Genomic DNA, 115,343 nt, shown 5'->3' with positions numbered 1-115,343 from the left:
CTTCTCGGCGGTGCTGCTCAAGCGAATGCTGCAGGCGGCCCGGTTGTCCAACAATGTCGCGGCCCGCGACAAACTGATGGAATTGTCCAAATCGGCGATGGAGCATCTCGATCGGCGCATGCTCCGGGCGGGTGCGGCGGGGTTGTGGGACGATCCGGCGGGCGTATTCGGCGTCAATGGCGATCCGACGGTGACCGAACCTTCTTGGTATATGACCGAGCGAGTGGTCGAGTGCCTGGTGGCCGCGGATCGGACCTATCGGGAACCCCCGCCCAATTGGACCGAATTGCAGACGGTGGCGCGGGTCACCCTGAATACCGCCGAGCACCGGTTCCATCAGGAAATGCTCGGCATCAGCATCGATGACAAATCGCCCCGGCGTAAGACGCTCAACCGCGTCGAGGAACATATCGACGAGGCCAGGCAGCAGATTCGCGAGGATGCCGCGACGACGCTCGTGCATACCCTCGATGCCCTGCGCGAACTCGACGGTCTGGCGACCGGGCGCCGCGACGCGACCAGGAACGTCTGAGCACATGATCGTGTTCGCGACTTCGGATAAGGGCGGCACCGGCCGTTCGGTAACCAGCTGCAATCTGGGCTACCGCATGTGCGTCAAGGGTAAGCGAGTCGCCTATCTGGACTTCGACTTCGGTTCGCCGACCGCGGGTGCGTTGTTCGAGATCAGTGGCGCGGAGCGTGGGGTCCCCGACAATGCCGGGCTGCATTCGTATTTGCAGGGGAAAACCGGGGTCGCCACCCGAATCGACGTGCGGGACAGCACCGATCGTCACCAGCTGCGCAAATTGCGAACCAGGACGGGCAAACTGGTCCTATTGCCCGGTGATTCCGGTGGCGCGGAGTTCAAGCAGATCGACAACGGCATCGTCGCGAAATGCGCCCAGCTGCTGCTGGAGGTGGATCAGAGTTTCGATGTGTGCATCGTCGACCTCAGCGCGGGTCGCTCGGTGGCCATGGAGCTCGCACTGAAGGCGACCGCGCTACCGCAGCTCGCCGAACGGATGGTGCGCTGGTTGGTATTTCACCGGTGGACCCGCCAGCACATCATCGCGGCGCACGGATTGGTGCGCGGCGAGCATGGCTTATTGGACGGCGGCAAGAGGGTCGGGCATGATCCGGATGCGTTACTGGACCGGGTCCGATACATACGCACCGCGGTGCCGGTGCTGAACGATGAGACCGAGGGATCAGGGCCGCAGGCCGCGTGGCTGCACGAGCAGCACACCGAACTGAAGCGCCTGGCACTGACGAACAAGGTCGGCGCGAGCGCGCTGCTCGGGGAGACACCGGTTGAACCGATCCTGCAATGGCGCGAACAGCTGATTCTGGATATCGATGTGGATAGGAAAATCGCCAACAGGGCGACCGTCGAGGCTTTCGAAAAGCTAGCCGATCGCGTGCTCGATCCCGCGAGCTGGAAGCCAGTCTGAACCGACGGCTCTCGAGAACAACATCCTGGAAAGGGATTTCGAGCACAGTGGATAATGTCCCGGGCTACATCGAGGCGACCGAGCGCACGCGGGTCGCCAAGGTACCGCTGTCCCATTTATCCATCGAGGTGGGACATTTCTACATGAACGACCTCAGCAATGGCGAGGAAAGGATTCGGGCACAGTTTCGCCGGATCGTTCCGTTGGTCCGGGCCTTCACCGAGGCCGCGAAGGACGAATTCGGACCGCGGGCCAGGGTCAGCACCTGCTTTCTCATCGACGACTATTTTCGGTCCGACACCGACCCCGCCGAGATTCTGGACAAGTTGCTGCGCAACGCAGATGAGTGCGGCCTGACCATCGACTATCTCGCCCGCGAGGCGGGATGCTGGGAGGTCCCGGAAACGGGTGACAGTGCCGCGAGCACACCGCGCATCAAGTTGGCCGAGATGGTCCGGTCGCGCATCGTGGCCGAGCCGCCCGAAGGCTCGAACGGTCGCCGGCCCCCCACCGCTGAATCCGGTTGGTTGTGCAATGGTCGCCGTGCCTCCGATGATTCCGAGGGGCAAGCGTTGCACGACGAACCCTATGTGCCACCAGAGGAATTCGGTCGTCGCGAGCATTCTATTTTTCTGGATGTCCAGATGTGGAGCTCGTACGTTCGGAAGGTGAACGGGCGTGACGAGGTATCCATCAAATGGTCCTGTCCGTACCTCGCCTCGATCTGGCAATTGCTGCGCCTGGGAATGCTCCGCTTCAACGGACAGCCGGTGGTCGAACCGCAGCTGTGGCAGCCGAGCGACGGGTGGCCGACCCGGTGGTGGGAGATGCCTGCGGTGCTGCAGCTGAATCCGCGCGCGAAACCCTTTGCCGCCTACCGTTCCCTATCGCTGCTACCGCAGCGATATTTGGGTATCGAGCATGCGGTGCGGGTAATCCTGGACCATGTCCAGCTCGATGCCGAGGTGATCGAGCAGATCGTCGAGCGGGGCCTGGAAGAGGGAATCATCGTGCCGCCCAAGGTGACCGAGCGCCTCACCCATTTCCTGCTGGATGGGTCCTGAGGTGACCGAATCGAATGCGACGGCCGCACGCCGGATACGTGCGGTTCGCGCGACGCCACTCGATCGGGAGCGGCGGCGCGCGCGGGCCGTGCGATTACTCGTCCGCGCCGCCGAGGGGCAGCCGCGCATGCCGGTGCGCCCCTCCGGCCCGCTGATCGCGCTGGGGCAGATCGACACCTGTCTGCTGCCCGCCGCCACCCCGTGGTCGCGCGATGACCTGGAGGGGCTGCTCGAGCTGATGCCGGGTCGCCCGATGCTGTGGCGGGAGCGGCCGATGTCGCTGGCCGTCTCGCCGACCACCGCGGAGGGAGTGGATTGCCTACTGGCCGCTCCGGCGCACCCGAGCGTGCGCGGAATCGGGACGGTCGCGACACGTGCGGTCGTCGTCGGTGGGCGGGTGCTGCAGAGTTCGGCATGGTCCAGTGTGGTGCGGGCCGGCAACGATCAGCGCCGGAACTGGTCTCATTATCTGAGCAAGCCTGGGGTGATCGAGGTGATCTCCAAGGTCAACGCCGAGACCGGTATCCGGCTCGCCGAGGGCTTCCTGGCGGCCGGCGCCGCACCGGCTGGCACCCTCGATCTGGCGTCGATCGTCAACCGGCTGCTCGGCCGCGTCCGCATGAATCCGCATCTCGATCAGAACGTACCCCTGCAGACGGGGACCACACAGCTGCGCTGGGCGGTGCGCATCGATGCCGTGGAACAGCCGCGGGTGGCCTTCCGGTTGCAGAACGATACTGTTCGCACGGTGCTGCTCACCGTGCGCGACGAGGATGAGCTGGCGCAGGCGCAGTGGTTCTGTGAGGATCTCGCGGTGCACGACTGGCTGCTGACCGTCATAGCGGCAGCCCTGGTGCAGTCCGATCTATTCGACCCGGGCAGCGACGAGTCGGTGGCGGTGCTGGCGCCCGTACTACACCATTTGGCACATCTGTGGGTGCCCGGCGCACACACGCCCCGGCCCCTGCGGGTGCTGTGGGCGCAGTTGCAGGAAGACCCCGACTTCACCGCGGACCGACAGGGGTTGATCGACCAGGTGCGCAACCGGGTACTGGTGGCGGCCCTGGATGCGGCGCAGCGCAGGGCCGAGACCAAGGACTACTCCCCCGACTAGGGGAGGGGCGGTATCAGATACGGAACCATCGCCGCACCAGTAGTGCGAAGAACAGCGAGTTGAATACGAGCCCGCAGTAGGCCTCGACGATCAGCAGGGTGCGCCCGGCACCCTTGACGTCGTCGAGGTCACCCCGGCCCAGCGGGTTGAGGTAGTTGATCAGGCACATGTGCAGCGTCGTCGCGATCGGCAGGCTATCGGTCAGCCGCAGCACCACCGTGCCGATCAGCAGGATCGCAGCGATCCAGAAGAGCAGTCGGAACGGCCGAAAACCATAGCCGCACAACACTTCCAAGGTCCAATACGGGATTCGGCGCCAGGTCGGGGAGATCGAGCGGCGGCGGGCCTGCGCCAGCGCGAGCCCACAGCGGTCCTGTGCGTCGAAATCCTCCTCGAGCCGGTGCAGGCCCACGGCGCGTTTGAATGCCAGCGCGGCGTGTTCGGGCAGAGCCGATGCGATCAGGCTGCGGCCGAGGTCCTCGTACGTTTCGGCGAGACGCATGTTCTGAATCCGGCTCAGTCGCCGCGGGCCGCGGAATTCGAATTCGGCCGCCAGCAGTGCGGTCAGCACTGCGATCGGTGGGTGCTCCGAATCGTCGCCGTCGGCCGTGGGCCGTTCGGCCGCCGTGTAGATGTGGGCGAACACCAGACTGTCCCGGCGTTGTGGAATCTTCTTGGCCTCCTCGTAGTCGAGCAACTTTTCGACGTGGTCGTTGAAGAGGTCGAGGAGAAATTGTTCGGAAGGTCGTTCGGATTCGGGTCTGGTCCGGTCGAAGTGTTCGGCAACCTCTTGCGCATAGTAGCGGTCGGCGTGCCGGTCGATCAGTGTCGTGATCGACATAATCGCATGTGGAAGCTGTGACAGGCCGGCGTATTCGGTCATGTGCTAATTCCCCCGGGGTGCTGCCGTCGATAGCGACGTGATACCCACCATACCAATGGAATTCGACTATCAATCGGGCGCGCGGCCGCCCTTGAGCCAGCGCTTGTCGTCGGGTCCAGGGAACGGTGCGCCGAGTGGCTGGCGTTCGATGGTGTGCACCAGCACATCGCGCGGTTCGCCATCGCCGAAGTATCGTCCTTCGTGCCCGGCCCAGCGGAATCCTGAAGTCTTGTACAGGTTTACCGCGCGCTGATCGGTCGGCCGCACGGTGAGATACACCGAATCCGCCAGGGCGCTGCGGCAGCTGGATACGGCTCGTTCCAGTAACGCCCGCCCGACGCCGCGGTGTCGGTATTTCGGCGCGACCGCCAGGCCGATTACCCAACCGCGCCGCCGGGTACCGACTCCGACGAGCGCGTATCCACAGACGCTGCCGCCGACCTCCGCCACCACCCACTCCGATCCGTGTAGATCGAACAATTGGCGTAGTACGACGTACTGGTAGCACAGGTCGCCGAAGTGTTCTCGTTCGAGCTGAGCGATATCGTCGAGATCGGTCAGCCTCGCGGCCCGGAAAACCGGTTCCCCCGGCCCCTTGGAAATATCCAATGCGCAGCGCCCCCTTACGCCGCATGCCCGCTCGGCGTGATACCAACCATAGCAATGGGATTCGCGGACCGAGCCCGACTCGGGATCGAACAACGAGGCGGAACTCCGCCTGAAGTTCGCGAAAAAGCCGAATGCCGCGCCGGAGGACCTTCCCGGAGCGGCATTCGGATCTATCTGTGGCGCGGCTGCAGGCCCGCAGGGGGTGTCGGGCTCGACCGCACCGGGCCTGCCGATCGGGGGTTCCGGCCGAAAGGCAGGCGGCGCAGGCGGTTACACGTTGGCGTAGGCCAGCGAGGGGACGCGGGATACGGCGAACGAGGACCGCAGGTAGAAGAACCAGGTGACCGCGGCCATGACCAGGAACGCTCCGGTGTAGGCCCAGAATGCCGGGTTCATGCTGTGGAAGTTGATGTTGGACAAGCGAAGTGCCTGCTGGAGCAGGTAGCCGCCGGAGGCGCCGATCGCACCGATGACACCGATCGCGGCACCGGCCTGCCGCTTGGCCGAGGCCGTCGCGTCGGTGAGGTCGAGGCCGTGTTCGGAGGCGTACTTCTTGGCTTCGGCGTTGAAGATGGACGGGATCATCCGGTAGGTCGAACCATTGCCGATGCCGGTCAGGACGAACAGCAGCAGGAATGCGATCAGGTAGAGCGGGAAGCTCTTCGCCTTCAGTCCGGCCATGATCAGCACAGAGGCGACCGCCATACCGCTGAAGACATAGATGGTGATCTTGGCGCCGCCGACCTTATCGGAGATCCAGCCGCCGAACGGACGGCTGAACGAGCCGACCAGTGCGCCGAGGAAGGCGAGGTTGCCGAGTGTGGTGATCCAGCCGATTTTGGCCAGATCCGGGAAGTTGGCCTTGATCAGGGTCGGGAAGGCGAAGGAGAAGCCGATGAACGAACCGAAGGTGCCGATGTAGAGGAACGACATCACCCAGGTGTGCCTATTGGTCAGCGCCAGCCGGTAGGACTTGCCATCGGCCTTGGCCGTGCTGATGCTGTCCATGTAGCGCAGTGCCCCGACCAGGGCGACCAGGATGAACGGGATCCAGACCAGCACCGACAGCGTGATGCCGAAGCGGTAGCCCGCCGCATCCTTGGCCATGATGTGTGTGCCGAGCGTGATCAGCAGCGGCAGCACCAGCTGGGTCTGCGCGACGCCGAGATTGCCGCCGGCGGCGTTGATGCCAAGGGCCGCACCCTTTTTCCCTTCCGGGAAGAAGAACGAGATATTGGCCATCGAGGACGAGAAGTTGCCGCCGCCGAAGCCGGCCAGTGCGGCCAGGATCATAAACACCCACATGGGGGTGCCCGGGTGGTTGACGAAGTAGGCCAGGCCCAGCGTCGGGATGAGCAGCATGGCCGCACTGAATGCCGTGAACGCGCGCCCGCCGAACTTCGGAATGGCAAAGGTGTACGGAATGCGCAGTGCCGCACCGACAAGCGTCGGAGTGGAGGTCAGCAGCAGGGCGTTGCTGACCGCGGTCGGGTTGCCCTTGCCGAGTCCGGCGAGGAAGTCGAATCCCGCCAGGCCCATGCTGGTCACCACGGTGCCCCAGATGACCCATACGCTGAAGCCGAGATTCTCGGCGAAGACGGAGAAGATCAGGTTCTTGCGAGCGGTGAGTTTGCCGCCCGATTCCCAGAATTCGGTGTTGTCGGGCTCCCAGTGCTCCAACCAGCGCCCCTTTGTCTGGTGTGTGAATGCGGGGGTGTCCGACTGCTGGCCGGTGGCAGCTACTGCGGCGGTCATCGGCTTCCTCTCGATCTGGCTCGGTGGGTTGCCGAGCTACGGTCGAGACAAAGGTAGGAGCCGGTTGTTGCGGGAGAATGGCGCTCGATGACGTTCGCGGCAAATCCGACTCACACACCGGGACGTCGCTCGGTGACCAGTTGGTTACCTGGTGATCGGCGGGATCTTTCGGTCATCCGACCAGGATTTTACCGGTCCGGATACTCCGCGATGAGCGAGCCGAGGAAGCAGCGCGCGGCCTGGGCAGCTTGCTCCGGATTGCCATCGATGACGGCCTGTACCAGTTCAATGTGCTCGGCATCGTAGGCGTCGTCGGATTTTGCGGTCCGGGCCCGGATCCCCTGCTCGATAATTGGCAGCAGCGAATCGTAGAACTCCAGATATACCGCGTTGTGACTGGCGACGACGATCGCGCGGTGCAATTCCACATCGGCCTCGATGGCCGCGAGATTGTCCACGTCCCAACGCTGTTGGCTGCGTTCCTCCAGCAGCCGTTGCAGATTCGCGATATCGCCCTCGTCCCGGCGGCGCGCGGCCAGTGCGGCGGCATTGGTGTCCAGTGCCATGCGCAGCTCGAGGACATCGCGTTCCTCCGCATCGGCGAAGTACTTCGCGAGCGTGCCACCGACCTCCGAGGCGGCGATGACATAGGTGCCCGACCCTTGGCGACGTTCCAGCATCCCGGCATGGACGAGGGCCTGAACCGCCTCGCGAACCGTGTTTCGACCGGTTCCGGTGAGCTCGGTGAGCTCCGGTTCGGTGGGGATGCGGGAGCCGATCGGCCAACGGCCGGAGCGAATTTCGGCACGCAGCTGCTCGGTTACCTGGGCAATGAGGCTGGTCCGCCGGACGGGTTGCACGTGCAACAGAGTACCGTCCATCACAAATCCTCGCCTCCCATCATCGGGTCATCCTATGATTTTGCAGTGACTGCGACTCTCTCGGAAACTACGACCCGCCCGGAATACGCCCGGGTCGAGCGGCGTAAACGTGCGCTGACGGAAGGGCGAGCGCTGGTACTCGCCGCCATTGTGATGTCCGCGCTCACCCTCCGGGTCGCCGTCACCGCATTCTCTCCGCTCGCCGAGCGCATCGGCGCCGATATCGGGTACTCGACGGCCGTCGTCGGTGTCTTCGGCATGATCCCGACCCTGATGTTCGCGGTTTCGGGTCTGCTCACCCCGCTGTTCGTGCGCAGACTCGGGCTGGAGCGCACCGCACTGGTCGCGATGTTGCTGGCCGGATTCGGCATGCTGGTCCGGGCTCTGGTCGGCGGCACCGCCGAACTGCTGATCTTCTCCGGGCTGGCCCTCGGCGGCATGGGCATCGGCAATGTGGTGATCCCGCCACTGGTCAAGCGGTACTTTTCGGACCGGCTCGCGGTGGTCAGCTCGCTGTACATCACCATGGTCCAGCTCGGCACCGTGGTGCCCGCGCTGATCGCGGTGCCCGTTGCCGAGGCGCATGGCTGGCGGATCTCGCTGGGGCTGTGGGCAGTGCTCGGCTTCGCGGCCGCACTGCCGTGGATCGGTGTGCTGCGGGACCGTCGGGGCCACGATCGAGTCGACAGCACCGCTGTGCAGACGCGGACGCGCGAGCCCAAGGGCAAGGTGTGGCGTTCGCCGGTGGCCTGGGGCATGGCGGGCATGTTCGGTATGACCTCGTTGACCACCTACTCGATATTCACCTGGCTGCCGAAGATCCTGTCCGAAGCTGGTGCGAGCGCCGGGTACGGCGGGACCATGGTGGGCCTGTTCGCGCTGGTCGGTCTGGTGTCGGCATTCACCGCACCGACGATCGTCGCGCGGTTCCTTAACCCCTTCCCCTTCGTAGTCGGTTGCGCCGTCTTCTTTTTCACCGCGTTCGCCGGACTGCTGATCGCGCCGATGACCGCGACCCTGCTGTGGGTCGTCCTGCTCGGACTCGGTCCCAGCACCTTCCCGATGGCGCTGACGCTGATCAATATGCGCACCAGGACCCCGCAGGGCTCGGCCGCCCTGTCGGGTTTCACCCAGGGCGTCGGATACGCGGTGGCCTGCGTCGGTCCGGTGCTGTTCGGCATGCTGCACAGCGCGACCGACGGCTGGGCCGCGCCGTTCGCGATGCTCGTCGTCGCGGTGCTGGTGCTGCTCGCCGGTGCCTGGCTGGCATGCAAACCGCGCATGCTCGAAGACACCTGGAAATAACGGCGCGCGGATAACGCGGTTCGAGTTGCGAGGTGGGGTGGCGGCACGCATGCTATGCGCGTCACACCTCACCGGCCGCTGATTGACAAGTCGGCGCTTTGTGACGTGCGGAAACCGCTGTGTCACGCGCCCGAAACATTTTGTTGAAACTCACCCGGGGTCCCCGGTAATCGTGAGCAACCGTTGATTTGACGGTCATTCTGGGCAGCATTTCGGCAATACCCGTTTCCTACCGTGGGGCTAACCGATTTTGGGAGGCCCCTGTTGAGCACGCTGACGCGTAACCACAACATCGAGCATTGGGATGCCGAAGACGTCGCGGCCTGGGACGCCGGTGGCAAGGACATTGCCAAGCGCAATCTGATCTGGTCTGTTTTCGCAGAGCATGTCGGATTCTCGGTGTGGTCCATCTGGTCGGTCATGGTGCTGTTCATGCCCACCGATAAGTTCGGCATCGATCCGGCGGGCAAGTTCTTCCTCGTCGCCATGCCGACCCTGGTGGGTGCGGTGCTGCGGATTCCGTACACCGTCGCCACGGCGCGTTTCGGCGGCCGAAACTGGACCATTTTCAGTGCGCTGCTGCTGCTCGTTCCGACGCTGCTCACGCTGTACTTCATCAACCAGCCGGGCACCTCGTATACGACCTTCCTGATCGTCGCGGCCTTCGCCGGATTCGGTGGCGGCAACTTCGCCTCCTCGATGACCAATATCAATGCCTTCTACCCGCAGCGGTTGAAGGGCTGGGCGCTCGGCCTGAACGCGGGCGGCGGAAATATCGGCGTACCCGTCATCCAGTTGGTCGGCCTGCTGGTCATCGCCACCCTCGGCAATGGCTACGCTTCGGTGATCTGCGCGTTCTACCTGGTACTCGTCGCGCTGGCAGGTGTCGGCGCCGCGCTGTACATGGACAACCTGCGCAACCAGAAGGCTGATCTGTCCTACATGATCACCGCGCTCAGGGTGCCGCAGTCGTGGGCGATCGCCTTCCTCTATATCGGCACCTTCGGTTCGTTCATCGGCTACAGCTTCGCCTTCGGTCAGGTGCTGCAGATCAGCTTCAAGGCCGGTGGTGACACCGTCGCGCAGGCCGCACTGCACGCCGCGCAGATCGCGTTCATCGGTCCGCTGCTCGGTTCACTGGCTCGCCCGTACGGCGGCAAGTTGGCCGATCGGATCGGCGGCAGCCGGGTCAGCATGTACACCTTCGCCGCGATGACCGCCGCCGCGGTGTTGGTGGCCGTGGCGAGCGCCGCCGGTGACCGCAGCGGCGGCGTGCCGAGCGGTGCCGCGATGGTCGCGCTGGTGGTCGGATTCATCGCACTGTTCGTCGTATCGGGCATCGGCAACGGGGCGGTCACCAAGATCATCCCGTCGGTCTTCGACGCCAAATCCAAGAGCCTGAACGCGAGTCCGGGCGACCGCGCCGCATGGTCGCAGAACACCTCCGGCGCGCTCATCGGTTTCGTCGGCGCGATCGGTGCGCTCGGCGGCGTCGGAATCAACCTGATGCTGCGCTCCTCATACGCCGCAACCAAATCCGCGACCACCGCGTTCTGGGTCTTTATGGCCTTCTACGTGGCCTGCGCCGCAGTCACCTATGTGGTGTTCCTGCGCCGCCCGCGCATCGCGATCGACTCCGAGGTCGTCGTAGAGGCCGAGGCACTCGTGCTCGAAGCCGAATCCGTCGGCACCACATCCCAGTCCACCAGCCCGTCGGCCCGAGCCTGACGCCGAACCATCAACGGAGGACAGTCATGAACTCGACAGTCGACCCCACCCTGCGCAAGACCGCCGTGGTCGTCGGCCACGGCATGGTCGGGCACCGATTCGTGGAGGCGCTGCGGTCCCGGGACGAGGCCGGTCAGTGGCAGGTGGTCATCCTCAGTGAGGAAAAGCTGCCCGCCTACGACCGCGTCGGACTCTCGTCCTACGTCGGCAACTGGGAAGCCAGCGCGCTCGCCCTGCCCGGCAACGAGTACGCCGGTGACGACCTGGTCGAGCTGCGGCTCGGTCAGGCCGCGCAGACCATCGACCGGGAGGCCCGCAAGGTCACCACGTCGGCGGGCGACACCATCGCCTACGACGCGCTGGTGCTGGCGACCGGCTCGTACCCCTTTGTGCCGCCGGTGCCCGGCCACGATCAGCCGGAATGCTTCGTCTACCGGACCATTGAAGACCTCGACGGCATCCGCGTGGCCGCCGCCGCGGCCGGACCCGGTGCGGTCGGCGTGGTCGTCGGTGGTGGTCTGCTCGGGCTGGAGGCGGCCAATGCGCTGCGGCTGCTCGGCATGACACCGCATGTGGTCGAGTTCAATGCCCGCCTGATGCCCGCCCAGGTCGACGAGGGCGGCGGCGCCATCCTGGAGAAGCTGGTCACCGACCTCGGACTGCATGTGCACACCGGTGTCGGCACCGCATCGATCGAAGCCGATCCGGCCGCGGAAACGGCTGAGCGCCTGACGATTACGCTCTCCGACGAGTCGGTGATCAGGGCCGGACTCGTGGTCTTCTCCGCCGGTGTCCGCCCGCGCGACCAGATCGCCCGCGACAGCGGCATCGAGGTCGGTCCGCGCGGCGGCATCATTACCGATCTGGGTCTGCGGACCTCGGATCCGAATATCTACGCGATCGGCGAATGCGCCGCGGTGGAAGGCGTTTGCTACGGCCTGGTCGCTCCGGGCTACACCACCGCCGAGATCGTCGCGGACCGATTGCTCGGTGGCGCTGGTGAATTCCCTGGCGCGGATATGTCGACCAAGCTGAAGCTGCTCGGTGTCGACGTGGCCAGCTTCGGTGACGCGCACGGCAGCACTGATGGCGCGCTATCGGTGGTGCTGCACGATGCCGCAAAGGGCACCTACGCGAAACTCGTTGTCTCCGATGACGCGCAGACCCTCCTCGGCGGCATTCTGGTCGGCGATGCGACCGCGTACTCGGCGCTGCGTCCGCTGGTCGGGCGTCCGCTGCCCGCCGAACCTGCCGCGCTGATCTCCCCGGCGGGTGCCGAGCTCGGGGCCGATTCGCTGCCCGACGACGCCCAGATCTGCTCCTGCAATAACGTTTCCAAGGGCGCGATCTGCGGGGCCATCGAAGAGGGCGCCTGCGATATCCCGGGCATCAAGAAGTGCACGTCCGCGGGTACCTCCTGCGGTGGCTGCGTGCCCATGCTCAAGAAGCTGCTCGAGCAGTCCGGTGTGGAGATGTCCAAGGCGCTGTGCGAGCACTTCTCGCAGTCGCGCGCCGAGCTGTTCCAGATCGTCCAGGTCACCGGCATTCGCACCTTCTCCGCCCTGATCGCCAAGCACGGCAAGGGCACCGGCTGCGATATCTGCAAGCCGACGGTCGCCTCCATCCTGGCCTCGACCTCGAGCGAGCACATCCTCGACGGCGAACAGGCCGCGCTGCAGGACACCAATGACCACTTCCTGGCGAATATGCAGAAGAACGGCACCTATTCGGTGGTGCCGCGGATGCCCGGCGGTGAGGTCACCGCGGATCAGCTGATCACCATCGGCCAGATCGCCAAGGAATTCGACCTCTATGTCAAGGTCACCGGCGGTCAGCGGATCGACCTGTTCGGCGCGCGGGTCGAACAGCTGCCGCTGATCTGGAAGCGGCTGGTGGATGTGGGCATGGAGTCCGGCCACGCCTACGGCAAATCGCTGCGCACCGTGAAGAGCTGCGTCGGTTCCACCTGGTGCCGCTACGGCCAGCAGGATTCGGTCGGCATGGCGGTACTGCTGGAGAAGCGCTACCGCGGCCTGCGCTCGCCGCACAAGCTGAAGTTGGCCGTCTCGGGCTGCGCCAGGGAATGCGCCGAGGCCCGTGGCAAGGACGTCGGCGTCATCGCGACCGAGCACGGCTGGAACCTGTACGTCGGCGGCAACGGCGGTCTGACCCCGAAGCATGCGGTACTGCTCGCCGGTGATCTCGATGACGCGACGCTGATCAAGTACATCGACCGGTACCTGATGTTCTACGTGCGCACCGCCGACCGGCTGCAGCGCACCGCGCCGTGGCAGGAATCGCTCGAGGGCGGTATCGACTACCTGAAGCAGGTCATCTGCGAGGACAGTCTCGGCATCGCCGACGATCTGGAGGCGGCCATGGCCCAGCATGTCGCTGGCTACCGCGACGAATGGGCCGCGGTGCTCGACGACGAGCAGAAGTTGTCGCGCTTCGTGTCCTTTGTCAATGCCCCCGAAGCGGCCGATCCGACCATTTCGTTCGATGAGAGCGGGGAACGGAAGGTGCCCGTCTTGTTGGGCATGCCGGACGTCCCGGTCGCCACACGCGGGCAATAGCCGCTTAACCCCGAAGAAACAGGGCGCCGGTACCAATGGGTAAGGCGTTTGGAGGATGACACCGATGACCGTGATGGACACCCCCGGCATAGCCGCAGCTACCACTGTGCTTACCCACCCCGTCGGCTCCGCCGACTTGCCATCCCCCTCGGGTTGGACGCAGGCGTGCCGACTCGACTACCTGATCCCCGGCCGCGGCGTCGCGGTATTGCTGAAAGGCGGCCGTCAGGCCGCGCTGTTCCTGCTGACCGACGGCACCCTGTACGCCGTCGGCAATATCGATCCGATCGGCCGGGCGGCGGTCATGTCGCGCGGGATCGTCGGCGATCGCGGCGGGCTCCCCGTCGTCGCGTCGCCGCTGCTGAAGCAGGCCTTCTCGCTGTTGGACGGGCGCTGCCTGGACGACGATTCGGCAGCGCTGCCGGTTTACGCGGTGCGCGTCGACGACGGCATCGTTTCGGTATCCAATGAGCCGGTCGCCGCCGGACTCGACGCCATGGACGGTGGATCGGCATGACAACAATCGATACGGGCGCCTGTCTGGCCGGATTCACGGTCGGCGTCACCGCGGCCAGGCGGGCCGACGAGTTCGCTACGCTGCTCGTTCGACGGGGTGCCGGTATTGTCGCGGCCCCCGCGATCCGGATCATTCCGCTGGCCGATGACAACGAGCTGGAGCGGGTGACCCGCGAGATCGTCGCCGATCCACCGCAACTGGTGGTCGCCACCACCGGCATCGGCTTCCGCGGTTGGATGGAAGCGGCCGAGGGCTGGGGCATCGCCGAGGATCTGCGCACGACGCTGGGCGCGACCAGGATGCTGGCGCGCGGACCGAAGGCCAAGGGCGCCATCCGCGCCGCCGAACTGCGCGAGGAGTGGTCTCCGGCCTCGGAATCCTCCGCGGAGGTGCTCGACCATCTGCTCGCCGAGGGCGTGGAGGGCGTGCGGATCGCGGTCCAATTGCACGGCGCGACAACGGAATGGGAGCCGGTACCGGACTTCTGTGAGGTATTGCGCTGCGCGGGTGCGGATGTCGTTCCTGTCCCGGTGTATCGCTGGGTGCCGCCGGATGATCAGGGTCCGATGGACCAGCTCATCGAGGCCATCGTCACCTCCAGCCTGGACTGTGTGACCTTCACCAGTGCGCCCGCCGTCGCGTCGATGCTGATGCGCGCCAAGGAAACCGGGCTGCTCGAGAGTGTGCTGCACAGCCTGCGCGGCCGGGTGCTGCCCGCCTGCGTCGGACCGATCACCGCGGCACCGCTGGAGGAACTCGGCGTGCCGACCTCGATGCCGGGACGCGCCCGGCTCGGTGCGCTGGCCCGGCACGTCGCCGAGGAATTGCCGCGGCGCGCCAATCGCATTCAGGCCGCCGGACATACGATCAGCGTGCGCGGTGCCTGCGTGGTGGTCGACGGTTCGGTGCGTCAGCTCGCACCGGCGCCGATGGCGCTGATGCGGTCGCTGGCACGGCAGCCCGGCCGGGTCGTCTCCCGGGAGGACCTGCTCGCGGCGCTGCCCGGCGGCGGTGACGACACCCATGCCGTGGAGACCGCGATCGCGCGGCTGCGCGCGGGGCTGGGTACGCCGAAAGCCATTCAGACCGTGGTCAAACGGGGCTACCGACTCGCGCTGGACGCCGCGGAATGCGCCGACGACTTCCCGCGCACCGTGGCTACCGAACCTCCGCGGGTCGCCGGTATCGCAACCCCGGCGCGTGCGCCGAGGTACGCCCAGACGGCGGGGAGCTGGTGACGGCTCCGGCCCTGGTCTTGGTCGCACACGGCACCAGGAGTACCAGGGGTGTGCAGATGATCGCCGCGCTCGCCGAGGCGGTGACAAGGGAGCTCAGAGGGATGGCAGCCGGCGGGGTGGGGGAGCACGGCGCCGCGATTTCGGGCGGCGGCGAGGCTTGCGCCGGTACGGCTCCGGTCGGCGAACATCGCGCCGTCGTCCGCGGGGCGGAGACCGACGAGAAGCCTTGGGTGCGTACCGCTTTCGTGGATGTGCTCGGTCCATCGCCAGCCGAGGTGCTGCGCGATCTGACCGATGCCGAGGGGGAATCGGTTCCCGCCGTGGTGGTTCCGGCATTTCTCGCCTCCGGATATCACGTCTATCAGGATGTGCCGCGCGAGGTGGCGGAGAGCGGTCATCCCGGGGTCGCCGTCACGCCCGCGATGGGACCGGATCCGGCCCTGGCCCGCATTATGGCCATGCGGCTGCGTGCCGCCGGATGGCGGCCGGGTGATGCGGTGGTCTTCGCGGCGGCCGGATCATCGGATACCCGTGCGCGCCAAGCTGTTCGGCGCGCGGCGGCCATGCTGGCCGAACATCTCGGTGCGCCGGTTCGCATCGGCTATGTCGCCACCGGAGCCCCGCGGGTGCCGGAAGTTGTCGCTGAACTTCGTGAGTCGGGTGCGCAGCGCGTCTTTATCGCGTCGTATCTGCTGGCCCACGGCTTGTTCCAGCAGCGCCTGCATGAGGCTGGAGCCGATGGTGTTGCCGAGCCGATCGGTGTGCACCCGGCTGTCGTCCGTCTGATCGCCGACCGCTACCGCATCGCCGCCCGAGAACTGATGCGGGCCAACGCTTTACCTGTGGAAGTCAGAGGGGCGTAGCGCATAGGCGAGGCAATTGACATCGATTACGTCGGTTTCGTCCAGGTCGTCGTACTCGATGAGCCAGCCGTCTGCACCCACCACACATAGTGAGCCGTCCGCGAGCTGACACAGCGTGACGCTATTGGTGGGAGCCAGTTCCAGTTTGCGTCCGGTGTCTTCGTGGAAGGCGTTGAGCAATGTCTTTACGGCGCGTGAGATTTCGTTTGCGTGGGACTGGATCTCATTCATCTGCGTTGTGCCCCAACGAGTTCGGGAGATCTGCCGCGCGCAGCAGCGCGGTCCAGTAGTCATTGCGCACCACGTCCCAGAGGTCGTCGTGCGCGGGCAGCAACTCGCGCGCGTCGGCCAGATCCGGATTCACGTCGAACAGGATTGTTCCGGGCTGCACCTCCGGAAGTGGCGTGCGCGACGGAAGCCGGTGCGCGATGAACGACTCGCGGGGGAACTGCACCCGCAGCACGCGCGCCGAACTACTGACCAGCTGCCAGACCGCAACCTTGTCCCCATCTCGAGTGCGGGTGGTGCGCAACATATCTCGCCGCATCACAGCACCTCCCTGCTGGCACGCCCGATGCCGGGGGAATCGACACCCCGGCACCGGGACGACTCGGCGGGCGTGATCTGCGCTGCCCACTCGTGAATCGCATGGGCGAACAACTCGACCACTTCGGCCGACGCACCGACGTAGCTGGTGGGCGGACCGATGAATGGATCTCGTTGGGGAAGATCATGTTTCGGCATCTGCCGACCTCCCGGACCTTGATGGTTGTAGGTTTGCGCCCGGGCCCGAGCAAACCTGGATATCTTCGGGGCGGAAGTGGACTGCTCGAGGGGCGAGGTGGCCGTCCTCCCTGCTGGGCGCACACTCAGCAGACCACCGAGCAAGCAGCCCGGAGCGCCCGTTCTGAAATTTCGTGGGAAGTTCCGTAAAGAGCCTGCGCGGATTACACATATTCGCGATGCTGCTTCAAATTGAAACGTCACAGAAGGGGAGATGGGTATGGGTGAAACGCGCGAACCGCAGTCTTTGCCGAAGCGTCAGCTCGGCCAGTACCTTCGAGAGGCCCGCGAGGAGCAGGGTATGAGCCTTGCCAAGGCAGCCGAGCACATCAACCGCTCGGCCCCGACCTTGCTGCGGATCGAGAAGGGGATTACGAAAAAGCTTCAGCCGCTGGAGATCGAGGCGCTCTGCCAGTTGTATCAGTTCAACGAGGAAAAGACCGATGCAATGAAAGGGCTTGCTATGCAAGCCAATTCGAAGAACTGGTGGCATGAGTACGAGGACGCGGTCCGGGCAAGCTTTGTCATGTACTTCGGGTTGGAGGCCGCTGCCCAAGAGATCGCTTCGTACCAACCTGACATGATCCCTGGCCTGTTGCAGACACCTGACTATGCCCGCGCGCTCATGCGGAGCGCGTTTCCGCTCGAGGCGGCCGAGGAGATCGAGCGTCGCGTCCAGCTGAAGATGCGGCGGCAGCGCCTCATTACGCGCAAGGTTAACCCGATTACGTTCGGGGTCATCATTCACGAAGGCGCGATTCGCCGTGTCGTAGGCAGTGGCAAAGTGATGGATCCCCAACTGCGTCACGTCGCAGATATGAGCACCCGGCCCAACATCACCGTGCGGGTACTTCCCTTCACGGCGGGCATCCCGCTCGGCGTTTCTCTCGGGTCCTTTGTCGTCTTGAGGTTTGGCGAGGACGCACGCACTGTGGTGTACGCCGAGACGTTCGCCGGGGATTTGTACATGGAGAAGTCCGCCAGCCTGCGGCGGTACGCTGAGGCGTACGAGGCCATGGAGCGAGCCGCGCTGGATGAGGCCAGCAGCAGGAGCCTGCTCCGGCGGGTAGCAAAGGAGCATTTGAGGTGAACATCGATCTATCCGGTGCCAGGTGGTTCAAGAGCAGCCGCAGCGGGGCGAATGCGGAATGCGTGGAGATTGCGTTCCTCGATGGCGGTATTGTCGGTGTTCGCGACTCCAAGAACCCGACGGGTCCGGCGCTTGTGTTCACCTCTGGCGAATGGTCGGCCTTCACCGCTGGTGTGAACGATGGTGAGTTCGAGCACCGCTGACCCGACAGGAATTCCTGGCGTGAATGTTGATGTGTCTGGGGCGAAGTGGTTCAAGAGCAGCCGCAGCGGTGGAGGCAAGGACTGCATCGAAGTCGCCTTCATCGAGGGGCACGTAGGTGTTCGTGATTCGAAGAACCCCGGCGGCCCGGCGCTCGTCTTCACGCCGTCCGAATGGGATGCGTTCACCGCTGGCGTGAGTGGTGGCGAATTCGAGCGCCCCTAACGCAATTCGAGAGATGCGCCCCGCCTGAGCCAGTGCTCGGGCGGGGCGTCCCTTTGCTCTGGACTTACGGTGTCCGTTCCGTGGGAACGTTGCGGGCGCTCGCGTTGGCGAGCTGTGGTTCGCCGACTAGGTCCGGGCGGACCGAGTTCCGACTGTCCGGAGAGGGTGGCCGCTTCCGTGGCCCGATCACGAATCGGTTCCTCTGCCCCAACTGCCGCAAACAGCGTGCTGCACAGACTGTTTCGGATCGGTGAGACGGTGCGGGTTGCTGCCATCGCGGTTCATCACCCAGAATTCCTGGAACTCGGCTCCCTGGTCGGACGCTGGATCAGGGGTGAATCGGGTGTAGACGATTTTCGTGCCGTCCGGCGAGAACGACGGGTAGGCCGCGTCGTCGTTGAGCAGTCGGATGTTGTGACCATCGACATCCACCACGTAGATCCCGGACCGGCCATTGTGAGCGCGATAGCTGGTGAAGACGATCCCGGCTCCGTCCGGGGTGAAGACCGGCGCGAGATTGGTATTCGGATCGTCCGGCAGCAGCGGCCGTGCACCGGTTCCGTCGGATGCCATCACCCAGATGACTCCGGAGGAGGGGGCGAACAGGATCTTGGAACCGTCCGGTGAGAATGCGGGACGATCCGTCGATCCGTCGACGTCAGGGTTCGCGACCGGGAAGTACGGGGCTGGAAGGGGGATGGGGCCGTAAGGGGTGTCGATGCTGGTGACGGGGCCGGTCGGTTCGGGGTCGGGGTTTAGTTGCTTCGGCTCGCCGCCATCGGCATTCATCACGTAGACGATATGACCACGCGTGAACGCGATCTTGGTGCCGTCGGGGGAGAACGCGGGGTAGGTGGACGCACCGTGGGTGAGTTTCCTGACATTGCTGCCGTCGGGATCCATGACCGCGATCGTGTACCCGCCGACGACGATTTTCGAGCCATCGGGGGCGAAGCTCGGACAGGCGCCGTAACTGATGCGGGTGACCCCGGTCCCGTCGGCATTCATCACGAAGATCGAGTTCCGGTCACCAGCGAATACGATCTTGCCCGGAGACGGCGACCGGTCGAGATCCGCACCGCAGCCGATGGCCAGCCCCGACACGGCAACGGTGACGGCGACGGCCCGCACCAATCGGCTTCGTGTCCCGACCATGCCGATCACTTTGCTGGTCCGCTGAGCGATATCGGCCCACCGCGTGGGCCTGAGATGACTGCTCGACATATCGAGCATCGTCCCCGGACCCGGCCTGCATGCCTTACCGGTCCTGGGAATCCCGTCGGCGCCCGCGTCGCCGCCGACACGCGCCCTGGCCTGACCTCCCAAACAAGCTGTCACTACCTCGCACAACCTCTACCGTCTGCGAGGTCGTCATCTGCTATGCGATCTGCTCGAGCCGGTGCGGCAGAATGGTCCAGACTCGGCCACGGCCGGAGTCAGTGCTCGGGCGGGGCATTCCCTCTACCGCCCGAGAGTTGGCTCGTGCACGTGCTATTCGATTGCGAACCGATAAGCCGTAGCACGGTGTAGCAAAAATGCCACACTGAATTCATGTCTCAGCCTGAGCGGGTTTCGGTGCGTGAACTGCGCAATCACGTCAGTGAGGTGCTGCGGCGAGTCGAGGCGGGTGAGACCCTCGAAGTCACCGTCAACGAGCGTCCGGTCGCCCTCTTGGTGCCTCGCCGCGAGCATCCGGCCACTGTGGCGACGCGGGCATTCTTCGCAGATCTGCCGCTCGCCGATCCAGGTCTGCGTGATCAGCTTGCGGATGAGTCGACCGAGACCACGGACGACACCGCAGGTCTGTGGCGGTGAGCGAGCACATGAGCATCGGCCTGCTCGACAATCCGGTATTTATCGCGCGCGAAAGTAACCGCCGCGTCGACATCGACCTGCTTCCGGAGGAATCGGCAGTCAGCGTGGTCACCTTCGCTGAGTTGCGGTGGGGTGTGCTGATGTCCGTCGATGACGAGTCCCGTTCCCGCAGGCTGGATACCTTGACAACTGCGCAACGCTTGCAACCGATTCCGATCGATGAGCGTGTGGCGGCGGCGTGGGCGCTGCTGCGACAGCGGCTCGAGGCGGCAGGGACGAAGATGGAGATCAACGATTCGTGGATTGCCGCGACTGCGATGGCACACGGATGGCCGGTCGTGACTCAGGACATCGGATTTCCTTCTGTCGTGCCGGGGCGGACTGTCATTCAGGTGTAGCGTGGCCGCCCCGGGGTCTGCTTACGCGGATCGGTGTGGAGTGCGGGTGAAGGAGGCGCGGTAGGCGCTCGGGGGGAGGCCCACGTGGCGGATCATGTGTTGGCGCAGGGATTCTGCGGAGCCGATGCCGCTGTGGCGGGCGACCTGGTCCATGGGCAGGGTGGTGGATTCCAGGAGTTCGCGGGCGCGCTGAATGCGTTGGTGCAGTAGCCATTTCTGCGGGCTGAGGCCGGTTTCCTCGTGGAAGCGGCGGGTGAGGGTGCGCACGCTGGTGCGGGCGTGGGTGGCCAGATCGTCCAGGGATAGGGGAGTGTCGAGGCGTTCCAGGGCCCAGGTGCGGGTGGCCGCGAGTGACAGGCCGTTTTCGGGCGGCAGTGGCGAGTCGACGAATTGGGCTTGGCCGCCGGGGCGTACCGGTGTCACCACTGCGGCGCGGGCGGCGGCATTGGCGACCGTCGCACCGTAGTCGGTGCGAATCAGGTGCAGGCACAGGTCGATTCCGGCGGCGGCACCGGCGGCGGTGGTCACCGGGCCGTCCTCGATGAACAGGGCGTCGGAACGCACGGTCACGTCCGGGAACATCGCGGCGAGTTCATCGGCCAGACCCCAGTGCGTGGTGGCGGTGCGTCCGGACAACAGCCCGGCCTGCGCCAATACGAATGCGCCGCTGCAGATCGAGGTGACGCGCTTGCCTTGTTCGACGGCTTTGCGCAGTGCCGCGATGGTGGCCGCATCGGCGGTGCCGCGACTGCCGGTGCTCGGCACGATGACGGTATCCGCCTCGTCGAGCGCATCCAGTCCGCGTGGCACCACGACATCGAAGCCGCCCAGCGCACCGGGAACCACGCCGGGTTCGGCGGTGCAGACAACCATCCGATAACACGGCTCACCGTCCACCGTCACCGTGCCGAGCATGGTTCCGGGCATGGCGAGTTCGAAGGGCTTCACCGGCGCGACGGCGACAACGGCCACGGTCTTCATGGCTGGATCCTTGGGATAGATGGCTAACCGGCCACTAGTCTAGCGCTCCCGCTCCCGGCAATGTTGATGGCACGCGATCGGCAACCGACTCCGAAGTCTTCGCCGATTGTGTGAATTGTCTTGTCTCAGAAGGGAAGTCGCATGCCTTCGCATGTCATCATCGGCCGGGGCGGCACCGCCTCGGCAACCGCCGTCCGGTTGGCCGAATCCGGTGACCGGGTGCGGATGATCAGCCGCAGCGGCGCGGGTCCGGAGCATCCGGATATCGAGCGCATCGCGGCCGATGCCGTCGACGCGGCCGCGCTCGCCGACCTCGCCAAGGGTGCCGAGACCGTCATCAATGCCGCCATGCCCGCGTATCACACCTGGCCGGAGACGGTGCCGCCGCTGTTCGGCGCCATACTGTCGGCCGCCGAGCAGACCGGTGCGAACTACGTGATGCTCGGCAACCTGTACGGCTATGGCCCGGTGGACGGAGTGGTCACCGATCACTCGCCCTTGGCCGCTACCGGACACAAAGGACTGGTGCGCGCCCGGATGTGGCTCGAGGCCAAGGCGGCACACGATGCGGGTCGGGTGCGGGTCACCGAGGTCAGGGCCGGTCAGTTCCTCGGCGCCGGTGCCACTTCGGTGTTCTCGCTGCTCGTGCAGCCAAAAGTGATCGCGGGCCAACTCGCTCTGGTCCCGCAGAACCTGGACCTGCCGCACGCCTACACCGCGGTCGGCGATGCCGCCGACGCCCTGGTGGCGGTCACGCACAGCGAAAACGCCTGGGGCCGTGCCTGGCTCGCCCCGACCATCACCAGCACCCTGCGCGAAGCCGCCGAACGCTTCGCCGCCGCGGCCGCGGCCCCGAGTCCGCACCTGGCGGAGATGTCCGACCGCGAACTGACCCTGCTCGGCCTCACCGATCCGTTCTGGGTCGAGTTGTTCGAGACCTATCACATGTCGCACCGGAAGTTCACCGTTGACGATGCAGGGATCCGGGAGACGTTCGGGGTCACCGCGAGCGACCTCGACACGGTCTTCGCGGAGGTGGTTTCGGCGTGACGGTGGGCGCACGATGACCTATCGAGAGTTGGACGCCGTGTACCCGGGCAGCCCGTGAGTCGAGGTGTAGACGGGTGCCCGGTGCGCGGAGTTGAGTATCAGGCCTGGTCGTAGGCGTCCTGGAGAACCTTCACGTCGAGTTTGGACATGGACCGCAGGGCGGTGGCGACCGCGGCGGATTTGGTGGGATTCGCACCGTTCATGAGTGTGGGCAGGGTGGCGGGAACCACCTGCCAGGACAGCCCGTAGCGGTCGGTCAGCCAGCCGCACGGGCCGGGTTCGCCGCCGTCGACCAGGGCGTCCCAGAGTTGATCGACCTCGGCTTGGGTTTCGACGACGACCTGGATCGAGGCGGCATCGGTGAACTGGTGGCCGGGCCCGCCGTTCATCAGGGTGTAGGGGTGGCCGTCGAGTTCGATGGCCACGATGAAGGCCGAACCGTCGGGGTGGCGGTTGACCTCGACGATGCGGGAGTTGGGGATCAGGGCGGTGTAGCGTGCGGCGGCTTCCTCGGCGTCGCTTTCGAACCAGAGGAAGGTGTTGACCGACATGGCGGGCTCCTTGGGGTGTCGATGACCTACTGTCACCCACTGGTCGGAGCCGATCGGACACCTTCGACCTATCGCCACGGATTTCTCGCGAGATTTTTTCGCCGCCGCCTCAGAAGCTCGCGATGGCGACGAACTGATCGGGAGTAATGGTGATCAGCACCCGCGCGCGATCCTGCTGATCCAGCGATCCGCCGTACTTCTCCCAGATGCGCTGGGTCCACACGCCGTCCGGGTCGATGGTCAACTCGGCGTCGCCGATGATCCGGACCTGCCGGTTCGGCCGCTGGCCGTCCGCGCGCGCGCCGACCTCCCGATCGATCACCAACCCGACCCGCGGATTCGTCCGTATCCGCCGCAGATGCGGACGCCCGGCCCAACTGGTGAGCCGGAAAGCATGCCGATCCCACAGAAACCAGATGGGCGTGACATGCGGATATCCGGCCGCGTCAATGGTGGCCAGGTGCGCGACGATATCGCTGGCCAGCAATCCGGCGATCTCGGCAGGACGTAGCGGCCGCATCTCCAACCCCCTCGATTCGAACTTATGTTCGAGTCTACCTCGTTCGAGCGAGTCGAACTTTCTGGCAGGGTTGCTCGGTTTACGGTCCGGGCACATCGAACCAGGAAGGAGCCGGTCTGCGGCGAGATCACGGCGGCTGAAGATTCCGGTCGAGGACAAGGTGCGAGTGGTGTTGTCGGTGCCGGCCGGGGAGATGAGTGCCGCCGAGGCCGCTCGCCGACGCGGGGTGAGCACGACATCGGTCGGTAAGTGGAAGCAGGCGTTCCTGGAGGCCGGGACCAAGGCGCTGGACGAGGTGCCAAGCGGCCCGGCCGGGGCGCAGGGGTCGCCGGACCAGCGGCGGTTGTGGATGGAGAACGGACAACTGAAATTGGCGCTGGCCGAAGCGACGGTGCAGTTGCGGGTCTGGCAGCACGGCGCCGCCCCGGTGGACCGGGTCCCTTCGCTGACCTCGAAGCCCTGAGAGCGGCAGAGCGACTGCCGGTTTCGAGGTTCGCTCGATTGACCGGCATCCGGAACACACCTACCGACGGCGGCTGGCCCGGCTCCGAAACGGGGGACCGGCGCCACCGATGACCGAGAGCTGGTTGGCGTTGGTCGAGCCATCCAGCCGGTAGCAGAATCATCCGTATTGAGCGGGGTCCCAGACACGGGTCGGCTTGTTGGTGAAGATGAACCGCAATGCCTTGATCATGATGTCACCTCCTTCCTGGGGCTCGGTCGGGCGCGGACAGGGCTTGTGGGGTACGCCGCAGGGTGAACGGCCTGGGGGTCGCGGCATTGGTCACGATCGGGCGGGTATCACCGCCGCCGATGACGCGCAGAGAGCTGTTCTCGATGAGGGCGGTGGCTGCATCGGTGACCAGATCGTGGGCGACCGCGGCGCCGGCGCAGGTGAAGGGGCCGGAACTGAAGGGCACAAATGGGCCGTGTTCGCTCGGTCGAATCCAGCGGTCGGGTTGGAATGCCCCTGGTCTGGTCCAGTGTTTGTTGTCGTGATGGAGCAGATAGGGGCTGACGGACAGCAGGTCGCCGGTCTGGAAGGCGATCCCCCCGAACTCGGCGGGATAGGGGACGGGACGGCTGACCATCCAGGAGACCGGCCGGTGCCGCAGGGCCTCACGTACCACCCAGTCGACGGGCCAAGGCCATGGTGAGCCGGGAGAGTGGAGACTGCCCAGCAGCACCGACCACGCGAGCGAGTGGCCCAGCGGTCCCACAATGGACCGGAACATCAGCACATACAGCTGTGCCACCGTTGTATCGGCGACGCCGTCGGGACAGGCACCGATCACGGCATCGAGCAGATCCCGTGGTTCGGCTTCCGCAGTGCGGCCGGTGGCGCTGCGCCGGTCCCGGATCTGCTTGTTCAGCGCGGTGGACAGCTTGGTGCGCAGCAGCTGCGCCCGCGCCCGCTGCGCCATTCGGGCCGGGCGAAGCGCGCCCACGCGTGCATTTCGCTCCAGTAACTGCCGCAACTCGGGCGAACCATCGGGGTGCAGCAACACGTCCGCGGTGCACCGATACACCAGCTCGACCCCCGCTGCGGGCCAGCGGGTGACGGCGGGCATTTCTTTCACCGCCGCCGCCAGGGACTCGCGATACTCGGGCGTTCGCGTCCGCAGAATCGCGCGCACCGCGCGGCCGAAATCGACCTGAGCAGACCGCGAAGGCAGCATAGAACCGAAGAACCCGGACTTCCCCGCATTGAAAGCGCGGTCACTCAACACCGTCAGCGCCAGACCCGTATCGCCGACACACCACCCGCCCCACGGCAGCCAGAACACCTCTACCGGGCTGGTCCGGCGCAGATTCTCGAGGAAACCCAACGGATCACGCCGGAACCGGCGCATCTCTGCAAAACCCATCGGACGGTCCTCTCATAGAGAGGGTGAGCGATTCATCAGATGTTTTCGAGCGGATTTATCCACTGGCTGTGCGTACAAACGCAGATCAAGCATAGTCTCGACTAATTTTAACTACTTTTACAACCGAGGCCGCGGAGGTCGACCACGAGGCGAGTATCCCGCCGGGGCCTATCGAACACGGTGCCAGCAGTGATATCGGTTTACGATCACCCATGACCGCCGGCAACCGGTCGTTGAGGTCTAACCGGTGCAAACCCGATCCGTCTCGGCGAGGCTTCCCGTTGCCAGGCGCGCGTACATGAACATGTCGCGGCGTCGATTGCCGACCTTCTGCCACGATCTGAGGAGCCCTTCGCATTCGAAACCGGCTTTCTCCGCAGTGCGGATCGAAGCGCGGTTCCAAGGTTCCACATAGAGCTGGAGCCGTGGGATATGCAGCTCTTCCAGTGCCCAGGTAGCCATTGCCGCCAGAGCATGCGCGGCGACGCCATGGCCGCGGGCAGAGCGGACCACCCAGTAGCCGAGCGATGCGCGGCCTTCGTCGATGTCCTTCAACCACAGGCCGATACTTCCCACTGGTGTGTTGTCCCGTCGCCGGACGATCACCATCGGGTATCCGGTTCGATCGGTCGCTAGTTGCCACTGGCGTTCGACAAACCGCGTTGCGGCCTCGCGCGAGAAGGTCGCCGGCACCGTGGTTATAGGAATCAGGTCGTCGGCAGAGGCTTCCCTAACAAGCTCGAGGTCTGCCGCAGACAACGACCACGGGCGGAGTTCCAAGTCTGCGGTGGCTCTCAGATGCGGTATTTGCAGAGCATCGTCCATGGTCAGCCTCCCCACAATATTTCCATGTCAAGTCTGGGTGTGTTGCAAAACCGGCGTGACGAGAGATCACCATCGGCCGCTCAGCTGCCAGATAGAGTCCGTCTTTTATGTCGGTGCCAGATCGTATCGTGGTCATGTGACCGACATTGCTCCGCTTGCTGCTTCGACTCGGACAGTGTTCGGTGCCCCGGTGTGCATGCCTTGGTGCGGGCCGCGAGCTTCTTTGTCACACGGGTGTCGCGGGGTTATCCGGACTTAGCCTGGATCCGTTGAGAGGATCACCAATGGCCCGCCATTTCGACCACTACGAGAGCCGGACTCCGGCACCGGGAACCGTCGCAGCCTGGCTCGTACTCGGCACCGCACCCTCCGAACGCGTCCCCTGGTGGGCCGCGCAGTGGCTCGCAGACGGCCACGACGGCCCAGCGCTACGGGAACTGGCGGGTCTGAACGGGCGCGAACCCCATGCCGTGCGCGACTTGCTGCCCGCGGCCCTGGCCGAGACCGGTGTCGAACTGCCCATGACGCTCACGGCCGCGGCGAGTGAAGCCTTCGGGCTCATCGCCGAACTGCACCTGACCGGGCAGGTCAGCGCACTATGGGTCGGCCAACAGGTCGAGCAGATCGTCTTCCACGCCGACTACGACGCCGAAGTCCACGCGCTTCCCCTTGGCGATCTCTACGGCCTCGCCGACGAATGGGAGGGCGGCTGGGGCCGCACCGTGGAGAAACTCGAAGCCGAGGTCCGCGAACGCTGCATCGAGCAAACGCAGGCCGCACAGCACCCGCGAGATCCTTGTGCTGACAGCTCCGGACATTCGTGCTCGTGACTACGGAAACCGACAATCGCCGTCGAGTTCGTCAGCACCAGGGCAGGCGAAGCGCTTCGAGTTCCGGTTTCGCCTGGAGTTCCTCTATCAGCTCGGTCGGGCCGGCCACCTTGGTGGCGCACAGGTCCCAATCGGACCAGGTGATCCAGGATCGGTCGGCGGCCCACAGATTCGAGGGTGAGCCGACGCCGCTGGGATGGTCGTATAGGTCCGCAGCGCCGCCGAGGGGGCCCGAGACCGTGACTCCGGTGTCGAACTCACCGCTGACCGCGGGGCCGAAGTACGCCACGCACAGGGTGCCAGCACCGTCAGGGGACCACGCGATCAGAACATCGATCAGCGTCTGCCACGACTCCCGATCGAGGGAGCCCTCAGCGGGCGGGCGGATGCTCACCGGCCAACTCCCGTTCGAGTGTGCGCCAGGCAGGCTGCGGGAGCCGGGGTCGCGAGTCGCTTCGGGAAGCTGATCATCGTGCTTCAGCAGTGCCGCGATCTTGCGAATCTGCCTTTGTCCCAACGGCTTCTGTGGGCGACTGATCCTCCACTGGTTCCAATGCACCGTCCACAACCTGGACATCACCTTCCTCCATGTACTGCAACATGATCAGCTGCAACACACAGAGTTAATAGGGAAGCGGCGGCACTGGATATCGGCCCGGTGTCACCATTACCACGTTAGAGACCGCCTTCGACGGACCGGACCCGCTGCTGCGGCACATCCGCACCCGGGTCCGGTCGTCGCAGACCAACGTCGTGATCGAGCGACCTGTTCCGCGCGCCTCGGGGTGTTGGTCAGGAGAGTTCGGCCAGGGCCGCGGTGATCACGGCGGTGACCTCATCGGGATGTGTCTGCATGACCAGGTGGGGTGCGTCGAGTTCGACAACCTTGCGCAGATCGGCGCGACGGTAGCCGAAGCGTTCCACCTCCGGATTGATGGTGTGGTCGGCGGTCGAGACAATTCCCCAGCCGGGCTTGGTCTGCCACGCCGCCGCCGATGCCGGCTCGGTGAAGGCGAACGCCGACAGCGGGCGTTGGGATACGGCGAATACCTGGGCTCGAACAGGATCCACACCGGCGGCGAAAATAGCAGGGAACGCGTCGATCTCGACCGACACATCGGTACCGGGTTCGCCGCCCTCGACCGGATACGGGGCATACACCAGGTGGGCCGCGAGATCGGAATCCGGGAATCCGCCCTGCAGCTGGCCGAGACTCTCGCCTACTTCCAGCGCGTATCCGGCGACGTAGACCAAGCCGATCACATTGTCGGCCATCCCGGCGACGGTGATGACCGCGCCGCCGTAGGAGTGGCCGGCCAGCAGCACCGGGCCGTCGATCCGCTCCACGACCGCGCGGATGGCAGCGGCGTCGGCGGAAAGGCTCCGGTTGTAGACCGGCGGAACCAGTACCGGAACATCCTGTGCGAGAAGACGTTCGGTCACCGGGGACCAGCTGCCAGCATCGGCGAACGCGCCGTGGACCAGGACGACAGTTGGCTGGGCCGAGGCGGCCATATGCTTCCCCTTTTCATTGGTGGGCAACGGATGAGTCCGCGCACCAATGACTCTCGGCTGACGATGCGTGACGCGCCCCTCGCTGCGGGCCGCGAATCCCACGGATCAGGACACCGCCGCATCGGCATCGTGCTCGAATGTGGCCGACCCGCTAGCGCGGAATCGCTGCTGATACTTCTGTGGCGAGACGCCGAGGCGCGCGGCAAATGCCCGGCGTAGGGCCTCGCTATTGCCGAATCCGGCGGATATGGCGGCCTCGGTCACCGAATGCCCGGCGTGCAGGAGATCTCGTGCGGCGCAGAAGCGGATGAACCCGACATACTCCGCCGGTGCGCGTTCCAGCTCGGTGCGGAACAGCCGGGTCAGGTGGCGTGGGCTGACGTGGGCGTGGGCGGCCAGCGTTTGCACAGTGTGCGGGAAGGCCGGATCCGCACAGATCAGATCCACTACTCGCCGTACGACTGCGCTGCGTGGCGCGGGCCCGGTCAGCGACGCCGAGAACTGTGATCGGCCGCCCGCACGCTGCGTGTCGACGACCAGTGACTGTGCCACCCACCGCGCGGCATCCGAGCCATGGTCCTGCTCAACCAGCGCGAGCGCGAGATCGACCCCGGCCACTACTCCGGCCGAGCTGTACAGATTCCCGTCGCGCACGAAGATCGCGTCCGGCTGCACGTCGATCTGCGGATAGTTGCGCGCCAGGTCCGGTACGAATTTCCAGTGGGTGGTGGCCTGCCTGCCGTTGAGCAGCCCGAGCTCGGCCAGCACGAACGCGCCGCTGCAGAGCGAGGCGAGTCGGCGGGTGTTGGCCACGAGGACGCGGGTGGCGGCCAGCACCTTGTCGGTGACGAATTGTGCGGGTGGCAACTCGCTGCCGGGGATCATGACCGTGTCGAATCGCCCAGCGTCGCCGGCCGCGCCGCTCACCTCGATGGGGCCGCCGATCGAGGTCTGCACGCTGGCGCCGTCGGGCGAGACCAGCACCACTTCATAGTCCGGAGTCGACTGGTTCGCTTCCACGAAGACCTCGGCCGGACCGACGAAGTCGAGCATCTTGATGCCGTCGTAGATCAGGATGCCGATGCGGCGGGGGGACTTTGCGGTGGGCGAGTATGACACGTCCACCAGTATTCTGGAGGAGTCCCGGTACCGCAGATGCCGGAAGGGCCTACGCGCGCTGGCCGCCGATTCGCCGATGTCCTGATTTCAGGGATTTGTGGCCCCACGAGCGGGGCGATCGTTGTCCCCTCCGCCAAAACTGATCGTGTGCACGTCGACCCGGCCAGATCCCCCTGGACCGATTGCTGTGCACGACAACGGAAACCGAGGAGAGTGGAAATGACAACGTCGGAGACAACGTTCGACCCTGCCCGGTACGAAGTCGTCCCGCCCCGCACGTTCGAGCAGTTGCGGATCGGAGAAGTCTTCCGCGCTCCCAGCCTCACGCCCGAAGGCGATAATGGCCTGGTCACCACCCAGGTAACCGTCCACAACCAACGCGGGGACCTCGTGTTGTCCGGTAATCACACCTACCTGCTGCACCGCACCCCCTCCGATGCGATCCAGGACGGACAACGCTGATGGGTGCATTACGCCGAACCGTGGCCGATGACTTGCTCGAGGTACTCGTCCGGGCCGGGGTGCACCGGATTTACGGGCTGGTCGGGGACAGTCTGAATGCGTTCAGTGACGCAGTGCGCCGCGACGGCCGCGTCGAATGGGTGCACGTGCACAACGAGGAGGCCGCGGCTTTCGCCGCCTCGGCCGAAGCGCAACTGACCGGTCGCCTCGCGGTGTGCGCGGGTAGCTGCGGGCCCGGCAACACCCACCTGATCCAGGGCGTGATGGACGCGCACCGCTCCGGAGCTCCGGTGCTGGCCTTGGCTTCGCACATCGCCAGCCGCCAGATCGGCACCGGCTACTTCCAGGAAACCAAACCCGAGGCGCTGTTCGCCCAGACCAGCCACTACTGCGAGACGGTCGCCCACCCCAACCAGGTGGTTCGCCTGGCCCGCAGCGCAATTCAAAGTGCGGTCCTGGACCGCGGCGCCGCGGTGCTGGTGCTGCCGGGTGACATTCTGGCCGATCATTCCAGCGGCCGCCCCGCCGGGAACGCGACGATCGCGGCAGGGGCGCGGCCGGTCCCCGACGAGGGGGCCATCACCGAGCTCGTCGAACGCATCGGGAACGCCGAGCGCATCGCGATCTTCGGCGGCATCGGTTGCGCCGACGCCCGCGAACGCGTGCTGCGCTTGGCCGAGCGGTTGTGCGCCCCGATCGGGCACACGCTGCGCGGCAAGGAGATCCTGCAATACGACAACCCCTACGACGTGGGGATGACCGGCCTGCTCGGCTACGGCGCCTGCTACGAGGCATTGCACGCCGCGGACCTGGTGCTGTTGCTGGGCACCGACTTTCCCTACGACGATTTCCTACCCGAGCACAACAACATTCAGATCGACCTGGCCGCGGTGCGGCTGGGTCGGCGCGCGCCGCTGGCCCAGGGCATCGTCGCCGATGTCGGCGCGGTCCTGGACGCGCTGCTGCCCCGCCTGCCGCAGCGCACCGACCGCACCTTCCTCGACGAGATGCTGCACGCACATCATCGCGCGCTGCGGCACAGCATCGATACCTACAGCACCCACATCGCCACCCACCGTCCCATTCACCCCGAGCACCTGGCCGCGCTCGTCGACGAATTCGCCGCTGTCGATGCGGTTTTCACCGTCGACACCGGCATGTGCTGTACCTGGGCGGCCCGCTACCTCACACCCAACGGCCGACGCCGGCTGATCGGCTCGTTCGTGCACGGTTCGATGGCCAATGCGCTGCCGATGGCCATCGGCGCGCAGGTCTCTCATCCCGGCAGGCAGGTCGTCTCGCTCTCCGGTGATGGGGGACTGGCGATGCTGCTGGGTGAGCTGCTCACGGTCAAGACCCACCGGCTGCCGGTGAAGGTCGTGGTGTTCAACAACTCCAGTCTCGGCATGGTGCGACTGGAGATGATGGTCGCCGGTGACCCGCCGTTCGAAACCGATCACGACGAAGTCGACTATGCGGCGATCGCCGCTGCCGCAGGTTTCTACACCCGCCGCGTCACCGAACCCGGCGAGCTGCGCGCGGCCGTGCGAGCCGTGTTCGAGCACGACGGCCCCGCGCTGCTGGACGTGGTCACCACCCCGGACGCACTGGAAGTTCCCTCGCACCTCACCGTCGAAGAGGCACGCGGGTTCGCCCTCACCCTCGGCAAGACCGTACTGTCCGGTGGCATCGGAGAAGTCGTCGAGATGGCGCGACTGAACCTGCGAAACATCCCCCGCCCCTGATCGATTCGCGCGCTGCCGAGCAGAATTCGGCGCTGACATCGAAGCCATCGGCCGTGTTCTGGCGACCGACCGATGTGGCACCGACAGCACTGGTCATGCGGAAATGCTTACCACCGAGAATGATTCACCGCCGAACGGTCAGTCAACTGTAGTTGGCTTGTGGGGTGGGTTTCGGCTATCGGGTTCGGTGCAGGGCGCGCAGGGTGTGGGTGAGTGCTTCGAGTGCGGCCGGGTAGGCGTGTTCGGGTGGGGTGCTGTAGCCGAGGACGATGCCCTGGGGGTGGTCGCCCGGGGTGTGCCACCGGTCGCCGAGATATCCGACGGCTAGGTCGAATTCGGCGGTGACGCGTTTGGTCTGGTGTTCGGTGAGTTCGCCGGAGTCGAAGCGGACCAGCGTTTTGAGTCCGGCGGCGATGCCGTGGATCGAGAGGGTGCTGCGCGGTCCGGTTGACCATGGTCGCAGACAGTCGAGCAGCAGGTCGCGGCGTCGGCGGTAGCGTAGGCGGGATGCGCGGATGTGCCGGTCGTAGGCGTGGGTGGTGATGAGTTCGGTCAGGGTCAGCTGTCCGAGTGATTCGGTGTGCCGGTCGGCGTGACGTTTGGCTTCGATGACTGGTTCGAGGAGTCGTGGTGGCGTCACGATCCAGCCCAGGCGTAGTGCCGGACCGAGTGTTTTGGAGACGGTGCCGACGTAGGCGACGTGGTCGGGCGCGGTGCCTTGGATCGCTCCTACCGGTTGGCGGTCGTAGCGGAATTCGCCGTCGTAGTCGTTTTCGATGATCAGGCCGCCCCGGGATCGAGCCCATGCGACCAACAGGTGGCGGCGCTGTGGGTGCAGCGTCGCGCCGGTCGGGTATTGGTGTGCCGCAGTGACTTCCACAGCATCGATCGCTGTGAACTCGGGATTGGTGAGCAGATCCGTCCGGGCGCCGTGTTCGTCGACGGGAAGTGGGACGATCGCAGCTCCGTGGTGGCGGGCGATTGCGCGGTGAAAGTCGGCTCCGGGGTCTTCCATAGCGATGGTAGGTGTGCTGTTTTCACCGAGTGCCGTGGTGAGCAGTGCCAGCGCTTGGGTGTAGCCGTTGGTGATCACGATGTGGTCCGGATGTGCGAGCACTCCTCGGCTGCGTCCGAGATATTCGGCCAGCGCGGTGCGCAGTTCGATGCGTCCGCGCGGATCGTCGTAGCGATAGATGTCGGCGGGCAGGCTGGTCAATGCCCGACGGGCGGCGCGCAGCCAGGCCGTGGTGGGGAAGGCACACGCGTCGGGCCCGCCTGGACGCAGATCGTGGCGAATCCGGTCCGGCACGGGGTCGGGGCCGGGCGGGTCTCGTTGGTGTGGGGGAAGACGAGCGACCGTGGTGCCCGATCCTTGGCGGGCGGTCAGGTAGCCCTCGGCAATGAGTTGGTCGTAGGCGGCTCGCACGGTTCCACGGGACAGTCCCAGTTCGGTCGCGAGCTTGCGTGTTGCCGGCAGCCTCGACTCCGCGGCCAGCCGCCCGCTGCGGATGGCGGTACGAAGCGCATTCTCCAGGCCGGACTGCCGCCCCGTTGTCGCGTTGAGCTCCAAGTGCAGGTCTACACCGGAATTGGGCCAATGTTCCGACATCACAATGGATCTTATCGGTAGACCAATCTCTTCCTAGGGTCGTCACCGTGAACGTGCTCGCACTCCTACCCCGAACACGATCGTGGGCCAACCGTTCGGTGACGCGGCCGACGATCCCCCTGGTGGCCCTCGCCTATAGCCTCACGATCGCCAACCTGTACTACTGCCAGCCACTGCTGCCGCAGATGTCGCGGTCGTTCGCGGCGGGATCCGCGACGGCGATGCTGCCCGCCCTCGGGCAGATCGGGTACCTGCTCGGGCTGGTGCTGGTTGTACCGCTGGGCGATATCGTGCGCCGCCGCAGGCTGATCTGTGCGCTGCTGTGTCTGGACGCAGCGGCATTGCTGGCCACGGCCACCGCGCCCGATGTCACGGTGGCCCTCGCCGCGGGCACGATGATCGGTCTCACCAGCGCCAGCGTGGTCAACGTTCTGGTTTCCTATGCCGCGGGCTTGGTCGACGACCAGCATCGTGGGCGGGCCGTGGTCACAGTCCTCAGCAGCGGCATGACCGGGGTGCTGCTGTCACGCACCGTCGCCGGCCTGATCGCCGAGCTGACCGGCTGGCGTACCGTGTTCCTACTCGCCGCCGCGACAACGGTGACCCTGTCCGGGGTACTGGCCCGGGCCATGGCACCAGAACCAGCCGAGCTGACGATCGGATACCGCAAGCAGCTCCGGACCACGATCCAACTCGCCTGCCACGAGCCCGTCCTGCGCCACCGAGCACTGATCGGCGGGTGTGTGTTCGCGGCATCCATGGCATGTTGGGCGACCGTAGCGTTCCTGCTGGCCGGGCCGCCCTACAACTACAGTCCGTCGGTGATCGGGCTGTTCGGACTATTCGGGGCCACCGGGATCCTCTCATCGAAGCTGATCGGCCACATCGCAGACCGCGGATGGCAGCAACCGGCCACCGGCGTGCTGCTCACCGCCGGTATGGCCGCGTTTATCGTGCTGTGGGTCGCAGGACACCACCTGGGCTGGCTCATCGCCGGAATCCTCATTCTGGACGTGGCCGTTCGCGGCACCCACCTGCTCAATGCCAGCGTCGTCTACCGGCTGACAGAACATGCCCGATCACGCCTCGCCTCCACATATATGACCGTCTACACATTCGGTGGCATCCTCGGAGCCGCTGTCGGCGCGGCCGGATATCGCGAATCCGGTTGGGCCGCAGTATCGGCAACCGGAGCAATAGCCATGACAATCGGACTCGGCATCTGGGCCTACCAACTGCGACGCGCACCTGGGCCGGTCACCACCTGACACCCTCAATTGTCACGGCCGGAGGGCGGAGCGACTTGCGCTTGCCGTGGTTGGTAACAACGGCGGATCGTCCAACGACTACGCAGGGGTACCGTACAGCCGTCAAATTCACCAGACCCATTGCGTGTCTGTCCTTTTCGGGGCAAGGCGGCAGGCGCAGGAGGAGAGTTCGTGCCGATCATGCAGTTGTTGGGTAAGAGCCGCCGATGGCGCGTCGGCACCGGGCTGGTGCTGGGCGTCGTGGCACCCGTGCTGATCGTGACCGCGTGCACGGCTGACAAGCAGGATTCCGCCGCGCCGGGCTCTGGCACTGTGACGGTCACCTCGATCAGTGCATCGCGGACAACGCCTCCGGCCACCACTGCGGCACCGGGCAATCCTGGCGACACCGGCGGACATCCGGGCAGTGCGGGTGGAGCAGGCACTGGACCGACGGCCGCCGGGCAGCCCGTCACCCAGGGTGGCATCGACAACTGCGGAATCGACTACTGCGGCGCACCCACCGAAACTCAGCCGGCACCAGGTGGCACGGACACCTGTGGCGTGACCTTCTGCGGCACAACGAGCAATCCCGCTCCGGCGCCCGGCGGCACCGATGTCAAGTGCACCGACAAGATCAACTACGCGGGCGATCCGCGGTCCAACGCCGAGATCAACAGCATCGGCGAACGAGACGGCAAGTGCCCCGAACCGATTCATCCGACGACAACCAGCAGTGCGGCACCCCCGCTCACGACCACGCTGGCGCCAACGACTGCTGCTCCATCGCCGACTACGACCCTTACGACGACAACGGCTGCGCAGTAGGAGGGCGGGTCTGGTGCCCAGTGTGCGGGCACCAGGCACCTGACCGGTGCCGATTACGCGCACTCCGGCGCGTCGGCATCCTCGAACAGTGGCTTGCCGGTGGGTGGGGCGTATACGACGTCGAGTACGAGCGGGTCGGGGCCGAGATTGCGGCCGATGTGCACGTTCCAGGCGCCCTCGGGTTCGTAGATGAAGTCGCCGGTGTGGAAGACCGGAGCCACGCAGTCGGGGCCGGGGTGGGTGAGGGTGCCCGAGCGGACGAAGCCGAAGACCGGACCGTAGTGAAAGTGCCAGCCGGTGGAACCGCCTGGGGCAATGGTGATTTCGCGGACGACGAGGTCGGTGCCCGCGACGAAGGGCAGCAGTCCGGCCGGGATCTGGGCCTGGCCGAGGGTGACCGCGGTGATATCGGTGCCGGGCGTCGCGTTGGCGGTCGTCGCGCCGAGAATCGAACCGACCGACACGAGCGCCGCGATGGCCCCGCGCGTATATGGCGTCATCGCGGCAGCCTATCCATCGCGACGCGGTCAGCAAAGGGCCTCGCGCCGCTGCCGGTTCGAGATCGCCGCTGCCGCTGCGGCATTCGCTCGTTTTGTACTGATTGCCCGGGTCCGTGCGACTACCTGGCCCTGGGCTCGGACCGGAGTTCATGAATTGTTCGCGCCTGGGAAGCAGTGTCGAGTTGCGGGATGCGCTGTGGCCGTAGAGCATCGGATGCCGTGCCGTCCAATGCGCTGAACCCAGCTGGCGATCTACCCGATACCGGAATTCCCGCCGCCCTGGCCGCCCAGATGACCATGGCCGAGCAGCACGAATGGCACCGGAACTATCTACGCCGCCATGCCGTCTCGCGGCGCAATGTCCTGCGCGGTGCGGCCGCGGCCGCGGCGGTCGCGGCGGTCGGAACCTCGCCGTTCGGCAGGCGCGCCTACGCCGAGGACGCGCAGCTCGCGGTCGGCGGCCGGCATGTCGGGTACGGACCGGACGCGGCCAGCCAGCTCCGGTTCGCCGGTCAGCTTTCCCGGCCACCGGCCGGTACCAAGGTCTATCTGGACCACGGGCCGACACCCGCGCTCGGCGGCACCGTCGAGGCCGAGGTGCGCAATCTGCTGACCCAGGTGCCCGCCGCCGACGGCGGAGTGCTCGCCGCCGAACAGTTCTACGTACACGCACCGGTCGACGGTCTGCCCGGGCGACTGCCGCACTTCTATCGGTGGCGCACCTCCGACGGGTTCACCGGCGATATCCGCGCCGCCGCACCGGCCATGCCGAGCTCGCGCAGTGCGATCCTGCCCTTCCGATTCACCATGATGGGCGATCAGGGCACCGACAATACCCCGGCGCTGCCGCAGGGCACGGTGCCCGGCGATTACGACGACAAGTACTACAAGGCCGATAACGATCCGACCGCACCGCACGCGACCAATGTGCTGCGCCAGATCGCCGCCGCCAAACCGGATTTCCACGTCCTGGCCGGTGATATCGCCTACGCCGATCCGTCCGGTGCCGGCAAGCCGGGCGAATTCGTCGCACACGACGCGAAGGTCGACTCCGGCTTCGACAAGTACAACCCGTATGTCTGGGATGTCTACTTCGGCGCCATCGAAGTCAGCGCCGCCCAGACGCCGTGGATGTTCGCCACCGGCAACCACGATATGGAAGCGACCTACGGTCAGCACGGTTACGGCGGACATCTGGCGCGGCTGGACTTCCCCGGCAACGGGCCCGCTGGCTGCCCTTCGGCGTACTCGTTCACCTACGGCAATGTCGCGGTGCTCTCGCTCGACGCCAATGACGTCAGCTATGAGATCAAGGCCAATACCGGATATTCCGGTGGAGCACAGACGAGTTGGGTGGAGCGCACCCTCGCGGCCTATCGCGCGGATCCGGATATCGACTTCCTGGTCTGCTTCTTCCACCACTGTGCGTATTCGACCACCGACTCGCATGCCAGCGACGGCGGCCTGCGCGATGCCTGGGCCGCACTGTTCGACAGGTATCAGGTGGATCTGGTGCTGCAGGGGCACAATCACGTCTTCGAGCGCACGGATCCGATCCGCGCTGGCGCCGCGACCAGGGTCGCCGGTGACAATTCGATCGTCTACCCAGAGACCGACGGCACCGTCTATTACACCGTCGGCGGTGGTGGTCGCCCGCGCTACGACTTCCAGCCCGGCTCGCAGGAATCGTTCCGCGGCCACGAATTACCGGACACTACGGTCCCGAACAGCTATGTCTGGACCTCCTCCGGAGACAAGCAAGACGAGGCCGCACCGTGGTCGCGAGTGCGGTTCCGCAACTACTCGTTCCTGCGCGTCGATGTCCGGCCCGGCATCTTCGCCAGCGAAATGGATGTGGTGGCGGTGGACGAATACGGCCGGGAATTCGACAAACTCACCTTCCGCCGCCTCGTCCGCTGAACAACTACTTCTGCTTCGGTGGGAGCGAGCGCGCGTAGCTCACCCCGCGGTCGATCCATTCGTCGAGTGCGTCATCGTCGGTGATCGCCGCGCCGTCGACGCGCAGCCAGTTGTTCATTTCCCGACCGCCCATCACCATCGTGCCGACGTAGTCGCGGGCGAGCAGTGCGGTGCTGTCCTGCGGGTCGACACGCACCAGTAGACCGCCCTTACCGCTGGCCGCGACCGCCATATTGCCGCCGACCAGGAAGGCCAGACCGCCGAACATCTTCTTCTCGACCACGTCGGGTGCGGGTTCGATCAGCTCCCGGATCCGATCGGCGAGTTCCTTGTCATACGCCATACCGCATTGTCGACCAGGGCACCGACAACTTCGCGGCGAACAGCCGCTACGCGCCGATCGCGGCGGCGCACAGCGGCCAGGATTCGTGCAGGTCGCCCTGCCACGGACAGCCGCTATCGGAACCCACCGAATTGCTGCCCGCCCAATGGACGAACCTCGATGGGAATTGTCGCGGCGCAGACCGCGAACAGGAACACCAGGCATCGAATGAGGGAGCGCAGCGAGCGAATCATCGGCACGGTGCCCATCGGGCGGGCCGAATGTGCGCGAGGCGTGGGCACGAGCCGGTACATGGGTCGAATTCCTATCACGGCCGCAGGTGTGGCCTCGGGATACGACGGGCGTGTTTGCTGGGAAATGACACGGCCCCGCCCTCCCGGTGTGGGAGGACGGGGCCGCGGGGCGTCGGGTGAGAGGACCCGAACTCGGGGTCAGCGCCAGGTTTCGGGCGTGACAGGGGCGTCCCAGGCGCGGGCGTACCGGCGCTTGTCCGGGGCGTTGGATTCCTTGGCGCGGTAGACGATGTAGGGGCGGGTCAGGTAGCCGACGGGAGCGCTGAACATGTGGACCAGGCGGGTGTAGGGCCAGATCGCGATGAGAGTCAGCACGACGAGTCCGTGGACCTGGAAGGTCCACGGGGTGCCCACCATCAGCTCGGGCTGCGGGTGCAGGGTGAAAAGGCTGCGAAACCATGGGGATACGGTTTCGCGGTAGTTGTAGGTGCCCCACAGCAGGTTGCTGCCCCAGGTATTGAGCAGGCCGGTGCTCAGGGCGGCGGCCAGCAGTGCGTACATGACCCGGTCGTTGCGGGTGGTGGCCCTGCGGACGGCGGGGACGGTGATGCGGCGGTAGAGCAGGATGCCGATGCCGAGGATGACCGCGAGTCCGGCGACCGAACCCGCCGCCACCGCGACCAGGTGGTAGGTGTGTTCGGAGATGCCGACCGCCGTGGTCCAGGATTCCGGGATCAGCACGCCGAGCACATGGCCGCCGATGACACCGAGCATGCCGAAGTGGAACAGCGGGCTGCCCAGGCGCAGCAGGCGGCTCTCGTAGATCTGCGATGACCGTGTGGTCCAGCCGAATTGGTCATTGCGGTAGCGCCACAGGTGGCCGAGTACGAACGAGGTGAAGGCCACGTACGGCAGGGTCATCCAGCAGGTGGTGGTCATCGGCGGGCTTCCGATCCGTCGAGGAGGGCGGGGTCCATGGCGAAGGGGTCGAGGCCGACCTCCTCCTCAGGGGGTCCCTGCGCGGCGAGTTCGGCGATCCGGCGGCGGTCCGCGGTGGTCAGCGGCGGCAGGGTGGCGACCACCGCGGCGACCACTCCCGCGTAGGGGGATCCGTTGTCCGTCAACGACAGTCGTAGCAGTTCGAGCACCGGGACGTGTTCGCCCAGCAGGCGTTCGCCGCCGATCGGGTCGACAGTGGCGGCGAATTCCAGCAGCACCGGCAGGTGGTCGGGCAACTCCTCGTCGCCGAGTTCGACTCCGGCATGCCGGTAGGCGTGCTTGAACCGCAGCAGTGCCATGCCGCGCTTGCGGGTGTCGCCGTAGGCGTAGAACGTCAGGTGCATGCTGGAACGCCGCCGCATATCGAAGGTTTCGACATACTGCTGGGCCAGTGTGATCGGTGGGGTGGCGCGCAGGTGATGGACGAATTCCAGCAGGTGCGCACCCACCTCATCCGGCAATTGCATTGCGGCATCATCGATCTGGTCGATGGTCGCCAGCATCTGCTCGCTCGGATAGTCGAGCAGCAGGGCGGCTATCCGCCACACCAGACGGCAATCGCGCTCGGACAGCCGGGCGACGGGCTCCGGCCTGCGGCGTACTTTCAACAGTGCCATGACACGCCTCCGACGGCGGCTCGACCGGTGGCGTTCATGGGGTTGCTCCGGTCGGCGTCGGCGCGGCCGAACCGTTCGTGGCCGCCGAACCGTTGATCGAACCATTCATGCCGTTGGCCGCACCGTTCTCCGCCGAGCCGTTGGTCCCGTGGCCATTGCCACTGGTCGCGGCGGGCACCAGTCCCTCGGTGCTGCGCCCATCCCAGTTCAACAGGTTGACCCGCGTCGACTTCTGCTCCGGCGCAGCATCATTGGCATCGGTGAGATGAAACTTCTCCACCATCGTGTCGAAGGCCGTCATACCCGGCCCGCCATCGGTGTCGAGGCTGCATCCGGTGGCGAGCGAATCCAGCTCGTGCGCCTGGGACGTCGCGCCCTGCGGAATCACATACCGGTGTTCGTATTTCGCGATGGCCAGCAGCCGGTACATCGCCTCGATCTCCTCGGGCGCCAAGCGCACCGACGGCGCGATCGAGGGATCGGGTTCCATACCGAGATTCACCGACCGCATGAACGACCGCATCGCCGCCAGCCGCTGCAGCGCCGCTCGCACCGGTCCGATCTCCCCGGCGGTGAACAGTTCGGCCAGGTACTCGACCGGAATCCGCAGTGCGTCGATGGCGCCGAACAGATTCGACGCGTCCTCGGCATCGTGGCCGGTCTCCGCGAGCACATCCACCACCGGCGACAGCGGCGGCACGTACCAGACCATCGGCATGGTGCGGTATTCCGGATGCAGCGGCAGCGCGATCTGGTAGTCGACGATCAGCTGGTAGACCGGCGAGTTCTGCGCGGCCTCGAGCCATTCGGGCGAGATACCGGCGCGTTCGGCCTCCGCGATCACCCGGGGATCATGCGGATTGAGGAACACCCCGAGCTGTGCCGGATACAGATCCTCGGTATCGGTGACCGAGGCCGCCGCCTGCACCGCATCCGCGTCGTAGAGCATGACGCCGATGTAGCGCAGCCGCCCAACGCAGGTTTCCGAGCAGACCGTCGGGATGCCGACCTCCACGCGCGGGTAGCAGAATGTGCACTTCTCCGCCTTGCCCGTCTTGTGGTTGAAGTAGATCTTCTTGTACGGGCAGCCGCTGACGCACTGCCGCCAGCCGCGGCATTTGTCCTGGTCGACGAGTACGATTCCGTCCTCGGACCGTTTGTAGATCGCACCCGACGGGCAGGAGGCCACACACGACGGATTGAGGCAGTGCTCGCAGATGCGCGGCAGGTAGAACATGAAGGTCTGCTCGAACTCCAGCTTCACCTGATCGGAGAGCCTGGCCAGCAGCGGATCCTTGCCGACCTGCTCCGGTCCGGAGCCCAGGTCGTCATCCCAGTTGGCGCCCCAGGTGATCTTCGTATCCTGGCCGGTGATCAGCGATTTCGGCCGCGCGACCGGGCTGGTGTCCAGCGCAGGCGCCGACAGCAGATTGTCGTAGTCGTAGCTCCACGGCTCGTAGTAATCCGAGACCGTCGGCAGATCGGGATTGGCGAAGATATTGAGCAGCCGCTTCAGCCGCGAACCGGATTTCAGGGTGAGCTTGCCGCGCTTGGTGAGCGTCCAGCCGCCCTTCCATTTGTCCTGATCCTGGTACTGGCGCGGATAGCCCTGTCCCGGACGGGTTTCCACATTGTTGAACCACATGTACTCGGTGCCGCCGCGGTTGGTCCACGCCTGCTTGCAGGTGACGCTGCAGGTGTGACAGCCGATGCACTTGTCCAGGTTCATCACCATGGCCAGCTGTGCCATGACACGCATGTCAGTACTCCACTTCCTGCGAGCGGCCATCGGGCAGAGCGTGGTGACCTCGTCGGAATTGCATGTCAGTACTCCACTTCCTGCGAGCGTCGACGAATCGTGGTGACCTCGTCGCGCTGATTTCCGGTGGGTCCGTGGTAGTTCAGTGCGAAGGACTGCTGCGCATAACCGCCGATGAGATGCGATGGCTTGATCATGATGCGGGTGAGCGCGTTGTGGATGCCGCCGCGCTTACCCTTGCCCGGCTGGGTTTCCGGTGCGGCCCAGTCGAATCCGTTCCCGTTGCCGTTCGAATTCGGCAGTCCCTCGATGCGCGGCACGTCCACCGCCCGGTCCTGGGCGTGGTACATGAATACCGTGCCCTCGGGCATCCGGTGGCTGACGATCGCCCGCGCGACGACCACACCGTTGCGGTTGACCGCCTCGATCCAATCGTTGTCCGCCACACCGATCTTCGCGGCATCTCTATCCGACATCCAGATCGACTGCCCGCCGCGCGAGAGCGTCAGCATGTGCAGGTTGTCCTGGTACGCCGAGTGGATCGACCACTTCGAATGCGGTGTGAGGTACCGAACGGTGACGCCGTTGTCACCGACGGACCCCACCCCCGGCTCACTGAACAGCGCGCTCATATCCAGCGGCGGCCGGAAGATCGGCAGCTGCTCTCCGAGTTCGGCCATCCAGTCGTGGTCGAGGTAGAAGTGCTGGCGCCCGGTCAGGGTGTGCCAGGGCTTGAGTCGTTCGGTATTGATGGTGAACGGCGAGTACCGCCGTCCGCCGGTCTCGCTACCCGACCACTCCGGCGAGGTGATCACCGGAACCGGCCGGGATTGGGTGTCGGCGAAGGTGATTCGCTTGCCCTCGTGTTCGGCGGCGAGATCGGCGAGCTGGGTTCCGGTGCGCCGCTCCAGCGCATGGAACCCTTCGACCGCGAGCCTGCCATTGGTGGTGCCCGAGAGCGCCAGGATCGCCTCGGCCGCGTGGGTGTCCTTGGCCAGCGACGGACGCCCCTTGGCCACACCGGAAACCACGGTGCCGTTCACACCGGCGAGGTAGGCCACCTCTTCGTGCGGATGGGTGGTGACGCCCTTGGTGGTGACGCCGAGCGTATCGATCAGCGGTCCGAGCGCGGCCATCTTCTCCGCGAGCTTGGGGTAGTCCCGCTCGACCACCACCAACTTCGGCATCGTCCTGCCCGGAATCGGTTCGCACTCACCGGTTTTCCAGTCGAGTACGCGTCCACCCGCCTGTGCCAGGGCATCCGGCGAATCGTGCTGCAGCGGAACCGCGACAATGTCCTTGCGCTTGCCGAGGTGCTTCTCGGCCATCCAGGAGAATCCGCGCGCGATGCGGTGGAACGCCTCGAAATCCGTCTTGGCCTCCCATGGCGGGGAGATCGCGGGGGAGAAGGCGTGCACGAACGGGTGCATATCGGTGGAGGACAGGTCGTGTTTCTCGTACCAGGTGGCGGCGGGCAGCACGATATCGGAGAACAGCGTGGTGCTGGTCATCCGGAAGTCCAGTGACAGCAGCAGATCCAGCTTTCCGGTCGGCGCCTCCGCGCGCCAGACCAGCTCCTGCGGGCGCACCCCCTCGGCATCGGTGGTCTGCAGATTGGAATCCGCGCCGAGCAGATGCTTGTGGAAGTATTCGTTGCCCTTCCCGGAGGACCCGAGCAGATTCGCCCGCCATACGGTCAGGCAGCGCGGAAAGTTCTCCGGCGCATCCGGATCCTCACAGGCGAAGCGCAGGTCGCCGGATACGAGCCCGTCCACCACATACTCGGGCGCGGTCTTGCCCGCCGCCTCGGCCTCGTCCACCAGATCCAGCGGATTGCGGTCGAATGTCGGATAACTCGGCATCCAGCCGAGGCGACTGGCCAGCGCGATATTGTCGGCGGCGGTGCGCCCCGCGAATTTGCCACGGCCCAGCGGGGAGGCGAACGACTGTGCGGTGAACGGATCGTAGCGCCACTGGTCATTGCTGAGGTACCAGAACACCGTGCCCTGCATCTGGCGCGGCGGTCGCTGCCAGTCCAGCCCGAAGGCCAGTGTCGCCCAACCGGTTACCGGGCGGCATTTCTCCTGGCCGACGTAATGTGCCCAGCCGCCGCCATTGACGCCCTGGCAGCCGGTGAGCAGGGTCAGGGTGAAGAAGGCGCGGTAGATCTGGTCGGAGTGGAACCAGTGGTTGGTGCCGGCACCCATCAGGATCATCGACCGGCCGCCGGATTTATCTGCGTTATCGGCGAATTCGCGGGCGATGCGCTGAGCCTGTGCGGCGGGTACGCCGGTAATGGCCTCCTGCCAGGCCGGGGTGTAGGGCTCGGACGCGTCGTCGTAGCCCGTCGGCCAGGTGCCCGGCAGTCCGTCGCGCCGCACACCGTACTGCGCGAGCAGCAGGTCGAACACCGTGGTGACCCGCTTGCCCGCGACGGTGATCGTCGGCACGCCGCGCACCAGCACGCCCGCGGTATCGGTGTCGAATCGCGGCAGCTGTACCGCGATCGGGTGCTGGTCGGCCCGGTCGTGCAGGGTGAGCAGCGGATCGACGCCCTCCAGATCCAGATTCCACTTGCCGGTATCGCCCGCGGTGAAGCGGTGCCCGAGTGAACCATTGGGCACCACCGGATTACCGGCGGCGTCGAGCAGCACCATCTTGTGCGCGGCGGTCTCATCGGTGTGGCCGAGGTCGGCCGCGGTGAGGAATTTGCCGGGCAGCGCGCCGTCGTGGTGGTAGACGCCGTCGGCGTGCCAGCCCTCGGGATCGTCGAGGCAGACCAGGAAGGGCAGATCGGTGTAGCGCTTGACGTAGTCCAGGAACCGGGGCGTTGCGCGGTCGACGAAGAATTCCTTCAGGACCACATGGCCCATCGACATGGCAAGGGCCGCATCGGTTCCCGGCCGCGCGGGCACCCATTCATCGGCGAATTTGGTGTTGTCCGCGTAGTCGGGCGAGACCACGACGACCTTCTGACCGCGGTAGCGGGCCTCGGTCATATAGTGCGCATCCGGGGTCCGGGTCACCGGGACATTCGATCCCCACATGATCAGGTAGCCCGCGTCGAACCAGTCGGCCGATTCCGGCACATCGGTCTGATCGCCGAAGACCTGCGGGGAGGCCACCGGCAGGTCGGCGTACCAGTCGTAGAACGAGAGCATCGAGCCACCGAGCATCGAAATGAATCGGGCGCCAACGGCATGGCTGACCATCGACATGGCCGGAATCGGGGAGAACCCGGCAACACGATCGGGTCCGTACTTCTTGATCGTGTGCACATGCGCGGCGGCGGCGATCTCGGCGGCCTCCCACCACTCCGCGCGGACGAATCCGCCCTTGCCGCGAGCGGACTTGTAGCGCTGGGCCTTTTCCGGATCCTCGACGATCGCTGCCCAGGCCAGCACCGGATCCCGGAGCCGTTCCTTGGCCTCCCGGTACAGTTCGAGCAGGACACCGCGCACATACGGATAGCGCACGCGCGCGGGCGAATAGGTGTACCAGGAGAACGACGCGCCCCGCGGGCAGCCGCGCGGTTCGTACTCGGGCTTGTCCGCACCGACCGACGGATAGTCCGTCTGCTGCGACTCCCAGGTGATCACGCCGTCCTTGACGTAGATCTTCCAGGAGCAGGATCCGGTGCAGTTCACCCCGTGCGTGGAGCGCACCACCTTGTCGTGTGACCAGCGGTCGCGGTAGAACTCGTCGGCGCTGCGCCCGCCGACCTGATGCAGGCTGCGCCGATCGGCCGACACCTCGCCCCGGTGGAAATATTTGCCGAGACGCAGCAGTGCGTCACTCGCGTCGCTGGATTGCCGATCGGCCGAATCGGAGGACGCGGAAGCCGGAATGCGCGAATTAACCACGACGTCCCCTTCGAGCTGTGAAATCGGGCTGATGCACCGACTGTAAGGAGGTCACGACGCACGTCCAAACGAATCTCTCACAGCGCGCGCTGGGCGGTGGTGAGTTGTGAGGTCGGCGCAACGTGATGGTCACCGCGCGATTGCCCCCGAATGCCGAGGGCATCGAGGTGACCTGGGCGGATCCGCCCTGACCGGCCGAAATACGGCTTGCGGCAGGTGTTTCGGGGGCTTGCCGGTGATGCTTTGGAAACCGCGGGTTCTCAGGTGGTTTACATTTGTTAACACACTCCGAGACATCTGCTGCGGCCCATTTCGCATCCGCGCGGAGCGGTCGAACGGCCCCGCGCGCACCATTTTCACGACCCGATTCGCTATTCGCTACCAATTTGCCCGTAGTTTCGGTGATTACCGTATGCGCGGATTATTCTGCGGCGCATGCAGCGTTTCGAAGCGACCATCGAGTCCGCCGCCAGAGGCGGTGCCTACGTCGCGGTGCCCGCCGAGGTCATCGCGGCGCTCGGGGGCGGCGGCCGGATACCGGTCCGCGCCAGTTTCGACGGCATCGCCTACACCGGGTCCATCACGTCCATGGGTGCGAGGCCGTGCCTCGGCATGCTCAAAGCGATCCGCACCGAACTGGGTAAGCAGCCCGGCGATACGGTCGAGGTCACGGTGGAGCGCGACGACGCCGAGCGCACGGTCGAAGTCCCCGCCGACCTGGCCGCCGCACTGGCGGTCGCCGGGGTGCGCGCGGCATTCGACGCACTGTCGTTCACGGCGCGCCGCGAACTCGTCACCGGTGTCGTCGCGGCGAGGCGGCCGGACACTCGGTCCCGGCGGATCTGGAAGGCGGTGGCGGCGGCCAGCTAGCCGCCGTCAAAGTGCCAGCGCGGCAGGCGAATACCTCAGGGCAGGGTCAGTTCGGCGAACGAGGCGATCCAATGATGCGGGGGCCGTGCGGGATTCGGCTCGCCGGGACGATGGACGCCGGTCACCGACCAGCCTGCGGCGACCGCCGCGTCGAGTTCGTCCGGGTGGTCGGACAGGAACAGGATGCGGTCGGCGGATGTGCCGATGGCGCTCGCGATCTTCGCATACGACGCGGCCTCGCGTTTCGGCCCCGCGCTGGACAGGTCGAAATAGCCGCTGATGAGCGATGCCAGTTCGCCGCCGCGGGCGAAGGTGAACCAATCCTGTTGGTTGCGTACCGATCCCGAGGAATAGACGTAGAGCGCCAGGCCAGCGGTGTGCCAGGCGGCGAGGGCGGGCACGACATCCGCGAAGAATTCGCCGTGCAGCGCGCCATTGCGGAAGCCCTCGGCGCAGATGATGCCCTGCGCGGCCTTGAGCGGTTCGGCCTTCACATCCGAGCCGAGCCAGTCGCGCAGGATCGCGGCCACCTCGTCGGTATCGGCATCGGGGCGTTCGGCGAGTTCGCGGGTGGCCGCGATAATGGGAGCGGCCGCGCCCGTGCGGTTTTCGGCCAGCCACTCGGGCAGCCGCGCACGGGTGTAGCCGTACAGGTCCTCGCGCACCGAGCTGGTCGGGCTGGTGGTGCCCTCGATATCGACGACGACGGCGGCGATCACGAGGCGGTCAGCAGTTGGTCGAGGGTCGGGAAGCCCGCGCTGATGGGGTCACCGGTGAAATCGCCGACCCAGCCGTCGGCCTCCTCGAAGAATCGGATGGCGATGAAGTCGGGGCGGGTGCCCATATCGAACCAGTGCAGCGTGCCCGCCGGCACCGAGAGCAGGTCGCCGCCTTCGCAGACCGCCGCCACCACCTCGTCGCCGAGATGCAGGTAGAAGCAGCCGCGTCCGGCCGCGAAGAAGCGCACCTCGTCCTCGGCGTGCCGATGCTCATTGAGGAACTTCTCCCGAGCGCCCTTGGCGATCTGCGGCCACTCCGGATTCGCGTCGTCGGGGTGGATCCGGGCGATATCAATATGCTGGTAGCGGCCGGAGGCATTGAGTTCGGCCACTCGGTCGTCATATTCGGCCAGCAGCTGCTCCGATGCCGTTTCGGTGGCGTTGTCCAGCATCGGCCAGCGGTCGAAAGTGATTCCCCGGGCAGCCAATTCGGCGGCGATCACCGCATCGTCGGTGGTGTGCAGCAGGATCTTGTCGGCATTGTCGGCGGCCATAACCTGCAGCAGCGTCATGATGTCAGTCCAATCTCGAGGATCTCGTTCGGATTGCGTGCTGGTCGTTTCGAGCGACCTATAAGCAGTCGTTAGCGGTGAAGGCCTGTCGACGGCCGGTGCGGGCCACCAGCTCGCACAGGGCTTCGAGGCATTCGGCACGGTCGCGTGCCTGGGAGAGATTGTCCCCCCAGGTGGTGATCCCGTGCCCCGCGATGGCCAATGCCGGTGCCGCGGTGGGGTTTTCGCGCAGGTATCGCTCGATATCGGTGCCGATGCGCGCGACGTCGGGCCAGTTCGGGAAGACGGGCAGGTCCAGGACGGTCGGATAGGTGCCGTCCGGCAGCTCGGCCACCAGGCCCTTGATGAGTTCGTAGTCGGCGATGCGCATGGTGGTCACCGCATCGGGGGAGCCCGAGCGGGTCGCGGCGGTCGTCGCGTACGGCGGATGGATGTGCACGACGGCCGTGGCGTCGGTGGTTCGGTACACCGCCGTGTGAATTGTGGTCTCCGCCGAGGGTTTGCGCTGCCGGTCCGACACCGGCGCGGAGTCCGCGATGCGGACGGTCACCATGTCAGCCGCGGTCAGTTCGCCCTTCGACAGACCACTGCCGGTGATGACCGCGGTATTGCCGGTGCGCACCGAGATATTGCCCGCCGTGCCCGGCATCCAGCCGCGGCCGTACAGCTCGCGTGCGATATCGGCAATGGCCGCACCCGGATCGTCTTCGGCCGGTTCGGCATTCGCGCAGTGCACGATACCGAGTTCGGTGACGACCGCGGTCACCAACTCCGCTGGCGTCACATCGAAGGCCGGATTGAAAGCTTCGGTATCGGTGGGAGCCGTTGCGACGCCCCCGAATCCGGTCACCTCTGCCGCGGCCCGCTGTTCGACGACGATCTCGGCGCCGGTCGCGGTCTTCGGATCGCGCGTGGACTCCGGCGCCACCACGATGAACGGAATGCCGTGGTGGCGGGCCGCGATCGCGAGCCCATAGGTGCCGATCTTGTTCGCCACATCGCCATTGGCGGTCACCCGGTCCGCGCCGACCAGCACACAGTCGACCTGACCGGTCGCCATCGCCCACGCGGCGGCCGAATCGATGGTGAGTCGATACGGTATGCCCGCTTCGGCCAGCTCCCAGGCCGTCAGCCGCGCGCCCTGCAAGAGCGGGCGGGTCTCGTCGACCAGGACGTTCTCGATCGCCCCGCGTTCGGAAAGCACCCGCATCGCCCCGATCGCGGTGCCGAAGGCGCTGGTCGCCAGTCGCCCGGTATTGCAGTGGGTGAGCACCCGCAGCGGCCGGTCCGGGCACAGCCGTTGCACGAGATCGGCGGCATGGGTGGCGGCGGCCCGATTGACCCGACCGTCCTCGGCCAGCATGTCCAGGGTTTCGGCGAGTACCGCGTCCGCGCCGAGTGGCACCTTGGGCACCACCCGCCGCACCGCCCAGGCGAGATTGACCGCGGTGGGCCTGGCATCGGCGATCCGCGCGGCATCGGCCTCGGCCCGCGCCACCTCGACGACGCCGTCGGTCGTATGCGCGGCGGTGGCGATGACCACACCGAACGCACCGGCGATGCCGATGGCGGGCGCGCCGCGGATGGCCAGCGTCTTGATCGCGTCGATGACCTCGTCGACGGTGGTCAAACGCAGCTCGCGCACCTCATGCGGCAGTTCACGCTGGTCGATGGTGACCAGCGCACCGTCGTCCCAGATCAGGGAACTGTCGTCCATCAGGCGCATCCTTCGGTATCGCGGCGTGGGGGTGTTGCCCCTGGTCAACGGTATCGGACCGCCGGTGGCGGCGGAAATCCGGCCGACGGGCTCCCGGCGTCATTCCGCAGCGAACTCCGCCTTGCGCTCGACCGTCTCGCACATCGAACAGCTGCCATTTCGGCGCGTCGACAGCGGTGCCGGAACTTATGCGTCGGCGACGGCTCCGTGCAGCACCATGTCGACGGTGTGGTCGAGGTGTTCCGGTGTCACGGCCTCGCCCCGCAGCAGTACGCGGAACCAGATCGAGCCGGCCAGCATATCCATGATCGTCTTGGGGTCCGCGGTGGGCGGCAGCTCGCCTCGCTCGATGGCGCGCTGGAAGATGGGTTGTTCGCGGGCAAGTCGGTCGGCGAAGAACGCCCGGGCGACCTGGCCGAGTTCTGGCCGCCGCGGCGCGGCAGCGAAGACGGGCGCGATGATCGGCGCAGTGCGGTCGGCGGTGAGCAGTTCGGCAATGCTGCGTGCCAGCCCGAGGAGGTCGCCACGCAGGCTGCCGGTGTCCGGCACGGCGAAGGTGAGCGGTTGGGAGGCGACGAGGGTGGCGGCCAGCAGCGCGTCTTTGGAAGGCCACCAGCGGTAGATGGTCGTCTTGTTGACGCCCGACTCGGCCGCGACCGACTCGATGGTCAGGCTGTCGTACCCCTTCTCGGTCAACAGTTTCAGTGTCGCCGCGAAGATCTCCTCTGCCTTGCGCGGCCCGATGGTGGGCCTCTTGTCGATATCCACCCCATCACTCTACAACGCAACGTTGCGTTGCTAGGTCTACGGAGGTATATTTGCGACGCAACGTTGCGTTGCATTCATGCGATCGGAAGGGCGGCTCTGATGAGCTGCGCAATTCACCCATCACCGATGGCGCAACGATGCCGCGAGTACGACGCAATCTCAGACGGTTGGTCGGTTATCGAGGTGACCGTGACGATCTATTGCTGGAGGTAGTTACCATGCGCAAAGCTGTGACGTGGGGATTGTTCCTCGCTTGGCTGGCCAATGACACCGAGGAATGGTTCACGATGGCACCGTGGTCGCAGCAGAACGCGGCCAGAACGGGAAAGCGGCAACTCGGTCCCGTGTGGCTGCGGGAGCCGGTCACGTCTGCCCAGTCGCACGTCGCGATCTCGCTGATGGGTGCGTTCGTGCTGGCCGCAGCGGCGCGAGGCGCCGCGACCGGCGGCCGTTCCCGCTTCTTCCAATCCACCCTCGTCGGCTTCGGCGTGCACGGATTCGGCCATCTCGCCCTCAGCGCCGCGCACCGCGGCTACACCCCGGGCGTGGCAACCGCGCCGACCGTGGTCATCCCGTACTCCCTGTGGGCCTGGCGGGAACTGGGCAGACAGGGAGTCCGCAGGAACGATGCGTGCACATGGCTCGGCGCTGCCGTCCTGCTTCCCGCATCACTGGCAGCGGTCCACTCGACCGCACGTGCACTCACCCGACCGGCGTCGTAATCGGACGCAGTAGCGGTCGAAGCCGCGCTGGGTGGGCCACGAATCCCGGAGTGCCGCCGGATTCACAGCGGCATCTCGGACCAGGTGCTATTTGCCGACCCGCATAAGTGGCATAACCGTTGTCGCGCAGGACTTCTGGCAACATCAGCACATCGTCGGCGAGTTCGAGTCACAGACGGGATATCCGGGGTCGGCATTGGCGACAAAGCCGAAACCTGCACGGTGGATAGGGATTCCGGTCAAAGCGACGCGCGCGATGGTGAGCGCGGTGGGGTGGTGTGGTAGTTGGTGAGCCGAAGGCCGATGGCGGCCAGGCGATCCAGCGTCGGCGCCTCGATCTCGGAGCCGAACAGGCCGATATCGCGGTAGCTCATGTCATCGATTGGCGCCACAACGACATTCGGTGGCCCTGCCGTGCGGTCGGCGGATAGGTTCACGCAGGGGTGGAATCGGCGGTCGTGCGAGCACCCGAGAAACCTTCATAACGATGCCGTCCCCGCTCCCGATCCGGCCCGCCGCGCCTCGGGTCCTGACGCCCGGAGCTACTGCGCCTCGGCGCGCAATTCCCACACGGCGGCCCGCAATGCATTTCGTATTTTCGGCGGCGAAAAGCGGCTCTGGCGCGTGGCCGTGCTTAATTCGAACCGCGCGCAGTGCATTCGCGAGAATACGTGGGACGTTTATGGGGTGACCGGCCGAAATACCATGCCGTAATTAGCGTCCGGAGCCGGGAAGAACCGGAGCGGAGCCGGGGTGCGCGCAAACGAGCCGCCGGTCCAAGCAGGATCCGGCGGCCCGTTTCAGATCAGTGCTGTCCGGGTCGGCGCTGCTCAGAGCCACGCCGTTCCGAACCCTGGTCCTGACGCTGCTGTTCCATCCGGTCGCGATCGCTCAACGAGCCGGATCGGTTCATGCCCTCCTGGCGCTGCTGTTGCTGCTGCCGCTCCATCTGCTTGGGCATTTTCTTAGGCGTCTTCTTCGACTTTTCAGCCATCTCCACTCGGTCCTTTCCGAAGTGATTTGGATTCGCCTAACAACGTCACAATAGCGAGCGGACATCAGCAGTGGAAGAAGAATGTCGATTCTTTACATCCGCAGTGGGAGGAATTCGACCAGATCGTCGTCGGTGGCCTGGGCCGCGACAATGACCAGTCCGTCACGGTCGACCAGCCCGCCCAGATGGGTGGTGCGGACCTGGGGATCGGCCAGCCAGCCGCCGTAGGGGGCGATGCGGGCCGGGACGATGCGGGTGACGGGTCCGGAGATCGCGCTCGCATTGTGCAGCGGCCCGACCAGCGGGCGCAGCGGATGGCCGCCGGTCCGGCCTTCGACGAGGGCGGGGGATAGGGCCATCAGCGTGGCCAGCGCCGCGAAGGGGTTGCCGGGCAGACCGAGAACGGTTGTGCCGGTAGCCAGTTCGGCGACGACGGTGGATCCGCCGGGACGGATGGCCAAGCGGTGCACCAGGATTCGAGCCTGAGCGCGCGCGATGGCGCCGCGCAGCTGATCTGCCGCCCCACCGCCGGTGGCGCCGACGATCACCAGCAGATCGCAATCGTCGGCGGCGCCGAGCACCTCGTCGAAGCCGCGCGGAGTATCGCGCAGGTGCACCCGATCGATGGTGTGAATTCCGTACCAGGACAGTACCTTCGGCAGAATGAGCCCGATCGAGTCGCGGGTCTGGCCGGTCTGCAGCGGGCCGGTGCTGCGGATCTCGTCGCCGGTCATGATGATTCTGGCCCGGACCGGACCGCGCACGGCCGCCTCGGTCACCTCGACACTGGCCGCGGCGGAGATCAGGGCCGCGGTGACGGCGGTGCCCTCGGGGGCGACCAGATCGCCGCGATCGCGGTCCTCGCCACGGCGGCGGATATCCTCGCGCAGCGGGGAATCCGGTAGTCGGTGCAGTATTTCGTCCTCGTCGATGCGCGCGAATTCGTCACGGAGCACCCGGGTGGTGCCATCGGGCACATGGGCGCCGGTGGCGATCCGCACCGCCTCGCCGGAGAGCAACCCGACCGGCCGCCGCCCGCCCGCGAAGCCGATATCGCGGCGCAAACGCCACGGACCGTCACCGGATACCGCGTATCCGTCCATTGCCGAGACGTCGAAGCGCGGCAGCGGCCCGACCGCGGTCAGCGCCGCGGCCAGGGTGGCACCGGGTACCGAGCCCAGCTCGGCCCGATATTCGGTGAGTCGAGAGACGGTGGTGCGCAGGATATTCCGTGCTTCATCGAGGGGCAGCGCGGTACCGGCGGCAGTCGACGGTGTTGGATGACCACTCGGCGCGGCGGTTTCGGTAGCACCGGTATCCAAGGCCAGCCGGGCCCGGCGCACCTGCTCTTCGGTATCGCAATCGGCGATACCCGCCATGGTGACGGTGACCGTATCGGCCGGAATCAACGCCTTCATCGGCTGATTGATCAGCGAGTCCAGCCGCGCCAGCGCGCTCGCCAGTGCCGTGCGCCGCCATACACCGATCAGATACTGCGGCCGTCCGGATTCATCGGCCGCGAAGACCGCGTCCGCACCGGATTCGGTGCCGTGCCGAATCAGTTCCGGCACCGTCGTTTTCGACAGGAATGGCAGATCCGCCGCGAGCACCACCACCAGCGGGGCGGTGGTGGGACCGAGCGCCCGCAGCCCGACCCCCACCGCGGCGACCGGACCCGAGCCCGGCGGTACCTCCCGCACCTGAATGATTTCCGGGTCCAATTCGGGCCGGTGCGGTCCGACGACAACGGTTTGCCTGCAGGACGTCACCGCCGTCAGCGCCGCATCGAGCATGGTTCGACCGCCGATGACAATGGCGGGTTTGTCGACGCCCCCCATCCGGCTGGCGCGCCCGCCCGCCAGCACGATCGCATCCGCGGCGATCACCGGTGGGCGCCCGGCGCGATGGCCCGTGGCATCGCGTCGCGATTCGATGCGGGGTGGCGGTCGGGCAACGGGTGGGCAAGCATGGCCGAAATGCTAATTCGTCGCGGCACGGATCCGGGGAGGGCCTGGAACCGCGGGCGACCGGCGGGCCATCGCACCCGCTACACCGCCGAATGATCGTGGGCCAGCCGGAGCAGCCGGAATTCGTTGGTCTCCGGATCGGCCAGCGCCAGCCCGGGTGCGCTGCCGATGACGTCCGGGCCGACCTCGGTGGCGCCCGCCGCGCGGAGCCGGGCCAGCTCGGCGGCCGGATCATCGGCGGGGAAGAACGCCAGGTCGAGATGGACTCGATTGCGGCCGTGCTCGATATCGGGCGTACGAATGAATTCCAGCCAGCAGCCGAGTCCGGTCGCCGAACGCAGCCCCGCCACCTGCGCGCCGCCGTGCGCGACCGGCCAGCCGGAGGCGGTGGACCAGAACTCGGCCAGCCGCGCCGGGTTGTTGGTGTCGACCACGATGGCGGCCACCGCGCCGGTGTCCACGTACTCCTCCCGAGGCTCCAGCACGCAGAATTCGTTGCCCTCCGGATCGGCGAGCACCACCCACGGCACCGTGCCCTGGCCGATATCGATGTGGCGGGCTCCCAGCGCGAGCGCGCGGTCGACCTGCACCTGCTGATGCTCGACTGAGCGACTGGCCAGATCCAGATGAATGCGGTTCTTACCGCCCTTCGCACGCGTCGCTGGCCGGAAGGTCAGGGCCAGGTCGAGGCCGTCGGGATCGGGCGCCGCCACGTCGACCGCGTCGGGGCGGTCGATCGTCACCGTCCAGCCCAGTAACTCGGCCCAGAAGTCCGCGATGGACCGGGGCCGGTCGGCATCGAATGCGACACACGCCAGGCGGGTGGACATGACTCAACGGTAACCGCCGTCCGACGGCGACGGAGCCGTTTACGGGAGCGGGAAGCGCGCGGTGCGCAGGTCCACTCGACCGTCGCGGATCGGGACGCCCTCGGCGGCCAGCAAGCGCAGCTGGCGATCGGCCAGATGGGCGGCGGGACGGCCGCCCGCGCCGATCACCCGGTGCCATGGCAGGTCCGCGGAGTCGGTGCGCATGATCCAGCCGACCGTACGCGGGGTGGACAATCCGGCGGCCGCGGCGATATCGCCGTAGGTGACCACCCGGCCGGGCGGCATCGTCGCAACGAGCGCCCGCACCCGCTCGACCTCGGCATCGGTGGTGGCCATCGGACTCACAGTACCGATCGGATCAGCGCCGCGGTCTCGGCCGGTCGGGCCTGGGCGACCATATGATCGCAGTCCCATTCGAGCATGGTCAGATTCGCGCCGAGATGCTCGGTGAGCGCGGCCCGGAACTCCGGCGTCACGAAGGGCGGCACCACCTTCATGGCCTGCACCAGGACCGTCGGCAGGTCGGCGGGTGGCAGCACATAGTGCCGGGCCAGCTGGCCCCAATAGGAATTGACGGCGGGCAGGCTGATCCGCCAGCCGACGCGGCCGTCGGCGGTCGGCATCAGATGTTCGGCGAGTTCGGCATCGAGCAGGCGCGGCTCCACCTCGCCCCAGCCGGTGGAGATCTTGTCCTGACGAGCGTGCTCGACGGTGTCGTAGTCCGGTGAGGCCAGACTGGACAGCGCGATATCCATCAGGCGCTCCGGCTCGAGCGCGATGGCCGAATCGAGCAGGATCAGTTTGCGAACCAGGTGCGGATGGTGACGGACCAGGTGCAGTGCGCAGGCTCCGCCGAACGAATGCGCGACCACCACCACCGGCTCGTCGGCCTCCGCGGTCAGCAGTTCGACCAGATCCTCGACGATGGCCTCGAAGTTCCATGGCGGCAGCGCCGGCGAGCGGCCGTGTCCGCGCAGGTCGGGGGCGATGATCCGGATATCGGGCAGATGTCGGGTCGCCAGATCTTCCCAGCGTTTTCCGTGACCGGTCACACCATGCAGGGCCAGGACTTTCGGTCCGTCGGCAGGTCCGAACCGATACACATGAAGAGGCGACACACGACCCATATTGACGTATATCGAATCCCATCGCAGACCGAGGCGTGTGTTCGACCTCACCGACGCGTGAATCGGGCGCGTGGCGTGTCGGGGGTGTCTGTTGCAATAGCCCGCGTGGTGCGATCGGATAGCGCGGTGCGACTTGTTCGCCGAAATATGGCGGCACCCCCGACTCTGGTCTGGGGTGCCGATGTCCGCGCGCTGTTCGACGCCGCCGCCACCGTTGGCCCGATTAGACCGGGCTGGCGGCCCTGGCAGGTGCTCGGCGGCCCCGGCACCGGTAAGACGGCGCTGCTGATCGATCTGGCTGCCGAGCGCATCGCCGCGGGCGCCGATCCGGAATCGGTGCTGGTGCTGACCCATTCGAAGCAGGCGGCGAGTACCGTGCGCGACGCGATCACCGCACGGCTGAGCGGTCCGGACAGCGCGGAGGGCGGTGTGCCCGGCGCCACCAGGGAGCCGCTGGTGCGGACACTGCACTCTTACGCATTCTCGGTCTTGCGCAGACATGCCAGCGCGCACGGCAATCCGCCGCCGCGTTTGCTGACCGGTGCCGAGCAGGATGCCGTCGTGCGTGAAATGCTGCGCGGCGATCTGACCGATATCGCGGCCGGGGCCGCTGACCTCTGGCCGGAAAGGTTGCAGCCAGCACTCGGCCTCGGTGGCTTCGCCGAACAGTTGCGCGATCTCATGCTGCGGGCCACCGAACGCGGACTCGGACCCGAGGATCTGGTGCGGCTGGGCCGCGAGCACGGTCGGCCGGAGTGGGTGGCGGCGGGTAAATTCGCGGTCCGGTACGAACAGTCGATGCTGCTGCGCTGGTCGGTCGGGGTGGAGGCACCCGAGGCGACCGCACCGGCATTGGATGCGGCCGAACTCGTCGGCGCGGCCTTGGACGCGCTGGCCGGTGACGCGGATCTGCTTGCGGCCGAACGCAATCGGATTCGATACCTGCTGGTCGACGATGCACAGCATCTGGATCCGCAGGCCGCCCTGCTGGTCCAGGTAATGGGTACCGCCGCGCACACCGCGGTCGTCGCGGGTGATCCGGATCAGGGGGTATTCGCCTTCCGCGGTGCCGACGCGCGCTTCGTCGCCGATCTGGCGGCGCCGGACGGACAGCGAATCATCCTGCGGGACAACCATCGATCGGGCGGCCAGGTACAACTGGCCGTCGCGCGGATCGCCGCGAAATTGCCCGGCAGTGCGCCACAACGTTTTTCGGCACCCGGTCATACGGTCGAGCCAACGGATGACGGCACCGAGGTGCGGGTGCGGGTGCTGGCCACCCCGGCCAAGGAGGCCGCCCTGATCGCCGATCATTTGCGGCGCGCGCACCTCACCGACGGTGTTGCGTGGTCGCGGATGGCGGTGATCGTCCGCTCGGTGCCGCTGTCGCTGGCACCGCTGCGCCGTGCCCTGCTCGCGGCCGGAGTGCCAGTGCAGCAGCCCGCACTCGACGCGCCATTGGCCCGGCGGCGCGGTGCGGCCTGGATGCTGCTCGCGCTGCGGGCGGTGCTGGCCGAGGAGGCGCAGCAGCGTGGACGACGGCGCTCGGCCGAGGCGATGTTCTCGGCGGAGGACGCGTTGGATCTATTGGCCGGACCATTGGGCGGAGCCGATCAGATCACCCTGCGTCGATTGCGTCGCGGTATTCGGCGCAGTGTGCTGGAGGCCGCACGCACTGAAATCAAGACCGCGCTCGGGCGCGCGAGTTCCGTGCCCGACGGTGAACCCGATTGGACCGCTGCGGATTTCCCGTCGGACGATGGTGGGGATTTGCCGCCCGATGAGGCGGATTTCCCGCCCGATGGGGCGGAGCTGCTGCCCGGTGCGGCGGATCTGCTGCCGGACGAGGCGGGTGTCGGCGATAACGATGTCCGACGCGATATCGCGACGGCCGAGCGGAGCATCGGCGAAACCGAACGGATCGCCGACGATGCGGATTGGTACGGCATCGAGCCAGAATGGAATCTGCGCGAGTCCGAATGGCAGGGCGAGCGTCCCGAATCGGACGCCGATGTGTACGAATCGGACAGCGCGACAACAGAAGACGCTGGCGTCGCCGGGAGAGATGCCGAAGCGGCCCGGCACGGCGCGGACCGCGTGGACGCGCCCAGCGGTGGTGCGACCGCCCATCCGAATGCGGCCGAATCGCGTACGGACGACGCCGAACGGGTCGTGCGGCGAGCCGATCGGAGTGGCGCGCAGTCGCAATATGCCGGGTCGGGCGAGGCCGAATCGAGTTCCGACGACGCCGATGGGGTTGTGTGGCGAGCCGATCGGAGTGGCGCGCAGTCGCAATATGCCGGGTCGGGCGAGGCCGAATCGAGTTCCGACGACGCCGATGGGGTTGTGTGGCGAGCCGATCGGAGTGGCGCGCAGTCGCAACGTAACGGCGGGCAAACCGGATCAGCCGAGGCCGCGTCCGACCCGGCCGATTCCTGGCGCGCCTACGTCGACAAATCCTCCGCGGAGGTGCTGCGTGACCTGCTGGTCGGGCGCGTGGACCGCGCAATCACGCAGCGGCTCACCGATGTCGAGGCCGCACCGCTGAAGCGGGTCTTCGACGCCCTCGACCGGGCCGCCAAGACCCGGCGCCGCGGTGCCGGTCTGGAGGATGTGCTCTGGGCGCTGTGGACCGGATCGCGGCTGGAGCGGCGCTGGGTCGCGCAGTCCGAGCGCGGCGGCGCAGCGGGCATGCAGGCCGACCGCGACCTCGACGCCGCGGTCGGATTGTTCGACGCCGCGGCCGCCTATGTGGACCGGCTGCCGCGCGCGAGTATCGAGGGCTTCGTCGAATACCTTGTACAGCAAGAGATTCCGCATGACACCAGAGCACTGACCGCGCCGGGGGATGCGGTCGCGCTGCTCAGTGCGCACGCGTCGGCGGGCCGGGAGTGGGACGTGGTCGCGGTGGCTGCCGTACAGGAAGGCATTTGGCCGAATCCGCGCCCGCGCGGCACCCTGCTGCAGACCGAGGATCTGGTCGACCTCACCGCGGGCATTATCGACGCGGGTGATGTGGTCAGCCGCGCGGCCCCGATCATGGCCGAGGAGCGCAGGCTGCTGCTGGTCGCGTGCAGCCGGGCCCGGCGCTCACTGCTGGTCACCGCGGTGGAATCGGTATCGGGCGAACGCGATCTGGTGCCGTCCCGATTCCTCGCCGAACTCCTCGGCCATGACGATGACCGCGAACCCGGCGCATTACCGATCGCCGATCCGGGGCGGGCCCTGGTCATGCATGCGCTGGTGGCCGAACTGCGCGGTGTGGTCTGCGATTCCGAGGCCGATCCGGCGCGCAGGCGCCGCGCCGCGCAGCAATTGGCCCGGCTGGCACATGCGGGCGTACCCGGTACGCATCCGGACGAGTGGTACGGCACCGCCGATCTCAGCTCATCGCGTTCGCTCTGGAACGAAGACGAGACCGCGGTCGCCTTGTCCCCGTCCACCGTCGAGCTGCTGCGCACCTGCCCGCTGCGCTGGGCGCTGGAACGTCACGGCGGCACCGATGGTGACAACCCGCACGCCGTCAAGGGCAATCTGGTGCACACCCTCGTACAGGCGCTGGCGGGCAAGGTGCCCGAATCGCAGGTCCGCGCGGCATTGGACCGGACCTGGCAGGCCATCGATCCCGGCACCGGCTGGCATTCGCGCCAGGAACTGCGCCGCACCGAGGCCATGTTGGCCACATTCATGGCCTGGGTGCGCAATACCCGCGGTGAGCTGACCCAGGCCGGAGTCGAGGTTCCGGTCGACTGTGTGCTGCCCCCGCGCACCGAAGAGGAACGCGCCGTGCGGATCCGGGGCCGGGTCGACCGGCTCGAGCGCGACGCCTTCGGGCGGTTCGTCATCGTCGATGTCAAGACCGGCAAGTCGCCGGTCACCAAGCAGGCCGCCGCCGACCATGCCCAGCTCGCCACCTATCAGGTGGCCGCCGCCGCTGGCGCGCTCGACATCGCCGTGGAATCCGACAGTGCGCGCGCTGAATCCGGCCCTGCGGGCGATGAATCCGACACTGTCGCAGGTGGATCCGCGGCCGAACCCGGCGGCGCGCGGCTGGTCTACGTTGCCAAACCGAGCAGCAAGGAAGGGGCCACCCAGCGCATGCAGCCCGCCCTCGATGCCGAGGCGCTCGAGAAATGGCGTGGCACAATTCACGATGCCGCGGCCGCCACCCAGGGCCCGAGCTATCTCGCCATGCGCAATGACGGCTGCAGGCACTGCTCGGTGGCGGGCAGCTGCCCCGTCCAGGACACCGGAAGGCAGGTGACCGACGAGTGAGCGAACGCAGTGAGCGAACCATGTGCCAGCGCGCGGCGCGCATGCCGAAGCCGAGCGTCAGCGAGGCGCAGGCATGAGCGGCACCGTCTCGCCGAACCGGCTCGCGGAGGCGCTCGGCCTCCCACCGCCCACCGACGAGCAGGCCGCCGTGATCTCGGCCGCACCGGGTCCGACGTTGGTGGTGGCCGGTGCGGGCGCAGGCAAAACCGAGACCATGGCCGCGCGCGTGGTGTGGATGGTCGCCAATCGCCTCGTGCTGCCCGATGAGGTACTCGGTCTGACCTTCACCCGAAAAGCCGCCCAGCAGTTGACCTCCCGCATCCGCACCCGGCTGGCCCGGCTGGCCGGTTCCCCGCTGCTGCGCGAACTCGACACCGGCGGTGAGCTGCGCGCCCAGCTCTCCGGGGCCGAACCCGAGATCAGCACCTATCACTCGTACGCGGGGCGGCTGCTCACCCAACACGGTCTGCTGCTGCCGGTGGAACCCTCGGCGACCTTGCTGACCGAAACCCAGCTCTGGCAACTCGCGCACCAGGTGGTCCGCAACTGGGACGGTGACCTCGATACCGAACGCACCCCGGTCTCGGTCACCGAGGCGGTGCTGGCCCTATCCGGTCAACTCGCCGAACATCTGGTGGAGCCCGAACAACTCGCCGAGGCCCACACCGAACTCGAAAAGCTGGTGCACACCCTGCCCGCGGGTCCGCGTCAACGCGGCGGACCGAGCCAGGCCCTGCAGAACATCGTGCAGGTGCAGCGCGAACGCGTTGCGCTGCTACCCCTGGTCAAGCAGTTGGCCGAGGCGTTGCGCCGGCGCGGCGCACTGGATTTCGGCGCCCAGATGTCGCTGGCCGCCCGCCTCGCCGCCGAACATCCCGAGGTCGCCGCCGCCGAACGTGCCCGCTTCCGCCTGGTCCTACTCGACGAATACCAGGACACCGGCCACGCCCAACGCATCCTGCTCGCAGCACTGTTCGGCGGATCGCCACCGCAACCGCACACCAAACGGTCGCGAAAGGCCACCGCCCCATCGCAGTCCACCGCCGACACCGGGGCTGATCGGCCCTCGTCGTCAGATGCACCGATCGACCGGGACGTTCGCTCCGGCGACCCTGGCTCCGACGGTGGTGAGTTCGATGGTGGTGGAGGCGGCTTCGGTTCTGCCGGTGGTGAGTTCGATGCTGGTGGAGGCGGCTTCGGTTCCGCCCGGGGTGAGTTCGATGCTGGTGGAGGCAGCTCCGGCTCCACCAGAGGTGAGTTCGATGCTGGTGAAAGCGGCTCCGGCTCGCACCGAAGTGTGCCCGACGCTAGCGGAAGCGACTCCGGCGCCCACCGGGCCGACCCCGACGTTCGGCGGAGTGACGGCGGTCCGATGCGGGGGCATCGGTCGGATGCGGAGCAACGGGCAAGCAGTCGAGGCGAACAGCGACTGGCGGTGACAGCTGTTGGTGATCCGATGCAGTCGATCTACGGCTGGCGCGGCGCGTCCGCCGCCAACCTGCCCAGATTCGCCACTGACTTCCCCAGTGCCCCCGGCATTCCCGCGCCGATTCTGCCGCTGCTGACCAGCTGGCGGAATCCGCCGGAAGCGCTGGCGCTGGCGAACCTGGTCGCCGAACCACTGCGCCGCAATGCCATCGACAGCGGCGGTGTCACCGTCGACGCGCTGCGCGCGAAACCCGATGCCGCGCCGGGTGTCGTCGCCATGGCGCTCACCGAAACCGTTGCCGACGAACGGATCTGGGTAGCGGGTCGGATCGCGGCCGAATGGGCGATCAAGCGTGCGGCGGGGGAGGCCCCGCCGACCTCGGCGGTACTGGTGCGCCGCAATGCCGATGCCGCTCCGCTCGCGGAAGCCCTACGCGAACAGGGGCTTCCGGTGGAGATCGTCGGTCTCGGCGGTCTGCTGGCCACTCCGGAGGTCGCCGATATCGTCGCCACCCTGCGGCTCATCGCCGAACCCGGTGCGGGCAGCGCCGCCATGCGCATACTCACCGGGGCCCGCTGGCGCATCGGCGTCGCCGACCTCGCCGCACTCGCCCGCCGCGCCAGGGATCTGTCGATCAGCCGCCTGCACGGCAATGAAGTCGATGAGATCACCGACTCCACCGCACTCGCCGAGGCGCTGCGCGAGGTGGCGCCGGAACCGGCCGAACAGGCCGGTCTGGCCGATGCGATCGCCGATCCCGGTCCGCGGGAACAGTATTCGGAGGCGGGCTTCCTGCGCATCGTGGCGCTGGGCCGTGAACTCGCGGCGCTGCGGGAACGCAGCGGCCAACCACTCGCCGAACTCGTCGCGGATGTGGAACGCACCATCGGCGTCGGCGTGGAGACCCAGGCCCGCCGCGCGATGGTCGGCGCCGGTGCCGGACGCGAACATCTGGACGCCTTCGCCGAGGTGGTCGCCGGATACGCCAGCGATACCGGCGCATCGCTGGGCGGTCTACTCGCCTTCCTCGCCGCCGCGGAGTCGGTCGAGAACGGTTTGGAGCCGGGCGAGGTCGAGGTTGCCCGGGATCGAGTTCAGGTATTGACCGTGCACGCGGCCAAGGGCCTGGAGTGGGAGATTGTCGCGGTACCCCACGTCACCCGCGGGGTCTTCCCCTCCGGCGCGGCCTCCGGTACCTGGCTCGGTGCACTGGCCGAACTCCCCACCACCCTGCGCGGCGATCGCCAACAGGACGATGCCGCCGAGGGCGTCCCCGTACTCGACCTGTCGGATCTCTACGACCGCGCCGACCTGGAGCGAGCGATCAAGTCCCATAAGGAATCGCTGGACCGCCGCCGCATCGACGAAGACCGCCGCCTGTTCTACGTCGCCCTCACCAGAACCGAACGCATCCTGCTGGTCTCCGCCCACCACTGGGCCGAAACCGGCACCGCGCCAAAGGGACCGTCGGACTTCCTTCTGGAACTCAAATACGCCAGCGAAGCGCCGGACAGCCCGGCCCATGGCGCGGTCACCATCGACCGCTGGGACGACGCTCCCGACGTCGACGCCGTCAACCCCTTCACCGATAACCCCGCGACCGCCGAATGGCCCCGCGATCCCCTCGGCAATCGCCGCGACCCCATCGAACAGGGTGCCTCTCTCGTCCGCGCCGCCCTCGCCGAACTCGAGGCACAACCGGCTACAGGTGTCACCGCGACGAACCGTACGGTCCCGCTTGCAACCCGCGACAGAGCAACTGCCTCAGCCGATTTCGTGGACCGCCTGCCCCATGACATCGACATGACACCGACTGTAGCCCCTGCCACCGACAACTTTGCCGACCCGAAAACAACGGCCACCCGCCCCGACCGTCGCGCCGCGGTCGTACTGTCAACCGACCTCGACCCCAACGGTCGCGCCGCGGTCGTACCGTCAACCGACCCCGACCCCGACCCCGACCGTCGCGCCGCGGTCGCACTGTCAACCGACCCCGACCCCGACCGTCGCGCCGCGGTCGCACTGTCAACCGACCCCGACCCCGACGGTCCCGCCGCGGTCGCACTGACAGCTGACCCTTACGCCGACGTTCCCCCGCCCGACGTTCCCGATGCGCCCGCACCGTTCGACGACCCCTACGGACCACCCGCGAGCGCCCTCAGTGCGCCGGATTGGCACGGGCAGGACGAATTCCCGCCGCCCCCACACGACTTCGAACCGCATCCCGACAAGTCCGAGCCGCCGCTCAGCGACTTCGAACCGCCTTTGGACAACGAACCGCCTTTCGACGAATTCGAGCCACCCCCGGACGAGTTCGGCTCATCGACCTCCGAACCCACACCGCCCCACGACCATTCCGCTGGACACGCGGACGATCCCGACGACCCCGACGGCTGGGCCGCCGACGTCGACGCGCTACTCGCCGAATTCGAAGCCGACCAAGCCATCGCAGAAGAAGTCGAACTCCCCGGCCAGATCGCCGCCACCGCTCTGGTCGAAATGCGCGCGGACCCAGCCGAACTCGCCGCCCGCCTGCGCCGCCCGCTGCCGTTCCCACCGAATCCGCTGGCCCGGCGCGGCACCGCCTTCCACGCCTGGGTGCAGCGTTGGTTCGCCGCCGACCGCCTGCTCGGCTTCGATGAACTGCCCGGCGCGGACAGCAGCGCCGTCGATGCCGGCGTGGACACCGAACTGGTCACCATGCAGGAGTCGTTTCTGAACTCGCGGTGGGCCCACCGCACCCCGCTGGAGGTGGAGATCCCCTTCGAAACCTCCATTGCTGGCACGGTGATCCGCGGCCGGATGGATGCCGTCTTCGCCGAACCCGGCGGCGGCTGGATCGTGGTCGACTGGAAAACCGGTGCCGAACCCGCACCCGCCAACGAGCCAGCGGTCGCCATGCAGCTGGCCGTCTACCGACTGGCCTGGGCCAGGCTGATGGCCGGGCGCGAGCACGGCACCGAGGCGGAAATGCTCGAACGCATCGGCGCCGCATTCCATTACGTGCGTACCGGACGCACCATCGCGCCCGCCGCCCTGCCCGGCCCGGACGAATTGGCCGAGCTGATCAGGAATGCCGCGCCGAATGATCCGCGACCCTAGGTTCACCGGCTGTTCGTGTGGGTGCAGGGTGCGATCGCGGATACCCGGTAGGCTCCGGTGCGTGCCGGAGGGACAGATAACGCCGGAGCTAATCGACTCGGCCAGGGCGGGTGAGTCCGGTGTTCGGTGATCGCACACGCAGTGTCGGATTGTCGAGTCGCCCGGATTTCGCGCTGGTCGGTGTGCTGCGCATCCCCGAAATCCAGTCCAGTCCAGGGGCATCGCTGGTGCGCCGGGTGCTCTTCGCGATCGGGTTGCTGTTCGCCGCGGCACTGGTGGTGTACGTGGGTCGCGATGGGTACCACGACAATTCCGGGAACGAGCTGTCGTTCCTCGACGCCCTCTACTACGCGACGGTATCGCTGTCGACCACCGGCTACGGCGATATCGCGCCGGTCACCCCCGAGGCCAGGCTCGTCAATATCGTCATCATCACCCCGCTGCGCATTCTCTTCCTCATCGTGCTCGTCGGTACCACCATCGGCGTACTCACCGAGCGTTCCCGGCAGGCATTCAAGATTCAGCGTTGGAGGCGCAGCGTGCGTAATCACACCGTCGTGGTCGGATACGGGACGAAGGGCCGCACCGCGGTCGACGCCATGCTCGGCGACGGCATACAGCCCGCCGATATCGTCGTGGTCGATGCCGATTCCGTCGCACTGGACGCCGCGGCGAATGCGGGCCTGGTGACGGTGCACGGTTCGGCCACCCAATCCGATGTGCTCCGGCTGGCCGGTGTGCAGCGCGCGGCCTCGGTCATCGTCGCCGCGAACCGCGACGACACCGCCGTACTGGTCAGCCTGACGGCACGCGAACTCAATAAGAACGCCAAGATCGTGGTCGCCATCCGGGAGGCCGAGAACACCCATCTGCTGCGTCAGTCCGGCGCGGATTCGGTGGTGGTCTCCTCCGAGACCGCGGGCCGGCTGCTCGGAATTGCCACCACGACCCCGACCGTGGTCGAGATGATCGAGGATCTGCTGACCCCCGAGGAGGGCTTCGCCGTTGCCGAACGCGAGGTGGAACCGTCCGAGGTCGGCGGCTCGCCCCGGCATCTCGGCGATATCGTGCTCGGCGTGGTGCGCGGCGGTGTGCTGATCCGGGTGGGCCAGGCCGAGGTGGACGCGCTGGAGGCGACCGACAAGCTGCTGTACATCCGGCACGCGGGCCGGTGATACCGGCGCGACGGTTGGCGTTCGCGGCGGCGCGATAGTCTCGAACCGTGGCCTCAGGATTTCAGCTCAATGGTGTTCCGCTCCTTTCGCGTTCGGTGCTCGACCGGGCCGAGGAGATCCGGACCGATGAACAGGCGCTGAAGGAGGGCTGGGCCGAGGCCGAACTACTCCGGGTCAATACGCGCGGGCAGTTCCGCTTCGACAACGGTGCACTGGTGCTGGAACCGGCGATCGAACTGTCCGCCGAACCGAATCCGGTCGCGGTATTTCTCGGCATCAGCAACGGCAGACATGTCTGGGCGGTGCGCGATCCCGAACTGCAGGGCACGCTGACCGATCTGCGGGCGCTGGCGGGCGGCGTCGACGATCTCACCGCCGGTCTGCTCACCGCCGCCATGGCCCTGCTGAACTGGCATGACAAGGCCGGGTTCAATGCCGCCGACGGCACCGCGACCGTCGCGACCAAGGGCGGTTGGTCGCGGGTCACCGAGGGCGGCCATGAGGAGTTCCCTCGGATCGATCCGGCCATCATCTGCCTGATCCACGACGGCGGCGACCGAGTGCTGCTGGCCCGCCAGCACACCTGGCCCAAGACGCTGTTCTCCCTGCTCGCCGGATTCGTCGAGGCGGGGGAGTCGCTGGAGCGCTGCGTCGAGCGTGAGATGCTCGAGGAAGTCGGAGTCCAGGTCCGTGACATCACCTACCTGGGCAGTCAGCCGTGGCCGTTCCCGCGCTCGCTGATGCTCGGATTCGCTGCCGTCGCCGATCCCGATCAGCCGCTGACCTTTTCCGACGGCGAGATCGCCGAGGCCTACTGGTTCACCCGCGCGGAGGTGCGCGAGGCGCTGGCCGTCGGCGATTGGTCCGCGCAGAACCAGGGTGCGCGGCTACTGCTGCCGGGATCGATCTCCATCGCGCGCACGATCGTGGAGTCCTGGGCGGCGCAGGAGAGCTGATCGCGGGCACAAAAAGTTCCGTGCGGGCCGCGAGGTCCGCACGGATATGGTGGCCGGCCTGGTCAGGCCAGCGTGGCGAGCGTCTGCTTGACCGCGGCCAGTGACGGGTTGGTGGCCGTCGAACCGTCCGCGAACTTCACGGTCGGCACCACATGGTTGCCGCCGTTCACACTGCCGACGAACTCGGCCGATGCCGGATCCTGTTCGATATCGATCTCGACATAGCTGATACCGGACTCGTCCAACTGCTTCTTGAGCCTGCGGCAGTAGCCGCACCAGGTGGTCGAGTACATCGTCAAGGCGGGAGTCACGTCAGTCACGGATCGTTCAACATTCTACGGTCCGATCCTGTTCCGCCCTGAGACTTGCGCTGGATTTAATATGCGCGCATACTAAGTCCATGACAACGATCGCCACCGCACAGGCCACCTCGACCGCCGCGCCCGCCGCCTTCTTCGCCAAGTGGGCCGATATGGCCACCTGGCCGGAGTGGAACAACGACACCGAATGGGTCCGCCTCGACGGATCGTTCACCCAGGGCGCGACCGGCACCTTGAAGCCGAAGGGCGGCCCCAAGGTCCCGTTCCGCATCGAGCGGCTCTCCGATACCGAATTCGTCGACGTCTCCAAGCTCATCGGCGCCCGCCTGACGTTCGACCACCAGGTCGCCACCGGTCCGGAGGGCACAACGGTGACTGTGACCGTCTCGATCGACGGGCCGCTGCGCTGGTTCTGGATCAAGGTGATGGGCGGCGATCTCGCCAAGTCCGTCGCGCCCGATCTCGACGCCCTCGTCGCGGCGGCCGAGGCGGTGCTCGTATGACTACTGCATCGCGCAGCGATTCAATGTGGGCTGGTGGTCTGGTGACGGGTGGGCATACTGCATCGCGCAGCGATTCCGTCGGCGGTGGTCGGGCGACGGGTGGGCGCTCGGCATCGCGCAGCGATTCGATATGGGGTGGCGGGGCCGGGCAGCGGTACTGGCTCGGCGTGGTTTCGCGCGAGCACGTCCAGCGCGGTGTCGAACTCGGCATCGCGCAGGTCAACCACGGCAAGCGGACACCGCTGGAACGGATGCGTCCGGGCGATGGCTTCCTCTATTACTCACCGCGCGAGGGCATGCGGACCGGCGCGCCGATCCGTTCCTTCACCGCCATCGGCACCATCGCCGACGCCCCCGTCTGGCAGGCGGATCCGCAGGACGGCGGCTGCTTCCAGCCGTGGCGCCGCGCGGTGCACTACCGCACCGACGCGCGCGCGATCCCCATCGACGAACTGCGCGGCGAACTCGATCTCACCAGCGCGCCGAATTGGGGCATGGTGCTGCGCCGCGGACTGGTCGAACTGACCGCGCACGACTTCGCGGTCATCGCGCAGGCGATGATCGACGAACCACAAGCAAGGGAGGCATATGAGTGAGGACCGGGGTCTGCGCTCCGAATTCGCCGAGGCCGACGAAAGTCCCGGGCTCTTGCTCTGGCAGGTGACCAACCGCTGGCAGGCCGCCCAGCGGGCGGCGCTGGCCCCGTTCGACCTGACCCATGTGCAGTTCGTCCTGCTGGCCGCGCTGACCTATCTGGCCGCCCGCCGCGACGAACCCGTGATGCAGCGTGATCTGGCCGCGCACGCCGCCACCGATCCGATGATGACCTCCCAGGTCTTGCGCGCGCTCGAGCAGAAGGGCCTGCTCGAGCGCCGCAACCACCCGCACGACCGCAGGGCCAAGGCCCTCGTCCCCACCGAAGACGGTGTGGCACTGGCGAATCGGGCGCTGGTCGTGGTCGAGAACTGCGATCACGAGTTCTTCGGCCCGCTCGGCGGCGAGGCGCGGACGTTCGCGGGCGCGCTCCGACAATTGCGCGATCGTTAGGCGCTCATCGCCTCGTCCGTCGCGCGATCCGCGCTCGTGAAACAGCGCGATCGGTTGCGTGGCGTGGCGGGCCTGTGGCCGGCGGCACGACTTGTCGGCGCGCACTGCCATGATGTGTGTCGTGTCGGCAACCAGTACGAGCGAGCCCCCGCGGCCAGCACTGGACTCGCTGGACCCCGAACAAGCCGCTGCCGTGCGCGCGCCGCGCGGGCCGGTGTGTGTGCTCGCGGGCGCGGGGACCGGCAAGACCAGGACCATCACCCATCGCATCGCGCATCTGGTGTCCGCCGGACATGTGAAGGCCGACCAGGTGCTCGCGGTGACGTTCACCGCGCGCGCGGCGGGGGAGATGCGCGCCCGCCTGCGCGCGCTCGGACTCGGCGGCGAGGCCAATCAGGTGCAGGCGCGCACCTTCCACGCGGCGGCGCTGCGGCAGCTGAAGTACTTCTGGCCGCAGGTCGTCGGGGATGTGCCCTGGCAGTTGATCGATCGCAAGTACCCGATCGTGGCGCAGGCGGCGCACCAGGCCGGATTGTCCTCACATACCGAAGCCGTTCGCGATCTGCTCACCGAAATCGAATGGGCCAAGGCCACTCTCATCGCACCGGAGGACTATCCGGCGGCCGTGGCCCAACATCGGCGCGAACCACCGTATGACCCGATGCGGGTCGCCGCGGTCTACCGCGGCTACGAAAAGCTCAAGGCCACGCCGGACGGTCTGCTGCTGGACTTCGATGACCTGCTGCTGCACACCGCCGCCGCACTGGAGGACTATCCCGCGGTGGCCGACGAATTCCGCGGGCGCTACCGCAGTTTCGTGGTCGATGAATATCAGGACGTGACGCCCCTGCAGCAGCGGGTGCTCGATGCCTGGCTCGGCGAGCGCGACGATCTGACCGTCGTCGGCGATGCGAACCAGACGATCTATTCGTTCACCGGCGCCACCCCCGGCTATCTGCTCGACTTCTCCCGGCGCTTTCCAGAGGCGACGGTGATCCGGCTGGAACGCGACTACCGCTCGACGCCGCAGGTGGTCTCGCTGGCCAATCGGGTCATCGGTGCCGCGCGCGGCCGCATCGCTGGCACCCGGCTGCAACTGGTCGGCCAGCGCGACGATGGGCCGGAACCGGGCTTCGCCGAATTCGACGATGGTCCCGCCGAGGCCGCCGCGGTCGCCCGGTCCATCAAGAAACTGATCACCGCGGGCACACCGGCCGCCGAAATCGCGGTGCTCTACCGGATCAACGCGCAATCCGAGGCCTATGAACAGGCGTTGACCGAGCAAGGCATCCCTTATCAGGTCCGCGGTGGCGAGGGCTTCTTCGCCCGCGCTGAGGTAAGGCAAGCCATATCCGCGCTGCGTCAGGTCGCATCCCGCGAGGATCTGCCCGACCGGTCCCGCAGCGGTAAGGCCCTGGTCACTTTGGTGCGCGCCGCCCTCGCGCCGGTCGGCCTCACCGCCACCGAACCTGCGGGCGCCCAGGCCCGCGAGCGCTGGGAATCGTTGGTGGCGCTGGTGCGGCTGACCGAGGAGTTGGTCGACCACGACGCTGCGCTCGAGCTACCCGGCCTGTTGCGTGAACTGGCCGCGCGCGCGGAGGCCAGGCATCCACCGACGGTGCAGGGTGTCACCCTCGCGTCATTGCACGCGGCGAAGGGCCTGGAGTGGGATGCGGTATTCCTGGTCGGCGTCGCAGACGGCACCCTGCCGATCGCGCATGTGCTCGGCGATGACGGCTCGGTCGCCGATCAGGCCGCGCTCGAGGAGGAGCGGCGACTGCTCTATGTCGGCGTGACCAGGGCCCGCGAACACCTGCAGTTGTCCTGGGCGCTGGCTCGCGGCGAGGGCAGCAGACGCACCCGGCGGCGCTCCCGGTTCCTCAACGGTCTGGTGCCCGACGACTCGCCCGCCTCGCGAATCGCCGCGCCGGTCGCCGACACCGCCGCGAACGGCGTGCGCCCGACCTGCCGGATTTGTGCCAAACCATTGATCGGCACCTATGCGACCATGCTCGGTCGCTGTCGCCGCTGCCCGGCCGAACTGGATGCCGAGCTACTGGCCGCGCTGCAGGCGTGGCGCGCGGAGAAGGCGCAGGATCTGCGGGTGCGTGAGTTCGTGATCTTCACCGACACCACACTCACCGCGATCGCCGAGCAACTGCCCGCCGATGACAATGCACTGGCCGCCATCCCCGGAATCGGGGCCAAGAAGCTCGAGCAATACGGTGCCGAGGTGTTGAAGATAGTCGCATCGCGGCTGCGGTCAAGCCCACAAAACCGCAGGTAGAAAATAGGTTGTCGCGATGAGCGCCAACACATATGGTGGGATCACGCACGGGAGGTCATCCCGGCGCGCACAGTTACCGACACGAGTACAGGAGGGAGGCAGAACGATGAATGGCAATACGAACTTCAGCGCGAGCGGCGTTGCGGTGAATGCTGCACCCGTCATGTCGGCCTCCCGGGGGATCCTCGCTGCTTTGCAGGGGATCGGTCTGTCCGGCGTGGACGTATTCGGGATTCAGGCGCAATCCATGCCTATGCATTCCCCGATTTGCGTCAACAAGCAGGACAAGCCCAGCGCGGGCTGGCACCCGGCATTTGCCACCGAGGCAAAAGTCGGCGCATTCGCAGTTGAGGCCGGATATGCACCGGCAGATCTGCGGGCAGCACGCCTCCGCCGCACCACCCACCCAGCGACCGTGATCAGGATTCGACAGAGATGTCGAACTAGGTAGGGAACACTCCCCGACCTCCTGGCCACGGATCGCCCGAAGCGAAACCGTGGCCAGTATTTTCTACCGGCCCTTCAGCCACAACCGGCCTCGGTTTCGCGGAACGAACGAAACGTACCGCTGCAAACGAGCTGAAGGAGAACGACGTGTTCACCGCAGAGAGCTGGCCACAAGCCACTACTGACGTGACATGCCGAACCGTGGCACGGCCCACCCGTCCCCGGGAGGTCACAAAGGTGCCTTGTCGAGCCGGAGATCCCGATCTCTGGTTCGCCGAGAGCCCGGTCCAACTGGAGCAGGCCAAGGCGCTGTGCGCGTCTTGCCCCATCCGCAAAGGCTGCCTGAGCGCGGCCATGGATCGGCGTGAGCCGTGGGGTGTCTGGGGCGGTGAGATCTTCGACCAGGGTGTCGTGATCGCCCGCAAGCGCCCGCGTGGTCGTCCACGCAAGGTCGCGATCTCGGCATGAGATCGCTGACCTCCCTCCCTCCGGTCGCTGAGGCCTATCCGGCCGTTTCGGATCCGGGCCGGGCCCAGGAACGAGAAAGCAAACAAGCCGCTCACCGTGAGATCCGGTGGGCGGCTCGTTTGCGTTCTGGTTCAATGTCTTTCGGTCGGGGACCGTCAGCTGGCCGAGCGCTCCTCGCGGAAGCCGGGCATCCAGGTCCGCACCAACTGCATGAACGGCAGCTCGGCATCGAGCTGGGCCAGGATGCCGACCGAACCGCCGAGCACCCGGAAGATCATCACGAACTGCGCGGGCAACTGCAGGGCGCGCGCGGTCTTCATATCCGCGCTGGTGAAATCGGAGGCCTTACCGGCCACCCGCTGCATCCACTTGCGGGTGAAGTGGAACGAATCGGTCTGGATCGGGTCGGTGAACGGCCGCAGGTAGTCGGCGATCTCCTTATCGGTGACCGTCCGGCCCGGAATCACCCAGCCGTTGTCGTACATGAGCTCGACCAGTTCGTCGAAGCGTTCGTCGATTTCCAGCGCGAGCATGCGCCCCAGGACCTCCGGAAAGCCGTCCGGCATGGGTGCGCAGGCGCCGAAGTCGATGACGGCAAGTTTGCCATCGGGCAGCACCATGAAGTTGCCCGGATGCGGGTCGGCGTGCAGCAGGCCGACGGTCTCCGGTGAGGAGAAGTGGAACTTGCCCATCAATCCGGCTACTCGATTGCGTAGCGCGCGAGTGCCTTCCGGATCCTCGGCGCCCTTTTTGATGATCGCCGAGACCGCGGTGCCGTCCAGCCATTCGGTCACGATCACCTTCGGCGCGCTGGCCACCACCTTCGGCACCACGATCTCCGGATGCCCGTCGAACCCCTTCGCGAAGGCGCGCTGGTTGGCGGCCTCATTGCGATAGTCGAGTTCTTCCTCGGTGCGCTCGGTGATCTCGGCCAGGATCGGCTTGATATCCGCGCCCGGAATTACCGAGGCGATCAGTCCGGTCATCCGTGAAAGTGTCTTGAGATCGGCGCGCAGCGCCTCATCGGCACCGGGATACTGCACCTTTACCGCGACATCCCGGCCGTCGGACCATACCGCCCGGTGCACCTGGCCGATGCTCGCCGATGCGGCCGGAGTGTCGTCGAAGGATCGAAAGCGTTGCCGCCATTGGGTTCCGAGTTGTTGGTCGAGGACCCGGTGCACGGTCTCGGCTGGCATCGGCGGCGCGGCCGCCTGCAATTTGGTGAGTGCCTCGCGATAGTGCTCGCCGAACTCCTCGGGAACCGCGGCCTCCATCACGCTCAGCGCCTGGCCGAATTTCATCGCGCCACCCTTGAGCTCACCCAATACGGTGAACAGTTGCTCGGCGGCCTTCTGGTTCAACTGGGCGTTGATCTCCGACTTATCGCCACCGGCCAGCTTCTTGCCGAACCCGACGGCGGCCCGTCCGGCGATTCCGAGCGGAATCTTGGCTAACTTGGCATTGCGGGTTGAGCGACGACGCACAATCTCAGACACGTACCCATCATGGCGGACAGACCCGTGGCTTTGCCATGCCAATACTGATGTCTTTCCTTGGTGGAGTGTAAGAATCGACACGCTCATCGGGGCGGACCAGCGAAAACCGCGCGGCATCCGCATCCTTCGTGCTGCGGCCATTCGCGACGCGAGATCCGGTAGGTATCCAGTTCGAGTTCGATCGTGGTGTTCATGGTGTCCAGCGGCCGCTCGGGTGAACAGCGCATGATCGCTTCGAGTTCGCCGAGCAGCAATGCCGCGGTGGCCAGGATGCCGGCCGGTGCGGCATACCCGACCCGACCGAGCAGCTGGCTCGCGAGTTGTGGCCATTCCGGGTCGTATTCACATCGGGTGAGATCGAGGCAGCGCAGACAACTCGTCAGGCCGGGAAATACCAGCGGCCCGACGATCCCCTTGTTGCCATCGCGAATACGGACCTGCAGATGTGGAATCCCGTGCAGCACCAGCTCATTGGCCAATCGCGGGTCGATAACCAAGGCATCGGCCAGCACCACGAGTTCACCGCGCCAGGCGAGCACCGAACCGTCGGGGCGGTACCCACGCGACCGGACCGCCCGCAGCCCGAGCCGCCGCAGTCCCGTCGCGACCGCATCGGAGAGCGGCCCCAGCCCGTGCACCCGCACCGATCGCACCTGGCCGAGCCGCTGGTCCGGATGCACGAGCAGCCCCGCGTCATCGATCCGGTTCAGCAGTTCGGCCGCGTCCGCTGGGGCGATCCCACATTCCCCGGCCCGCCAGATGAGCTGCGGTCGACTCTGCATCCCATCCAGCAGCCGCAGAAACGCCAGCACCGTCTCGGTGTCCAATGCGGTCCGATCCAGCAGCAACGCCCCCTCCGGATCCCACCCCAACTGCACGACCCCGGACGGCCGCACCAAAACCGTCACCCGCGGCGCCAGCATCGGCCCGCATATCCGCCTCGTCATGCCAGCAGTATGCGGACAGCGTGATCGGGGAATAGGCGCGAATCCCGTGGTAATCCACAGGGATTCGCGCTTATCAACAGGACAGTACTAGGACGGGTCGGTGTCCTTGTCGAGGTTCGGGCCGTCCTCGGTGGCCTCGCGCTCGGCCTTCTCGCGGGCCTCGGTTTCGGCGAGTTGGGCCAGCGGATCGTCGAATGCGTCCGTGCCGCCGCCGATTACCGAGTCGATGAAGGCGGCGGGGGAGTCCAGATCGTTGGAATCCGGTAGCAGGTCCGGATGTGCCCAGATGGCGTCTCGGGCGTCGATGCCCGCATCGGTGGTGAGCCGCCGCCACAGCGCCGCCGCCTCCCGTAGCTTGCGGGGCCGCAGCTCGAGTCCGACCAGGGTCGCGAAGGTCTGCTCGGCGGGACCGCCGGTGGCGCGGCGGCGGATCAGGGTTTCGGCGAGCGCACCGGCACCGGGCAGCCGATCTCCGACTGCATCGGTGACCACGACCTGGACCCAGCCCTCGATCAGGGCGAGCAGCGTCTCCAGTCGTTCCAGCGCCTGCTTCTGCTCCGGGGTGGTCTGCGGTTCGAAGGCGCCCTGGGACAGGATCTCCTCGAGCTTCGAGGGATCGGTCAGTGACATCGGGTCGATGCCCTGGGCCGCCGACTCCAGGGCCGAGAAGTCCATCTTGATGCCGCGGGCATAGTCCTCGACCGCGCCGAGCACCTGCTGACGCAGCCACGGCACATGTCCGAACAGCCGCTGATGCGCGGCCTCGCGGGCCGCAAGAAAGACCAGGATCTCGCTCTCCGGCTGTTCCAGCCCGGCGCTGAACTCGGAAATGGCCGCGGGCAGCAGCGCCGCGGTGCCGGTCGGGCCGAGCGGCAGTCCGATATCGGTGGAGGTCAGCACCTCCTTGGCGAGCTGGCCGAGCGCCTGGCCGAGCTGTGAGCCGAAGGCCAGCCCGCCCATCTGCCCGAGCATGCCGACCATCGGACCGGCGAATTCGCGCGCCTCCTCCGGCAGCTGTGCGGTCCACATTCCGGAGATCTGTTCGGCCACCGGATCACACAGGCGCTTCCAGGTCGGCAGTGTCTCCTCGATCCAGTCGTTGGCGGTCCACGCCGCGGTCTTGTTCGCGCCAGCGGGCAGGGTGGTCGCACCGTCGAGCCACAGTTCGGCCAGGTGTGCGGCGTCGGCGACGGCGCTGACGGTGCCCGAGGCGACCGGCGTCACACTCGCGCCGAGCTGCTGGCGGGCCAGTCGCTTGGCCACGTCGTAGTTGACCGGACCGGCCTGTGCCGACCCCGGCTGCCCCATCCCACTGAGCATCTGGCCGAGCGAGGTGAGCATCTGCCCGAGCTGTGCCGGATCGAAACCACCCGCACCTGCCCCGCCGAAGCCGAACGGATCGTTCGCCCCGGGACCGCTCGGCTCGTCGCCGCGCTTGCGGTCGTCGTCATCGCGGTTCGAGAATCCGAAGGGGAGGTCACTCATACCCTAAACATACGCGTGTGGCGTGGGGGTTCGATGTTCGCGCGGCGCGAAATCAGGACACGCGCGTGGGGCGTAAATATGCGCCTCGTCCGCCCGGCCGCATGGGCGATCACTACTGTGGTCCAGGTGAATCGTCGGATCCTGACCCTGGTGGCCGCTCTGATCCCGGTGCTCGTCCTCGGTGCGGTGGGCAGTGTGCTCACTGTGCCGTTCGTCGCACTCGGTCCCGGACCCACGTTCAATACCCTCGGCGCGGTGGACGGCAAGCAGGTCGTCGATGTTCGCGGCGCCGAGGTGGACCCGGTGACCGGGCACCTGAATATGACCACGGTCTCGGTGCGCGACGGGCTGAACATCTTCGAGGCGTTCGGATTCTGGGTCAGCGGTGAGCACGGATTGGTCCCGCGCTCCGAGGTGTATCCGCCCGGTGTCCCGCGCGAGGAGATCGATAAGTCCAATCAGCAGGACTTCAAGGACTCCGAGAGCAATGCCGCGGTGTCCGCGCTGCACTTTTTGAATCTGCCGACGGTGGTGCTGGTGGGCAAGGTCTCCGATGACGGCCCGGCCAAGCAGACGCTGCGCCCGGGCGATGAAGTGGTCAGCGTCAACGGCGTGCCGATCGCCACGCCGAAGGATGTCGTGACCGCGGTCTCCGCGCAGGCACCGGGCAGTGAGCTCACCGTGGTGTACCGCCGCGAGAACGCCGAACAGACCGCGACGATCACACTGGCCGCCCGCCCCGACGACGCGAACAAGGGCTATCTCGGCATGTCCATGACCGAGGGCGCCCGCCCGCCGTTGCAGGTCTCGTTCAACCTCGCCGATATCGGCGGCCCATCGGCGGGCCTGATGTTCAGCCTCGCGCTGATCGATAAGCTCTCGCCCGGCGAACTCGACGGCGGCAAGTTCGTCGCTGGCACCGGCACCATCGATCAGGACGGCAAGGTCGGCCCGATCGGCGGCATCCAGTACAAGATGATGGCCGCGCGCGATGCCGGTGCCGAGACCTTCCTGGTCCCGGCCGCCAACTGCAATGAGGCCAGGCAGCGCACGCCGGACGGCCTGCGGCTGGTGAAGGTCGAAAACCTCAGCGGCGCAGTGCAATCGCTCAATGACATCAACGCGGGCCGGGACACCGTCTCCTGCGGCTGAGTCACTCCATCGTGTGGTGCAGTGCCTCGATGAGGTTGGGCGCCAGGTTCGGGTAGGTGCGCAGGTCGAGATCGCCGAAGTCGTCGGTATCGTCCTCCGGCTTCAGCTGCAGCAGGCACAGTTCCGCGCCGGAGCGCAGCACGGCGGCGAGCAGCCGTGCCGTGCGCCGCTCCGGATGCGTCTCGGCGGCGGCGCGCGCCGCGGCGTCGGCGGCCTCGTGATCGGCGAGCAGCGGGGTGAGCGCGTCGTCGAGCGTGCTCTCGGCATCCGGCGGTAGCACCACGATCTCCTGGACCAGCACACACCCGCTGACCGCCTCGGGCCAGCTGGTGGTGGCGAGGAATTCGTCGAGCGCCATCGATCCGCCGGTGATGTCGTCCGGGAACGATTCCTGGGCAATCGGAGTCAGCTCGCTGCCCTGGTCGAGCTGATCGAGCAACCCGGGCTCGGCCGCGACCAGATCGGCCGTCGGCACCAGCGCGAACATCTGCGGCGGTCTGCCCCAACCCTCGGCGTCGACGAACTCCGCCACCTCACGGACGGAACGGGCGAGGACGAGTTCGGCGTGCAGATCTGCGGTCACACCGGACATCCTTACACCCCCACACCCTTGCCAGAGCATTGAGGCCGAGGTCGGCGCCGTTTCGCGACCACCACGGAGCGAGTCTTGCGAGCGACCCGTTCGCGGCCCGTCTCGCGTCCGAGTCGAAGGCTCGGCCATCGAACTCGTCCGAGTCGAAGGCTCGGCCATCGAACTCAGCCGAGTCGTCGAAGCGCACGCGACGCAGTCGCGAGCCTCGACGGCTCGGACGCGAGGCCCACCCGTCGCCCGACCATCACCCCTCATCGAATCGCTACGCGATGCTGAATCTTCGGGGGCCGCGAACACGCGGTGGCGCAGGCGCCGCAAATTCAACACAGCGCCCGCGCGGCCGACGTCACAGATTACGTAGAGTGGGCGCGAGACGGTCCGGAACGGACCACCTGCAAAATCGGACTGCGGTGCGACAACCGAGTGATCGGTACGAGCGCCGCCGGACCTTGGAGAGTGGCATCGTGGGCATGCGGCCCCCCACCGGCTTACCTTCGTTGTCCCGACGCAGCCGAGTGCTGCTGGTGGCGGCCATCATCCTGGCGGCGCTGCTGCTGCTGGGACCGCGGTTTACCGACACCTATACGAACTGGTTGTGGTTCGGCGAGGTCGGCTTCCGCAATGTCTATCTCACCGTCTTGCGCACGCGGATTCTGCTGTTCCTGGTCGTCGCGCTGTTCGTGGGGCTTGTCGTCTGGTTGGCGCTGCTGCTGGCCTACCGGACCAGGCCGGTATTCGTGCCGGTGGCCGGTCCGAACGATCCGATCGCGCGCTACCGCACCACCGTGATGAGTCGGCTCAAGCTGTTCGGCATCGGTATTCCGCTGGTGCTCGGCGTGCTGTCCGGCCTGGTGGCGCAGTCGAATTGGGTCACCGTGCAGCTGTACCTCAACGGCGGCTCGTTCGGCCAGCAGGATCCGCAGTTCGGCCTGGACGTCGGCTTCTACGCCTTCGATCTGCCCTTCTACCGGATGGTGCTGAACTGGCTGTTCGTCGCGTCGGTCATCGCGTTCTTCGCCAGCCTGGTGACGCACTATGTCTTCGGCGGCCTGCGCCTGACCGGGCGCGAGGGCACGCTGACCAGGCCCGCGCGCATCCAGCTGGCCGTGATCGCCGGAATCTTCGTGCTGCTCAAGGCCGTCGCATACTGGTTCGACCGCTATGAACTGCTCTCCAGCAGCCGTAAGGAGCCGATATTCACCGGCGGTTCCTACACCGATATCAACGCCGTGCTGCCCGCGAAGCTGATCCTGTTGTCCATCGCGGTGATTTGCGCGATCGCCTTCTTCGCCGGGATCGTCCTGCGCGATCTGCGGGTGCCAGCTATGGCCGCCGCGCTGCTTGTGCTCTCCTCGGTCCTGGTCGGCGCGGTGTGGCCGCTGGTGGTCGAACAGTTCTCGGTGCGCCCGAATGCCGCCGAGAAGGAGAGCACCTACATCGAACGCAATATCGCCGCTACCAGGCAGGCGTACGGCATTACCTCCGACAAGATCGAGTACAAGGACTACAAGGGCGACAGTAAGAAGAGCCCGCTGGAGGTGCCGGTCGACGCGGCCACTATCGGCAACGCGCGACTGCTCGACCCGAATATCCTCTCGCCCACCTTCACTCAGCTCAAGCAGCTGAAGAACTTCTACGGCTTCCCGGATTCGCTGGACATCGATCGCTACAACCTCGGCGGCGATGTGCAGGACTACATCGTGGCCGCGCGCGAGCTGCATCCGTCGGCGCTGAGCGGCAACCAGACGAACTGGATCAACAAGCACACCGTCTTCACCCACGGCAACGGCTTTGTGGCAGCGCCGGCCAACCGGGTCAACAAGCCGCAATACGAGGATCCGAGCGCGGCGGGTGGCAGCAGCGACAGCGGCTATCCGATCTTCCTGGTCAGCGACCTGTTCAATACCACCGACCAGCAGCAGATCAAGGTCGACCAGCCGCGCATCTACTACGGCGAGCTGATCTCGCAGTCCAACCCGGATTACGCGATCGTCGGAGCGGTCAGCGGCAGCCAGCCGCGCGAATACGACTCCGACACTGCGCAATTCACCTATAACGGCAAGGGCGGCGTGTCGATCGGCAACTGGTTCAACCGGTTGGCTTTCGCCGCAAAGTACACCGAGCGCAATATCCTGTTCAACTCCGACATCGGCGGCAACTCCAAGATCATCTTCAATCGCAGCCCGCGCGAGCGGGTGCAGAAGGTGGCGCCGTGGCTGACCACCGACGGCAATGCCTATCCGGCGGTTGTCGACGGCCGGATCCAGTGGATCGTCGACGCGTACACCACGCTGGACAACTACCCGTACGCGCAGTCCACCTCGCTGGAGGGCGCGGTCGAGGACAGCATCGATAAGAAGACCGGAAGGCTGCTGCCGCGCAAGGAGGTCAGCTACATCCGCAACTCGGTGAAGGCCACCGTGGACGCCTACGACGGCACGGTGACCCTCTACGAGGTGGACTCCACCGACCCGGTGCTCAAGGCCTGGCGCGGTGTGTTCCCCGGCGCCGTCAAGCCGGAGAGCGAGATCTCCCCGGAGCTGCGGGCGCACTTCCGCTATCCCGAGGATCTGTTCAAGGTGCAGCGCGAGATGCTGACCAAGTATCACGTGGACAATCCGCGAGAGTTCTTCACCAACAACGCCTTCTGGTCGGTGCCGAGCGATCCGACCACCGAGGGCGGCACGTTCAACCAGCCCCCGTACTACGTGCTGCTCGGTGATCCGGCGACGAATAAGCCGGTGTTCAACCTGACCAGTGCCATGGTCGGCTACAACCGCCAGTTCCTCTCCGCGTATATCTCGGTGCGGTCGGATCCGGACGGCTATGGCAAATTCACGATCTTGCAATTGCCGACGGATACCCAGACGCAGGGTCCGCAGCAAACTCAGAACAGCATGACGACGGCGCCCGAAGTCTCCAGTCAGAAAACGCTGCTGTCGAATTCGAACAAGATCAGATATGGCAATCTGCTGACATTGCCGATCGCCGACGGCGGAATCCTTTATGTGGAGCCGTTTTACAACGAGCGAAATACCGGTGCGGGCAGCGCCACCTTCCCGCAGCTGCTGCGCGTGCTGGTGAGCTATCGCGATGTGGCGGGCAGTGTGAAGGTCGGCTTCGCCTCCACTCTGGCCGACGCGCTGAATCAGGTATTGCCGGGCACGGGTTCGCTGGCCACGCCGTTCGGCGGTGATCCGACGAGCAGGCCGAAACCGGGCACCACCCCGCCGCCGACGCAGGGCACCACCCCGCCGGCGCAGGGCGCCAGCGCACCGCCGCAGGGCACAACACCGCCGCCCGCGACCGGATCCACCGCCAAGGACGCGGCGGCTGCGGATCTGAACAAGAAGATCGAAAATGTGCGAAATGCCATGAAGTCCGGCAACTTCCAGGACTTCGGCAAGGCGCTGGAGGAACTGGAGGCCGCGGTGAAGGCTTATCAGGACGCCAGTCGCTGATCGTTGAAACCGAGAACGGCCCCGTCACCCGGATTGGGTGGCGGGGCCGTTCCAGTTGACGCCGGACGAGCCGACGTCACCTTCGGCGCCGTTGCCGAGTGACGTCGGCGCCGTGCGTCAGCGACCGAACGAGTCGATCAGCGCGCTGTTCTGGTCCAGGAGCTGCTTGTACGGCCCCTCTAGGCCGTTCTGCTTCGCCAGCTCGAAACCGGCGGACTTGGCCCGCTCGATGGCGGATTCGACGCTGGCGGGCGGGGCGGGGGCGACCACGGCGGGTGCGGGCTCCGGCTCGGCGACGGCCGGGCTCGGCTCGGACTCACCGGCGCGCAGGTACTGGCCGCAGACCGGCCAGGCACCGGCGCCCTGGGTGGCGAGCACGTTCTCGGCGACCCGGATCTGCTCATCCTTGCTGGCGTGATTGGCGGAACCGGCGCCACCGTTGGCGGCCCAGGTGCTCTGCGAGAACTGCAGACCGCCGTAGTAGCCGTTTCCGGTGTTGATACCCCAGTTGCCACCGCTTTCGCACTGGGCGACGCCGTCCCAGTTGTGGGTGGGGGCGGCCGCGGCGGTACCGGTGGAAAGACCGAACGGGACGGCAACGATTGCGCCGGTGACGGCGGCATAGCCGAGGGCGCGGGTGCTGAGCTTCCGGTGTTTCGACATGATGTTTTCCCTCCCTGCGCCCACCGCCCCCGGGTAAAAGAAATGCCGAGTCCCTGCCCCCAGGTGTGTCGGGGATCCTCGAACCGCGGGACAGGGTCGCCGGTGTTCGGCGGTTCGAGTTCGAGCCCATCACGTTTGATCCGGGCCGTGGATCGACGGTAACCAAGAAATCTCGGCAGATCACATCTTGATAACTTCGCGAGTGCATGATGCGAATAGCGTGTATATCAGTGTTTGCGCAGGTCGCAAATGCTATAAGAATGGATTCTGGACGGTCTGTTATAGCAACGTTATGTGTTCGGGATCACCATGAAATAGTGGCTCGGGTCACGTTTGAGCCCAATGACCGCCCGGTTCGATAGCGCTCGGGAGTGGTTCTTGTGCGTCTGTCGTCGTTCGCGCAACGGGCTCGGACAGTGCTGCGGCAGACTGTCGAACTCGCTCCGGAGGCTCTGTGAGCCGCGCCACCGGCCGCCTCTTCTGCTCCTCGTTCAGTCCGCTGACCAGCGGAAATGCCCTGCAAAGTCAGCGATTTGCCTTCTCTGCGTAGACGTGTGTAATGTTGTGTTCACCGACGCGGGGTGGAGCAGCTCGGTAGCTCGCTGGGCTCATAACCCAGAGGTCGCAGGTTCAAATCCTGTCCCCGCTACTAGGGAAACGGCCCGGAACATACAGTTCCGGGCCGTTTTTCATTGATGCAGGGGAATGTATTCGGCAACGTTGGCCGGAGTCGGATTCTCGAGGCGGTCTGGTCGAAGTAGCGGTATAGCGAACCGCGATTCTCCGGCATCCGCTGCCAGTGCAGGATTCGCGAGTTCACGAAGGTGGTCGTATGGCCGCTGCCGACACTCCGCCCGTGCGGAACTGTAGAGGGTGGCCTGGCGGACCTGCACGCTCAATGGTTGCCGTGCTGGACGCCTGATCGGTAGTTCGACGGTGATGAGGTCGGCGTGGTCGTCGCGATTGCGGGCCGGGTTCAGCAGATCGACAGCCAACCATCGGGTGGGCCGTCGCGCGGGAACGGATTGGCCTTGTCGGTCGGCTGTAAGCAACGATGAGAACGCGGATCGGCTCACCTTCCCATATTTGGAAACTTCGTTCGGACGACGTCTGCTATTTCTGAAGCAGTGACGCCGCGAGGAGGCCCAATGATGTGTACGTCCAATGCGCTACATCCAAGGCTTTACGCCGCACAATCACATCGGAGCCGACCGGTGGTCACCGCCTCGATTGGGTCCGCGACTCATCCTCGGCCTGAGTAGCCGTCACGAAGCTACTGGCCGGTTGACAAGGTCAAGATCGTCAAATTACTGTCCAGTAGAATGAATCGTGTTCTACTGCTCGACAATCCGAGAGATCACTGTGTCGATCCGTATCGCTGTAGCGGAGGTGCGATGTACGCACTTCGCGATGGGCGTTTCGAGCGTTACTCCCTCTTGCGCACGCCTCGGTCCTCTGGCGTGCCCACATAGCACCTAGGTCTTCAGTGACGTTCGCTGACTATTTGCTCTACTGAGTCGGGCGGCACAGCTAGGTCCAGTCTGGACCTCGCCTGCCCCATCTCCTCGAGGCCTCGGGGTGTCTGCGGAAGACGCTCCGCATCATCAGGGCTCTTTGCCGAGCCTCGACCGCGTCGAAATCCGTTGGGTCGAAGCAGGAGTCGGCCAATTCGAAATTTACAAAATCTTTAGTTGGACCTACGAATTGATGGTGACATGACCTGCTCTGCGATCCGGATGGATGTCGCGGGAGGCGGCGGGTCGTCCACCGAGCGTCATCGCCCAGGGGGCGCGGCGGGAATACCTCATCGAGAACGCCTTGCAGGTGGGCCGATCGACAGACGTCTCCGAAAACGGTGACCAGCAACAAATACACGTCAGATGCTTACGGGGGGTCACAGCATGCCTTGAGGAAGGATGTTCAGAGGTGACCGGATCGGCGTTTGCCGTCGCTATCGTTGGCATGTCCTGCAGAATGCCGGGCGCGGCCGATCTCGACAGTTTCTGGCAGCTGCTCAGGGCGGGGCGCGGCGCGATCGGCACAGCTCCCCCTGGCCGGGAGAGCATCATCGAGCGGGCCGGATTCGTCGACACCGTAGGGGAATTCGACGCGGACTTCTTCGGGGTCTCGCCCAATGAGGCGCGCGCCGTCGATCCGCAGCAGCTGCTGGCACTGGAATTGAGCTGGGAGGCGCTCGAGGATGCGGGCCTGGCCGCCACGGCGCGCGATGCCCGGCGGTGTGGTGTGTTCCTCGGTAGCACCGGAAGTGATTTCGCCGAAGTCCTGGCCTCCCGAGGTGGCCCGGGCGTCAGCCGCCACTCGCTGTGGGGTGTCGGACGCGGCATCATCGCCAACCGCGTCTCGAACCACTTCGGTTTCAGCGGCCCGAGCATCGTGGTCGACAGCGCCCAGGCATCCTCGCTGGTCGCGGTTCACCTGGCATGTGAGAGCCTGCGCAGCGGCGAGAGCGACGTGGCCCTGGCCGGTGGCCTGAACCTGATCCTGTCGCCGACGAGCAGTGAGCGTATCGAGCAGTTCGGCGCACAGTCGGCGCTCGGCGCCTGCTACACATTCGACGCGCGGGCCGACGGGTTCGTCCGCGGCGAGGGTGGCGGCATGGTGGTGCTGAAACCACTCGCGCAGGCGGTCGCCGACGGCGACCGGATTCACGCCGTGATCCGCGGCAGTGCGGTCAATACCGGCAATGAACGCCGAGTGCTGACCGCCCCGAGTCGAGATGCGCAGGCGGCGGCGATCCGCGCCGCGCTGACCGCGGCAGGTGTCGAAGCGCCGTCGGTGCAGTACGTCGAATTGCACGGCACCGGAACACCCGCCGGTGATCCGGTGGAGGCCGCCGCGCTCGGCGAAATCTACGGGGTGGGCCGGGCACAGGATGCGCCGCTGGCCGTCGGATCGGTCAAGACGAATATCGGGCATCTGGAAGGTGCTTCCGGTATCGCGGGCCTGATCAAGACCGTGCTGGGGCTGAGTCACCGAGAACTGGTGGCCAGCCTGAACTTCGAGACACCGAATCCGCGAATTCCGCTCGCGGACCTGGGCTTACGGGTGGTGACGGGCACCGAGAGCTGGCCCGTTGCCGACGTGCGCAGGGCAGGTGTGTCCTCGTTCGGTATGGGGGGATCGAATGCCCATGTGATCGTGGAGGAGGCGCCTGCCGTCGTATCGGCCGCGTCCACGGTGGACGGCGCGGTCGGTGCGGTTGCGTGGATGGTGTCGGCCCGCAGCGAGAGCGGCGTAGGTGCGCAAGCGGCCCGGCTGCGGGAATGGCTGCTGCGCCATCCGGAGCTGGATGTGGTCGATGTGGCGCACTCGTTGCTGGCCACGCGAGCCCAAATGGAGTGGCGCGGCAACGTCGTCGGGGGGAATCGCGAGGAGCTGCTGGCCGGGTTGGCGGCCCTGGCCGACCCGACCGCACCCGCCGTGGCGATCGAGCCGACAACCGCGCGGGCCGAGCCGCGGCGGGTCGCGTTCGTCTTCCCGGGGCAGGGCAGCCAGTGGGAGGGCATGGCGCTCGGGCTGTTGGATGCGGGTGGGGTGTTCGCGGAGTCGATTGCGGAATGTGAAGCGGCGCTTGCCCCGTACGTGGACTGGTCGCTGACGGCGGTGCTGCGTCGCGAAGGTGACGCGCCCCCGCTGGATCGCGTGGATGTGGTGCAGCCGGTGCTGTTCGCGGTGATGGTCTCACTGGCCCGGATGTGGCGAGCGGCCGGTGTGCAGCCGGACGTGGTGATCGGCCATTCCCAAGGCGAGATCGCCGCCGCCTACGTTGCCGGTGGACTGTCGCTGTCCGATGCGGCGCGGGTGGTGGCTCTCCGGTCGCGGGCGGTCGCCGATGAGCTGGCCGGACAGGGCGGTATGGCCTCGATCGGACTCGGCGCGGATGCGGTCCGGGAGCGTCTATCGGCGCATGGGGATCGGCTGTCATTGGCGGCGGTGAACGGACCGGCGCAAAGTGTGATAGCCGGTGATGCGTCGGCGATGGCGGACTTCCTCGCCGACTGCGCCCGCGACGGTATATGGGCCCGCCGGATTCCGGTGGATTACGCGTCGCATTCGAAAGCGGTTGAGCGGCTGCGTGATCGGCTGCTCGAGGAACTGGAGCCGATCCGCCCGCAATCCGGGTCGGTGCCGTTCTTCTCGACGGTATTCGCCGATCGGTTGGATACGGCGGAACTGGACGCCGAATACTGGTATCGGTCATTGCGGGAACCGGTTCGATTCGCCGATGCCGTGACGGCGCTGATCGGTAACGGTATCAACGGGTTCATCGAGGCGAGTCCACATCCGGTGCTCACGATGGGCATCGGCGTAACCGCCGAGGCGGCCGGTGCGGCCGAGGGCGTGTCTGTTGTCGGATCGTTGCGGCGCGGTGTGGGTGGCCCGGAACGGTTCATGGCGTCGCTGGGCCAGGCCCATTGCGCCGGTGTACAGGTGGATCCGCACGCGCTGGTCTCCGGTGGCGCGCGGGTCGACCTGCCGCCGTACGCGTTCCAGCGCCGCAGTTTCTGGGCCGGTGTGTCCGCCGTTTCTCGGGTAACCGATGTCGTCGCGGCAACCGAGGAGCAGATTTCCGAGGGAAATGAACAGACCGGAACATGGGACGACGGGCCGCTGGCACGCAAACTGCTGGCGGTCCCCGAATATCAGCGCGACACAGTAGTTCTCGAAATCGTTCGTGAGCAGGCCGCTGCCGTACTGGGCCACGAGTCGGCCCTATCAATTCACCCGGACCTGCCGTTCACCGAGTTCGGGTTCGACTCCGTCAGCGGGGTGGAGCTGCAGAACCGACTGATGCGGGCTACCGGTGTGCCGCTGCCGAAGACGCTCATCTTCGACCATCCGACCGGGAGTGCGGTCGCGGCGCTGCTGCGGGAACGGGTCACGGGGACCGACCGCGGGCAGCGGCGGGTAGCGCGGCGCACGACTTCGGACGAGCCGATCGCGATCGTCGGCATGAGTGCCCGATTCCCGGGCGGTGTTCGGTCCGCCGAGGATCTGTGGGATCTGCTCGCGGTGGGCCGGGACGCCATCGGCGAATTCCCCACCGACCGCGGCTGGGACCTGGACCGGCTGTTCGACCCGGACCCCGACAAGCCGGGAAAGGTTTACACACGCCACGGTGGATTCCTCGGCGGTGCAGGCGATTTCGATCCCGGTTTCTTCGGCATCAGTCCTCGCGAAGCGCTGGCGATGGATCCGCAGCAGCGGCTGCTGCTCGAAACAGCCTGGGAAGCCCTGGAGGACGCGGGTATCGACCCGGTGTCGCTGCGGGGCAGCGACACCGGCGTCTTCGCCGGTGCCTGCTCGTCGGGATACGCCCGGCGGGTGACCGGTGACCTGGAGGGTTTCCGGCTAACCGGCACATCGCACAGCGTCATCTCGGGTCGCGTCGCGTACGCGTTCGGCCTGGAAGGGCCTGCGGTGACGGTGGATACGGCGTGCTCGTCATCGCTGGTGGCATTGCACCTGGCCTGCCATGCGCTGCGCCAGGGCGACAGCTCGCTGGTGCTCGCCGGTGGTGTGACCGTCGCCGCCAGCCCGTATCTGTATGTGGACTTCGCCCGCCAGCGCGGCCTGTCGCCGGACGGACGCTGCAAGGCGTTCTCGGCTGCCGCCGACGGGGTGGCGTGGTCGGAGGGCTCGGGTGTGCTTGTGCTCGAGCGGCTTTCGGATGCACAGCGGCTCGGCCACAACATCTTGGCGGTTGTTCGCGGTAGCGCGGTGAACCAGGACGGCGCGAGCAACGGCCTGACCGCGCCGAACGGTCCGTCGCAGGAGCGGGTCATCGCGCAGGCCCTCGCCAATGCGGGGATCGCGGCGGTCGACGTGGACGCGGTGGAGGCGCACGGAACCGGTACGTCCCTGGGTGATCCGATCGAAGCGCAGGCGTTGATCGCCGCCTACGGACAGGAGCGCGGCGATCGGGAACCGTTGCGGATCGGTTCCTTGAAATCGAATATCGGCCATGCGGTTGCCGCCGCCGGTGTGGCCGGGGTGATCAAGATGGTGCAGGCGATGCGGCACGAACGGCTGCCGCGGACACTGCACGCCGAAACGCCATCGCCGCATGTGGATTGGGCCGCGGGCGCGGTGCGTCTACTGACCGAAGCCGAACCGTGGACCGCGGGCGATCGAGTGCGTCGGGCTGGTGTGTCGTCGTTCGGAATCAGCGGCACCAACGCGCATGTGATCCTCGAAGAGGCACCTGCCGCACCGGTAGCGGCTACCGAGGGTGACATCGGCGGCGATGCGCAACGGCACCCGAATATCACCGTGTCGGTCATCCCGGTGCTGGTGTCGGGTAAGGGCGAGGCAGGTCTGCGCGCGCAGGCCGCCCGGCTGCGTGCCTGGCTGTCGGAGCGGCCGGAGATCGACGTCGCGGATGCGGCCTATGCACTGGCGACGTCGCGGGCGCAGCTGGACTCGCGCGGTGTGATCCTCGGTCGTGATCGGGACGAGTTGCTCGAGCGGCTGGCCGATCTCGCCGAATCGGGGACCGGCACCGGTGTCATCGCAGGCGCCATCGGCTCGGGGACGACGGCGTTCTTGTGCACCGGTCAGGGTGCACAGCGGATCGGCATGGGCGCAGGCCTGTACGAGGCCTTCCCGGTATTCGCGGACGCGTTGGATTCGGTGTGCGCCCAGTTCGATCCGGTGCTGGAGTGCTCGCTGAAACAACTCATGTTCAGCGGCGCCGCTGGCGGTACCGATGTCGCGGTGCTGGATCGGACGGAGTTCACCCAGCCTGCGTTGTTCGCCTTCGAGGTGGCGCTGTATCGCCTGCTCGAGTCGTTCGGCGTCACCCCGGACGTGTTGATCGGCCACTCGATCGGAGAAGTCGCGGCCGCATACCTCGCGGGACTGTGGTCGCTCGAGGATGCCTGCCGGTTGGTGGCGGCGCGCGGCCGTCTCATGGGTGCGTTGCCCGAGGGCGGCGCAATGCTGGCCATCGGAGCATCCGAAACCGAGGTGAACGATGTCGTCGCCGAGTATCCCGGCCGTGTGTCGGTCGCCGCGGTGAATACGCCTGCGGCCCTGGTGATCTCGGGCGACGAGGACGCGGTCGCCGAGATCGAGGCCCGATTCGCCGAGCGCGGCCGCAAGACATCGCGGCTGCGGGTCAGCCACGCCTTCCACTCGCATCGGATGGAGCCGATGCTGGCCGAATTCGAGTCGGTCGCACAGGACTTGACGTACAACCGGCTGCGCCTTCCGGTGCTATCGAATGTGTCCGGTCAGCTCGCCGGGGACGAGGTGCTGGAACCTGCCTATTGGGTTCGGCAAGTGCGTGCCGCGGTGCGCTTCGCGCCGGGTATCGAGACGCTGATCGCCTCGGGGGTGCGCCGATTCCTGGAACTGGGGCCCGACGCGGTACTGGCGGCGCTGACCCGGCAGACCCTTCCGGAGGGCGGGGAGTCCGCGTCGGTGGTGGCCGCGGCCGCGCGCCGGGATCACGATGAGCCCCAACAGTTCCTGACGATGCTGGCACATGCTCACACGTCCGGTGCGAGTGTGGATTGGACGGCGCTGTTGCGTCGCCCGGCACGACGACGAGTTCCCCTGCCCACGTACGCCTTCCGACACCAGCGATTCTGGTTGCCGCCGCGTTCCGAAGCCACGGGCGACGCCCTCGGCCACCCGCTGCTCACCGGTGTGGTGCCGGTGGCCGGTAAGGATGAGTTCGTTTTCACCGGCCGGTTCTCGCTGCCGACCGACCCCTGGGTCGCCGACCACATGACCTACGGCACCGTGGTGCTGCCGAGCGCGACCCTCGTCGAGTTCCTGCTCGTCGCGGGCAGCAGAATCGATTGCGGCGTCGTCGAGGAGCTGACCCTGGAGGCTCCGATACTTCCGTCGGAAGACGACGAGGTCGAACTCCAGGTGTCGGTGCAGGAGCCGGATGGGAACGGGCGACGGCCGTTCCGCTTCTACTTTCGCAAGGTGGGTCGCCGAGCGGGCGAATGGGTGCGCAATGCCAGCGGAGTGCTGGCCCCCTCATGGGACGGCAACGACGCTCTGCTGGACCGGCTGCGGGACGAGGTCTGGCCACCGGCCGACGCCGAAACTCTCGACCCCGCATGGATTCCCGAGCGAATCGCCACGGGATCCGGACTCGAATACGGTCCCGCGTTCATCGGCGTCGACGCCGCATGGCAGCGGGGTGAGACCGTCTTCTCCGAGATCACCCTGGACACCGCGGCCGCGCCCGAACCGGAGCGGTTCGATCTGCATCCCGCTCTGCTCGACCTGGTGATGCACGCCGGGCTGGCCGGGCTCGTCTGGCGTGATCAGGACAGCGATCCGAACACCGGCCGGTTGCTGTTTCGCTGGGGCGGGGCGCGACTGCACCAGCCGCTGGTCAAGGCGACGACGCTGCGGGTCATCGCCGTGGCGAGTGGCCCGGAGACGATCTCCGTTGCGACCATTGATGATTCGGGACGGCCCGTAGTCTCCGTCGACGCGGTGGTGATGCGGCCCTATGACGTGAAACAGATGCGCGGCACACTGGCCGGGGATGACGCCGGCCTCTACGAGATCCAGTGGACACCGGCGCCGGCAGCGACACCGAGTCTGTCCGTGGACCGGATGGCCGTACTCGGTTCGGCGGCGGTCGCCGGAATCGACACCTGCTCGCCGAGCCCATCGGAACTCGCTGTGGCACAAGCGATTCCGGACGCTGTGGTCTGGTGTCCGGAGGTCGGTGCCGCGGCCGACGATCCGGCGGCCGTTCTCGGCCACCTGGAAACGGTCTTGGCGACAGTGCAGTCCTGGCTGGCCGAAGAGCGTCTGGCCGACACTCGGCTGGTCGTGGTGACCACCAACGGTGCCGCGCTGCCGGGCGAGGCACCGGATCTCGCCGCGGCAGCCGTCTGGGGCCTGTTGCGCAGCGCCCAATCCGAATATCCCGGCCGGTTCGTTCTCATCGACGCTGATCCGTCGGCCGCTGCGCCCCGGGGGGGTTCGATGCCGATCGGCGCGGTGATCGCGGCAGGCGAACCACAGGTAGCGGTGCGCTCCGGAGCATTGCTCGTGCCCAGACTCGCGAAAGCACGAGCCGAGCGCGATACCGAGCCGGGGCTGGCCCAGCGGTCACCCGACCGCCACCCCTCATCGAGTCGTGACGCGACGCTGGCTCACTCGTTGCCCGAGCACCCCTCATCGAGTCGTGACGCGACGCTGGCTCACTCGTTGCCCGAGCACCCCTCATCGAGTCGCCATGCGACGCTGGCTCACTCGTTGCCTGACCACCCCTCATCGAGTCGCCATGCGACGCTGGCTCACTCGTTGCCCGAGCACCCCTCATCGAGTCGCCATGCGACGCTGGCTCACTCGTCGCCTGACCACCCCCCAACGAGTCGCTACGCGACGCTGTCATCATTTGGCGATGGCACCGTACTGATAACCGGCGGCACCGGTGGCCTCGGCGCGCTTGTGGCCCGACGTCTGGTCACCGGACATGGAGTCCGCCGGCTGCTGCTGGTGTCCAGGCGTGGCGAAAATGCGGACGGTGCAACGGAACTGGTGTCCGAGCTGTCGGAAGCCGGCGCTGCTGTCAGGGTGGCGGCCTGCGATGTAGCGGATCGAGAAGCCCTCCGTTCGCTGCTGGATTCGATCGAGGCCGATCATCCGCTGACCGGCGTGGTCCATGCGGCGGGTGTCCTCGACGATGGCACCCTCGCGGGCCTGACCGCCGAGCAACTGCGGCGCGTGTTCGACTCGAAGGCTGCGGCCGCATGGCATCTGCACGAGCTCACTCGTGACCGTGGCCTATCGGCCTTCGTGCTGTTCTCATCCGTCGCGGCAGCGATCGGATCGGCGGGACAGGGCAACTACGCGGCAGCCAACGCATTCCTCGACGCGCTGGCGCACCGTCGCCATGCCGAAGGGCTGCCAGCGATATCGCTGGCCTGGGGGCCCTGGAATTCCGCCGCCGGTATGGCCGGTGGCTTGGACCGCAGTGCCGTCGCCCGCTGGGAAAGGCTCGGTCTGCACCCGCTCGGGAACGATGAAGGTCTCCGGCTGTTCGATACGGCCACCAACCGCGCCGCCGCACACCTGGCAGCGATCGGGTTCGACCCGGCGCAACTGCGGCGTGCGGTGCGCGACGGTGCGGTGCCCGCGGTGCTCCGCGGATTCCTGCCCCGCACCACGGCCCCGTCCGCGACCGCGTCGAGTTCGCTGGGCACCCGACTGAGCCGGGTACCGGAGGCCGAACGATCCGCGGTGGTGCTCGAGCTGGTCCGGGAGCATGCGGCAGCTGTGCTGGGGCACGGCTCCGCCGAAGACATCAGTCCCGACGCCCGATTCGACGCACTGGGATTCGACTCGCTCGGCGGCGTTGAATTCCGCAACCGCCTGTCCAAGGCCACCGGTGTCCAGCTGCCGTCCACCCTGGTCTTCGACCACCCCACCGCCGCGGCGGTTGCCACCCTCTTGCACGCCAAGATCGAGGGAACGGCATCCGGTTCCAGGACGACACGGGTGTCGCGCCGGGTACGTGTGGACGAGCCCATCGCGATCGTCGGCATGAGCTGCCGGTTCCCCGGCGGCGTCCGAACCCCGGAGCAGTTGTGGGATCTGGTGCGGTCGGGTACCGATGCCACCACGGAATTCCCGAACGATCGCGGCTGGGATCTCGAGCAGCTGATCGACCAGGACCCGGATAAACCCGGCACGGTCTACAGCCGCGGCGGCGGCTTCCTGGACGATGCCGGTGATTTCGACGCCGGATTCTTCGGAATCAGCCCGCGCGAGGCCCTGGCGATGGATCCGCAGCAGCGGCTGCTGCTGGAAGCCTCATGGGAGGCATTGGAGCAATCCGGAATCGACCCGGTCACGTTGCGCGGCAGCGATACCGGCGTGTTCGCGGGCGCGTGCGCCTCCGGATATGTCGACCGCGTCACCGGCGATCTCGAGGGGTTCCGGCTGACCGGCACCACCCACAGTGTCGTCTCCGGCCGCGTCGCCTACGTGTTCGGTCTCGAGGGACCAGCGGTCACGATCGATACCGCATGCTCGTCCTCACTGGTGGCATTGCATCTGGCGTGTCAGGCCCTGCGTCAGGGCGAAACGTCGCTGGCGTTGGCGGGCGGCGTCACCGTGGCCGCAACCCCATATCTCTCCGTGGATTTCGCGCGGCAGCGGGGCCTGTCGCCGGATGGCCGCTGCAAGGCGTTCTCCGCCGCGGCCGACGGTGTGGCCTTCGCCGAAGGCGTGGGCGTACTGGTGTTGGAGCGGCTGTCGGACGCGCAGCGGCTGGGCCACGACATCCTGGCCGTCGTTCGGGGCAGCGCGGTGAACCAGGACGGCGCGAGCAATGGCCTGACCGCGCCGAACGGTCCGTCGCAGGAGCGAGTGATCGCGCAGGCCCTCGCGAATGCCGGGCTCATCCCCGCCGACGTGGATGCGGTGGAAGCGCACGGGACCGGTACTCCGCTGGGGGATCCCATCGAAGCCAACGCGTTGATCGCCGCATACGGGCAGGAGCGCGGGGATCGGGAGCCGCTGCGCATCGGATCGATCAAATCGAATATCGGCCATACCGTCGCAGCGGCCGGTGTCGGTGGCGTGATCAAGATGGTGCAGTCGCTGCGGCACGAAACCCTGCCCCCGACCTTGCACGCGGAAACGCCGTCCCCGCACGTGGATTGGTCGGCCGGCGCGGTGCGCCTGCTGACCCGGCCGGAACCATGGCGCGCAGGGGGGTCGATTCGCCGAGCCGGTGTGTCCTCGTTCGGAATCAGTGGCACCAACGCGCACGTGATCATCGAGGAGGCTCCGGCTCGGGTGGCATCGATGCCCGAGCGCGGTGCGGCCCTGCCGAAGGTCGATGTCGCTGTGGCGTGGACGATATCGGCCACCTCGGCGGAGAGCCTGCGGGCGCAGGCCGAGCGGTTGCGGGCGTGGTCGGCCGATCGCCCGGAGGTCGACATCTGGTCGGTGGCGCGGTCATTGGTGGACTCGCGGGCATTGCTGGATCGTCGGGGGGCCGTCGTCGGTCGGGATCGGGACGAACTGCTGGCGGGTCTGGCCGATTTGGCGGTGGGTTCGCCGGGCACGATCGAGGGGACGGCGGGTTCGGGGAAGACGGCGTTTCTGTTCACCGGGCAAGGCGCGCAGCGGGTGGGGATGGGCGCGGGGCTGTACGAGGCGTTTCCGGTATTCGCGGCGGCGTTCGACGAGGTGTGCGCGCAGATCGATCCGTTGTTGGGGCGGACCAACCCGTCGTCTGACCGCCACCTCTCGACGAGCTCCGCGCTGTCCTTGAAGGAGCTGATGTTCGCCGACGCCGAGGGTGTGTTGGATCGGACCGAATTCACCCAGCCGGCATTGTTCGCGTTCGAGGTGGCGTTGTTCCGGTTGTTCGAATCATTCGGTGTGACACCGGATCTGCTGATCGGGCATTCGATCGGTGAGTTGGCGGCGGCGTATGTGGCGGGGGTGTGGTCGCTCGAGGATGCGTGTGCGCTGGTGGTGGCGCGGGGTCGATTGATGGGCGCCCTGCCGGAGGGCGGGGCAATGCTCGCGGTCGCGGTGTCGGAGATCGAGGCGTTGGAGGTGCTGGCCGAGTTCGGCGGGCGGGTGTCGTTGGCGGCGGTGAACAGTCCGTCGTCGGTGGTGTTGTCCGGGGAGGTGTCCGCGATAGCCGAGATCGGTGATCGGCTTGTCGGCAAGGGAGTGCAGACCTCCCGGCTGCGGGTCAGTCACGCATTCCACTCGGTGTTGATGGAGCCGATGCTCGACGAGTTCCGGTCTGTCGCCGAAGGATTGACGTATCGGGAGCCGTCGCTGCCGATCGTGTCGAACGTTTCGGCGGCCGTGGTCGCTGCCGAGCTGACCGATCCCGAGTACTGGGTCGGGCAAGTGCGGGGGTGCGTCCGGTTCACACCGGGGATCGACGCCCTGGTCGAGGCAGGTGTGCGGCGGTTCGTGGAGATCGGACCGGATGCGGTGCTGGCCGCGATGACTCGGCAGTGTCTGGTCGAGACTCCGGCCGTCGAGGCCAAGTCGACGGTGGTCGCGGCCGCCCGGCGCTCGATCGACGAGCCGACTCAGTTCGTGTCCGCGCTGGCACAAGCAGCTGTTGTCGGTGTGAAGGTGGACTGGACGCCGCTGTATGCGGGCCGCCCCACGGATCGGGTGGCGTTGCCCACCTATGCGTTCCAGCATCGACGCTACTGGGCGCAGCCGGTCGACGCGCCGGAGTTGTGGCAGTCGGGCTTGGACGATGCGGGGCATCCGCTGTTGGGCGCGATGGTGCGGTTGCCGGATTCCCAGGATGTGGTGTTCACCGGGAGGCTGTCGCGAGCCGGTCATCCTTGGCTGGCCGATCATGCCGTTGCTGGGGTGACGCTGCTGCCCGGCGCCGCCCTCGTGGAGCTGGCCCTGCACGTGGGAGCGGCGGTGGCATGCCCGCGACTGGCGGAGCTGGTCATCGAGGCACCCCTGCCGATACCGGCTGCCGGGGCCGTCGAGCTGCGGGTGGTAGCGGGTGGACCCGGGGAAACCGGCGCACGGACGGTGTCGGTGTACTCGCGGTCGAACAATGGTGATCCGGACTCGCGCAGCGACGATTCGGACCAGTGGGTGCGCCACGCGGTCGCGAGGGTCACCGCAGGGGCGGACACATCCCTGGTCGACTCCGGTCCGGTGAGCTGGCCGCCCGCGGATGCGACGGCGATAGCGATCGATCACGTCTACGCGGATCTGGCCGAGCGGGGCTATGAATACGGACCGGCGTTCCGCGGACTGACTGCCCTGTGGGGGTGCGACGGTGCGGTGTTCGCCGAGGTCGTACTGCCGGAGCCGGCACGATCGGACGGCGCGAAATACGGTGTGCATCCGGCATTGTTGGATGCCGCGCTGCACGCGATCCTGCTCGGTGGGCTGGCTCCCGACACCCGGGCCGGTGCGATCGCCGTCCCGTTCTCCTGGGAGAACATCGCCCTGTATGCGACGGGCGCGACCACCGTACGGGTCCGTGCCGCCGTGACCGGCTCCGGGCCGGCGGGCGAGCGGATAACCGTAACCCTCACCGACCCGGCAGGTGTGGCGGTGGCCGAAGTGGGGGCACTGACGCTGCGGATGTTGTCGGCCGATGCGCTCGGCTCGGTGCACCGTCGTACCGAAGGCGTTGGCTACGAGGTGAATTGGGTCGCGCTACCCGAGCCCGCGAGTGAACTCACCGCGGCCGACGCCTGGAGCCTTGCCGAGGACGGTGACGGTGACGGTGAAACCGTGACGATCGCGGGACGGGACACGACGGTCTTGCGGCTCGACGCCACGACCGTGGACGGCGATCTCCCTGCGGCGGTACGTGATCGGGTCATCGAACTCGCGGCGCAGGTGCGGCGGCTGCTGACACAGGACCGGCGCATCATCGTGGTGACCCGGCAGGCGGTCGCCGTACATCCACACGAGCCGGTGGACCTGCCAACGGCAGCGGCGTGGGGTCTGCTGCGTACGGCACAGAGTGAGAACCCGGACCGAATTCTCCTCGTCGATATCGAGGACCGGGCGGACTATCGGACCGCTGTGGCCCTGGCGTCGGCTACCGGCGACGAACCCCAGCTGGCCGTGCGGCGCGGAAGGGCGTATGCGCCGCGCCTGCACCGCGGTGGTTCGAACCCGCTCGAAGTTGCGTCGCGCGACACCTCGGTCGGTGCGGTAGGCGATAGCGCGGCGTCACCACATGGGGCTCCGCACGGGTCGCATCGGACACCGGCATGGGCGCTGACGCTGCTCGACAAAGGCACGCTGACCGAAGACAACTTCGGTGTGAGCGACCAACCGAATGCGTTGGAACCGCTTGCACCAGGGCAGGTCCGGGTGAGTATGCGGTCGGTCGGCCTCAACTTCCGAGATGTGCTGATCGCGCTCGGTACCTACCCCGACAAGGCTGCGCGAATCGGCGGTGAGGGAGCCGGGGTGGTCTTGGAGGTCGCACCGGATGTGACCGAATTCGTGCCCGGCGACCGGGTTTTCGGGTTGATCCCGGGTGTCGGATCGGTGGCGGTGGCCGATCGCCGACTGCTTGCGCCGATTCCGCGTGGCTGGTCGTTCACCCAGGCCGCGGCGGTTCCGATCGTGTACGCGACCGCCTACTACAGCCTCGTCGACCTGGCCGATGCGCGACCCGATGAGACGCTGCTGCTGCATGCGGCGACCGGTGGTGTCGGCCTGGCGGCCGTGCAACTCGCGCGACATCTGGGCCTGCGATTGTTGGTCACCGCCAGTGCGCCCAAGTGGAATGTGTTGCGCGATTTGGGGTTCGACGACTCCGATATCGGTAACTCGCGCACATTGGATTTCGAGCAGAAGTTCCTCGACGCCACCGACGGTCGCGGTGTGGACATCGTATTGGATTCGCTGGCAGGCGAATTCGTGGATGCATCGTTGCGCCTGCTGCCGCGCGGTGGTCGGTTCGTCGAAATGGGCATGATCGACCGGCGTGATCCGGTCGAGGTGGCCGCCCAGCATCCGGGGGTGGACTACCACAGCTTCATGCTGATGGAGGTGGGTCCGGATCGGCTGCACGAGATTCTGACCGCTCTGGTCGAGCTGTTCGAGGCCGGGAATTTGGCGCCGTACCCGTCCATCGCGTGGGACCTGCGGCAGACGTCGGACGCCTACCGGTACCTGAGCCAGGCCCGGCATATCGGCAAGAACGTGCTCACCGTGCCGGTGCCGTTGCGGCCCGAGGGCACTGTGCTCATCACCGGCGGCACCGGAGGATTGGGCGCGGTGGCCGCGCGACACCTGATCACGGTGCATGGTGTGCGCAGACTGGTGTTGGCAGGTAGGCGTGGTCCGCAAGCGCCCGGCGCGGCCGAACTCGCCGCCGAGCTGACCGCGCTCGGTGCGCATGTGGATGTGGTCGCGTGCGACGCGGCCGATCGAGCCGCACTGGATGCGGTGTTGGCGGCAATACCGTCGCAGCATCCGTTGACCGGTGTCGTACATGCGGCGGGTGTGCTGGCCGACGGTCTGCTCGCCACCATGACGCCGGAGCAGATCGCGACGGTGTTGCGGCCCAAGGTGGATGCGGCCTGGAATCTGCACGAGGCGACCAAGGACTTGGATCTGTCGGCGTTCGTGCTGTACTCCTCGATCGCGGGCGTGATCGGCAATCCGGGCCAGGCCAACTATGCGGCCGCCAATGTCTTCCTCGACGCGTTGGCGCAACACCGGCACGTCATCGGGTTGCCCGCGACATCGGTGATATGGGGGCCATGGGAGCAGAGCGGCGGTATGACCAGCGCGCTCGGCGAGGCCGACCTCGCCCGTCTGCGGCGCGAAGGTCTCCTGCCATTGGGCGACGAGGACGGCATGGAGCTGTTCGACGCCGCGCTGGCGGGCGGCCGGTCGGCGTTCGTTGCGGTCCGGATCGACCGAACCGCTCTCGGCGAGGCGGATCCCGGTGCTGTGCGCGCGGTCATGCGTGGTCTGTCGCAGGCATCGCGCCGCCCGGTGGTCGCTACGACGAGTGAGTCGCCGACAGCGTCGAATGGGCGCTCCGCACCTTTGGTTGCGCAACTGCTCGACCGCCCGACAGTCGAACAGGAACGTGTCATCCTCGACGTGATCCGTGCCCAGGCCGCGCTCGTGCTGGGACACACCGGCGCGGACTCGCTCCCTCCGGACAAGCCGTTCAGCGATATCGGGTTCGACTCGCTCGGCGTGATGGAATTCCGCAACCGGCTGAAATCGGCTGTGGGCGTGCAGTTGTCCGCGACCACGATGTTCGACTACCCCACCCCGGAGGCGCTGGCCGGTTATATCCGGCAGGAGATCGTTCCGGTCGACGACCCCGCGGAACGTATTGCGGCCGAGGTCGAGTCGCTGGCGCGCAGCTGCGCCACGGCCGAACTGTCGGCTGCGGACCGGTCGGATATCGCAAGCAGGTTGACCGCACTTTTGCGTGAGCTCGAAGGCAAGGACGCCGGCGAAATCGATCTGGGCGGCGGCGCCGACAGTCTCGAAGCCGCGGACGACCGCGAGCTGTTCGATTTCATCGACCAACTCAGTTGAAGCAAGTTCCCCGACCACCTCAGCTGAGCAAACACGATCTGGAGTTCCACCGATGGCCGACAATGACGAGCTGCGCCGGTATCTGAAGAAGACCGCGAAGGAGCTCTACGAGACCAAACAGCAACTGCGCGTGCTCACCGAACGGTCGCGGGAACCGATCGCGATCGTCGGTATGGCTTGCCGGTATCCCGGTGGTGTGCGCTCCGCCGCGGATCTGTGGCGCATGGCCTCGGACGGTGTGGATGCCATCGGGGACTACCCGACCGATCGAGGGTGGGACCTGGAACGGCTGTTCAACCCGGATCCCGATGTGCCGGGCGGCATTTACACCCGTGACGGTGGGTTCCTCGACTCCATCGGCGAGTTCGACGCGGCCTTCTTCGGAATCGGCCCGCGTGAGGCCGCGGCGATGGATCCGCAGCAGCGCCTGATGTTGGAGGCGTCCTGGGAGGCGTTGGAGGATGCGGGTATCGACCCGGTGTCGTTGCGCGGCAGCGACACCGGCGTCTTCGCCGGAGTCGTCCATCAGAATTACGGTCCCCGCATCGGCTCGCCCAATATCACCGCCGAGACCGAAGGCCATGCCTACCTGGGTGTTTCGAATGCTGTGCTGTCCGGTCGGATCGCGTACACGTTCGGTTTCAAAGGCCCGGCCATATCGGTCGATACCGCATGTTCGTCGTCGCTGGTGGCGTTGCATCTGGCGTGCCAGGCGCTGCGGCAGGGCGATACCTCGCTGGCGGTGGCGGGTGGGGTGACCGTGATGTCGGATCCGTCTTTGCTGATCGCCTTTGCGCGTCAGCGTGCCTTGTCGCCCGATGCGCGCTGTAAGGCCTTCGCGGCGGCTGCCGACGGGACCGGTTTCTCCGAGGGGCTCGGCGTATTGGTGTTGGAGCGGTTGTCGGACGCACACCGGCTCGGTCACACCGTGCTGGCGGTGGTGCGTGGTAGTGCGGTCAATCAGGATGGTGCGAGCAACGGCTTGACCGCGCCGAATGGTCTGTCGCAGGAACGAGTGATCGCGGCCGCGTTGGCGAACGCCGGCCTGGCCCCGTCGGATATCGACGCGGTCGAGGCGCACGGTACCGGCACCATGCTCGGGGATCCGATCGAGGCGCGGGCATTGATCAGCGCGTATGGCGCGCGGCGCGAGAGCGCGCCGTTGCGTCTGGGGTCGTTGAAGTCGAATATCGGTCACACCTCGGCTGCCGCGGGGGTCGGCGGCGTGATCAAGATGGTTCAGGCCATGCGCTACGGCGTGTTGCCGAAGACGTTGCACGTGGATGCGCCGACCCCGCATGTGGATTGGTCCGCGGGTACGGTGCGGCTCCTACAGGACAGCGAGCCGTGGCCGTCGGGAGACCGGATCCGGCGAGCCGGGGTGTCGTCGTTCGGAGTCAGTGGTACCAACGCCCACCTCATACTCGAGGAAGCGCCCGCCCATCCGGCCACCGCTGGGTCCGCAGCTGAAGGCGAACCGGCACTGGCCGCGAAACCCATTGTGGCCGATGTTGTTCCGTTGCTGATATCGGCCAAGTCCGACGAGGCCCTGCGTGCCCAGGCGGATCGACTGCGGCAGTGGTTGATCGACGATCCCGACGTCGATGTGCGGGATGTGGCGTATTCCCTGGCAACATCGCGGGCACAGTTGGACCGGCGTGGCGCGGTCGTGGGGCGTGACCGGGACGAACTGCTGGCCGGACTGGCGGATATGGTCGCCGGTTCGCACGGCACGATCGAGGGGAAAGCTGGTTCCGATAGGACGGCGTTGCTGTTCACGGGTCAGGGCGCGCAGCGGGTTGGTATGGGAGCGGGCCTATATCGGGCGTTCCCGGTGTTCGCGGCTGCGTTGGACGAGGTGTGTGCGGAGTTCGATCCATTGTTGGGTCGGCCGCTGCAGGACCTGATGTTCGCCGATGCCGAGGGTGTGCTGGATCGGACCGAATTCACCCAGCCGGCATTGTTCGCGTTCGAGGTGGCGTTGTTCCGGTTGTTCGAATCATTCGGTGTGACACCGGATCTGCTGATCGGGCATTCGATCGGCGAGCTGGTGGCGGCGCATGTGGCCGGGGTGTGGTCGCTCTCGGACGCCTGCTCGCTGGTGGCGGCTCGGGGCCGGTTGATGGGTGCCTTGCCGGCGGGCGGCGCAATGCTCGCGGTGGCGATCGGCGAAGGAGGAGCTGTCGATATCGTCGCCGAGTTCGCCGACCGGGTGTCGATCGCGGCGGTGAACGGTCCGTCGTCGACGGTGCTGTCCGGGGATGACGAGGCGATCGATGAGGTCGAGCGGCGGTTGTCCGCCGAGGGTGTGCAGACGAATCGGTTGCGGGTCGGTCATGCGTTTCATTCGGCGCGGATGGATCCGATGCTGGCCGAGTTTCGTGCGGTGGCCGAAAGCGTGGGGTATCGGTCGCCGCGGGTGCCGATCGTGTCGAACGTGTCCGGTGAACTTGCCGGGGATGCGGTGACCGACCCGGAGTATTGGGTGCGGCAGCTGCGGGGTTGTGTGCGGTTCGCATCGGGTGTGGACACTCTGGTCGCGGCGGGTGTGCGATGGTTTGTCGAGGTTGGGCCCGATGCGGTGCTGGCGGCAATGACGCGTGGCTGTCTGGCCGAGAACCCCGAGGTCGAGTCGGTGTCGTCGGTGACGGCGGCTGCGCGGCGGTCGGTCGATGAGGTGGAGCAGTTCGCCACTTCGCTGGCGCAAGTTCATGTCGCGGGTGCGCGGGTGGATTGGCGTTCGTGGTTCGCGGGTCGTGCGGCACGTCGGATTCCGTTGCCTACCTATGCCTTCCAACACCGCCGGTTCTGGTTGTCCGGTGCCGTCGACGCATCGCCGTCGCCGACGGATCATCCGATCCTGACCGGTGTGGTCGGGTTGGCGGGTACCGACGAATGGTTGTTGACCGGCCGGTTCTCATTGCGGACTCATCCGTGGATCGCCGACCACCTGACCTACGGCGTGGTGGTTGTGCCGAGCGCGACGTTCATCGAGTTCCTCCTCGTCGCGGGTCGTCGGATCGGTTGTGGCGCGGTGGAAGAGCTCACGTTGCAGGCGCCGATTCTGCCGACCGCGGACGACGAGGTCGAGTTACAGGTGCTGGTGCGGGCGGCGGACGAGTCCGGGCGGCGTCCGTTCGATTTCTATTTCCGCAAGTCCTCCGATGCCGAATGGATCCATAACGCCACCGGTGCGTTCGGGCCGCAGCGTAACAGCGCGGAGCTCCTCGAGGGGGGGTGGTCGGGTGACTCGGCGTTGCTGTCGCGGCTGCGGGAGGAGCAGTGGCCGCCGGTCGATGCCGAGGTTGTGGACAGCGTGCGGATTCCGGAGCGGATCGCGAAGCTCACCGGGCTCGAATACGGTCCGGCGTTCGTCGGTGTGCGTGCCGCGTGGCAACGCGATGACACGGTCTTCTCCGAGATCGTGCTGGACACCGATGCGGCGCCGCAGCCGGGACGGCACGACCTGCACCCCGCGCTGCTGGATCTGGTCATGCACGCGGGGTTCTCCGGATTGCTGTGGCGCGATGCGGATTCCGATCCCGATACCGGCAGGTTGCTGTTCCGGTGGGGTGGTGCCCGTTTCCACAGGTCGGCAACGGATGGCGGGCAGTGGCCGGCCGAGGTTACGTCGCTTCGGGTCATCGCGGTCGCGACCGGATCCGAGACCGTGTCGGTCGCGACTGTCGATCCGGACGGCAATCCGATCGTATCGATCGACGCGGTGGTGATGCGTCCATATGACGTGCAGGAATTCCGGAGCGGTCTCGGCGGTGCCGAGGCGGGCCTGTACCGGGTGCGCTGGGAGCCCACCGCGGAGTCGGGTGCGAGAGACGGCCGACCGTCCCTGGCGATGCTCGGGGACGCGACGGTGGCGGGGATCGACACGGAATACGCGTCGATCGCCGATGTCGTTGCGGCCGAGCGTATTCCCGGTGTAGTGGTGTGGCGAGCGACCGAGCCGCTCGCAGCAGGTTCGGCCGTCGATGGGCCGGGATCAGTGCGGGCTCGCGTGCACGGCGCGTTGGCGACGGTGCAGTCCCTGCTCGGCGAGCAACGCCTGTCCGATGTCCGAGTGGTCGTGGTGACGACGGGCGCCGTCGGCCTGCCCGATGAGACTCCCGATCCGGCCGCGGCGGCGGTGTGGGGACTGGTGCGCAGCGCGCAGTCGGAGCATCCGGAACGGTTCGTCCTCGTCGACGAGGATCCGGACCGGCCACTGGATGCCGACCGCATCGCGGCGGCCCTGCGGTCGGGCGAGCCGCAGATCGCGGTCCGTGGTGCGCAGCTTCTGGTTCCCCGGATGGTGCGCGCGTCCGCTTCCGAGAATCCGGGGCTGCGGGCGTCGTTCGGAGATGGGACCGTGCTGATCACAGGCGGAACGGGTGGACTGGGTGCGTTGTTCGCCCGCCATCTCGTTGCCGAACACGGTGTGCGCAGTCTCGTATTGACCTCGCGCCGGGGGCCTGACGCGCCCGGCGCCGCCGAGCTGGTCGCCGAATTGGCGCAGGCCGGGGCCGAGGTCCGGGCCGTCGCGTGCGACGTCGCCGACCGCGTCGCGGTGCGCGACCTCCTGGAGACAATCGATTCCGACGCCGCACTGACCGCTGTCGTGCACACCGCGGGAATCCTGGACGACGGCACCATCGAATCGCTGACCGCCGAGCAGGTGGACCGGGTGCTGGCGCCGAAGGTCGACGGGGCCTGGCATCTGGACGAGCTGACTCGTGGCCTGAATCTGTCTGCGTTCGTGCTGTTCTCGTCGATCGCGATGGTGCTCGGCTCGTCGGGACAGGGCAACTACGCCGCGGCGAACGGCTTCCTGGACGCGCTGGCGCAACGGCGGCGGGCCGCCGGGCTGGCCGCCACATCGCTGGCGTGGGGACCGTGGAACCAGGGCAGCGGTATGACCGGCGGCCTGGACCGCGCCGCCCTCGCGCGGTGGGATCGCTTGGGTCTGAGTCCGCTCGAAAGTGCCGAAGGGGCAAGTCTTTTCGACGATGCGCTGGCTCACTCGGATGCGTGTCTGGCTCCGATCCGGTTCGACGCGAGTGTCTTGCGTCGCGCATCCGATGTCGATGTGGTTCCGGCGGTGCTGCGCGGATTCGTGCGGCGTTCGAGCCAGACGCGACCGGCGCCGGTCGCCGCGGCGGCGGGCTCGCTGGCCGCCCGGTTGGCGGGTGTGCCGCAAGCTCGGCGTAGCGAGGTAGTGCTGGAGGTCGTGCTCACCGCGGCAGCGGCAGTGCTCGGCCATGATTCGGCCGCAGACATCCGGCCCGACCAGCGCTTCGACGAGATCGGTTTCGATTCGCTGGGTGGCGTGGAGTTCCGGAACCGGCTCGGCAAGGCCACCGGCCTGCAGTTGCCATCGACGCTGGTATTCGATCATCCGACCCCGGCGGCGGTGTCGAAGCTGGTGCAATCCCGCGTCGAGCCGACAGTGGGCGAACCCGCCAAGAAGGTTGTCCGCCGAGTCCGGGCGGACGAGCCGATTGCGATCGTTGGCATGGCCTGCCGGTTCCCCGGCGGGGTCGAATCACCGGACCAGCTGTGGGATCTCGTTGCTTCCGGAACCGACGCGACCGGCGATTTCCCATCGGATCGGGGCTGGGATCTGGAGCGGCTGTTCGACGCGAATCCGGACAAGCCCGGTACCGTCTACACCCGACGCGGCGGATTCCTCTACAACGCAGGCGATTTCGACCCGGGATTCTTCGGAATCGGTCCACGGGAGGCATCCGCGATGGATCCGCAGCAGCGTCTGCTGTTGGAGGTGTCCTGGGAAGCTCTGGAGGACGCGGGCATCGATCCGACGTCGTTGCGGGGCAGCGACACCGGGGTGTACGCCGGAGCGGGCTATACGGGCTACATCGATCGGGTGGCCGGTGACCTGGAGGGCTACCGGCTCACCGGCACCACGAGCAGCGTCGTTTCCGGACGGGTTGCCTACGTCCTCGGTCTCGAAGGCCCGGCGGTCACCGTGGACACCGCATGCTCGTCGTCGCTGGTCTCGCTGCATCTGGCTTGCCAGGCGCTGCGCCAAGGGGAGAGCTCGCTGGCGCTGGCCAGTGGTGTGACGGTCGCGGCCAGTCCTTACCTCTACGTCGATTTCGCGCGGCAGCGCGGTCTCTCGCCCGATGGACGGTGCAAGGCGTTCTCCGCGGCGGCCGATGGCGTCGGCTTCGCCGAGGGCGTCGGTGTGCTGGTGCTCGAGCGGCTCGCCGACGCCCGACGGCTGGGGCACAACGTCCTGGCCCTCGTGCGCGGAACGGCGGTGAACCAAGACGGCGCGAGTAACGGCTTGACCGCGCCGAATGGTCCGTCACAGGAGCGGGTGATCGCGGCGGCGTTGGCGAATGCCGGGCTCGAGCCGTCGGATATCGACGCGGTGGAGGCGCACGGTACCGGGACGACGTTGGGTGATCCGATCGAAGCCCAGGCGCTGATCGCGGCGTATGGGCGCGACCGTGCGGAACAGCCGCTGCGGATCGGATCGATCAAGTCGAATATCGGCCACACCGTGGCCGCGGCAGGTGTCGGCGGGGTCATCAAGATGGTGCAAGCGCTGCGCTACGAAACCCTGCCGAAGACACTGCATGCGGACGAGCCGAGCCCACATGTGGACTGGTCCGCGGGCGATGTCCAGCTGTTGACCGAGGCGCAGCCGTGGCCGACCGGCGGACGGGTCCGTCGGGCCGGTGTGTCGTCGTTCGGTGTCAGCGGCACCAACGCGCACGCGATCCTCGAGGAAGCGCCCGCCCAGTCGGTCGTCTCGGCCCCGGCTGCCGACCGCCCGAGCAAGGTGGTGCCCTGGCTGGTGTCGGCCAAGAATGAGACCGCCCTGCGGGCACAGGCCGCGAAACTGCGGCAGTGGCTGGTCGATCACCCCGACGCCGATCCGGCGGAGGTGGCATATTCGCTCGCGACGACACGTGCGCAGCACGAGTCTCGGGCGGCGGTCCTGGGCGGTGATCGCGACGAACTGCTGGCGCGGCTGGCGACGCTCGTCGCCGGATCTTCCTCGGCCGGAGTGGTTTCCGGCACGGTGGGCTCGGGGAAGACCGCCTTGCTGTTCACCGGTCAGGGCGCGCAGCGGGTCGGTATGGGCGCGGGTCTCTGCGCTGCCTTCCCGGTATTCGCCGCGGCGCTGGACGAGGTGTGTGCCCGATTCGATCCGCTGCTCGGGTTTGCCCTGAAGCAAGCGATGTTCACCGGACACCTGATCGACGATCAGGGAGTCGCCACGGACACCGGGATGCTGGATCGGACACGATTGACCCAGCCCGCGCTGTTCGCGTTCGAAGTGGCGCTGTATCGGCTGCTGGAGTCGTTCGGAGTTGTCCCGGATGTGTTGATCGGGCATTCGATCGGTGAACTGGCGGCGGCGTATGTAGCCGGTGTGTGGTCACTGGAAGACGCCTGCGAGCTGGTCGCGGCACGCGGACGGCTGATGGCGGCGCTGCCGGAGGGTGGCGCGATGCTCGCGATCGCCGCATCCGAGGCCGAAGTCGGCGCGGCGATCGCCGGATTCGGTGATCGGGTGTCGGTGGCAGCGGTGAATGCGCCTGCGGCCGTGGTGGTCTCGGGTGACGAGGACGCCGTCGACGAGATCGATCGGCAGTTCACCGGGCGGGGGCGCAAGACGAGCCGGTTGCGGGTGTCGCATGCGTTCCATTCCCACCGGATGGAGCCGATGCTGGCCGAGTTCGAGACCGCAGCGGCGGGAGTAACCCACAACGCCCCACGGATTCCATTGGTGTCCAACGTCTCCGGCCGGATCGCCGGTGACGAGATCCTGGATCCGGGGTACTGGGTATCGCAGGTGCGCGCCGCGGTGCGTTTCGCGCCCGGTGTCGAGACGTTGGTGGCGTCGGGCGTGCGCCGGTTCCTCGAAGTCGGACCCGACGCGGTGCTCGCGGCGATGACGCGGCACACGCTTCCCGAGGATGTCGAGGCTCGATCCGTGGTCGCCGCGGCGGCCCGCCGGGATCACGACGAGGTCGAGCAGTTCCTCACGATGCTCGGCCAGGCGCACACCGCCGGGGTGGCTGTCGACTGGGCTGGGCTGTTCCCCGACCGGATGTCACGAGTTGCCTTGCCCACCTATGCCTTCGAACATCGGCGGTACTGGCTCGAACCCGGCCTCGGAGAGCCCCGCAATGCGTCGGAACACCCGCTGCTCACCGACGTGGTGCGAGTGGCCGACCGCGCCGATCCGGCGGGTGGACGGGCGGCGCGGTATGGGGTGCGCTGGGCGGCGGTCGGGATGCCCGACGGGCTCACCCCGACCGGGAGCGCAGCCGTGCTGGGCGGCGCGCAAGTGGCCGGAGTCGACGAGCGGTATCCGGATTTGGCGACGCTCGCTTCGGCTCCGACCGTCCCGGATGTCGTCATCTGGCCCGAAGCCGCTGCGCTGCACGAGGGGTCGCAGCCATCCGCGCGTGATCGGGTGAATGCCGCCCTGCACCTGGTGCGAGGCTGGCTGGCCGACGAGCGATTCGCACGGTCTCGGCTGGTAGTGGTGACCAGAGGTGCGGCAGCCCTGGCCGATGCGGCGCCGGATACCGCATCGGCCGCGGTATGGGGGCTGCTGGGTAGCGCTCAGGCCGAATATCCGGAGCGGATCGTGCTGCTGGACGGCGACGAATCCGGTGGTGCGCAGCATATTTCGGCCGAACAGATCCGAGTGGCGATCGCGTCCGGAGAGCCGCAGGTGGCAGTGCGAGACGATCGCATCCTGGTACCGCGGCTCGAGGCGGAAACGACCGCGGCGGCCGAGAACGTATCGTTCGGGTCCGGGACGGTGCTGATCACCGGCGGGACCGGGGGATTGGGCGCGCTGGTGGCCCAGCACTTGGTCACCGCGCACGGTGTGCGACGACTGCTGCTGGTATCTCGCCGTGGCGAGCGTGCGGACGGCGCGGCCGAACTCGCGGCGGAGCTGTCCCGACTCGGCGCCGAGGCGCGGGTCGCCGCCTGCGATGTCACCGACCGCGACGCGCTTCGGGATCTGCTGTCGGGCATTCCCGCGGAGCACCCACTCACCGGTGTCGTGCACACCGCGGGTGTGCTCGACGATGGCACGTTCCGCACGCTCACCAGCGACCAGATCGATCGGGTATTCGCTCCCAAAGCCGATGCGGCGTGGAATCTGCACGAACTCACTCGCGATATGAATCTGTCTGCGTTCGTGATGTTCTCGTCGATTGCCGGCATGATCGGTTCAGCGGGGCAAGCGAATTACGCTGCCGCGAACAGCTTCCTGGACGCCCTCGCTGTACAACGCCGCGCCGAAGGACTACCGGCACTCTCACTCGCCTGGGGTCCGTGGCAGCAGGACATCGGCATGACCGGCGCGCTGGATCGCAACGCCATGAACCGGTTGGCGCGACTGGGACTGGCCCCGCTGGAGCGCACCGACGGCCTGCGGTTGTTCGATGAATCGCTGACCACGGCCGCACCGGTGGCGGCGTTGTTGCAGCTGGATACCGACACACTGCGCCTGGAAGCGCATACCGGTCAGGTACCGGCAGTGCTGCGCGGGTTCGCTCGCGCGCACGGCCGGTCGGCCACGACATCGAGCGCTGAACCTTCACTCGGGCAGCGTTTGCACGGTGTGGCGGAGGCGAAGCGACGTGGCGTCGTCCTGGACCTGGTGCGGCAACACGTGGCGGCGGTGCGCGGTTACGAGTCGGCCGACGACATCGGACCGGAACGCGGCTTCAGCGAACTCGGCTTCGACTCCCTGGGGGGAATCGAGTTCCGCAACCGGCTTTCGAAGGTGACGGGGCTGTCGCTGCCCTCGACCCTGGTATTCGACTACCCCACCGCGGGAGATGTCGCCGACTACCTGCTGGCGCAGACCGTGGTTACGACGCCCGCGCACCTGTCGTCTGCGGTGCCCGACGACATCGCGCGGCTCGAGGCCCTGCTCGAGCGGATTATCGCCAGCGGCAGCGATAGCGACGAGACCGTCGCCGGATTGCGGGGTGTCAACGAGCGCCTGCGCACCTACCTGACCGGCAAGTGGGCGGACGGTGCGTACGACGATCTCGAATCCCATTCCGACAGTGAGCTCTTGGATCTGATCGACGAGGAGTTTGGCCCAGCATGAGCAATCCGAGCACCAGCAACGAGGAACGGCTCAGTCGGTACCTGCGGAAGGTCACCGGAGATCTCCGCGCGGCCAATAAGCACATCCACCAGCTGCAAGAGCGTGCCAACGAACCGATCGCGATCGTCGGCATGAGCTGCCGATATCCGGGCCATGTCGAAACTCCGGCGCAGCTGTGGGAGCTGGTCGCTTCCGGTACCGACGCCATCGGTCCCTTCCCGACCGACCGAGGCTGGGACCTCGAGCGCCTGTTCGACACCGACCCCGATACGCCGGGGACTGTCTACACCCGGCAAGGTGGATTCCTGGATGCAGTAGCCGATTTCGATGCGGGATTCTTCGGAATCGGTCCGCGCGCGGCGATGGCAATGGATCCGCAGCAGCGCCTGTTCCTGGAAGCAGCATGGGAGGCATTGGAGGACGCCGGTATCGATCCGGTGTCGCTGCGCGGCAGCGATACCGGTGTGTTCGCTGGCGTGATCCACCAGGACTACGGCCCCCGCGTGGGTTCGCCGGGCCTGACCGCCGAGGCGGAAGGCCATGCCTACCTTGGGGTTACCACCAGCATCCTCTCGGGGCGTGTCGCCTTCACCTTCGGTTTCAAAGGTCCGGCAATCTCGGTCGATACCGCGTGCTCATCGTCGTTGGTCGCCCTGCACCTTGCTTGTCAGTCGCTGCGTCAGGGCGAGAGCTCGCTCGTCCTGGTTGGTGGGGTCACCGTGATGTCCGACCCCACCCAGCTGCTCGCCTTCGCTCGGCAGCGTGCGCTGTCCTCGGATGCACGGTGTAAGGCATTCGCGGCAGCGGCGGACGGGACGGGAATCTCCGAGGGCCTCGGCATGCTGGTGGTTGAGCGGCTATCGGATGCACGCCGTCATGGCCACCACGTCCTCGCGGTCATCCGCGGCAGCGCGGTCAACCAGGACGGCGCCAGCAACCGGCTGACCGCACCGAACGGTCCCTCGCAGGAAAAGGTGGTTGCGCAGGCCCTCGCCAACGCCGGTCTGACGCCCGCCGACATCGATGTGGTCGAAGCACACGGCACCGGCACTCCCCTCGGAGACCCGATCGAGGCGCAGGCGCTGATCGCCGCCTACGGTCGCAATCGCAGCGGAGATCCGCTGCGTATCGGTTCGCTCAAGTCGAATATCGGACACACCTCCGCCGCAGCCGGCATCGGCGGTGTGATCAAGATGGTGCAGGCATTGCGACACGAAATGCTGCCCGCAACACTGCATGTCGATGCTCCGACCCCGCATGTGGACTGGTCGGCAGGATCGGTGCGGCTACTCACCACGGCAGAGCCGTGGCCGGCAGGAGAGCGGGTGCGTCGCGCCGGCGTGTCCTCTTTCGGCGCCAGCGGTACCAACGCTCACCTGATTCTGGAAGAGGCTCCCGCTCTGGCGGCGGCCCCTGCCGAACCGGAGGGCGATGCCGCCGATGGTGGTGCGAAGGCCGTGACCTCCGGTGTCTCCCTCTGGCTGGTATCGGCGAAAACCGAGGAAGGCCTGCGTGCGCAGGCGGCCAAATTGCTGCAGTGGGTGACCGAACACCCCGATCTGACAGTCGACGATATCGGCTATTCACTGTTGACGAGCCGCGCCCAGCTGGACTGGCGGGGCACGGTGGTGGGCGACAACCGGGATACGATGCTCGCCGGACTGAGCGCGCTGGCCGAACACGGATCGGCGAGCTCCGCCGGTGGCGTGACGGCGGGGCAGGCGGTGCCGCGTAAGGCAGCCTTCCTGTGCACTGGGCAGGGCGCGCAGCGGGTCGGGATGGGGCGTGAACTGTACGAGGCGTTCCCGGTGTTCGCTTCCGCATTGGATGAGATCTGTGCGCAGTTCGATCCACTGCTGGGCGGTTCGCTCAGGCAGTTGATGTTCACCGGTCAGCTGGTCGATGGTGGTCCTGACCATGCCGATGCCAGTGTGCTGAATCGGACCGAGTTCACCCAACCCGCGCTGTTCGCGTACGAAGTCGCGCTGTGCCGACTCTTGAACTCGTTCGGTGTGACACCTGATGTCCTGGCCGGACATTCGATCGGTGAGCTGGCCGCCGCGTATATCGCCGGGGTGTGGTCGCTACCGGACGCGTGCCGGCTGGTCGCGGCGCGTGGTCGCCTCATGGGGCAGCTGCCGGAAGGCGGCGCGATGCTGGCCATCGCAGCGAACGAGCGCGAGGTATCCGAGGCGCTCGTCGACGATGCGCACCGAGTGTCCATCGCCGCGGTGAATTCACCTGGAGCCGTGGTGGTTTCCGGTGACGAGGACGCGGTGACGGCACTCGAGCAGAGGTTTGCCGACCGTGGGCGGAAGACATCGCGGTTGACGGTGTCGCATGCGTTCCACTCGCACCGGATGGATGCGATGCTGGCCGAGTTCGAGTCTGTCGCACGGGATGTGACCTACCATCGCCCGCAGACTCCACTGGTATCGAATCTCTCCGGCCGGATCGCCGGCGATGAAGTGCTGGAACCCGCTTACTGGGTGCAGCAGGTGCGGGCGACCGTTCAGTTCGCTCGGGGCGTGGACACCCTCGTGGCCTCGGGCGTGCGTCGATTCCTGGAAATCGGTCCGGATGCGGTGCTCACGGCCATGACCCGGCAATGCCTGCCGGAAGATATCGAAGCGCAGTCGTTGGTGGTCGCCGGAGCACGTCGCGGGCGCGCCGAGGTCGAGCAGTTCGTGCAGTGCTTGGCGCACGCGTACACGGTCGGTGTCGATGTCGACTGGCGGGCGTTCTTCGCCGGCCGCTCGGTCTCGCGAGTGTCGTTGCCCACCTACGCTTTCCAGCGCCGTCGCTACTGGCTGGCGCCCGCTGCCGGCAGGGCCGGTGTCGAATCCGTGGGTTTGGGTGCGGTGGAGCATCCGCTGCTTGGCGCGGTGGTGTCGGTGCCCGAGTCCGGTGGCGTGCTGTTGACCGGCCGATTGTCGGTAGCGACACAGCCCTGGCTGGCCGACCATGCGGTGGCCGGGTCGGTGTTGTTGCCGGGCACCGGGTTTGTGGAGTTGGCGTTGCGTGCCGGCGCCGTGACCGGGTGCCCGGTGATCGAGGAATTGACGCTGCAGGCGCCACTGCTGCTGCCCGCGGCGGGCGGTGTGCAGATCCACGTCGTCGTCGGCGGGCCCGAACATGAGTCCCCGCAGCGGCCGATATCGATCTACTCCCGCGCTGAACACGACCGCGACGAACAGTGGGTACTGAACGCGTGGGGCCTGCTGACCACCCGCGACGACATGACCGAACCCGAGCCGGTCGCATGGCCGCCGGCCGAGTCGAGTGGTATCGATGTTGCTGCCGCGTACCCGGAGCTGCTGGCGCGTGGTTACGACTTCGGTCCGGCGTTCCAGGGTGTGCGGGCGCTGTGGCGACGCGGTGCGGAGGTGTTCGCCGAGATCGCCGTCGATGCGGACACCGGGGTGCGAGGCGAAGGGTTCGGCATCCATCCGGCACTGCTGGATGCCGCCCTGCACGCAGGGGTGCTGGCCGGCGTGCTCGAAAGCATTGCGGGAAAGCCGGATTCACCGTTCACGGTCGCGGCCGGGCAGGTCGTACTGCCGTTCTCGTGGGAATCGGTGGCGCTGCACGCGGCCGAGGCGTCGGTGCTGCGCGTACGTCTGACCCCGACCGGATCGTCGGTGTCGGTGTCGGTAGCCGATGCGCAGGGACAGCCGGTGTTGTCGGGATCGGTGCAGACCCGGCCGATGCCACTCGGACAATTCGCCGCGGCTGCCGCAGGCGCGGCCGATCCGGTACTGGAACTGGTGTGGTCGCCGACCGCGTCCGGGGCCGCGGTGGTGGCTGTAACACCTCGAGATGGGGGTGTGGGGTGGTGGGACCTGGATCCCGAGTCGCCGATACCCCCGGTGGTGGTGATCGAGGCCGGGTTCGGGTGGAACGGACACACCGGCACCGACGTGGTGACCGCCACCCATACCGAAGTCGTGCGGATCCTCGAGGTGGTGCAGGCATGGCTCGAGCAGGACCGGTTCGCCTCCAGCACCCTGTTGATCGCCACGCGCGGCGCGGTCGCGCTGCCCGGTGCAGACCTCACCGACCTCGCCGGTGCCGCGGTGTGGGGTTTGGTGCGTACAGCGCAGACGGAAGATCCGGGCCGAATCGTCTTGGTCGATGCGGACACCGGCATCGACGCGCAACTTGCGGCCGCTGTCATGGCCGTGGGCGAACCCCAGGTGGTCGTGCGCGCCGGAGTCACACACACCGCTCGGCTCACTCGACCCGCGACCACGGTGCCCTCCGTGCCGGGCGATGATGCTTCCGCCTTCGGCACCGGAACGGTGCTGATCACCGGCGGCACCGGCGGTTTGGGCGCGGTGGTGGCTCGGCATGTGGTGGCTGAGCACGGGGTGCGGTCGTTGCTGCTGGTGAGCCGCAGCGGTCCGCGGGCCGAGGGGGTGGCACCGCTGTGCGCCGAGTTGGCGCAATTGGGTGCACAGGTGCACGTGGTGGCCTGTGATGTCACCGATGCCGACGCGGTGGCCGGGTTGCTGGCCGAAGTACCCGCCCAGTGGCCCCTGACGGCTGTGATCCATGCCGCGGGTGTGCTCGACGACGGGGTCATTGCGTCGTTGACCGCACAGCGGGTGGATGCGGTACTGGCACCGAAGGTGGACGCTGCCTGGCATCTGCACGAGGCGACCGCGGAGCTGGATCTGGCGGCGTTCGTGGTGTTCTCCTCGGTATCGGGCACAGTCGGTGGACCCGGACAGGGCAACTACGCCGCCGCGAACACCTTCCTCGACGGGTTGGTGGCGCATCGGCGAGCACGAGGGCTGGCCGGCCAATCGCTGGCGTGGGGTATGTGGGCACGCTCGAGCGGTATGACCGGACATCTGGGTGAGACCGATGTGGCCCGAATGAGTCGAGGCGGCTTCCTCGCGATGTCGGATGAGCAGGCGTTGGCCGGATGGGATGCGGTACTCGAACGGGACGGGGCACATGCGGTGATCGCCGTGGTGGACACCGCCGCGATCCGCGCCCGAGCCGATGCCGGACTACTGCCACCGTTGTTGCGGGAGCTGGCGCCGGCGACGGCCCGGCGCCCGGCGGCGACTTCGGCGGTGGTGTCGGGTCTGCGGCAGCGGTTGGCCGGTTCGGACGCCGATCGGCAGCGGCAGGTGGTGCTCGATACCGTGCGCACGCACGTCGCGGCCGTGCTCGGTCATGCCGGTGCGTCCGCGATCGATCCCGATCGCGCGTTCCAGGACCTCGGCCTCGATTCGCTGGGCGCCGTCGAGTTGCGCAACCGACTCAAAACCGCTACTGGCCTGTCGCTTTCGGCCGCGGTGGTCTTCGACTATCCGACACCGCAGACTCTCGCCACCTACCTGGCCGACGAGCTCACCGGCACCGGGCGGGACATCGCGGTCACTGCCGCCAAAGCTGTTGACGACGAACCGATTGCGATCGTCGGCATGGCCTGCCGGTACCCGGGTGGTGTCAATTCGCCGGAGGCGCTGTGGAATTTGGTCGTAGACGGGACCGACGCGACGTCGGAATTCCCCGTGAATCGAGGTTGGGATCTCGGACGTCTCTACGATCCCACCGGCGAGACACCGCACACCTCCTACACGCGTAAGGGCGGCTTCCTGCACTCCGCCGGCGAGTTCGATCCGGCGTTCTTCGGTATCAGCCCCAACGAAGCCGCAATGATGGATCCGCAGCAGTTTCTGCTGCTGGAGACCTCATGGGAGGCGTTGGAGCGGGCCGGTGTGGATCCCACCGTGCTGCGTGGCAGTCCGACCGGGGTCTTCACCGGGATGATGTATCACGACTATCCAGCCAATGCGAACGTGGGATCCATCGCTTCCGGTCGAGTCTCGTATGTGCTCGGTCTGGAAGGGCCGTCGGTCACCGTGGATACCGCGTGTTCGTCGTCGCTGGTGGCAATGCATCTGGCCGCGCAGTCGCTGCGGTCGGGCGAATCCGATCTGGCCTTGGCCGGTGGTGTGGCGGTGATGGCGACGCCTGAGGTTTTTGTCGAGTTCAGTCGGCAGCGGGGGCTTTCGCCGGACGGGCGGAGTAAGTCGTTCGCCGATGCCGCCGATGGTGTCGCCTGGTCCGAGGGTGCCGGTGTGCTGGTGCTGGAGCGTTTGTCCGACGCTCAGCGCAATGGGCATCAGATTCTTGCGGTGGTTGCTGGTTCGGCGGTGAATCAGGATGGTGCGTCGAATGGTTTG

General features: G+C 66.9%; 78 protein-coding genes, 1 tRNA gene and 1 pseudogene (1 of these 80 running past the window's edge). 41 read left to right on the top strand and 39 right to left on the bottom strand.

What is annotated here, in order from left to right:
• The 4 genes in view from ACWEO2_RS34170 to ACWEO2_RS34155 are tightly spaced (at most 47 nt apart) and all read left to right on the top strand, a layout consistent with a single transcriptional unit that may run on beyond the window.
• Positions 1–532 carry the 3' portion of an SCO2524 family protein gene (locus tag ACWEO2_RS34170; RefSeq protein WP_452409123.1) on the top strand. 1,313 nt of this gene lie to the left of the window's left edge, so the window shows 532 of its 1,845 coding nt (coding positions 1,314–1,845); its start codon lies off the left edge, out of view; it ends in the stop codon at positions 530–532.
• Between the two features lie 4 nt (positions 533–536).
• On the top strand, positions 537–1,451 hold the full coding sequence (locus ACWEO2_RS34165) for an SCO2523 family variant P-loop protein (protein ID WP_452409122.1): 915 nt from the start codon (positions 537–539) through the stop codon (positions 1,449–1,451).
• Between the two features lie 47 nt (positions 1,452–1,498).
• Positions 1,499–2,515 (top strand): SCO2522 family protein, encoded by a 1,017-nt coding sequence (locus ACWEO2_RS34160; RefSeq protein WP_452409121.1) that lies wholly within the window; start codon positions 1,499–1,501, stop codon positions 2,513–2,515.
• Between the two features lies 1 nt (position 2,516).
• Complete coding sequence (locus ACWEO2_RS34155; RefSeq protein ID WP_452409120.1) at positions 2,517–3,629, top strand: SCO2521 family protein; 1,113 nt, start codon at positions 2,517–2,519, stop codon at positions 3,627–3,629.
• Positions 3,630–3,642: 13 nt separating this feature from the next.
• On the opposite strand, the gene ACWEO2_RS34150 is transcribed toward ACWEO2_RS34155, so the two are convergent.
• The 4 genes from ACWEO2_RS34150 to ACWEO2_RS34135 form a co-directional block, all read right to left on the bottom strand.
• Positions 3,643–4,512, bottom strand: coding sequence for a hypothetical protein (locus ACWEO2_RS34150; protein ID WP_452409119.1), 870 nt, complete (start codon positions 4,510–4,512; stop codon positions 3,643–3,645).
• A gap of 69 nt (positions 4,513–4,581) precedes the next feature.
• The gene (locus tag ACWEO2_RS34145) at positions 4,582–5,121 is read right to left on the bottom strand and encodes a GNAT family N-acetyltransferase (protein ID WP_452409118.1); all 540 of its coding nucleotides are present in this window, start codon (positions 5,119–5,121) and stop codon (positions 4,582–4,584) included.
• A 270-nt stretch (positions 5,122–5,391) separates the two neighbouring features.
• On the bottom strand, positions 5,392–6,876 hold the full coding sequence (locus ACWEO2_RS34140; protein WP_452409117.1) for an MFS transporter: 1,485 nt from the start codon (positions 6,874–6,876) through the stop codon (positions 5,392–5,394).
• A gap of 188 nt (positions 6,877–7,064) precedes the next feature.
• Positions 7,065–7,736, bottom strand: coding sequence for a FadR/GntR family transcriptional regulator (locus ACWEO2_RS34135; RefSeq protein ID WP_452409130.1), 672 nt, complete (start codon positions 7,734–7,736; stop codon positions 7,065–7,067).
• 66 nt (positions 7,737–7,802) lie between these two features.
• Here ACWEO2_RS34135 and ACWEO2_RS34130 point away from each other — a divergent pair, with 66 nt between their 5' ends.
• From ACWEO2_RS34130 to ACWEO2_RS34105, 6 genes are all read left to right on the top strand, one after another.
• Positions 7,803–9,062: an MFS transporter gene (locus tag ACWEO2_RS34130; RefSeq protein WP_452409116.1), complete on the top strand. Its 1,260-nt coding sequence runs from the start codon at positions 7,803–7,805 to the stop codon at positions 9,060–9,062.
• 261 nt (positions 9,063–9,323) lie between these two features.
• A complete protein-coding gene (locus ACWEO2_RS34125) occupies positions 9,324–10,790 on the top strand; it encodes a nitrate/nitrite transporter (protein WP_452409129.1) in 1,467 nt (488 codons plus the stop codon).
• A gap of 26 nt (positions 10,791–10,816) precedes the next feature.
• Positions 10,817–13,366 (top strand): nitrite reductase large subunit NirB, encoded by a 2,550-nt coding sequence (gene nirB / locus ACWEO2_RS34120; RefSeq protein ID WP_452409115.1) that lies wholly within the window; start codon positions 10,817–10,819, stop codon positions 13,364–13,366.
• A gap of 64 nt (positions 13,367–13,430) precedes the next feature.
• Positions 13,431–13,883: a nitrite reductase small subunit NirD gene (gene nirD / locus ACWEO2_RS34115; RefSeq protein ID WP_452409114.1), complete on the top strand. Its 453-nt coding sequence runs from the start codon at positions 13,431–13,433 to the stop codon at positions 13,881–13,883.
• On the top strand, positions 13,880–15,121 hold the full coding sequence (locus ACWEO2_RS34110) for a uroporphyrinogen-III synthase (protein ID WP_452409113.1): 1,242 nt from the start codon (positions 13,880–13,882) through the stop codon (positions 15,119–15,121). The genes nirD and ACWEO2_RS34110 overlap by 4 nt, the downstream gene beginning before the upstream one ends.
• Entirely contained in the window at positions 15,118–15,984 is an 867-nt protein-coding gene (locus ACWEO2_RS34105) for a sirohydrochlorin chelatase (RefSeq protein WP_452409112.1), read from the top strand. The genes ACWEO2_RS34110 and ACWEO2_RS34105 overlap by 4 nt, the downstream gene beginning before the upstream one ends.
• Here ACWEO2_RS34105 and ACWEO2_RS34100 read toward each other — a convergent pair.
• From ACWEO2_RS34100 to ACWEO2_RS34090, 3 genes are read right to left on the bottom strand one after another with little or no spacing between them, the layout of a single operon-like run.
• Complete coding sequence (locus ACWEO2_RS34100; RefSeq protein ID WP_452409111.1) at positions 15,958–16,215, bottom strand: hypothetical protein; 258 nt, start codon at positions 16,213–16,215, stop codon at positions 15,958–15,960. The two genes, ACWEO2_RS34105 and ACWEO2_RS34100, sit on opposite strands and share 27 nt — an antisense overlap.
• A complete protein-coding gene (locus ACWEO2_RS34095; RefSeq protein WP_452409110.1) occupies positions 16,208–16,531 on the bottom strand; it encodes a hypothetical protein in 324 nt (107 codons plus the stop codon). The genes ACWEO2_RS34100 and ACWEO2_RS34095 overlap by 8 nt, the downstream gene beginning before the upstream one ends.
• A complete protein-coding gene (locus tag ACWEO2_RS34090) occupies positions 16,531–16,728 on the bottom strand; it encodes a hypothetical protein (RefSeq protein ID WP_452409109.1) in 198 nt (65 codons plus the stop codon). Before ACWEO2_RS34090 ends, ACWEO2_RS34095 begins: the two co-directional genes overlap by 1 nt.
• A gap of 259 nt (positions 16,729–16,987) precedes the next feature.
• Here ACWEO2_RS34090 and ACWEO2_RS34085 point away from each other — a divergent pair, with 259 nt between their 5' ends.
• From ACWEO2_RS34085 to ACWEO2_RS34075, 3 genes are read left to right on the top strand one after another with little or no spacing between them, the layout of a single operon-like run.
• The gene (locus ACWEO2_RS34085) at positions 16,988–17,857 is read left to right on the top strand and encodes a helix-turn-helix domain-containing protein (protein WP_452409108.1); all 870 of its coding nucleotides are present in this window, start codon (positions 16,988–16,990) and stop codon (positions 17,855–17,857) included.
• Entirely contained in the window at positions 17,854–18,060 is a 207-nt protein-coding gene (locus ACWEO2_RS34080) for a DUF397 domain-containing protein (RefSeq protein WP_452409107.1), read from the top strand. Before ACWEO2_RS34085 ends, ACWEO2_RS34080 begins: the two co-directional genes overlap by 4 nt.
• 19 nt (positions 18,061–18,079) lie before the next feature.
• Positions 18,080–18,283 (top strand): DUF397 domain-containing protein, encoded by a 204-nt coding sequence (locus ACWEO2_RS34075; protein ID WP_452409106.1) that lies wholly within the window; start codon positions 18,080–18,082, stop codon positions 18,281–18,283.
• A 186-nt stretch (positions 18,284–18,469) separates the two neighbouring features.
• Here the strand turns inward: ACWEO2_RS34075 and ACWEO2_RS34070 are convergent, their stop codons facing one another.
• Complete coding sequence (locus ACWEO2_RS34070; RefSeq protein ID WP_452409105.1) at positions 18,470–19,438, bottom strand: TolB family protein; 969 nt, start codon at positions 19,436–19,438, stop codon at positions 18,470–18,472.
• Between the two features lie 396 nt (positions 19,439–19,834).
• On the opposite strand from ACWEO2_RS34070, the gene ACWEO2_RS34065 reads away from it, so the two are divergent.
• Together ACWEO2_RS34065 and ACWEO2_RS34060 are read left to right on the top strand one after the other, a co-directional pair.
• Positions 19,835–20,098, top strand: a complete 264-nt coding sequence (locus tag ACWEO2_RS34065; RefSeq protein ID WP_452409104.1) for a type II toxin-antitoxin system Phd/YefM family antitoxin — start codon at positions 19,835–19,837, stop codon at positions 20,096–20,098.
• Positions 20,095–20,496 (top strand): PIN domain-containing protein, encoded by a 402-nt coding sequence (locus ACWEO2_RS34060; protein ID WP_452409103.1) that lies wholly within the window; start codon positions 20,095–20,097, stop codon positions 20,494–20,496. The genes ACWEO2_RS34065 and ACWEO2_RS34060 overlap by 4 nt, the downstream gene beginning before the upstream one ends.
• 21 nt (positions 20,497–20,517) lie before the next feature.
• On the opposite strand, the gene ACWEO2_RS34055 is transcribed toward ACWEO2_RS34060, so the two are convergent.
• Positions 20,518–21,477 carry a GlxA family transcriptional regulator gene (locus tag ACWEO2_RS34055; RefSeq protein ID WP_452409102.1) on the bottom strand — a complete coding sequence of 320 codons (960 nt, stop codon included), beginning with the start codon at positions 21,475–21,477 and terminating at the stop codon, positions 20,518–20,520.
• A 141-nt stretch (positions 21,478–21,618) separates the two neighbouring features.
• On the opposite strand from ACWEO2_RS34055, the gene ACWEO2_RS34050 reads away from it, so the two are divergent.
• On the top strand, positions 21,619–22,527 hold the full coding sequence (locus ACWEO2_RS34050) for an NAD-dependent epimerase (protein WP_452409101.1): 909 nt from the start codon (positions 21,619–21,621) through the stop codon (positions 22,525–22,527).
• A 98-nt stretch (positions 22,528–22,625) separates the two neighbouring features.
• Here the strand turns inward: ACWEO2_RS34050 and ACWEO2_RS34045 are convergent, their stop codons facing one another.
• On the bottom strand, positions 22,626–23,078 hold the full coding sequence (locus ACWEO2_RS34045; RefSeq protein WP_452409100.1) for a VOC family protein: 453 nt from the start codon (positions 23,076–23,078) through the stop codon (positions 22,626–22,628).
• Positions 23,079–23,187: 109 nt separating this feature from the next.
• The gene (locus ACWEO2_RS34040) at positions 23,188–23,598 is read right to left on the bottom strand and encodes a pyridoxamine 5'-phosphate oxidase family protein (protein ID WP_452409099.1); all 411 of its coding nucleotides are present in this window, start codon (positions 23,596–23,598) and stop codon (positions 23,188–23,190) included.
• Between the two features lie 169 nt (positions 23,599–23,767).
• On the opposite strand from ACWEO2_RS34040, the gene ACWEO2_RS34035 reads away from it, so the two are divergent.
• Positions 23,768–24,061, top strand: coding sequence for a hypothetical protein (locus ACWEO2_RS34035; RefSeq protein WP_452409098.1), 294 nt, complete (start codon positions 23,768–23,770; stop codon positions 24,059–24,061).
• Between the two features lie 235 nt (positions 24,062–24,296).
• Here the strand turns inward: ACWEO2_RS34035 and ACWEO2_RS34030 are convergent, their stop codons facing one another.
• Together ACWEO2_RS34030 and ACWEO2_RS34025 are read right to left on the bottom strand one after the other, a co-directional pair.
• Complete coding sequence (locus ACWEO2_RS34030) at positions 24,297–25,466, bottom strand: cytochrome P450 (protein ID WP_452409097.1); 1,170 nt, start codon at positions 25,464–25,466, stop codon at positions 24,297–24,299.
• A gap of 240 nt (positions 25,467–25,706) precedes the next feature.
• Positions 25,707–26,291: a GNAT family N-acetyltransferase gene (locus tag ACWEO2_RS34025; protein ID WP_452409096.1), complete on the bottom strand. Its 585-nt coding sequence runs from the start codon at positions 26,289–26,291 to the stop codon at positions 25,707–25,709.
• Between the two features lie 284 nt (positions 26,292–26,575).
• Here ACWEO2_RS34025 and ACWEO2_RS34020 point away from each other — a divergent pair, with 284 nt between their 5' ends.
• Positions 26,576–27,121 carry a hypothetical protein gene (locus ACWEO2_RS34020; protein ID WP_452409095.1) on the top strand — a complete coding sequence of 182 codons (546 nt, stop codon included), beginning with the start codon at positions 26,576–26,578 and terminating at the stop codon, positions 27,119–27,121.
• Positions 27,122–27,152: 31 nt separating this feature from the next.
• Here the strand turns inward: ACWEO2_RS34020 and ACWEO2_RS34015 are convergent, their stop codons facing one another.
• From ACWEO2_RS34015 to ACWEO2_RS34005, 3 genes are all read right to left on the bottom strand, one after another.
• The gene (locus ACWEO2_RS34015) at positions 27,153–27,515 is read right to left on the bottom strand and encodes a hypothetical protein (protein WP_452409094.1); all 363 of its coding nucleotides are present in this window, start codon (positions 27,513–27,515) and stop codon (positions 27,153–27,155) included.
• Between the two features lie 398 nt (positions 27,516–27,913).
• The gene (locus tag ACWEO2_RS34010; RefSeq protein WP_452409093.1) at positions 27,914–28,636 is read right to left on the bottom strand and encodes an alpha/beta fold hydrolase; all 723 of its coding nucleotides are present in this window, start codon (positions 28,634–28,636) and stop codon (positions 27,914–27,916) included.
• A gap of 105 nt (positions 28,637–28,741) precedes the next feature.
• Positions 28,742–29,755, bottom strand: coding sequence for a GlxA family transcriptional regulator (locus tag ACWEO2_RS34005; RefSeq protein ID WP_452409092.1), 1,014 nt, complete (start codon positions 29,753–29,755; stop codon positions 28,742–28,744).
• 219 nt (positions 29,756–29,974) lie between these two features.
• Between ACWEO2_RS34005 and ACWEO2_RS34000 the strand changes: the two genes are divergently transcribed.
• Entirely contained in the window at positions 29,975–30,217 is a 243-nt protein-coding gene (locus ACWEO2_RS34000) for a hypothetical protein (protein WP_452409091.1), read from the top strand.
• Positions 30,217–31,962: a thiamine pyrophosphate-dependent enzyme gene (locus ACWEO2_RS33995; protein WP_452409090.1), complete on the top strand. Its 1,746-nt coding sequence runs from the start codon at positions 30,217–30,219 to the stop codon at positions 31,960–31,962. Before ACWEO2_RS34000 ends, ACWEO2_RS33995 begins: the two co-directional genes overlap by 1 nt.
• Positions 31,963–32,137: 175 nt before the next feature.
• On the opposite strand, the gene pdxR is transcribed toward ACWEO2_RS33995, so the two are convergent.
• Complete coding sequence (gene pdxR / locus ACWEO2_RS33990) at positions 32,138–33,571, bottom strand: MocR-like pyridoxine biosynthesis transcription factor PdxR (RefSeq protein WP_452409089.1); 1,434 nt, start codon at positions 33,569–33,571, stop codon at positions 32,138–32,140.
• 47 nt (positions 33,572–33,618) lie between these two features.
• On the opposite strand from pdxR, the gene ACWEO2_RS33985 reads away from it, so the two are divergent.
• Together ACWEO2_RS33985 and ACWEO2_RS33980 are read left to right on the top strand one after the other, a co-directional pair.
• Positions 33,619–34,839: an MFS transporter gene (locus ACWEO2_RS33985; RefSeq protein WP_452409088.1), complete on the top strand. Its 1,221-nt coding sequence runs from the start codon at positions 33,619–33,621 to the stop codon at positions 34,837–34,839.
• A 171-nt stretch (positions 34,840–35,010) separates the two neighbouring features.
• The gene (locus ACWEO2_RS33980) at positions 35,011–35,646 is read left to right on the top strand and encodes a hypothetical protein (RefSeq protein ID WP_452409087.1); all 636 of its coding nucleotides are present in this window, start codon (positions 35,011–35,013) and stop codon (positions 35,644–35,646) included.
• 53 nt (positions 35,647–35,699) lie between these two features.
• Here the strand turns inward: ACWEO2_RS33980 and ACWEO2_RS33975 are convergent, their stop codons facing one another.
• The gene (locus ACWEO2_RS33975) at positions 35,700–36,146 is read right to left on the bottom strand and encodes a cupin domain-containing protein (RefSeq protein WP_452409086.1); all 447 of its coding nucleotides are present in this window, start codon (positions 36,144–36,146) and stop codon (positions 35,700–35,702) included.
• Between the two features lie 219 nt (positions 36,147–36,365).
• Here ACWEO2_RS33975 and ACWEO2_RS33970 point away from each other — a divergent pair, with 219 nt between their 5' ends.
• A complete protein-coding gene (locus tag ACWEO2_RS33970; protein ID WP_452409085.1) occupies positions 36,366–38,066 on the top strand; it encodes a metallophosphoesterase in 1,701 nt (566 codons plus the stop codon).
• A 4-nt stretch (positions 38,067–38,070) separates the two neighbouring features.
• Here ACWEO2_RS33970 and ACWEO2_RS33965 read toward each other — a convergent pair whose 3' ends face one another.
• From ACWEO2_RS33965 to ACWEO2_RS33945, 5 genes are all read right to left on the bottom strand, one after another.
• Positions 38,071–38,409, bottom strand: a complete 339-nt coding sequence (locus ACWEO2_RS33965) for a TfoX/Sxy family protein (RefSeq protein WP_452409084.1) — start codon at positions 38,407–38,409, stop codon at positions 38,071–38,073.
• A gap of 431 nt (positions 38,410–38,840) precedes the next feature.
• Positions 38,841–39,581 (bottom strand): respiratory nitrate reductase subunit gamma, encoded by a 741-nt coding sequence (narI, locus tag ACWEO2_RS33960; RefSeq protein WP_452409083.1) that lies wholly within the window; start codon positions 39,579–39,581, stop codon positions 38,841–38,843.
• Positions 39,578–40,258, bottom strand: coding sequence for a nitrate reductase molybdenum cofactor assembly chaperone (narJ, locus tag ACWEO2_RS33955; protein WP_452409082.1), 681 nt, complete (start codon positions 40,256–40,258; stop codon positions 39,578–39,580). The genes narI and narJ overlap by 4 nt, the downstream gene beginning before the upstream one ends.
• A gap of 34 nt (positions 40,259–40,292) precedes the next feature.
• Positions 40,293–42,008, bottom strand: a complete 1,716-nt coding sequence (gene narH, locus ACWEO2_RS33950; protein WP_452409128.1) for a nitrate reductase subunit beta — start codon at positions 42,006–42,008, stop codon at positions 40,293–40,295.
• 74 nt (positions 42,009–42,082) lie between these two features.
• On the bottom strand, positions 42,083–45,880 hold the full coding sequence (locus ACWEO2_RS33945) for a nitrate reductase subunit alpha (protein WP_452409081.1): 3,798 nt from the start codon (positions 45,878–45,880) through the stop codon (positions 42,083–42,085).
• 435 nt (positions 45,881–46,315) lie between these two features.
• On the opposite strand from ACWEO2_RS33945, the gene ACWEO2_RS33940 reads away from it, so the two are divergent.
• On the top strand, positions 46,316–46,750 hold the full coding sequence (locus tag ACWEO2_RS33940) for a YdeI/OmpD-associated family protein (RefSeq protein ID WP_452409080.1): 435 nt from the start codon (positions 46,316–46,318) through the stop codon (positions 46,748–46,750).
• A gap of 35 nt (positions 46,751–46,785) precedes the next feature.
• Here ACWEO2_RS33940 and mtnC read toward each other — a convergent pair whose 3' ends face one another.
• The 4 genes from mtnC to ACWEO2_RS33920 all read right to left on the bottom strand — a co-directional run bounded on the left by mtnC (position 46,786) and on the right by ACWEO2_RS33920 (position 50,526).
• On the bottom strand, positions 46,786–47,469 hold the full coding sequence (gene mtnC, locus ACWEO2_RS33935; RefSeq protein ID WP_452409079.1) for an acireductone synthase: 684 nt from the start codon (positions 47,467–47,469) through the stop codon (positions 46,786–46,788).
• Positions 47,466–48,041: a 1,2-dihydroxy-3-keto-5-methylthiopentene dioxygenase gene (locus ACWEO2_RS33930; RefSeq protein ID WP_452409078.1), complete on the bottom strand. Its 576-nt coding sequence runs from the start codon at positions 48,039–48,041 to the stop codon at positions 47,466–47,468. Before ACWEO2_RS33930 ends, mtnC begins: the two co-directional genes overlap by 4 nt.
• A 58-nt stretch (positions 48,042–48,099) precedes the next feature.
• Positions 48,100–49,758: an S-methyl-5-thioribose-1-phosphate isomerase gene (gene mtnA / locus ACWEO2_RS33925; RefSeq protein ID WP_452409077.1), complete on the bottom strand. Its 1,659-nt coding sequence runs from the start codon at positions 49,756–49,758 to the stop codon at positions 48,100–48,102.
• A 186-nt stretch (positions 49,759–49,944) separates the two neighbouring features.
• Entirely contained in the window at positions 49,945–50,526 is a 582-nt protein-coding gene (locus ACWEO2_RS33920) for a TetR/AcrR family transcriptional regulator (RefSeq protein ID WP_452409076.1), read from the bottom strand.
• Between the two features lie 218 nt (positions 50,527–50,744).
• Here ACWEO2_RS33920 and ACWEO2_RS33915 point away from each other — a divergent pair, with 218 nt between their 5' ends.
• Entirely contained in the window at positions 50,745–51,248 is a 504-nt protein-coding gene (locus tag ACWEO2_RS33915; RefSeq protein WP_452409075.1) for an HXXEE domain-containing protein, read from the top strand.
• A gap of 239 nt (positions 51,249–51,487) precedes the next feature.
• On the opposite strand, the gene ACWEO2_RS33910 is transcribed toward ACWEO2_RS33915, so the two are convergent.
• From ACWEO2_RS33910 to ACWEO2_RS33885, 6 genes are all read right to left on the bottom strand, one after another.
• Positions 51,488–51,622: a hypothetical protein gene (locus tag ACWEO2_RS33910; protein WP_452409074.1), complete on the bottom strand. Its 135-nt coding sequence runs from the start codon at positions 51,620–51,622 to the stop codon at positions 51,488–51,490.
• 431 nt (positions 51,623–52,053) lie between these two features.
• Positions 52,054–52,242, bottom strand: coding sequence for a hypothetical protein (locus ACWEO2_RS33905; protein WP_452409073.1), 189 nt, complete (start codon positions 52,240–52,242; stop codon positions 52,054–52,056).
• A gap of 92 nt (positions 52,243–52,334) precedes the next feature.
• Positions 52,335–54,128, bottom strand: a complete 1,794-nt coding sequence (locus tag ACWEO2_RS33900) for an NTP transferase domain-containing protein (RefSeq protein ID WP_452409072.1) — start codon at positions 54,126–54,128, stop codon at positions 52,335–52,337.
• 161 nt (positions 54,129–54,289) lie between these two features.
• Positions 54,290–55,039, bottom strand: coding sequence for a VOC family protein (locus ACWEO2_RS33895; protein ID WP_452409071.1), 750 nt, complete (start codon positions 55,037–55,039; stop codon positions 54,290–54,292).
• 39 nt (positions 55,040–55,078) lie between these two features.
• Positions 55,079–55,375: an MGMT family protein gene (locus ACWEO2_RS33890; protein WP_452409070.1), complete on the bottom strand. Its 297-nt coding sequence runs from the start codon at positions 55,373–55,375 to the stop codon at positions 55,079–55,081.
• A gap of 5 nt (positions 55,376–55,380) precedes the next feature.
• Positions 55,381–56,166, bottom strand: a complete 786-nt coding sequence (locus tag ACWEO2_RS33885) for an alpha/beta fold hydrolase (protein WP_452409069.1) — start codon at positions 56,164–56,166, stop codon at positions 55,381–55,383.
• A gap of 147 nt (positions 56,167–56,313) precedes the next feature.
• Here ACWEO2_RS33885 and ACWEO2_RS33880 point away from each other — a divergent pair, with 147 nt between their 5' ends.
• From ACWEO2_RS33880 to nudC, 4 genes are all read left to right on the top strand, one after another.
• Positions 56,314–60,441 (top strand): PD-(D/E)XK nuclease family protein, encoded by a 4,128-nt coding sequence (locus ACWEO2_RS33880; protein WP_452409127.1) that lies wholly within the window; start codon positions 56,314–56,316, stop codon positions 60,439–60,441.
• 73 nt (positions 60,442–60,514) lie between these two features.
• Positions 60,515–64,972, top strand: a complete 4,458-nt coding sequence (locus ACWEO2_RS33875) for an ATP-dependent helicase (RefSeq protein ID WP_452409068.1) — start codon at positions 60,515–60,517, stop codon at positions 64,970–64,972.
• Positions 64,973–65,091: 119 nt separating this feature from the next.
• Positions 65,092–66,147, top strand: a complete 1,056-nt coding sequence (locus ACWEO2_RS33870) for a potassium channel family protein (protein WP_452409067.1) — start codon at positions 65,092–65,094, stop codon at positions 66,145–66,147.
• A gap of 47 nt (positions 66,148–66,194) precedes the next feature.
• A complete protein-coding gene (gene nudC / locus ACWEO2_RS33865) occupies positions 66,195–67,103 on the top strand; it encodes an NAD(+) diphosphatase (RefSeq protein WP_452409066.1) in 909 nt (302 codons plus the stop codon).
• A 62-nt stretch (positions 67,104–67,165) separates the two neighbouring features.
• Here nudC and ACWEO2_RS33860 read toward each other — a convergent pair whose 3' ends face one another.
• Positions 67,166–67,396, bottom strand: a complete 231-nt coding sequence (locus ACWEO2_RS33860; RefSeq protein ID WP_354960679.1) for a mycoredoxin — start codon at positions 67,394–67,396, stop codon at positions 67,166–67,168.
• A gap of 107 nt (positions 67,397–67,503) precedes the next feature.
• Between ACWEO2_RS33860 and ACWEO2_RS33855 the strand changes: the two genes are divergently transcribed.
• The 6 genes from ACWEO2_RS33855 to ACWEO2_RS33830 all read left to right on the top strand — a co-directional run bounded on the left by ACWEO2_RS33855 (position 67,504) and on the right by ACWEO2_RS33830 (position 72,175).
• Positions 67,504–67,926, top strand: coding sequence for an SRPBCC family protein (locus tag ACWEO2_RS33855; RefSeq protein WP_452409065.1), 423 nt, complete (start codon positions 67,504–67,506; stop codon positions 67,924–67,926).
• Positions 67,923–68,522: an EVE domain-containing protein gene (locus ACWEO2_RS33850; protein WP_452409064.1), complete on the top strand. Its 600-nt coding sequence runs from the start codon at positions 67,923–67,925 to the stop codon at positions 68,520–68,522. Before ACWEO2_RS33855 ends, ACWEO2_RS33850 begins: the two co-directional genes overlap by 4 nt.
• Positions 68,515–68,973: a MarR family winged helix-turn-helix transcriptional regulator gene (locus ACWEO2_RS33845; RefSeq protein WP_452409063.1), complete on the top strand. Its 459-nt coding sequence runs from the start codon at positions 68,515–68,517 to the stop codon at positions 68,971–68,973. Before ACWEO2_RS33850 ends, ACWEO2_RS33845 begins: the two co-directional genes overlap by 8 nt.
• Before the next feature lie 112 nt (positions 68,974–69,085).
• A complete protein-coding gene (locus ACWEO2_RS33840; RefSeq protein ID WP_452409126.1) occupies positions 69,086–71,260 on the top strand; it encodes an ATP-dependent DNA helicase UvrD2 in 2,175 nt (724 codons plus the stop codon).
• A gap of 106 nt (positions 71,261–71,366) precedes the next feature.
• Complete coding sequence (locus ACWEO2_RS33835) at positions 71,367–71,711, top strand: hypothetical protein (RefSeq protein ID WP_355177095.1); 345 nt, start codon at positions 71,367–71,369, stop codon at positions 71,709–71,711.
• A gap of 182 nt (positions 71,712–71,893) precedes the next feature.
• The gene (locus ACWEO2_RS33830) at positions 71,894–72,175 is read left to right on the top strand and encodes a WhiB family transcriptional regulator (protein ID WP_433734489.1); all 282 of its coding nucleotides are present in this window, start codon (positions 71,894–71,896) and stop codon (positions 72,173–72,175) included.
• Positions 72,176–72,330: 155 nt separating this feature from the next.
• On the opposite strand, the gene ACWEO2_RS33825 is transcribed toward ACWEO2_RS33830, so the two are convergent.
• The 3 genes from ACWEO2_RS33825 to ACWEO2_RS33815 all read right to left on the bottom strand — a co-directional run bounded on the left by ACWEO2_RS33825 (position 72,331) and on the right by ACWEO2_RS33815 (position 76,106).
• A complete protein-coding gene (locus ACWEO2_RS33825) occupies positions 72,331–73,674 on the bottom strand; it encodes an ABC1 kinase family protein (protein ID WP_452409062.1) in 1,344 nt (447 codons plus the stop codon).
• A gap of 83 nt (positions 73,675–73,757) precedes the next feature.
• Positions 73,758–74,621, bottom strand: coding sequence for a hypothetical protein (locus ACWEO2_RS33820; protein WP_452409061.1), 864 nt, complete (start codon positions 74,619–74,621; stop codon positions 73,758–73,760).
• Between the two features lie 87 nt (positions 74,622–74,708).
• Entirely contained in the window at positions 74,709–76,106 is a 1,398-nt protein-coding gene (locus ACWEO2_RS33815) for a zinc-dependent metalloprotease (protein ID WP_452409060.1), read from the bottom strand.
• A gap of 126 nt (positions 76,107–76,232) precedes the next feature.
• Between ACWEO2_RS33815 and ACWEO2_RS33810 the strand changes: the two genes are divergently transcribed.
• Entirely contained in the window at positions 76,233–77,258 is a 1,026-nt protein-coding gene (locus ACWEO2_RS33810; protein ID WP_452409059.1) for a YlbL family protein, read from the top strand.
• Between the two features lies 1 nt (position 77,259).
• Here ACWEO2_RS33810 and ACWEO2_RS33805 read toward each other — a convergent pair whose 3' ends face one another.
• Positions 77,260–77,850 carry a PPA1309 family protein gene (locus tag ACWEO2_RS33805; RefSeq protein ID WP_452409058.1) on the bottom strand — a complete coding sequence of 197 codons (591 nt, stop codon included), beginning with the start codon at positions 77,848–77,850 and terminating at the stop codon, positions 77,260–77,262.
• Positions 77,851–78,314: 464 nt separating this feature from the next.
• On the opposite strand from ACWEO2_RS33805, the gene ACWEO2_RS33800 reads away from it, so the two are divergent.
• Entirely contained in the window at positions 78,315–81,311 is a 2,997-nt protein-coding gene (locus ACWEO2_RS33800; RefSeq protein ID WP_452409057.1) for a UPF0182 family protein, read from the top strand.
• A 117-nt stretch (positions 81,312–81,428) separates the two neighbouring features.
• Here ACWEO2_RS33800 and ACWEO2_RS33795 read toward each other — a convergent pair whose 3' ends face one another.
• Positions 81,429–81,974, bottom strand: coding sequence for a transglycosylase family protein (locus tag ACWEO2_RS33795; protein WP_452409056.1), 546 nt, complete (start codon positions 81,972–81,974; stop codon positions 81,429–81,431).
• 575 nt (positions 81,975–82,549) lie between these two features.
• On the opposite strand from ACWEO2_RS33795, the gene ACWEO2_RS33790 reads away from it, so the two are divergent.
• The 4 genes and pseudogenes from ACWEO2_RS33790 to ACWEO2_RS33775 form a co-directional block, all read left to right on the top strand.
• Positions 82,550–82,623: transfer RNA gene (locus tag ACWEO2_RS33790), tRNA-Met, on the top strand.
• 1,307 nt (positions 82,624–83,930) lie between these two features.
• Positions 83,931–99,026 (top strand): annotated as a pseudogene (locus ACWEO2_RS33785) (SDR family NAD(P)-dependent oxidoreductase); the annotation flags it as partial.
• A 52-nt stretch (positions 99,027–99,078) separates the two neighbouring features.
• Positions 99,079–109,140 (top strand): type I polyketide synthase, encoded by a 10,062-nt coding sequence (locus tag ACWEO2_RS33780; RefSeq protein WP_452409055.1) that lies wholly within the window; start codon positions 99,079–99,081, stop codon positions 109,138–109,140.
• The coding region (locus tag ACWEO2_RS33775; protein ID WP_452409054.1) for an SDR family NAD(P)-dependent oxidoreductase at positions 109,137–115,343 on the top strand (6,207 nt) is incomplete at its 3' end. The genes ACWEO2_RS33780 and ACWEO2_RS33775, both read left to right, overlap by 4 nt.

This window comes from Nocardia sp. NPDC004278, assembly GCF_053602975.1.
The sequence above is the reverse complement of the archived record's forward strand: the minus strand, read 5'-3'. Positions and strand labels throughout refer to the sequence as shown.

What these genes read in the sequence shown, in the direction of transcription:
- ACWEO2_RS33885 (WP_452409069.1), bottom strand. Translation starts at nt 56,166, where the DNA reads ATGGGTCGTGTGTCGCCTCTTCATGTGTATCGGTTCGGACCTGCCGAC.
- ACWEO2_RS34030 (WP_452409097.1), bottom strand. Translation starts at nt 25,466, where the DNA reads ATGGGTTTTGCAGAGATGCGCCGGTTCCGGCGTGATCCGTTGGGTTTC.
- ACWEO2_RS33855 (WP_452409065.1), top strand. Translation starts at nt 67,504, where the DNA reads ATGACAACGATCGCCACCGCACAGGCCACCTCGACCGCCGCGCCCGCC.
- ACWEO2_RS34100 (WP_452409111.1), bottom strand. Translation starts at nt 16,215, where the DNA reads ATGAATGAGATCCAGTCCCACGCAAACGAAATCTCACGCGCCGTAAAG.
- ACWEO2_RS34085 (WP_452409108.1), top strand. Translation starts at nt 16,988, where the DNA reads ATGGGTGAAACGCGCGAACCGCAGTCTTTGCCGAAGCGTCAGCTCGGC.
- ACWEO2_RS33835 (WP_355177095.1), top strand. Translation starts at nt 71,367, where the DNA reads ATGAATGGCAATACGAACTTCAGCGCGAGCGGCGTTGCGGTGAATGCT.
- ACWEO2_RS33880 (WP_452409127.1), top strand. Translation starts at nt 56,314, where the DNA reads ATGGCGGCACCCCCGACTCTGGTCTGGGGTGCCGATGTCCGCGCGCTG.
- ACWEO2_RS34045 (WP_452409100.1), bottom strand. Translation starts at nt 23,078, where the DNA reads ATGTCGGTCAACACCTTCCTCTGGTTCGAAAGCGACGCCGAGGAAGCC.
- ACWEO2_RS33910 (WP_452409074.1), bottom strand. Translation starts at nt 51,622, where the DNA reads ATGAGCTACCGCGATATCGGCCTGTTCGGCTCCGAGATCGAGGCGCCG.
- ACWEO2_RS34040 (WP_452409099.1), bottom strand. Translation starts at nt 23,598, where the DNA reads ATGCGGCCGCTACGTCCTGCCGAGATCGCCGGATTGCTGGCCAGCGAT.
- nirB (WP_452409115.1), top strand. Translation starts at nt 10,817, where the DNA reads ATGAACTCGACAGTCGACCCCACCCTGCGCAAGACCGCCGTGGTCGTC.
- ACWEO2_RS33965 (WP_452409084.1), bottom strand. Translation starts at nt 38,409, where the DNA reads ATGGCGTATGACAAGGAACTCGCCGATCGGATCCGGGAGCTGATCGAA.
- pdxR (WP_452409089.1), bottom strand. Translation starts at nt 33,571, where the DNA reads ATGTCGGAACATTGGCCCAATTCCGGTGTAGACCTGCACTTGGAGCTC.
- ACWEO2_RS34070 (WP_452409105.1), bottom strand. Translation starts at nt 19,438, where the DNA reads ATGGTCGGGACACGAAGCCGATTGGTGCGGGCCGTCGCCGTCACCGTT.
- ACWEO2_RS34065 (WP_452409104.1), top strand. Translation starts at nt 19,835, where the DNA reads ATGTCTCAGCCTGAGCGGGTTTCGGTGCGTGAACTGCGCAATCACGTC.
- narH (WP_452409128.1), bottom strand. Translation starts at nt 42,008, where the DNA reads ATGGCACAGCTGGCCATGGTGATGAACCTGGACAAGTGCATCGGCTGT.
- ACWEO2_RS33820 (WP_452409061.1), bottom strand. Translation starts at nt 74,621, where the DNA reads ATGACGAGGCGGATATGCGGGCCGATGCTGGCGCCGCGGGTGACGGTT.
- ACWEO2_RS33845 (WP_452409063.1), top strand. Translation starts at nt 68,515, where the DNA reads ATGAGTGAGGACCGGGGTCTGCGCTCCGAATTCGCCGAGGCCGACGAA.
- ACWEO2_RS34090 (WP_452409109.1), bottom strand. Translation starts at nt 16,728, where the DNA reads ATGCCGAAACATGATCTTCCCCAACGAGATCCATTCATCGGTCCGCCC.
- ACWEO2_RS33805 (WP_452409058.1), bottom strand. Translation starts at nt 77,850, where the DNA reads ATGTCCGGTGTGACCGCAGATCTGCACGCCGAACTCGTCCTCGCCCGT.
- ACWEO2_RS33860 (WP_354960679.1), bottom strand. Translation starts at nt 67,396, where the DNA reads ATGTACTCGACCACCTGGTGCGGCTACTGCCGCAGGCTCAAGAAGCAG.
- mtnA (WP_452409077.1), bottom strand. Translation starts at nt 49,758, where the DNA reads ATGGACGACAGTTCCCTGATCTGGGACGACGGTGCGCTGGTCACCATC.
- narJ (WP_452409082.1), bottom strand. Translation starts at nt 40,258, where the DNA reads ATGGCACTGTTGAAAGTACGCCGCAGGCCGGAGCCCGTCGCCCGGCTG.
- ACWEO2_RS33915 (WP_452409075.1), top strand. Translation starts at nt 50,745, where the DNA reads ATGCGCAAAGCTGTGACGTGGGGATTGTTCCTCGCTTGGCTGGCCAAT.
- ACWEO2_RS33850 (WP_452409064.1), top strand. Translation starts at nt 67,923, where the DNA reads ATGACTACTGCATCGCGCAGCGATTCAATGTGGGCTGGTGGTCTGGTG.
- ACWEO2_RS33975 (WP_452409086.1), bottom strand. Translation starts at nt 36,146, where the DNA reads ATGACGCCATATACGCGCGGGGCCATCGCGGCGCTCGTGTCGGTCGGT.
- ACWEO2_RS34000 (WP_452409091.1), top strand. Translation starts at nt 29,975, where the DNA reads ATGACAACGTCGGAGACAACGTTCGACCCTGCCCGGTACGAAGTCGTC.
- nirD (WP_452409114.1), top strand. Translation starts at nt 13,431, where the DNA reads ATGACCGTGATGGACACCCCCGGCATAGCCGCAGCTACCACTGTGCTT.
- ACWEO2_RS33795 (WP_452409056.1), bottom strand. Translation starts at nt 81,974, where the DNA reads ATGTCGAAACACCGGAAGCTCAGCACCCGCGCCCTCGGCTATGCCGCC.
- ACWEO2_RS34025 (WP_452409096.1), bottom strand. Translation starts at nt 26,291, where the DNA reads ATGGACGATGCTCTGCAAATACCGCATCTGAGAGCCACCGCAGACTTG.
- ACWEO2_RS33780 (WP_452409055.1), top strand. Translation starts at nt 99,079, where the DNA reads ATGGCCGACAATGACGAGCTGCGCCGGTATCTGAAGAAGACCGCGAAG.
- ACWEO2_RS34165 (WP_452409122.1), top strand. Translation starts at nt 537, where the DNA reads ATGATCGTGTTCGCGACTTCGGATAAGGGCGGCACCGGCCGTTCGGTA.
- ACWEO2_RS33895 (WP_452409071.1), bottom strand. Translation starts at nt 55,039, where the DNA reads ATGTCCACCCGCCTGGCGTGTGTCGCATTCGATGCCGACCGGCCCCGG.
- ACWEO2_RS34150 (WP_452409119.1), bottom strand. Translation starts at nt 4,512, where the DNA reads ATGACCGAATACGCCGGCCTGTCACAGCTTCCACATGCGATTATGTCG.
- ACWEO2_RS33890 (WP_452409070.1), bottom strand. Translation starts at nt 55,375, where the DNA reads ATGGCCACCACCGATGCCGAGGTCGAGCGGGTGCGGGCGCTCGTTGCG.
- ACWEO2_RS34140 (WP_452409117.1), bottom strand. Translation starts at nt 6,876, where the DNA reads ATGACCGCCGCAGTAGCTGCCACCGGCCAGCAGTCGGACACCCCCGCA.
- ACWEO2_RS34055 (WP_452409102.1), bottom strand. Translation starts at nt 21,477, where the DNA reads ATGAAGACCGTGGCCGTTGTCGCCGTCGCGCCGGTGAAGCCCTTCGAA.
- ACWEO2_RS33930 (WP_452409078.1), bottom strand. Translation starts at nt 48,041, where the DNA reads ATGACGCTGCTGCAGGTTATGGCCGCCGACAATGCCGACAAGATCCTG.
- ACWEO2_RS33995 (WP_452409090.1), top strand. Translation starts at nt 30,217, where the DNA reads ATGGGTGCATTACGCCGAACCGTGGCCGATGACTTGCTCGAGGTACTC.
- ACWEO2_RS33815 (WP_452409060.1), bottom strand. Translation starts at nt 76,106, where the DNA reads ATGAGTGACCTCCCCTTCGGATTCTCGAACCGCGATGACGACGACCGC.
- ACWEO2_RS33840 (WP_452409126.1), top strand. Translation starts at nt 69,086, where the DNA reads ATGTGTGTCGTGTCGGCAACCAGTACGAGCGAGCCCCCGCGGCCAGCA.
- ACWEO2_RS34095 (WP_452409110.1), bottom strand. Translation starts at nt 16,531, where the DNA reads ATGCGGCGAGATATGTTGCGCACCACCCGCACTCGAGATGGGGACAAG.
- ACWEO2_RS33905 (WP_452409073.1), bottom strand. Translation starts at nt 52,242, where the DNA reads ATGGCTGAAAAGTCGAAGAAGACGCCTAAGAAAATGCCCAAGCAGATG.
- ACWEO2_RS33875 (WP_452409068.1), top strand. Translation starts at nt 60,515, where the DNA reads ATGAGCGGCACCGTCTCGCCGAACCGGCTCGCGGAGGCGCTCGGCCTC.
- narI (WP_452409083.1), bottom strand. Translation starts at nt 39,581, where the DNA reads ATGACCACCACCTGCTGGATGACCCTGCCGTACGTGGCCTTCACCTCG.
- ACWEO2_RS34010 (WP_452409093.1), bottom strand. Translation starts at nt 28,636, where the DNA reads ATGGCCGCCTCGGCCCAGCCAACTGTCGTCCTGGTCCACGGCGCGTTC.
- ACWEO2_RS33940 (WP_452409080.1), top strand. Translation starts at nt 46,316, where the DNA reads ATGCAGCGTTTCGAAGCGACCATCGAGTCCGCCGCCAGAGGCGGTGCC.
- ACWEO2_RS34050 (WP_452409101.1), top strand. Translation starts at nt 21,619, where the DNA reads ATGCCTTCGCATGTCATCATCGGCCGGGGCGGCACCGCCTCGGCAACC.
- ACWEO2_RS34020 (WP_452409095.1), top strand. Translation starts at nt 26,576, where the DNA reads ATGGCCCGCCATTTCGACCACTACGAGAGCCGGACTCCGGCACCGGGA.
- ACWEO2_RS34110 (WP_452409113.1), top strand. Translation starts at nt 13,880, where the DNA reads ATGACAACAATCGATACGGGCGCCTGTCTGGCCGGATTCACGGTCGGC.